Source organism: Hymenobacter convexus (assembly GCF_030580955.1).
GTDB lineage: Bacteria > Bacteroidota > Bacteroidia > Cytophagales > Hymenobacteraceae > Hymenobacter.
Genome location: NZ_JAUQON010000013.1, coordinates 56,916 through 158,022, shown reverse-complemented (window position 1 = coordinate 158,022; position 101,107 = coordinate 56,916). Strand labels below are relative to the sequence as shown.

The 101,107-nt window shown below is 62.1% G+C and carries 74 protein-coding genes and 3 tRNA genes (1 of these 77 running past the window's edge); 32 read left to right on the top strand and 45 right to left on the bottom strand.

Annotated features, from left to right (window positions below):
* Positions 1–156: 156 nt before the first annotated feature.
* From Q4S41_RS22050 to Q4S41_RS22030, 5 genes are all read left to right on the top strand, one after another.
* Entirely contained in the window at positions 157–1,149 is a 993-nt protein-coding gene (locus Q4S41_RS22050) for a YihY/virulence factor BrkB family protein (protein ID WP_305033304.1), read from the top strand.
* 112 nt (positions 1,150–1,261) lie between these two features.
* A tRNA-Ser gene (locus Q4S41_RS22045) sits at positions 1,262–1,348 on the top strand.
* Positions 1,349–1,423: 75 nt separating this feature from the next.
* Positions 1,424–1,508 (top strand) — tRNA-Ser (locus tag Q4S41_RS22040).
* A 138-nt stretch (positions 1,509–1,646) separates the two neighbouring features.
* Positions 1,647–2,912, top strand: a complete 1,266-nt coding sequence (locus Q4S41_RS22035; RefSeq protein WP_305033303.1) for a zinc dependent phospholipase C family protein — start codon at positions 1,647–1,649, stop codon at positions 2,910–2,912.
* Between the two features lie 159 nt (positions 2,913–3,071).
* Positions 3,072–8,468, top strand: a complete 5,397-nt coding sequence (locus Q4S41_RS22030; RefSeq protein ID WP_305033302.1) for a choice-of-anchor D domain-containing protein — start codon at positions 3,072–3,074, stop codon at positions 8,466–8,468.
* Positions 8,469–8,552: 84 nt separating this feature from the next.
* Here Q4S41_RS22030 and Q4S41_RS22025 read toward each other — a convergent pair whose 3' ends face one another.
* From Q4S41_RS22025 to eat, 5 genes are all read right to left on the bottom strand, one after another.
* Positions 8,553–10,331 carry a T9SS type A sorting domain-containing protein gene (locus Q4S41_RS22025; RefSeq protein WP_305033301.1) on the bottom strand — a complete coding sequence of 593 codons (1,779 nt, stop codon included), beginning with the start codon at positions 10,329–10,331 and terminating at the stop codon, positions 8,553–8,555.
* A gap of 95 nt (positions 10,332–10,426) precedes the next feature.
* Positions 10,427–11,173: an ethanolamine ammonia-lyase subunit EutC gene (eutC, locus tag Q4S41_RS22020; protein ID WP_305033300.1), complete on the bottom strand. Its 747-nt coding sequence runs from the start codon at positions 11,171–11,173 to the stop codon at positions 10,427–10,429.
* Between the two features lie 153 nt (positions 11,174–11,326).
* Positions 11,327–11,806, bottom strand: coding sequence for a cupin domain-containing protein (locus Q4S41_RS22015; protein ID WP_305033299.1), 480 nt, complete (start codon positions 11,804–11,806; stop codon positions 11,327–11,329).
* 37 nt (positions 11,807–11,843) lie between these two features.
* Positions 11,844–13,235 carry an ethanolamine ammonia-lyase subunit EutB gene (locus tag Q4S41_RS22010; RefSeq protein WP_305033298.1) on the bottom strand — a complete coding sequence of 464 codons (1,392 nt, stop codon included), beginning with the start codon at positions 13,233–13,235 and terminating at the stop codon, positions 11,844–11,846.
* 192 nt (positions 13,236–13,427) lie between these two features.
* Entirely contained in the window at positions 13,428–14,723 is a 1,296-nt protein-coding gene (eat, locus tag Q4S41_RS22005) for an ethanolamine permease (RefSeq protein WP_305033297.1), read from the bottom strand.
* A gap of 189 nt (positions 14,724–14,912) precedes the next feature.
* Between eat and Q4S41_RS22000 the strand changes: the two genes are divergently transcribed.
* The gene (locus Q4S41_RS22000) at positions 14,913–15,797 is read left to right on the top strand and encodes a T9SS type A sorting domain-containing protein (protein ID WP_305033296.1); all 885 of its coding nucleotides are present in this window, start codon (positions 14,913–14,915) and stop codon (positions 15,795–15,797) included.
* A gap of 171 nt (positions 15,798–15,968) precedes the next feature.
* Here the strand turns inward: Q4S41_RS22000 and Q4S41_RS21995 are convergent, their stop codons facing one another.
* The 4 genes from Q4S41_RS21995 to Q4S41_RS21980 form a co-directional block, all read right to left on the bottom strand.
* The gene (locus Q4S41_RS21995; RefSeq protein WP_305033295.1) at positions 15,969–16,814 is read right to left on the bottom strand and encodes an EamA family transporter; all 846 of its coding nucleotides are present in this window, start codon (positions 16,812–16,814) and stop codon (positions 15,969–15,971) included.
* Between the two features lie 32 nt (positions 16,815–16,846).
* On the bottom strand, positions 16,847–18,241 hold the full coding sequence (locus Q4S41_RS21990; RefSeq protein WP_305033294.1) for a TolC family protein: 1,395 nt from the start codon (positions 18,239–18,241) through the stop codon (positions 16,847–16,849).
* A 129-nt stretch (positions 18,242–18,370) separates the two neighbouring features.
* On the bottom strand, positions 18,371–21,478 hold the full coding sequence (locus Q4S41_RS21985; protein ID WP_305033293.1) for an efflux RND transporter permease subunit: 3,108 nt from the start codon (positions 21,476–21,478) through the stop codon (positions 18,371–18,373).
* A gap of 139 nt (positions 21,479–21,617) precedes the next feature.
* On the bottom strand, positions 21,618–22,838 hold the full coding sequence (locus Q4S41_RS21980; protein ID WP_305033292.1) for an efflux RND transporter periplasmic adaptor subunit: 1,221 nt from the start codon (positions 22,836–22,838) through the stop codon (positions 21,618–21,620).
* Between the two features lie 182 nt (positions 22,839–23,020).
* On the opposite strand from Q4S41_RS21980, the gene Q4S41_RS21975 reads away from it, so the two are divergent.
* Entirely contained in the window at positions 23,021–23,377 is a 357-nt protein-coding gene (locus Q4S41_RS21975; protein ID WP_305033291.1) for an MGMT family protein, read from the top strand.
* Between the two features lie 132 nt (positions 23,378–23,509).
* Here the strand turns inward: Q4S41_RS21975 and Q4S41_RS21970 are convergent, their stop codons facing one another.
* Both Q4S41_RS21970 and Q4S41_RS21965 read right to left on the bottom strand, forming a co-directional pair.
* On the bottom strand, positions 23,510–24,913 hold the full coding sequence (locus Q4S41_RS21970) for a hypothetical protein (protein ID WP_305033290.1): 1,404 nt from the start codon (positions 24,911–24,913) through the stop codon (positions 23,510–23,512).
* 143 nt (positions 24,914–25,056) lie between these two features.
* Entirely contained in the window at positions 25,057–26,505 is a 1,449-nt protein-coding gene (locus Q4S41_RS21965; RefSeq protein ID WP_305033289.1) for a hypothetical protein, read from the bottom strand.
* A 173-nt stretch (positions 26,506–26,678) separates the two neighbouring features.
* Between Q4S41_RS21965 and Q4S41_RS21960 the strand changes: the two genes are divergently transcribed.
* Entirely contained in the window at positions 26,679–29,444 is a 2,766-nt protein-coding gene (locus tag Q4S41_RS21960) for a TonB-dependent receptor (RefSeq protein ID WP_305033288.1), read from the top strand.
* Between the two features lie 93 nt (positions 29,445–29,537).
* On the opposite strand, the gene Q4S41_RS21955 is transcribed toward Q4S41_RS21960, so the two are convergent.
* From Q4S41_RS21955 to xseA, 6 genes are all read right to left on the bottom strand, one after another.
* Entirely contained in the window at positions 29,538–29,951 is a 414-nt protein-coding gene (locus tag Q4S41_RS21955; protein ID WP_305033287.1) for a response regulator, read from the bottom strand.
* On the bottom strand, positions 29,948–30,724 hold the full coding sequence (locus tag Q4S41_RS21950) for a sensor histidine kinase (RefSeq protein ID WP_305033286.1): 777 nt from the start codon (positions 30,722–30,724) through the stop codon (positions 29,948–29,950). The genes Q4S41_RS21955 and Q4S41_RS21950 overlap by 4 nt, the downstream gene beginning before the upstream one ends.
* 236 nt (positions 30,725–30,960) lie before the next feature.
* Positions 30,961–31,665, bottom strand: coding sequence for a hypothetical protein (locus Q4S41_RS21945; protein WP_305033285.1), 705 nt, complete (start codon positions 31,663–31,665; stop codon positions 30,961–30,963).
* Between the two features lie 30 nt (positions 31,666–31,695).
* A complete protein-coding gene (locus Q4S41_RS21940) occupies positions 31,696–31,890 on the bottom strand; it encodes a hypothetical protein (RefSeq protein ID WP_305033284.1) in 195 nt (64 codons plus the stop codon).
* A 221-nt stretch (positions 31,891–32,111) separates the two neighbouring features.
* Positions 32,112–32,408 carry an exodeoxyribonuclease VII small subunit gene (gene xseB, locus Q4S41_RS21935; protein ID WP_305033283.1) on the bottom strand — a complete coding sequence of 99 codons (297 nt, stop codon included), beginning with the start codon at positions 32,406–32,408 and terminating at the stop codon, positions 32,112–32,114.
* A 56-nt stretch (positions 32,409–32,464) separates the two neighbouring features.
* Positions 32,465–33,844: an exodeoxyribonuclease VII large subunit gene (xseA, locus tag Q4S41_RS21930; protein ID WP_305033282.1), complete on the bottom strand. Its 1,380-nt coding sequence runs from the start codon at positions 33,842–33,844 to the stop codon at positions 32,465–32,467.
* Positions 33,845–34,040: 196 nt separating this feature from the next.
* Here xseA and Q4S41_RS21925 point away from each other — a divergent pair, with 196 nt between their 5' ends.
* Together Q4S41_RS21925 and Q4S41_RS21920 are read left to right on the top strand one after the other, a co-directional pair.
* Positions 34,041–36,107 (top strand): M13 family metallopeptidase, encoded by a 2,067-nt coding sequence (locus tag Q4S41_RS21925; RefSeq protein WP_305033281.1) that lies wholly within the window; start codon positions 34,041–34,043, stop codon positions 36,105–36,107.
* 243 nt (positions 36,108–36,350) lie between these two features.
* Positions 36,351–38,450 carry a M13 family metallopeptidase gene (locus Q4S41_RS21920; RefSeq protein ID WP_305033280.1) on the top strand — a complete coding sequence of 700 codons (2,100 nt, stop codon included), beginning with the start codon at positions 36,351–36,353 and terminating at the stop codon, positions 38,448–38,450.
* A gap of 312 nt (positions 38,451–38,762) precedes the next feature.
* Here Q4S41_RS21920 and Q4S41_RS21915 read toward each other — a convergent pair whose 3' ends face one another.
* Positions 38,763–39,488: a peptidylprolyl isomerase gene (locus Q4S41_RS21915; RefSeq protein ID WP_305033279.1), complete on the bottom strand. Its 726-nt coding sequence runs from the start codon at positions 39,486–39,488 to the stop codon at positions 38,763–38,765.
* Between the two features lie 74 nt (positions 39,489–39,562).
* On the bottom strand, positions 39,563–40,759 hold the full coding sequence (locus tag Q4S41_RS21910) for a zinc dependent phospholipase C family protein (RefSeq protein WP_305033278.1): 1,197 nt from the start codon (positions 40,757–40,759) through the stop codon (positions 39,563–39,565).
* A 156-nt stretch (positions 40,760–40,915) separates the two neighbouring features.
* Between Q4S41_RS21910 and Q4S41_RS21905 the strand changes: the two genes are divergently transcribed.
* A complete protein-coding gene (locus Q4S41_RS21905) occupies positions 40,916–41,530 on the top strand; it encodes a hypothetical protein (RefSeq protein ID WP_305033277.1) in 615 nt (204 codons plus the stop codon).
* Here Q4S41_RS21905 and Q4S41_RS21900 read toward each other — a convergent pair.
* Both Q4S41_RS21900 and Q4S41_RS21895 read right to left on the bottom strand, forming a co-directional pair.
* The gene (locus Q4S41_RS21900; RefSeq protein ID WP_305033276.1) at positions 41,527–42,084 is read right to left on the bottom strand and encodes a CinA family protein; all 558 of its coding nucleotides are present in this window, start codon (positions 42,082–42,084) and stop codon (positions 41,527–41,529) included. The two genes, Q4S41_RS21905 and Q4S41_RS21900, sit on opposite strands and share 4 nt — an antisense overlap.
* A 225-nt stretch (positions 42,085–42,309) precedes the next feature.
* Entirely contained in the window at positions 42,310–43,611 is a 1,302-nt protein-coding gene (locus Q4S41_RS21895; protein ID WP_369811343.1) for a metal-dependent hydrolase family protein, read from the bottom strand.
* Between the two features lie 205 nt (positions 43,612–43,816).
* Here Q4S41_RS21895 and Q4S41_RS21890 point away from each other — a divergent pair, with 205 nt between their 5' ends.
* The 4 genes from Q4S41_RS21890 to Q4S41_RS21875 all read left to right on the top strand — a co-directional run bounded on the left by Q4S41_RS21890 (position 43,817) and on the right by Q4S41_RS21875 (position 50,943).
* On the top strand, positions 43,817–44,071 hold the full coding sequence (locus Q4S41_RS21890) for an acyl-CoA-binding protein (RefSeq protein ID WP_305033274.1): 255 nt from the start codon (positions 43,817–43,819) through the stop codon (positions 44,069–44,071).
* Positions 44,072–44,233: 162 nt separating this feature from the next.
* Positions 44,234–45,274: a hypothetical protein gene (locus Q4S41_RS21885; RefSeq protein ID WP_305033273.1), complete on the top strand. Its 1,041-nt coding sequence runs from the start codon at positions 44,234–44,236 to the stop codon at positions 45,272–45,274.
* A gap of 123 nt (positions 45,275–45,397) precedes the next feature.
* A complete protein-coding gene (locus tag Q4S41_RS21880) occupies positions 45,398–48,055 on the top strand; it encodes a T9SS type A sorting domain-containing protein (RefSeq protein ID WP_305033272.1) in 2,658 nt (885 codons plus the stop codon).
* 251 nt (positions 48,056–48,306) lie between these two features.
* Positions 48,307–50,943 (top strand): T9SS type A sorting domain-containing protein, encoded by a 2,637-nt coding sequence (locus Q4S41_RS21875; protein WP_305033271.1) that lies wholly within the window; start codon positions 48,307–48,309, stop codon positions 50,941–50,943.
* Between the two features lie 77 nt (positions 50,944–51,020).
* Here Q4S41_RS21875 and Q4S41_RS21870 read toward each other — a convergent pair whose 3' ends face one another.
* Together Q4S41_RS21870 and Q4S41_RS21865 are read right to left on the bottom strand one after the other, a co-directional pair.
* Positions 51,021–51,251, bottom strand: coding sequence for a CDGSH iron-sulfur domain-containing protein (locus Q4S41_RS21870; protein WP_305014225.1), 231 nt, complete (start codon positions 51,249–51,251; stop codon positions 51,021–51,023).
* Positions 51,252–51,398: 147 nt separating this feature from the next.
* Positions 51,399–51,926: a GNAT family N-acetyltransferase gene (locus Q4S41_RS21865; protein WP_305033270.1), complete on the bottom strand. Its 528-nt coding sequence runs from the start codon at positions 51,924–51,926 to the stop codon at positions 51,399–51,401.
* Between the two features lie 114 nt (positions 51,927–52,040).
* Between Q4S41_RS21865 and Q4S41_RS21860 the strand changes: the two genes are divergently transcribed.
* A complete protein-coding gene (locus Q4S41_RS21860; protein WP_305033269.1) occupies positions 52,041–52,508 on the top strand; it encodes a hypothetical protein in 468 nt (155 codons plus the stop codon).
* A 74-nt stretch (positions 52,509–52,582) separates the two neighbouring features.
* Here the strand turns inward: Q4S41_RS21860 and Q4S41_RS21855 are convergent, their stop codons facing one another.
* On the bottom strand, positions 52,583–53,032 hold the full coding sequence (locus Q4S41_RS21855) for a hypothetical protein (protein WP_305033268.1): 450 nt from the start codon (positions 53,030–53,032) through the stop codon (positions 52,583–52,585).
* Positions 53,033–53,159: 127 nt separating this feature from the next.
* Here Q4S41_RS21855 and Q4S41_RS21850 point away from each other — a divergent pair, with 127 nt between their 5' ends.
* Positions 53,160–53,783 (top strand): deoxynucleoside kinase, encoded by a 624-nt coding sequence (locus tag Q4S41_RS21850; RefSeq protein WP_305033267.1) that lies wholly within the window; start codon positions 53,160–53,162, stop codon positions 53,781–53,783.
* A gap of 172 nt (positions 53,784–53,955) precedes the next feature.
* Here Q4S41_RS21850 and Q4S41_RS21845 read toward each other — a convergent pair whose 3' ends face one another.
* The 3 genes from Q4S41_RS21845 to Q4S41_RS21835 form a co-directional block, all read right to left on the bottom strand.
* Entirely contained in the window at positions 53,956–54,633 is a 678-nt protein-coding gene (locus Q4S41_RS21845) for a DUF2461 domain-containing protein (protein ID WP_305033266.1), read from the bottom strand.
* An 84-nt stretch (positions 54,634–54,717) separates the two neighbouring features.
* Positions 54,718–55,542: an MOSC domain-containing protein gene (locus tag Q4S41_RS21840; protein WP_305033265.1), complete on the bottom strand. Its 825-nt coding sequence runs from the start codon at positions 55,540–55,542 to the stop codon at positions 54,718–54,720.
* A gap of 25 nt (positions 55,543–55,567) precedes the next feature.
* A complete protein-coding gene (locus Q4S41_RS21835) occupies positions 55,568–56,128 on the bottom strand; it encodes a hypothetical protein (protein WP_305033264.1) in 561 nt (186 codons plus the stop codon).
* Between the two features lie 282 nt (positions 56,129–56,410).
* Between Q4S41_RS21835 and Q4S41_RS21830 the strand changes: the two genes are divergently transcribed.
* Positions 56,411–56,483, top strand: a tRNA-Lys gene (locus Q4S41_RS21830).
* Positions 56,484–56,645: 162 nt separating this feature from the next.
* Here the strand turns inward: Q4S41_RS21830 and Q4S41_RS21825 are convergent.
* The 11 genes from Q4S41_RS21825 to Q4S41_RS21775 form a co-directional block, all read right to left on the bottom strand.
* Positions 56,646–57,590 (bottom strand): acetylornithine carbamoyltransferase, encoded by a 945-nt coding sequence (locus Q4S41_RS21825; protein WP_305033263.1) that lies wholly within the window; start codon positions 57,588–57,590, stop codon positions 56,646–56,648.
* A gap of 58 nt (positions 57,591–57,648) precedes the next feature.
* Positions 57,649–58,377: a hypothetical protein gene (locus Q4S41_RS21820; RefSeq protein ID WP_305033262.1), complete on the bottom strand. Its 729-nt coding sequence runs from the start codon at positions 58,375–58,377 to the stop codon at positions 57,649–57,651.
* A 120-nt stretch (positions 58,378–58,497) separates the two neighbouring features.
* Complete coding sequence (gene carB / locus Q4S41_RS21815; protein ID WP_305033261.1) at positions 58,498–61,743, bottom strand: carbamoyl-phosphate synthase (glutamine-hydrolyzing) large subunit; 3,246 nt, start codon at positions 61,741–61,743, stop codon at positions 58,498–58,500.
* A 74-nt stretch (positions 61,744–61,817) separates the two neighbouring features.
* Entirely contained in the window at positions 61,818–62,603 is a 786-nt protein-coding gene (locus Q4S41_RS21810) for an Imm50 family immunity protein (protein ID WP_305033260.1), read from the bottom strand.
* 77 nt (positions 62,604–62,680) lie between these two features.
* Positions 62,681–63,766 (bottom strand): glutamine-hydrolyzing carbamoyl-phosphate synthase small subunit, encoded by a 1,086-nt coding sequence (gene carA, locus Q4S41_RS21805; protein WP_305033259.1) that lies wholly within the window; start codon positions 63,764–63,766, stop codon positions 62,681–62,683.
* Between the two features lie 53 nt (positions 63,767–63,819).
* On the bottom strand, positions 63,820–64,125 hold the full coding sequence (locus tag Q4S41_RS21800; RefSeq protein ID WP_305033258.1) for a hypothetical protein: 306 nt from the start codon (positions 64,123–64,125) through the stop codon (positions 63,820–63,822).
* Between the two features lie 64 nt (positions 64,126–64,189).
* Entirely contained in the window at positions 64,190–65,353 is a 1,164-nt protein-coding gene (locus Q4S41_RS21795; protein WP_305033257.1) for an aspartate aminotransferase family protein, read from the bottom strand.
* 54 nt (positions 65,354–65,407) lie between these two features.
* Positions 65,408–65,956, bottom strand: coding sequence for a hypothetical protein (locus Q4S41_RS21790; protein ID WP_305033256.1), 549 nt, complete (start codon positions 65,954–65,956; stop codon positions 65,408–65,410).
* 9 nt (positions 65,957–65,965) lie between these two features.
* Positions 65,966–66,946: an N-acetyl-gamma-glutamyl-phosphate reductase gene (gene argC / locus Q4S41_RS21785; RefSeq protein ID WP_305033255.1), complete on the bottom strand. Its 981-nt coding sequence runs from the start codon at positions 66,944–66,946 to the stop codon at positions 65,966–65,968.
* Positions 66,936–68,126: an argininosuccinate synthase gene (gene argG, locus Q4S41_RS21780; RefSeq protein WP_305033254.1), complete on the bottom strand. Its 1,191-nt coding sequence runs from the start codon at positions 68,124–68,126 to the stop codon at positions 66,936–66,938. The genes argC and argG overlap by 11 nt, the downstream gene beginning before the upstream one ends.
* Complete coding sequence (locus Q4S41_RS21775) at positions 68,126–68,746, bottom strand: GNAT family N-acetyltransferase (protein ID WP_305033253.1); 621 nt, start codon at positions 68,744–68,746, stop codon at positions 68,126–68,128. Before Q4S41_RS21775 ends, argG begins: the two co-directional genes overlap by 1 nt.
* Positions 68,747–69,095: 349 nt before the next feature.
* Here Q4S41_RS21775 and argB point away from each other — a divergent pair, with 349 nt between their 5' ends.
* Together argB and Q4S41_RS21765 are read left to right on the top strand one after the other, a co-directional pair.
* Positions 69,096–69,956 carry an acetylglutamate kinase gene (gene argB, locus Q4S41_RS21770; protein WP_369811342.1) on the top strand — a complete coding sequence of 287 codons (861 nt, stop codon included), beginning with the start codon at positions 69,096–69,098 and terminating at the stop codon, positions 69,954–69,956.
* Positions 69,944–71,011, top strand: coding sequence for a M20 family metallo-hydrolase (locus Q4S41_RS21765; protein WP_305033252.1), 1,068 nt, complete (start codon positions 69,944–69,946; stop codon positions 71,009–71,011). The genes argB and Q4S41_RS21765 overlap by 13 nt, the downstream gene beginning before the upstream one ends.
* A gap of 41 nt (positions 71,012–71,052) precedes the next feature.
* Here Q4S41_RS21765 and Q4S41_RS21760 read toward each other — a convergent pair whose 3' ends face one another.
* Entirely contained in the window at positions 71,053–71,511 is a 459-nt protein-coding gene (locus Q4S41_RS21760; protein ID WP_305033251.1) for a VOC family protein, read from the bottom strand.
* A gap of 167 nt (positions 71,512–71,678) precedes the next feature.
* Here Q4S41_RS21760 and argH point away from each other — a divergent pair, with 167 nt between their 5' ends.
* Both argH and Q4S41_RS21750 read left to right on the top strand, forming a co-directional pair.
* A complete protein-coding gene (gene argH, locus Q4S41_RS21755) occupies positions 71,679–72,980 on the top strand; it encodes an argininosuccinate lyase (protein ID WP_305033250.1) in 1,302 nt (433 codons plus the stop codon).
* Between the two features lie 257 nt (positions 72,981–73,237).
* Entirely contained in the window at positions 73,238–75,475 is a 2,238-nt protein-coding gene (locus tag Q4S41_RS21750) for a TonB-dependent receptor (protein ID WP_305033249.1), read from the top strand.
* A 59-nt stretch (positions 75,476–75,534) separates the two neighbouring features.
* Here Q4S41_RS21750 and Q4S41_RS21745 read toward each other — a convergent pair whose 3' ends face one another.
* The gene (locus Q4S41_RS21745) at positions 75,535–76,635 is read right to left on the bottom strand and encodes a T9SS type A sorting domain-containing protein (protein WP_305033248.1); all 1,101 of its coding nucleotides are present in this window, start codon (positions 76,633–76,635) and stop codon (positions 75,535–75,537) included.
* Between the two features lie 443 nt (positions 76,636–77,078).
* Positions 77,079–77,495 carry an EamA family transporter gene (locus Q4S41_RS21740; RefSeq protein WP_305033247.1) on the bottom strand — a complete coding sequence of 139 codons (417 nt, stop codon included), beginning with the start codon at positions 77,493–77,495 and terminating at the stop codon, positions 77,079–77,081.
* Positions 77,496–77,723: 228 nt separating this feature from the next.
* On the opposite strand from Q4S41_RS21740, the gene Q4S41_RS21735 reads away from it, so the two are divergent.
* From Q4S41_RS21735 to Q4S41_RS21705, 7 genes are all read left to right on the top strand, one after another.
* The gene (locus Q4S41_RS21735; RefSeq protein WP_305033246.1) at positions 77,724–78,725 is read left to right on the top strand and encodes a Kelch repeat-containing protein; all 1,002 of its coding nucleotides are present in this window, start codon (positions 77,724–77,726) and stop codon (positions 78,723–78,725) included.
* Positions 78,715–80,055: a DUF4270 family protein gene (locus Q4S41_RS21730; RefSeq protein ID WP_305033245.1), complete on the top strand. Its 1,341-nt coding sequence runs from the start codon at positions 78,715–78,717 to the stop codon at positions 80,053–80,055. Before Q4S41_RS21735 ends, Q4S41_RS21730 begins: the two co-directional genes overlap by 11 nt.
* 107 nt (positions 80,056–80,162) lie before the next feature.
* A complete protein-coding gene (locus tag Q4S41_RS21725) occupies positions 80,163–80,879 on the top strand; it encodes a PD-(D/E)XK nuclease-like domain-containing protein (protein WP_305033244.1) in 717 nt (238 codons plus the stop codon).
* Between the two features lie 283 nt (positions 80,880–81,162).
* The gene (locus Q4S41_RS21720) at positions 81,163–83,628 is read left to right on the top strand and encodes a T9SS type A sorting domain-containing protein (RefSeq protein WP_305033243.1); all 2,466 of its coding nucleotides are present in this window, start codon (positions 81,163–81,165) and stop codon (positions 83,626–83,628) included.
* A 110-nt stretch (positions 83,629–83,738) separates the two neighbouring features.
* Entirely contained in the window at positions 83,739–84,332 is a 594-nt protein-coding gene (locus Q4S41_RS21715; protein ID WP_305033242.1) for a TetR/AcrR family transcriptional regulator, read from the top strand.
* Between the two features lie 46 nt (positions 84,333–84,378).
* Positions 84,379–85,305, top strand: coding sequence for an alpha/beta fold hydrolase (locus Q4S41_RS21710; protein WP_305033241.1), 927 nt, complete (start codon positions 84,379–84,381; stop codon positions 85,303–85,305).
* A gap of 73 nt (positions 85,306–85,378) precedes the next feature.
* Positions 85,379–86,317: an NmrA family NAD(P)-binding protein gene (locus Q4S41_RS21705; protein ID WP_305033240.1), complete on the top strand. Its 939-nt coding sequence runs from the start codon at positions 85,379–85,381 to the stop codon at positions 86,315–86,317.
* Between the two features lie 132 nt (positions 86,318–86,449).
* Here Q4S41_RS21705 and Q4S41_RS21700 read toward each other — a convergent pair whose 3' ends face one another.
* Both Q4S41_RS21700 and Q4S41_RS21695 read right to left on the bottom strand, forming a co-directional pair.
* Positions 86,450–87,469: a J domain-containing protein gene (locus tag Q4S41_RS21700; protein ID WP_305033239.1), complete on the bottom strand. Its 1,020-nt coding sequence runs from the start codon at positions 87,467–87,469 to the stop codon at positions 86,450–86,452.
* Positions 87,470–87,504: 35 nt separating this feature from the next.
* On the bottom strand, positions 87,505–88,407 hold the full coding sequence (locus Q4S41_RS21695; protein WP_305033238.1) for a histone deacetylase family protein: 903 nt from the start codon (positions 88,405–88,407) through the stop codon (positions 87,505–87,507).
* A 993-nt stretch (positions 88,408–89,400) separates the two neighbouring features.
* On the opposite strand from Q4S41_RS21695, the gene Q4S41_RS21690 reads away from it, so the two are divergent.
* The 3 genes from Q4S41_RS21690 to Q4S41_RS21680 all read left to right on the top strand — a co-directional run bounded on the left by Q4S41_RS21690 (position 89,401) and on the right by Q4S41_RS21680 (position 95,152).
* Positions 89,401–90,702, top strand: coding sequence for a PcfJ domain-containing protein (locus Q4S41_RS21690; RefSeq protein WP_305033237.1), 1,302 nt, complete (start codon positions 89,401–89,403; stop codon positions 90,700–90,702).
* A gap of 72 nt (positions 90,703–90,774) precedes the next feature.
* Entirely contained in the window at positions 90,775–92,298 is a 1,524-nt protein-coding gene (locus Q4S41_RS21685) for a TROVE domain-containing protein (protein ID WP_305033236.1), read from the top strand.
* Positions 92,299–93,751: 1,453 nt separating this feature from the next.
* Positions 93,752–95,152 carry an RtcB family protein gene (locus Q4S41_RS21680; RefSeq protein ID WP_305033235.1) on the top strand — a complete coding sequence of 467 codons (1,401 nt, stop codon included), beginning with the start codon at positions 93,752–93,754 and terminating at the stop codon, positions 95,150–95,152.
* Positions 95,153–95,720: 568 nt separating this feature from the next.
* Here the strand turns inward: Q4S41_RS21680 and Q4S41_RS21675 are convergent.
* Together Q4S41_RS21675 and Q4S41_RS21670 are read right to left on the bottom strand one after the other, a co-directional pair.
* Complete coding sequence (locus tag Q4S41_RS21675) at positions 95,721–96,050, bottom strand: YnfA family protein (RefSeq protein WP_305033234.1); 330 nt, start codon at positions 96,048–96,050, stop codon at positions 95,721–95,723.
* A gap of 532 nt (positions 96,051–96,582) precedes the next feature.
* Positions 96,583–101,107 carry the 3' portion of a DUF4394 domain-containing protein gene (locus tag Q4S41_RS21670; protein ID WP_305033233.1) on the bottom strand. Its footprint extends 182 nt past the window's final position, so 4,525 of the gene's 4,707 nt are visible here — the last part of the coding sequence; its start codon lies beyond the right edge, outside the window; the stop codon is at positions 96,583–96,585.

The following is a 101,107-nucleotide window of genomic DNA, read 5'->3' as shown; positions in this document are numbered from 1 at the left end:
AACAGAAAGGAGCCCATCACCCTAATCAGGCGTCCGCGCAGCCGAAGTACCTCTACCGCCAAAAAAATGAAATTTACACCCGCAAAAGAAACCCTCCGCCCCCCCGCACGCCAGATGAGCATGACGTTCTATATCTAATCACCCGTAACTGTCCCCTTGAAAGCCCCCGCCGCCATCAGCCGAGCCCGCTTCCCCGATGTGCGCAAGCAGCGCACCTACCGGCGGATGATTGTGGGCCTGAAGCGGCTGCGGCTGCCCGGCGGCCACGCCTCGCTCTACGACGTGCTCGACCGCATTCTGCACGAGCTGCGGCTGGACTCGCTGGAAAAGCGCGCCGCCTATATGGCCTTCAACCTCACGGTGGCGCTGTTTCCGACCATTATTTTCCTGTTCACGCTCATTCCGTACATCCCCGTGCCGAACCTGAACGTGGACATCCTGCAGTTCCTGGCCGATTTCATGCCGCACGAGCTGTACGCGGCCACGGCCAGCACCATCGAGGACATCGTGAACATTCCGCACGGCGGCCTGCTCTCGTTCGGTTTCGTGACGGCGCTGGTGCTCAGCTCCAACGGCATCATGGCGCTGCTCGATGCGTTTGAGAAGAAGTACCCGTGGTTTAAGCACCGCAGCTACCTGCGCAAGCGCATGATTGCCACGGCCCTTACCTTTGTGCTGTCGCTGATACTCGTGCTGGCCATCGCGGGCATCTTCTTCGGCACCTACCTCATTGATGGGCTGGTGTTCTATGAAATCGTGCCCGAGCGGTTCACCGATTTGGTGCTCACGCTCATTCGCTACGGCTCGCTGGTGGGGCTGTTTCTGAGCACGACCTGCGTGATTTACTACTTCGTGCCGCCCGTGCACGACAAGTGGCCGCTGCTCTCGGCCGGGGCGGTGGTGGCCACGCTGCTCATTTTTCTGGTGTCGTTTCTTTTCACGCTCTACGTCCGCATTTTCAACTCCTACAACACGTTCTATGGCTCCATTGGGGCGCTGGTGGGCTTCATGGTCTGGCTTGAGTTTGTGTGTATGACGCTGATTATCGGCTTCGAAGTGAACGTGAGCATGGACGCCATCACCGGCCGCCGCCGCCAGATGATGCGCGAGCAGCTGGCCGCCCAGCGCGGGGCCGAACCGGCAAAATGACGCGCTGGCACTCAGAGCGGTAGCAAAAAGTTTGATTTTTTTTCGCGCAGCGGGTTTTTCATTCCGCTTTCCTTTTTACTTTTGCACTCCCCAATCACTCGGGGGCCTGTATAGAGAGGTGGCAGAGTGGTCGAATGCGACGGTTTCGAAAACCGTTATACCGGCAACGGTATCGGGGGTTCGAATCCCCCCTTCTCTACAAAAGGCTTTTTCTGCGCCGGAAAAAGCCTTTTTTGTTGACCAGACGTACCCGGCGCAACAACACAATTGACCCAGAGAGCTGGCAGAGTGGTCGATTGCGGCGGTCTTGAAAACCGTTGAGGGTCAAACCTCCGGGGGTTCGAATCCCTCGCTCTCTGCAAGCAGCGGCTCACCCCTTGGGTGGGCCGTTTGCGTTTGGGGCCGGGCGGTGGGAGCGGGGTGCAAAACAGAAGTGCGGGGTTTGCCGTTGCAAGACCCCGACGCGACTCCCAGCGTCGGGCTTACTTATTTTCTGCATGTCGCGCATTTATTTCCTGTTGCTAGCGGTACTGCTGGCCTTTTCGGCTCGCCCCGCCGCGGGCTACGCCGTGCTGACGCACGAAGCCAATATCGATTCGACCTGGGAGCGCTGCCTGGTGCCGGCCATCATGAAGCGCTACCCCACCACCACGCCCGAGGAGCTGATTGATGCCAAGGCGTATGCCTACGGTGGGGCCATTATTCAGGACATGGGGTACTATCCCTTTGGCTCGGTGCTGTTTACGAATCTGACGCACTACGTGCGCTCCGGCGATTTTATCCGTAACCTGATTCTGGAAGCGCAGGACCGCAACGACTACGCCTTTGCCCTGGGCGCGCTGGCCCACTACTCAGCCGACCTCAACGGCCATTCCGAAGGCACCAACCGGGCCGTGCCGCTGGTGTACCCCGACCTGAAGGCTAAGTACGGCGACGTGGTGACCTACGAGCAGGGCAAGGTGCAGCACGGGCAGCTGGAGTTTTCCTTCGATGTGGTGCAACTGGCCAGCGGCAAATACCACAGCCAGGATTACCACCAGAAAATCGGCTTCAAGGTGAGCAAGGCGCCGCTGGAGCGGGCCTTCCTGAAAACCTACGGGCTGGAGCTGGGCCAGGTGATTGTGAACGTGGATTTGAGCATTGCCAGCTTCCGCTTTGCTGTGAGCCAGCTTATTCCGCAGGCGGCGCGGGCGGCCTGGCACTACAAGCGCAAGGACATTATGAAGCTCAGCCCCGGCGCCCGGCGGCGCGACTACATGGCGCGCAACCACCCCCGGGCCTTCCGCAAGGAGTATGGCAACGATTATAAAAAGCCCGGCTTTGGCGCGCGCATCATCTCGTATTTCATCCGGGTGCTGCCCAAGATTGGTCCGCTCAAGCCCTTTGCCTTCAAGCTGCCCACGCCCGAGGCCGAGAAGATTTTCCGGGCCAGCTTCCGCAAGGTGATGGCCAGCTACTGCGCCAACATCGGCCGCCAGCCGGCCGACACGGCCGCCGCCCCGCTCCCCCTCGTCAATTCCGACTTCGACACCGGCAAGCCCACCCACGCCGGCGAGTACGGCCTGGCCGACGAAACCTACGGCGACTGGGTGCGCAAGCTGGCCAAGAAGAATTTTGAAGCCCTGAGCCCGGCCGCGCGCCAAAACATTCTGGCCTTTTATGGCACCACGCCGAAGCAGCCGAAATCGGAGGAGGAGAAGGAGGGAGACAAAGAGAAGGAAACCCAGGAGGCCCTGAGGCAACTACGGGCGCTGAGGCAATAACAATATTTGGAAATACCCATGGCTTTGTGTCTGAATTTCCTAATTTAGACACAAAGTTGCGGTAATCTCAACCGGTTGATTTACCGGGGCAATGCCGTAGCTTCGTCGCAGTGCCTGGTTTATTTTTTCACCTGTTTCACTAACTCTTACCGTTCTTGTATGAGCAAACTACTTACCCAAAACCGGCCGGTCCGCTGGCTGCGACTTTGTTATTTACTGGTGCTGCTGCCCCTCACGGGGCGGGCCCAGATAGTCATCAGCCAGGCGTATGGCGGTGGTGGTAATTCAGGGTCCGTCTACAAAAACGACTTCATCGAGCTGTTTAACCGGGGCAACACACCGGTCAACGTGACGGGGTGGACGGTGCAGTATGCAAGCACGGGCGCGGCCTTTACAACCGCCAACTCCACAACGCTTTCGGGCACCATTCAGCCCGGCAAATACTACCTCATTCAGGAAGCGGTGGGCGCCGGCGGCACCACCAACCTGCCCACGCCCGATGCCACGGGAACAATTGCCATGGGCGCCAGCGGCTTCCGCGTGGCGTTGGTGAACAACAGCACCGTGGCCACCGCCTCGACCGGGCCCAACTCAACTTTTTCGGCCAATGTGGTAGACTTTGTGGGGGCTGCGGCCACTGCCTACGAGGGGGCCACGGCCGCGCCAGCGCCCAGCAACACCACCGCCGTGCTGCGGGCCGGCGCCGGGTGCAACGATAACAACAACAACGGCGCCGATTTCACGGCTACCGCGCCAACTCCCCGCAATTCGAGCACTGCGCCCAACATTTGCACGGCCGAAATCAACGTAACCGACGGCACCACGACCTACCTCACCGGCAGCACCTACAGCGGCTTCGCCAGTACGCTGGTGGGGAGTACCTCCACCAGGGTTTTTACCATTGAAAATATTGGCGGCACGGCCCTGACCATTACCAGCATTGCGGCCACCGGCGATTATTCCGTCACCGGCGCCCCCACCACGGTGGCCGCCAACAGCACGGCCACGTTCAACGTGGTTTTCACGCCCACGGCCGCTGGTACCCGCTCGGGTACCCTCACCATCACCAACAGCGACGTCGACGAGTCTTCGTACGTCATCAACCTGAGCGGCCAGGGGCAGAGTGCCTCGGTCAACCCCGAAATCAATGTGCAGGTAGGCGGCAACGACTACCTCACGGCCAGTACCTACAGCGGCTTTGCCAGCACCGCTACGGGGGCGTCCAGCGCGGCGGTGACTTTCACCATTCAGAACACCAGCTCGACCGATGCGCTAATTATCAGCAGCATTGCCACGACGGGTGATTTCTCGGTTTCGGGGCTGACGACGCCGGCCAGCGTGGCCGTCAACAGCACGGCGACCGTGAGTGTGGTGTTTTCGCCCACGACTACGGGCACGCGCTCGGGCACGCTCGTCATCAACAGCAACGACCAGGACGAAGCCACTTACACCATCAACCTGCAGGGCGAAGGCGTGAACCCGGTGCCGGCCATCAGCAGCCTAGCGCCTTCGTCGGTCACGGCCGGGGCCGCGGGCTTCACGCTCACGGTGAACGGCAGCGGCTTTGTGGCGGGCACGGTGGTTAGCTTCAACGGCACGGACCGGGCCACGACGTTCGTGTCGGCCACGCAGCTCACGGCGGCTATTCTGGCGGCCGATGTAGCCACCGCCGGTACTTACAACGTGGTGGCAACGAACTCCGTGCCGGGCGGTGGCGCTTCGGCGCCGGCCCCCTTCACGGTGAACCCGCTGCCCGCGCCCACGCTCACCGGCATCAGCCCCTCCACCATCACGGCGGGCACGGCCACTACGGTTACTTTCACGGGTACCAACTTCGTGAGCGGCGCCACGGTGAGCTTCAACGGAACCACTCTGGCCACCACGTTTGTCAACTCGACGACGGTGAGGGCCAGCATCACGGCGCCGGCCCAGTCGGCCACGGCTACCTACCCGGTTTCGGTGACCACCCCGAGCGGTAACACCGGCAACCAGACGCTGACGGCTACCGGCGTGTTTACGCTGGTGCCCATCAGCATCGCGGCGGTGAATACGCCCGTGACGGAGAATTTTAATTCCCTAGCGGCTACGGGCACTGCCAACAAAACGACCCTGCCCACCGGCTTCGATTTTGTTGAAACCGACACCGGCGCCGATGACACGTACACGGCCGGCACGGGCTCCTCAACCTCGGGCGACACGTACAGCTTTGGCAGCACCGGTGCCACCGACCGGGCCCTGGGCACCCTGCTGAGCGGTTCGGTTACGTCGCGCTTTGGCGGCCAATACGTCAACAACACCGGCCAAACCATTACCAGCCTGGCCATCAGCTACACCGGCGAGGAGTGGCGCCTGGGAACGACCGGCCGCACCGACCGGCTGGATTTCCAGTACAGCACCAATGCCACGGGCGCCAACACCGGCACTTTTGTTGATTTCAACGGACTCGACTTCGTGACGCCGAACACGGTAACAACCGGTGCTAAAGACGGCAACCTGGCCGCCAACAGCGCCGCGGTTTCGGGCACCATCACCGGCCTGTCCATTGCGCCCGGGGCTACATTCTTCATCCGTTGGGTGGATGCCGATGCCTCGAACGCCGATGACGGCCTGGCCGTGGACGACCTGTCGGTGACGGCCAACCCGGCTGTGCTGGTGGCGTGCAGCGCCCCCGGAGCGCCTTCGTTCCTCAACATCACCCAGACCTCGGCCGATGTGACGGTGGCCGCCGGGCCCGATGGCACGGGCCCCTTCACCGTGACGGCCACGCCCACGGCAGGCGGCACGGCCATCACGGCTACGGGCGCTTCGCCGGTGAGCCTGACGGGCCTCACGGCTGGCACCAGCTACTCGGTGACGGTGACGTCGAACTGCAACACCGGCTTCACGAGCCCCAGCCAGGCCTCGACGCCCGTGACGCTGACCACGGCCGCTGCGCCCGCGCCCACGCTGGCGGTGACGCAAGGCGCTACCAGCTACCCCAGCGGCGGCACCGCCTACAGCTTCGGCAACCAGACGCTGGCGACCACCAGCGCACCGGTAACGTTCACGCTGACCAACAGCGGCACCGGCGCCCTCACCATCAGCAGCATCAGCACCACCGGCGACTTTGCCGTGAGCGGCACGGCCCCCACCACCGTGGCGGCCGGCGGCACGGCCACCGTGAGCGTGACATTTACGCCCACCGTTTTGGGTGCTCGTACCGGCACGCTGGTCATTAACTCCGACGCTACCACCGGCGCTACCTACACCGTGAACCTGACCGGCAGCGGCCAAGCTGTGCCTGCCCCGGAAATTGACGTACTGCAAGGCGCCACGGCTTACGCCAGCGGCAGCACGTACAGCGGCTTCCCCACCACCACGGTGGGCAGCTTCAGCCCGGTTTCCTTTACGGTGCAGAATACCGGCAACGCCACGCTGACGGTTACCAACGTAACGGCTACCGGCGACTACACCGCCAACAGCCCCGCGCTGCCGTTTACCATTGCGGCCGGTAGTTCGGCCACGGTGTCGGCCGTGTTTGGGCCCACGGCGCCGGGCACCCGCACCGGCGCAATTACGATTGTCAATAATGACAGTGACGAAGCTACTTACGTCATCAACCTGAGCGGCAGCGCGGTGGCCGCTGCGCTGCCCAACCTGACGGTGAGCACCGGCAGCCCAACCTCGCCCGTACCTATCGCGGGCAACTACAACAACGTCACCATTGCCACCGGTGGCAATGCCATTGTCACTGGTCCGCTCTCCGTGGCGGGTACCCTCACGGTGCAGGTCAATGGCTTGTTCGTTCAGAACTGCCAGCCCATTACGGGTGCGGGCAATTTTGTGCTGGAGGCCGGTGGCGCATTGGCCATTTGCGATGCCGCCGGCATTTACGGGACGAGCGCCCTGGGGGCCATTCGGCTCTCGGGTAGCCGCAGCTACAGCCCGGCGGCGGCCTACATCTACAACGGCACGGTGACTCAGGTGACGGGCCCGGCACTGCCCGCGCAAGTGGCCGCCCTGGGCGTAACCAACGCGGCGGGCGTGACCCTGAGCCAGGCCGTGGCCGTGGCCCAGCAGGTGACCCTGCAGCTTGGCAACCTGAACACGGGCGGGCAGACGTTTACGCTGCTTTCCTCGGCCGCTGGCACGGCGGTGCTCGACAATGGCTCGGCCGGGAGTGTGGTGAACGGCACGGCCACCGTGCAGCGCTACATCAACAGCGCCAACGCCATCGGCTACCGCCATTACTCGGCCCCGGTGAGCAACACCACTGTGGATGACTTGGCCACGACTGGCTTCTCGCCCACGTTCAATAATACTTACAACACCTCGACCACGCCGAGCACCGTGACGCCCTTCCCCACCGTGTTTGGCTACGACCAGAGCCGCGTGGCCACCGTGACTTCGACCTACGTGGGCTTCGACAAGGGCTGGTTCTCGCCCACCAGCGGCGCGCCGATGGCGGTGAACCGCGGCTACACTGTGAATGCCCCCAACACCGCGCTAGTGGACTTTGTGGGCTTGCTGAACAACGGCAACCAGAGCGTCGTGGGCTTGGCCTACACCAGCCCCGAGGGCGGCTGGCAGTTCCTCGGCAACCCCTACCCGGCACCGCTGGACTGGAGCACCGTGACCCTGGCCCAGCGCCCCGGTATGGAAGCCGGCATGTACGTCTTCCAGAGCAGCGGCCAGTACGGCGGCAGCTACCGCACCTACGCCAACGGCGTAGGCGCCTCCCCGCTGATTCCGACGGCCTCGGGCTATTTTGTGCGAGTGGCATCCGTGGGCGGCACCGGGGCCGTGAACCTGACCAACGCCAACCGCGTCGCCACCTTCGGCACGCAGCCGGCCTTCGGGCGCGGCACCGCCGACACGCGCCCCCAACTGCAACTGCTGCTGAGCGGTGCCAGCACCGGCCTCGATGAAGCCTACATCTACTTCGAAGCCGGCGCCACCGCCGCCCGCGATGCCGAATACGACGCCGCCAAGCTGGCCAACCCCAGCGGCCTGAACTTGGCTTCGGTGGCCGGTGGCCAGGAACTGGCCATTAACGGCCTGCCGGTGCTGGGCAATACCGCCGTACTGGTGCCCCTTACGGTGCGCGTGCCGCAGGCCGGCAGCTACCGCTTTGAGGCAGCCGACCTGGCCAACTTCACCGGTACCGCTACGCTGATTGACGCCCTCACCGGCACCCGCACAGTGCTGGCTACCGGCAGCAGCTACGCCTTCGCCATGGCCGGCACTTCGGCCACGGGCCGGTTCTCGGTTGAGTTCCGTGCGGCCAATGCGCTGGCTACTACGGCCGCTCAGGCGCTGAATGCCCAGGTGCAGCTGTTCCCCAACCCGGCTTCGGGCTCGTTCCACCTGCAGCTGCCGATGCTCAGCAGCAAAGCAGCCGTGTCGGCTACGTTGGTGAACGCCTTGGGCCAAACCGTGCTCACCCGCTCACTGAGCGCGCCGGCCGGTCAGGCCATCGATGAGGCCTTCGACGTGCGCGGCCTGGCCGCTGGCGTTTACACGCTACGTCTGACGGTGGCGGGCACGCCCCTGGTGCGCAAAGTGGTGGTGGAGTAAGCACCAACTATCTTTCAAAAAAGGCCGGCCCCGCAGTGGGGTCGGCCTTTTTCGTTGCGGTGCTTATTTATTATTAAAAAGCAGCTATTCCACGGCGAGGGTGCGGCTGGCGCGCTGGCTGCCCGCCTGCACCTGCAGGTGATAGAGGCCGGGCGCCAGGCCCCGAAGCGGCAGCTCGGCTACGAGTCCGCTGCTGCTCAGCGGCAGCTGCCGCGTGCGGACGGTGCGGCCCAGCGCATCGAGCAGGCGCAGGGTAGCCTGCGTAGCGCCGGGCACGGCCGGCAGGTGCACCGTAGTGGCGGCGTGCGCGGGGTTGGGTGCCACGCGCAGGCCTGCCAGCGGGGTGGCCGCGGTGGCAGCTAGCACGCCGGAATCGTCGAGCCCGGCCAGGAAGGGCACGAAAGTAGCCGCCGGATAGGTGAAGGGAATGGCGCCGAAATTAGCCTGGGTATACACAAAGCCGCCCACATAGAGCGTGGTGCCGGTGAGGGTGGCGGGCTGGGCCTGGTCGTTGAAAATGCCGCCGGCGCGCTGGGCCCAGTCGAACCGGGGGCTGGCGCCGAGGTCGGTGAGGCGGGCGGCGTAGATGTCGGGGTAGCCGTTGTTGCCGGCGTTGGCCAGTGTAAGCGGGCCGATGTTGAGGATGCTGCTGGTAAAGTTGCCCACCAGGTACACCCGCGAGCCACTCACGGCCAGCGCTGTGGCTTCGTCGCTGTCTTGGCCGCCCACGCGTTCGGCCCAGGCGATGGCGCCGGTGCTGCCCGCATCGGTGAGCTTGGCCAGGTAGACCTCAGAGCTGGAAACCAGACCATTATTGGTGAGGGTAATGCCCCCGATGCGCATGGTGCCCCTGAAAAAACCGCCGGCCACGTACACATTACTGCCACTAACCGCCAGGGCGTTCACAAATTCCCCGGCCCCATCGCTCAGGCTCTGCGCCCAGATGAAGCCGGGGGCCGTGCCAGCGTCGCTAAACTTGGTCACGTACACGTTGTAATCGGAACCGGCATTGCTCAGGCTCAGGCTGCCGAAGGTGAGGGCGGGGCTGTTGAAGGCACCCGTGAGGTACACATTCGAGCCGCTGACGGCAATGGCGCGGGCGTAGTCGTTGTAGAGGCCGCCCACGCGCTGGGCCCAGGCAAAGCTGCCGGAACTGCCCGCGTCGGTGAGCTTGGCCACGTAGGCATCGTTGCTGGAGTTGGTAGGGGACGCTTTGGCAAGGGTGGTGGGACCGAAGGTGGCCGTGGCGCTTTGGAAACTGCCCGCGGCATAGATGCTGGCGCCAGTCACGGCCAATCCGTTGAGGTAGTCATTGTCCGGGCCGCCCGCCTGCTGGGCCCACACGAAGCGGGCGGTGCTGCCGGCATCGGTAAGTTTGGCCACGAATACATCCGTCAGGTTGGTATTGGGCGTGAGGGTGGTAAGCGTGGTGGGGCCGAAAGTGGCATTCAGGTAGAACGTGCCGCCCACGTAGACGCTGCTGCCACTCACCGCCAGGCTGTTCACCCCGTTGATGTAGCCTGTGCAGGCCTCGGCCCACACGAAACTGCCGCTAACCGGGCTCCATTTGACCACATACGCATTTTCGCCGCCCACGCTGGTCAGCGTGAAAGCCCCGAAGCTGACCGTGCCTCGAAAATTGCCGGCCACGTACACGTTGCCGCTGCCATCGGCTGCCGTAGCCGACACATAAGCGGAATTATTGCCGGTAGCCGTTTCTGTGATGGGAATGGCCGACTGCCAGTTGGGCGTTTGGGCGCGGGCGCCGAAAGTGCCCGGGAGCAGGGCCAGCAGCACGAAGCAGGCGCGCAGGGCCCAGGCAGCCCGAGGCGCCAATGAGTCAAAAGGTAGCGAAAGGAGCATAGTTTGGGAAAAAGGAATGACCTGCCAAAGATACCGGCAGGCTGCCAAGCCAGCCGCTCTCGCAGCGCCGCTTTTCCCTTCAAATCTCCCTGAAATTAGTTCTCCAACAGGCCCGAATTATCCTTAAGCTGCACGCCCGACAGCTGGCGCCGCAACGCTTCCCGCAGCAAAAACGCCAGCTTATCGGCGGCCAGCTCGTAGCCCAGCCCCGCCGGACGGATGTTTGACACGCAGTTGCGGACCTCGTCGGTCAGGCCGGGGCGGGGGGCGTAGGTGAAGTAGGCCCCCAGGCTGTCGGGCGAGCTCAGGCCCGGCCGCTCGCCGATGAGCACCAGCACCAGCCGGGCCCGCAGCAGTTGGCCAATTTCGTCGCCCAGCGCCACGCGGGCCTGCTCGGCCAGCACCACCGGCCCCACCTGCAATCCGGCTTTTTGCAGCTGCGGCAGCAGCAGGCGCAGCAAAGGCAGCGCGTGGTCGTTGGTGGCCGTGGCCGAGAGGCCATCGGCCAGCACCAAGGTAATGTCACAGACGCCCGCCGCCAATTCTGTCAATTGCTGCCGGGAGGCTTCGTCCAGCACCCGGCCCCGGTCGGGGCGTTGCAGGTATTGCTCGCGGCTGCTGGCTTGGCTGTGCGCCTGGCCCACGGGCAGCTGAAGCTCCGGCAAAGTCGCCAAAAGTCCGGCCGTATCGAGGGCCGAGTACACGGCATCGCGGGCGTGGGCGTGGGCCAGCCGAAACGCCAATGCCTCCTGCATTGGCACGCTGGTGCCCGTGCGGCCCAGCGCAATGCGCGCGGCCGTGAAGGCGCGCAGTCCGTTCCAGGAGTCGGCAGAGGGGTTCATCAGCAAGGTAGGTTGTTTGAATGAACAAGAACGGTCATGCTGAGCGCAGCCGAAGCATCTTTACCGCAGTAGTAAACCAATCAAAAGAACTAGTTGCGCGGTAGAGATGCTTCGGCTGCGCTCAGCATGACCGTTTCGGAAGAGTATTCAACCCTAAGTAAGCTGTTCAATAACCGCCGCCTGCTCCGGAAACTCCTGGGTAAGCCGGGCGCGGTCGGCCAATTCAAAATCGGCAAAATCGAAGCCCGGGGCCACTGTGCAGCTCACCAGCGCAAAGCCCACGCCGCCCTTCACCCGGGCGCCAAACCAAGTATGGGCCGGCACCACGGCCTGGGGCATTTCGCCCCGTCCTACGTCGTGCCCCAGCGCGAGAACGGTGAGCTGGCCGTTTTCCAGGAGCAGCATCTCTAAGGCCTGCCCTTGGTGAAAAAACCACAACTCGTCCGACTGGATTCGGTGGAAATGCGACCGGTCGTTGTCTTCCAGCAGGTAGTAAATGGCCGTGCTCACGTTGCGCGCCGCGCCGTTTTCGGCCGTGGTTTGGAGGCTGGCGCGGTAGGTTTCGCGGTAGTAGCCGCCCTCGGGGTGGGGCTGCAGGCGCAGCTGTTGAATCAGGTCCTGGGCGGTGCTCATGGGGCCGAAAGTAAATAGGAGGTGGGTAAGCGAATGCTTAGGCGGGCTTCTGCAAGGGGCCGAGGCCCAGCAGCTGGTGTGGCGTCGGGGGCAGCAGCAACTGTCCGTTTTCGCCAAAAATGCCCTGTCGCAACAGCCACGCCTCGAACTCCGGGGCCGGGCGCAGGCCCAGCACCTGGCGCAGATACAGGGCATCGTGGAAAGAAGTGGACTGGTAGTTGAGCATGATGTCGTCGGCCCCCGGAATGCCCATGATGAAGTTGCAGCCCGCCACGCCCAGCAGCGTGAGCAGGTTGTCCATGTCGTCCTGGTCGGCTTCGGCGTGGTTGGTGTAGCACACATCCACGCCCATGGGCAGGCCCAGCAGCTTGGCGCAGAAATGGTCTTCCAGCGCCGCCCTGATGATTTGCTTGCCGTCGTACAGATACTCCGGCCCAATGAAGCCGACTACCGAATTGACCAGCAGTGGCCGAAAGCGTCGGGCCACGGCGTAGGCCCGCGCCTCGCAGGTTTGCTGGTCGAGGCCGTGGTGGGCGTTGGCCGAAAGGGCGCTGCCCTGGCCGGTTTCGAAGTACATCACGTCCTGGCCCAGCGTGCCACGGTGCAAGGCCAGCGTGGCCTCGTGGGCTTCCTGCAACAGGCTCAAATTGAAGCCGAAGCTGGCGTTGGCCGCCTCGGTGCCGGCGATGGACTGGAACGTCAAATCCACGGGCGCGTCCTGCGCGATGAGCTGCAGCGTGGTCGTGACGTGGCAGAGCACGCAGGTCTGGGTCGGAATTTCGTACTGCTCGCGCACGGCATCCAGCATGTGCAGCAGGTTGCCCACGGCCTGGGGGTTGTCGGTGGCCGGGTTGATGCCGATGACGGCGTCGCCGCTGCCGTAGAGCAAGCCATCGACGAGGCTGGCGGCGATGCCGCGCAGGTTGTCGGTGGGGTGGTTGGGCTGTAGGCGCGTGGCCAGGTGCCCGCGCAGCCCCAGCGTGTTGCGAAACCGCGTGACGACCTCGCAACGCCGGGCCACGCCAATCAGCTCCTGGTTGCGCATGAGCTTGCTCACGGCCGCCACCATTTCGGGCGTGAGGCCGGGCGCCAGCGCCGGCAGGGCTGGGCCGTCGGCTGCTTCCGACAGCAGCCAGTCGCGCAGCTGCCCCACCGTGAAGTGGCTCACGGCCGCGAAGGAGGCTTGGTTGTGCGTATCAATAATCAACCGCGTCACCTCGTCCTGCTCATACGGCACCAGCGCCTCGCTGAGAAAAGCGCGCAATGGCACATCGGCCAGGGCATATTGAGCCGCCACCCGCTCCTCATAAGTGGCAGCGGCCACACCCGCCAGCACATCGCCCGAGCGCAGGGGCGAGGCCCGCGCCAGCAGCGTTTTCAGGTCGTTGAACACGTAGGCACGCTGGCCGATGGTGTGGCGGTAAGACATGACGCTTCGCTTGATTTAAGGAATGTGGAATGGAAAACGTTTCCAAGAACGGTCATGCTGAGCGCCGCCGAAGCATCTCTACCGCTTCGTTCTGACGTGGCGCCTGGCCCCTCTCCCGAAGGAGAGGGGAGCCAGCCGAAGCGGCAGAGATGCTTCGGCGGCGCTCAGCATGACGCTCCTCGACTTTACCGTTCAATTAGCCAGTTGCCTGCGAGAAATTAGCAAATACACCCCCAGCAATACCAGCAGCCCAGCTAGGAAAACGCCGCTTAGATTCAGGTTATAATAGACCAGCGCCGCCAAACTCACTAGGCATAGCGCCAGCGCTACCAGCGGCACCACCGGGTAGCCGGGCACGGCGAAGGGCCGGGCCAGCTCCGGCTCGCGGCGGCGTAGCACGAACAGGCTCAGCAAACTCACCACGTACATCACCAAGGCGCCCAGCACCGAAAGGATGATGACCTGGTCGGTGGTGCCGGTGAGCAGGGCCAGCACGCCCATCGCGCCGCCGGCCACCAGCGCCCAGTGCGGCGTCTGGCGACCATTCAGCCGGGCCAGAAAGCCGGGCAGGTAGCCGGCCCGCGCCAGCGCAAACACCTGCCGCGAGTAGCCGATGATGGTGCCGTGAAACGACGCCACCAACCCAAACAAGCCAATGCTGGCGAAAAAACTGGTCCAGCGGCTGCCCTTGCCCAGCACCATGCGCAGAGCCTCGGGCAGCGGGTAGTCGAGGTGGCTGAGGCGGCGCCAGTCGCCGATGCCGCCCGAAAGCACCATCACGCCCAGGGCCAGCGCCACCAGCGTGAGCAGGCCGTAGCCGTAGCCCTTGGGGATGGTGCGCCGGGGCTCGGCCACTTCCTCGGCCACCATGGCCACGCCCTCAATAGCCAGGTAGAACCAGATGGCAAACGGCAGTGCTGCAAACACGCCCGGCGCCGTCACGGGCACGGGGTGCGCCAGGAAATTCGCCACCCGAAAATGCGGCGCCAGCAGCCCCATAAACAGCACCAGCTCGGCCACCGCCAGCACGGTGACCACCAGCGAGAAATTAGCCGACTCCTTAATGCCCAGCAGATTAATCAGGGTAAAAACCACGTAGCTGCCCAGCGCCGTGGCCAGCACCGGCACCGCCGGGTACAGAAAATACACGTAGCTGCCCAGCGCAAAGGCAATGGCCGGCGGCGCAAACAAAAACTCTACCAGCGTGGCATACCCCGCCACAAACCCGCGCACCGGCCCCAGCGCCCGGTGCGCGTAGGCAAACGGCCCGCCCGCCTGCGGAATGGCCGTGGTGAGCTCCGTGAAGCTGAAAATGAACGTGACGTAGAGCACCGTTACCACCAGCGTGGCCACCAGAAAGCCTACCGGCCCGGCGGCGGCCCAGCCGTAGTTCCAGCCAAAATATTCGCCCGAAATGACGAGGCCCACCGCAATGGCCCAGAGGTGCAGCGGCGTCAGCGCTTTTTTCAGAACGGGGGCGGCAGGCATGCGGCGGGGACTGAGGTTCAGCCGTCAAGGTAGCGCCGGTTTGGGGCGCAAGCTGCAATTAATGTGGCATGACGTTCTAAAACGTTTATGTCAGATTGCTGGAAAAAATGTAACTTGTTTAAACTCTGCAGCGCCGGTTGCGTCTATAGGGTTGTCGTTGACCTTCCATTATTTACCCCCGGAATTATTATGAAAACACCTTCACTCAAACCACTTGGGCTTGCGTTGTTCCTGTTGCTGTCGGCCAGCGTGGCGGGCGTGGCCCGGGGCGGCCAGCATCCGCACCCCGGCGACCGGCCCGGTGGCCGCGAAGTAAAAGCCTACGTCGAGGCCAATGTGCAGCCCGTGCTGCTCCAGCAACGCCAGAAGCTGGAGCTGCAGCTCGCCGCCGATGACCGTGCCCAGCTGGCCGCCTACCGCACCCAGCTCAAAGCGCTGCGGGAAAAAGGCCAGGCCCTGCACCAAGCCCTGATGCCGGCCGCTGCCCCACAGGGCGAGCGCCCCACCCTCACCGAAGCCCAGCGCGAGCAGTTCTATCAGCTGCACAAGGAAACGCGCGAAATCATGATGAATGTGGCCCAGATGGCGCAGAAGTACAGCACCACCCTCACGAAGCTGGCCGAAGAGCTGCAGCCCCAAAAGGAAAAGTGGGCCACCGATATCAAAGCCATTGCGATGAAAAATGCCACGCCCGAGCAACAGGAGCACATGGCCAAATTTGGTGGCCACATGCACGGATTTGGCGAAAGGCACCGAGCCCTTCGGCCCGTTGCGTTCCTGCTAATGGAACCCAAAGCTGAAAATGCCGAGCGCAGCCTCGGCGCCACCAGCTTCTACCCCAATCCGGTGGCTGCTACCAGCCAGTTCGATTACGAGCTAAAAAAAGCCGGTTCCGTAACGGTCAATCTGCTCGACAAAAATGGTAACCAACTGCGTACCCTCGTAAGCGAAACCAATGCCGAAAAAGGCGCTCACACTCAGCAATTCAATCTCGGCGACCTGCCCGCCGGCACCTACTACTACCAGATTATCACCAACGGTAGCAAGGAAACCAAACGCTTCGTGAAGGAATAACGCTTGTCATTGCGAGGCGGGCCGAAGCACCCGAAGGTCAGCGTAGCTAATTCGTTCTGACAAAACCAGACACGCACTTTTACCGCAAAGCCCCGGCACTGCACAGTGCCGGGGCTTTGTGCTGCTGGCGGGGCAGTAGCGGCCGGTTGCCTGGCCACGAAGGCCGCTTAGCTACTCGCCATGCAGCGCCGGCTCCGGCGTCCCCGAAAGCGTGGCGCCCACGCTGGCTACCACAATGAAGGCCACCGCCAGCCATTGGCCTACGGTCAGTTGCTCGCCCAGCAGCAGCCAGCCCGACAGCGCCGCCGCTACCGGCTCCAGGCTCATCAGGATGCTGAAGGTGCGCGTGGGCAGCGTTTTCATGGCCTGCATTTCGAGCGAAAAAGGCAGCACGCTAGAAAATAGCGCCAGCAGCCCGCCCAGCAGCAACAGGTGCGGCGTGAGTGCCAGCAAGCTGCCGCTGGCCACCCCAAACGGCAGTACCGGCAGCGCCGCAAACAACATGCCCACCGCCACGGCTACCGGCCCAGGCAGTACGGCCGCTGTGCGCCGGCCCAGCACGATGTAAACCGCCCAACAGCCGCCCGCCGCCAGCGCCAGGGCCATGCCCGGGAGGTCGAGGCCGGTGCCGCCCCAGGGGGCAATCAGGGCGATGCCGGCAGCTGCCAGCAGGGCCCACACGGCGTCGGTCCAGCGCCGCGAGCCGGCCAGCGCCAGCCCCAGCGGCCCCACGAATTCCAGCGTGACGGCCAGCCCGAGCGGAATGCGGGCCAGGGCGCAATAAAACAGAAAGTTCATAGCGCCCAAGGCCAAGCCGTAGGGTACCACCGCCCGCCACTGCGCCGGCCGCAACTGGCCGAGCCGGGGACGGGTGACAGCCAGCAGCACCAGCGCCGACAACCCAATGCGCAAGCTGGTGGTGCCGGCCGCGCCCAGCACCGGAAACAGGCCCTTGGCAATAGCCGCGCCGCCCTGTACGCTCACAATGGAGAGCAGCACGGCCGGTACCGCGGGCACCGAAAAACGCGAAGTCGCGGGCGCCGCCGGCATTATTGGGCGGCGCGCACCAGGTCGCCGCTGAGGCGGCGCAGGGCCGTTTCGGCCTGCTTGGCCGAGTAGCGGATATCGAGCAGGCGGGTTTCGGCGTCGAGCTGGTTGCGCTGGGCTTCGCGCAGGGCCAGGGGCGTGAGCAGGCCCAGGCGGTAGCGCTCCAGGGCAATGTCCACATTCTGGCGGGCCAGCTGGATGTTGGTTTCTTCGAGGTCGAGCAGCTGAATAAAATTCTGGTACTGTGCGAAAGCAGTGGCCGCGTCGGCGTCGAGCTGCAGGTCGGTTTGGGCCAGGCTGAGCTTGCTTTGCTCCTCTACCACGCGGGCGTTTTGTTCCTGGCGTCGGATGTTGAAGCCGTTGAAAATCGGCACCGACGCCGTGATGCCGTAGTTCAAACCCACCGTGTTGTTGATGCTCGTACTGAGTACCGGGCCGGTGGGCAGCGTGATAAACTGCGCATTGTTGATGTTGCGGTTGATGCCGTAGCCCGTCACCAGCCCGATTTGGGGGAAGCGCGAGGCCGTCACCAGCCGGCGGTCGTAGGTGGCCACGTCCACGCCCAGGCGGGCCTGGGCCAGGCGCGGGTTGTTGGCCTTGATGCCGGTCGTCACCACGTCCTCGCGCAGGTCGCGGGTCACGGTCAGGCTGTCGCTGGGCTCAAAATCCTGGCGCGGGGTGCGGCCCAGCAGGTTGTTGAGGGTGATTTTGGCCGCCGCCAGGGCCTGCTGCTGCTGCAGAAACAGGCTGCGGTCGGCGTTGTAGTCCACGCGGGCGGTCAGCACTTCCACCTTGGCGCTCACGCCCACATCAACCTGCGCCTGGGTGAGGTCGATGCGGGCCTGGCCGATTTTCAGGGCCTCTTCCAGCGAGGTGATTTTGCCGGCCTGCCGCACCACGTCGTAGTAGGCATTGGTCACGGATTCCACGGTTTCCTCCACCGTGGCGCGCGTGATTTGCTGCTGCTGCTGGCGCAGGGTTTTCAGCCGGTCATAGGCAATAAACATCCCGAAACCATCAAACAGCGTCCAGCCCAGCGTCACGTTCGAGTTCAGCAGATTCGACGTGCCGCCGTTGATGACGCGCGGCGCGTTGTCGCCCACCGTCGAGGTAATGTTGTTATTGTTGAAGGTCCGGGTCAGGTTGGCGTTGATGTTGGGCAGCTGGCCGGCGTTGCCGCGCGTCACGTTGTTCTGCGCAATCTGCTCGTCCTGCCGCGAAAGCAAAATGCCGTAGTTGTGCTGCAAGGCCTCGGCAATGGCCTGCTGCAACGACAGCGCCGGCGCCGTGGCCACCGAAGCCGGCCGTTTCAGCTGGTTCGGGCGGGCCGTGGGCACCTGCTGCTGCGCCAGGCTGGCAAAGGGGAGAAGGAAAAGAAGAAGCGAGGGAAATTTCATGTAAGGAATAGCTGCCCCGAAAGGCGGTCATACAGAGCGCAGCGAAGCATCTCGCGTGGGGTAGTAAATCAATCGATGTAGTCATGCACGCGAGATGCTTCGTTGCGCTCTGCATGACATTTTGTTGAATTATGCCGTCACCGCTTCCGGCTCAGCGGCAGCTTTTTTAGCCGAATGCTTCCGGGCCGTGGCGAAATACGAATACATCACCGGCACCACAAACAGCGTGAGGCCCGTGGCAAATAGCAGACCGCCCACTACGCCAATGCCCATGGCCCGGCGGCCGAGCGCGCCCGCGCCTTGCGCCATGGCAATAGGCAAAATGCCGAGCACGGCGCACAAGCTGGTCATCAGAATCGGCCGGAAGCGGGCCGCCGAGCCTTCAATCAAACCGGTCATGTAATCGGCGCCCTTCTCCACGCTCTGGTTGGCGAATTCGACGATGAGAATGCCGTTTTTCGTCACCAAGCCCACCAGCATGATGATGCCGATTTGCGAGAACAGGTTCATGGTCTGGTTGAAATACCAGAGGCTGAAGAGCGCGCCCGACAGTGCCAGCGGCACCGTTACCATGATGATGCCGGGGTCGCGGAAGCTCTCAAACTGCGCGGCCAAAATCAGGTAAATCAGCACCAGCGCCAGGCCGAAGGCGAACAGCACCGAGGAAGAACTTTCGGCAAAGTCGCGCGACTGGCCGGTGAGAGCCGTCGAGAACGAGTCGTCCAGCTGCTTGTCGGCAATGGCCTGCATGGCGGCGATGCCTTCGCCCAACGTCTTGCCCTTGGCCAGCGAGGCCGAGAACGTGGCCGCGTTGTAGCGGTTGAAGCGGTAGAGCTGCGGCGGCGTGCTCTTTTCCACCAGCGTAATCACGTTATCAAGCTGCACGAGCTTGCCGGTGCGGCTTTTCACGTTCAGGGTGCGCACGTCGAGGGGCTGGTTGCGGTTTTCGCGCGCCACCTGGCCGATAATCTGGTACTGCTTGCCGTTGCGGATGAAGTAGCCGTAGCGCTGTCCGCTGAGGCCGGCCTGCAGCGTCTGGCTGATGTCCTGCACGCTCACGCCCAGCGTCTGGGCCTTTTCGCGGTCAATCACCACGCGCAGTTCGGGCTTGTTGAACTTCAGGTTGACGTCCACGAAGCTGAAGGTTTTGTCGGCCAGCGCGGCTTCCAGAAACTTGGGCACGGCGGCCGTCAGCTTCTCAAAATCCTGGGTTTGCACCACGAAGCCCACCGGCAGGCTGCCGCCGCGCCCGCCGCCGCCACCGGAGCTGATGCTCTGGTCCTGCGACACCGACACGCGGGCCCCGGTGTATTTCTTCACCGTGGCCGTCAGAATATCCGCCAGCTGCTGCTGCGAGTGCGGGCGCTCCTCAGGGTCTTTGAGTAGCACGCGGGCAATGGCCGAGTTGGCCGCGCCGCCGCTGCTGCCGCCGCCCGGCGAGGTCACGGTCAGGATGTTGTCGGCGTCCTGCTTTGAGCTGTCAGTCAGCACCTTGGTGAGCTCGTTCATGTACCCATCCATGTACTCAAACGATGCGCCTTCCGGCGCCGTAGCATTGATGCTGAGGCGGTTGCGGTCTTCCACCGGGGCCAGCTCGGAGGGCAGCGATTTCATGAAAAACCAGATGCCTACGCCCGTCAGGGCCACTAGGCCCCAGGCCAGCCAGCGCCGGTCGAGGAAGGTGATGAGGGCGTTGCGGTAGCCGTTGGTGAGATTCTGGAAGAAGGGTTCCGTCTTGCGGTACAGCCAGTTGTGGTCGCCGCCTTTCTTCAGCAGCTTCGAGCACATCATGGGCGTGAGGGTGAGCGACACGAAGGCCGAAATCAGCACCGAGCCGGCCAGCACAATGCCAAATTCGCGGAACAGCTTGCCCGTGATGCCCGACAAAAACACCACCGGCAAAAACACCGCCGCCAGCACGATGGTGGTCGAAACCACGGCCATCAGAATTTCCTCCGAGCCGTTTTTGGCCGCTTCGAGCGGGGTTTCTCCTTCCTCAATTCGACTGTAGATATTCTCCAGCACCACAATGGCATCGTCTACTACCAGGCTGATGGCCAGCACGATGGCCAGCAGCGTCAGCACGTTGATGGTGAAGCCCATCAAGTCCATCACGAAGAAAATGCCGATGAGCGACACCGGAATGGCCACCACCGGAATAATGGTGGAGCGCCAGTCGCGCAGAAACAGGAAAATCACGACCACCACCAGCACAAACGCCTCAATAATGGTGTCTTCTACCTCCGCAATCGAGGCCCGGATGAACACCGAATTATCGAAACCAGTGCTCACCTTCAGGTCCTTGGGCAAGTCGGTCTGGTATTGCTTCATCCGCTTGTTGAACTCGTCGGTGATGGCAATCTGGTTCACGCCGGGCTGCGGAATGGCCATCACGGCCACCATTGGGATACCGTTGCGGCGCAGGATGGTCTGGTCGTTTTCGGGGTACAATTCGGCGTAGCCGATATCGCTCAGGCGCACCAGCGACGTGGGGTCGTTGCGGATAATCAGGTTGTTGAAGTCCTCCACGCTGGCGAGGCGGCCCATGGTGCGCAACGAAAGCTGGGTGCTCTGGCCCTGCACGGCGCCGCTGGGCAGCTCCACGTTTTCGCGGGCCAGGGCCTGCTGCACGTCCACCGGCGACACCCCCAAGGCGGCCAGCTTCACCGGGTCGAGCCAGAGGCGCATAGAGTACTTGCGCTCGCCCCAGACACGGATTTCGCTCACGCCGGGAATGGTCTGCAGGCGCTCCTTGAGCACGTTGTTGGCGTAGTCGGTCAGCTCCAGCAGCGTGCGCGACGAGGAGCTTAAGTAACTCAGAATGATGGGCGAGGAGTCGGCGTTGGCCTTGCTCACGGTGGGCGGGTCCACGTCACGCGGCAGGCGGCCCTGCGCGCTCGATACCTTGTCGCGCACGTCGTTGGCGGCGGCTTCCAGGTCCACATCGAGGTCAAACTCCACGGTGATGGTGCTGGCGCCGTCGCGGCTGGTGCTCGACAGGTTGCGGATGCCCGCAATGCCGTTGATGCCTTCTTCAAGCGGCTCGGTTATCTGGCTCTGAATCACGTCGGCTGAAGCGCCGGTGTAGCTGGTTTGCACCGTGATGATGGGCGGGTCCACGCTCGGGTACTCGCGAATGGCAAGCGAACGGAACCCGATGGCGCCGAAAATCACAATGAGCAAGCTCATCACGATGGCGAGCACCGGCCGGTTGATGCTGACGGAGGAAAGACTCATAATCTATTATTTAAACGAGGTAGCGACGCAATATTTTGCGTCTCGTCGTTGCTGATGTTGTTATTAACTGCGGGTGCTACCCGGTGATGCTCGTTCAACGACAAGACGCAAAATGTTGCGTCTCTACGCCGTTCAGTAGTTATTTCTGCACACTCACCCTGTCCCCGGCCTTCACCGACAGAATACCGGTGCGAATTACTGTATCGCCCACGGCCAGGCCCTTGGTGATTTGAATGACTTTGTCCGAGCGCACGCCGATGTTGACGGGCTGGATGGCAGCCTTGCCGTTTTTCACGGTGAATACCGTGTAGCCGCTGGCCACCGGCACCACGGCTTCGGTCGGGATTTGCAGGGCTTCTTCGGTTTCACCCAGCTCCAGGTTCACCTTCACGAAGCCGCCGGGACGCAGCTCCATGTTTTTATTGGGATAGATGGCCCGCACCGGCAGTGTGCGCGAAACGGGGTCAATCTGCGGGTTGATGGCGTATACTTTGGCTTCGATTTTCTTGGTGGAAGCCTCGTCGGTTACCTGCACCGGGTCGCCCACGCGCACGGCCGAGGCAAAGCGGCTAGGCACGTTGAAGTCAATCTTCACCGGCGACACCCGCGAGAGCGTGGTGATGGCCGTGCCCGGCGACACATACGCGCCCACCGAGGTGTTGCGCAGCCCCAGAATGCCGTCGAATGGCGCCCGCACATAGGCCTTTTGCAAGGTCACGCGCAGGGCGGCCAGGTCAGCCTGCGCGGTGAGCAGGGCGTTTTGCGACTGCTCGTATTCCTGCCGACTGATGTATTCCTTGGCCAGCAGCGTGCGCTGGCGCGCCTCTTGGTCGCGGTAGAGCTTGATGTTGTATTCCTGCTTTTGCAGTTGGGCCTGCACGTCGGCCGCATTGATGGTGAACAGTAGCTGGCCCTTACGCACCGGCTTGCCCTCCTGGATGTTGAGGCTGGTAATCTTGCCCGAAATCTCGCTCTGGATGGTCACCGCTTCGTCGGCGATGATGGAGCCGGTCGAGGCCACTTCGTCGGAGAGTTTGGTGGCCGCCACTACGTATACCTGCACGGGTACTTTGGCGCCGGGGCCACCCGCGCCGCCGGGGCCACCTTTGCCGCCTTTGCCCCCGCCGGCCGCGCCGCCTTTGCCGCCCTTCTCACCGGCTGTGGGGCTGGGGAAATACTTCACCTTGGCCCAGGCCATGCCGCCGATAATCAGGGCCGCCAGCAGCCAGCCCAGCCAGCCACGCTTGCCCTTCTGGGGTGTTTCCGGGGTGGGAGCGGGGGGCGGCGCAACAGTAGGGGCAGGGGTGGTAGTCGTTTCCCAGTTTTTGGGCGGAGCAGTTGTTTGATTTTCAGTGGGCATAGAATGGAAGAACGCACAAGCAGCAACGGATGTTCGGTAGCTGGCTCGGCACTAATAAAATACGGCGACGAACCAGCACCACCATAGCCAGTAATAGGGCAAATTTCGGGGGAAAGGTTGCTTCGCTGCCCATAAAATAGACGTAGAAGGGTGCTACCCTGACCGAAACTATCTTCGTCCCGATGAAGCCCGCCCCCGCCCCCAAGCCCGAACCGCGCAATTTTTTCCAAGATGTGCACGAGGTCGTGCGCCTCGTTCCGCCGGGTCGCGTCACCACTTATGGCACTATTGCCCACTACCTGGGTGCCCGCCACGGCGCCCGCACCGTGGGCTACGCCATGATGGCCGCCCACACCGCCGACCAGTACGTGCCCGCCCACCGCGTGCTCAACCGCCTCGGCCACCTCACCGGCCGCCTGCACTACGCCACACCCTTCGCCATGCAGGAAGCCCTCGAAGCGGAAGGCATCCGCGTGGAAAAAGACCGGGTGGTTGATTTTGCCAAGCTGTTCTGGGACCCGAGCGTGGAGTTGGCGTAGGACGCGCCCGAGCGTCATGCAGCGCGCAGCGAAGCATTTCGCGTGCCACCAGTACCCCCTTTGAGTTTGATTAGTGGCAGCGGGCAAGATGCTTCGCTGCGCTCTGCATGACGTTATATTACTGATTACCCTTTACTGCTTTCCCCGCCGTTCCAGCGCGTCTACGTCGGCTTCGCCCTGGCGGGCGGGCATCCACTGCCAGGGACTGGTGGCCGAGGCGTTGAGCAGCTTCACGTAGTTGGCCGTTGCGGTGCTGGGCACGGCCAGCGTGGCCGGCCCGCCCAGGGTGCCCATACTCAGGCGCATAGGCCGGCCCAAGTGGGGCCAGGGCAACTCCAGGTATTCGCCGGGGCGCAGCTGGCCTACCTCGTGGTCGTTGAGGAACACGCGTTGCGCAGCATCAGGGGCGCTGGCCGGGCGGTACACATACACAAACGCGGTGTCTTTGCGCAGGGGCTGGCCGGGCGTGAGGAAGGGCGCCACCAGCCCGGTGCGCAGGTCCAACGAATACACCATGGGCTGGCCCGTTTGGTCGTTCATATTGCCGCCGAAGTGTCCGAGGCCAGCAAGGCTGTTTTCGAGCAGCTTTTTATTGCGCTGGTTCATGGCCATCATGTCAATGGGCGCGGCCCCGACAAACGTGTAGCAGTCGGCCTGGCGGGTGAGGGGGCGGTAGAAGTTGAGCTGCCGCACGTAGGCCTGCCGCCCATCCGAAAAGCCCCAGACCTCGCGGCCGGGCACCCGGCTGCCGGTGGCGCTGCGGGCGTGCACCTTCAGCACCATCGTGCCCCGCCACTCGGAGGCGCTGCCGGCGGCCAAGGTGTTGGCCCGCAGGGTGTCGAGCTGCAGCCGGGTGAGGGTATCGGGCTGATTGGCTAAAAAGTCATCGACTGTGAAGTACACGCCCCGGCGCGGGGCGCCCACCCGCGCAATGGCCGGGCGCGCGGCCTGCGGCCGGTCAGTAGCCAGTTGGGCCAGGGTGCGGGCGGGCCGCTTATCGGCCGCGGCCCAGTCAACTACCGCGAGCTGGCGCAGGCAGTTGCCCAGCAGCGTGGCCAGGCGTACGGAGTGCTCAAAGTCGAGGCTCACGCCTGGGGCGCTGATGCGGTCGGCCACGTTGCGCACGAAGTGGTAGCCGTCGGGGTGTGCGGCGTACACATCGGCCACCAGGTCGGCCGAGGAGGTGCCGCCCCAGCTTTTGCCATCTACCAGCTCGCCTACCCGCAGCTGGCGCACGCACAGCACCACCGCGTGATTTGGGTCCGCCCGAGGAGCCTGTTGCTGCAGCCAGGCCGTGAGCTCGGGCACCAAGCCCTGCTCAAAAAGCACGGCCCGCTGCTTGTTGCTGATGCCGTGGTTGATGACCCCGATGGCGCTTTGGCCCGGCCGGGCGTCAATCACCTGCGCCACGTACCAATCACGCTCGGGGAGAAGAATGGTCTGTTCCTTGAGGTCGAGGTAGTAGGGCTTGGCGTGCGGGGCCGAGTGGTCGGTCTGGGCCATGGCCGGCGCCGCCGCCCCGGCTAGCAGCCCCAAGCATAGGCATTGCAACCGAATAAAATCAGGTAGTAGAAATCGCATCGAAAGCGTTTGGAAAGAGAAGCGTATTTTAATTTAAAAGAGTTAGAGAATAACGGTCATATCGAGCGCAGTCGAGCCATGACCGTTCTCCCAAAAGCTCACTTGCCCGCCTTGCTGAGCCGCTGAATGCGCCGCAGCTCAAACTGGCCTTCCTTCACCGGCACCAGGCGAAAAGTGGGCGGGCTGCCGTCTTCCGGTACCACGCATTCTAGGTAATTAGGCTGGCTGAAATCGGGCACGAATTGGTGACAACCCTTGGGCTCGTTAGCCACCTGGCCGCAGAGGCTGAGCTCCTGGCGGCGGTCGGTCCAGGTGAGTTTGGTCCACTGGCAGGCTTGGAGCGTCTGAGGCTTTTGGCCGGTAATGCTGAGGGTGGCCGTCCGGTTTTTGGGCGATTCGGCCCGGCGGTACACGTATACGCGGGCCGTATCGGGCACCGTCTGGAAGCCGTCGGCGTCGGTGTGGCCGGCTTCGGGCATGGGCAGCACGCGGCCGCTGGCCAGGTGCAGCTCATACGGCATCATGGCGCCGCCTCCCTGCGCGGCCCCGGCGATGGCCGCGCCCAGCAGGCCGCCCGCCGCGCCCGCCACGGCCATGTTGGTAGCCGCCTGCTCATCAAAAAGCGGCGGGCCGATGAAGGTGTAATTGCGTCCATCGGCCGCGGGCAGGAGCTTGTAGAAACGGCCTTTGTAGGAAATGAGGGCCTCTTTGCCGTCGCTCAAACCCCATATATCGTTGCGGCTCACGGGCACGCGGGGGTTGCGGGCGTCGGTGCGCAGGTAAACGGCCTGTACCTCGTCGGTACCGGCCCATCGCTTGCCGGTGTGCGCAATGTGCTCAATCGCAAACGGGTACTTGGGCTCGCTCGGCGCGTTGTTCTGAAATTCCTGCAGGCTGCGGTAGAAGCCCCGCCTGGGCTCCGCCGCGGCCTGAATGGGGAAGCGCCGGCTGGCCGCCCCGCCCCGGCCGGCCAGGGCATCGGCGCGGCTCAGGATTTCGGCGGCGGCGGGCGCGGCAGGCAGAGCGGCTAGCTGGCGCAGGCCCTCCTGTAGCACCTGCGCCAGGTTGGTGGCGTGGTGCTTGGTCACCTCCAGGCCAGTGCGCCGGATGGAGGCACCCACCGGCAGCAGCACCCGGAACGTACTGTCGGGCAGCGGCTCCAGAAAATCGGCAATTAATTCGGCCTCGGCGGCTTCGCTGCTGGCGCGCACGTCTTCGCTCAGGGCCAGAGTGAACACGCGCATCAGCACCGGCCGGGCCCCGGCGCGCCCCGGCACCTGTGCCTTTAGGGCTTGCAGCAGCTCGGCGGCCAGCGGCTGCGCGAAGTTGGCCGACACCACGTGGTTGTCGAGGCCCAGGCGCACCGGGCCCAGGCGGCTGCGGTCGGTGCGCAGGTCCAGCACGCGCGCCACCTGCCAGGCGCTGGGGGGCACGTCCAGCTTTTCGGCTTTCAAATCGATGTAGAAGGGCATGGCCTGCGCGTGGCCGCGGCGAACCGGCCCGAGCAGCGCAGCCAGCAGAATGCAGAAAGGGAGAAGGCGGGACATTTGCCAAAACTACGGCCCCTGACCGAACCAAAAAAGGGCCGGCCGGCCCTGGCTGCCAGGCCCAACGCCTTCTCGAAATTTCACGCAGTCATAAAGCCCGGGCGCGCCGGCCGGGCCCGGGCCGTGCTGTATATTTGTAGTCCCCGGAGCGTGCCGGGTTCCTTTTATCAGGTATGAAACACTTTATTACTGTCTTTTGCGCCGTGTTGATTTCGATGCCGGCGCTGGCTCAGAACACGTTTTCCATCCGGGGGCGCGTGCTCGACAAGGTGACGGGCGAAACCCTGCCCGGCGCCACGGTGCAGGTTTCCGGCAACGGCCAGAACACCGGCGGCGGCGCCGATGCCGAAGGCGGCTACAAAATTGGCAACCTGCCGGCCGGTACCTACACGGTGCAGGCCAGCTTCATCGGCTACAAGCCGAACACCCAAACCGTGAAGATTTCGACCCAAAGCGTGGTGGTCACCTTCGCCCTCAGCTCCGACAACGCGAGCCTGGAGGAAGTGCAGGTGGTGGCCAGCCAGGCCCAGGAGCGCGAAACGCCCGTGGCTTTCTCGGCCGTGAACGAGGTAAAGCTGCGCGAAACCCTCTCGAACCGCGACCTGCCCATGATTCTCAACGAGACGCCCGGCGTGTATGCCACCCAGGGCGCGGGCGGCGGCACCGGCGACTCGCGCATCACCATCCGCGGCTTCGACCAGCGCAACGTGGCCACGCTGGTGAACGGCGTGCCCGTGAACGACATGGAAAACGGCAGCGTATTCTGGTCTAACTGGGACCTGGGCGATGTGACCAAGTCCTTGCAGGTGCAGCGCGGCCTGTCGGCTTCCAAAATTGCGGTGCCCGCCGTGGGCGGCACCATCAACATCCTCACCAAGGGCTTCGACGACAAGCGCAGCGCCCTGGCCCGCGTCGAAACCGGCTCGAACAACTACCGCAAGTACTCGCTCATGCTGAGCAGCGGCAACGTGAAAGGCGACTGGGCCTTCACCGCCTACGGCTCGCGCCGCACCAGCGACGGCTGGGTGAGCCACGCCTTCGACGACGCCTGGACCTACTTCGGCAACGTCAGCAAGCGCCTCGGCCACCACAACCTGTCGCTCACCGGCATGGGCTCGCCCCAGAGCCACGGCCAGCGCTTCACCTACAACCCGCTGGGCATCTATTCCAACGCCAAGGCCCGCGAGCTGGGTGCCAAAACTGTGTCCGGTGGCGACCGGGGCTTTAACTACAATACCGACTGGGGCACGCTCAACCGCTACACCCTCGATGCCAGCGGCAACAAAACGTACGAGGGCGCGAAGGACCTCAACTCAGCTTCCAACTTCTACCACAAGCCCCAGATTAGCCTCAACGACTTCTGGCAGGTGTCGGACCGGTTCTTTGTGTCGAGCGTGGCCTATGCTTCCTTCGGCAACGGCGGCGGCGTGACCGGGGTAAACGGCACTTCTTCCGGCCTCTTGGTCAATCAGGCCTCGGGCCAGGTCGATTTTCAGTCGATATACGACGGCAACATCGGCGCGCCCACCGCTACCAATCCCAACCCGAACCCCACGCGCAAGTCCAGCCAGATTCTGGTAAACAGCATAAACAGCCACCGCTGGTATGGTTTCGTGGTGGGCGGCGACTACCTGCTCAAGCCCACCCTCACGCTCTCGGCCGGCATCGATGGCCGCACCTACACCGGCTACCACTACCAGGAGGTGCGCGACCTGCTGGGTGGCAACTACTTCGTGGATTTGAACTCGGGCCGCAATAAAAATATTGAAGCCAACGGGCGCCTGCAGGTGGGCGACAAGCTGAACTACAACTACGACGGCAAAACCGACTGGCTGGGCGGCTACGGCCAGCTCGAATACAAGACGCCGCTGCTGTCGGCCGTGGTGAGCGGTACCGTGTCGCAGATTGGCTACAAGCGCATCGACTACTTCAAGGCCAAGGTGGTGAGCGTGAACGGCACCGACGTGCCCGTGCCCTACGGCGCCCCCACCGTGGTAAACGGCACTGCCTACACCAACGCCGACGGCCACACCGTGGAAACCGAGTGGAGCCGCTACACCGGCTACAGCGTGAAAGGCGGCCTGAACTACAACCTGACCGAGCACGACAACATTTTCTTCAACACCGGCTACAACTCCAAGGTGCCGTTTTTCAACTTCGTGTACACCCGCAACGGCGATAAATATAAAGATGTGCGCAACGAGGGCATCACCTCGTTCGAGGTGGGCTACGGCATCACCTACCCCTCACTGAAAGCCACGTTAAATGCCTACTACACGCTGTGGAGCAACAAAAGCAGCAACACCACCGGCGTCAACCCCAACGACCCCAACGGCCCCAGCGTGTTCTATGCCTTCCGCAACGTGAACGCCCGCCACATGGGCATCGAGTTGAGCGTGGCCCAGGAAATCAGCCGCAGCCTGCAGCTCAACGCCGCCATTTCGCTCGGCGACTGGCGCTGGACGGGCAACGGCCGCTACACGCTGATTGATGCCAACAACAACGTGCTGCCCGGCTACGAAGACAACGCCATCTACCTAGACGGCGTGCATGTGGGCGACGCCGCCCAGAACCAGTTTCAGCTCGGCCTGCGCTACGAGCCCATCAAGCGCTTCTACATCCGCCCCTCGTACCTGCTCTTCACCAAATACTACGCCGCCTTCAACCCCGCCAACCTGCAGAGCGAATCGAGCCGCACTGACTCCTACCGCGTGCCCACCTCGCAAAACCTCGACCTGCACCTGGGCTACGACCTGCCCGCCATCGCCCACGACCGCCTGCGCCTGGGCATCAAAGGCTCCATCCTGAACGTGCTCAACCAGTATTTCATCACTGATATTCCGTTGGGCGCCAGCACCAGCGTCACTGACCCGAGCGGCCTGAAAGGCTACTTCAACCGCGGCCGGACGTTCACCATCGGCCTCTCCGCCACGCTGTAGTAGTAAAACCGCCAAGGCGTAGACGAGTTAGGGGGATGTTCAATGGCTTTTGGCCGTCGAACATCCCCCTAACTCGTCTACGCCTTGGCGGTTTTACCGATTGCCAGCGGCCGCTGCGGCCAGTACGGCGCTGCGCATTTCTTCGGGCGAGGTGTTTTTGACGAGGTAGCTGTGGGCGCCTTCGGCCAGCACGGTGCTCACCAGCGAAGGGTCGTCGTGCATCGAAATAATGACCACGCGCACGTTGGGAAACTGGGTGCGGAGCAGGCGGGTGGTTTGCAGGCCGTCGAGGATGGGCATTTGCATGTCCATCAACACCACGTTGGGGCGGCTGCCCTGGTCGAGGAGCTCGAGCAGCTCCTGGCCGTTGCCGGCCTCGCACACCACCTCAATGCCCGCGTAGCCGCTGAGCAGGGCGCGCAGCCCCTTTCGAAACAGGATGTGGTCGTCGACGATGGCCAGCCGCACAGTGCCGGCTCCGGCCGCGGAAGCAGAGGGAGAAGTCATGAATTGAGCGAAAAAGTGGGGGTGGGCGTGCCGGCAGGCAGCAGCGTCACGGGCAGAATCGCCTCGACGCGCGTGCCGACGCCCGGTTCGGAATGATAATGCAGCTGGCCACCGAGCACGGCCACGCGGCTGCGTAAATTGATAAGACCCATGCCCACGGGCTGGCCGTGCGGGCCGGGGGGAGGCAGCTCTTCCAGCGCCGCCAGGTCGAAGCCCAGGCCGTCGTCGGAGTACGTAAGGGTGAGCAGGCCCGGCGTGGCGCCCACCCGCAGCAGAATGTGGGGCGCCTGGGCGTGCAGCAAGCCGTTGGTGAGCAGTTCCTGGGCAATGCGGTACACCATGAGCTCGTGCGGCGGAATGAGCCGGCCGAGCTGGCCTTCCTGCTCCAGGCGCACTTCGGGGCCGTGGTCGGCGGGCACGGCCTGCACCAGCGCCCGCAGCGCCTGGGCCAAGCCCAACTGCTGCAAGGTGGCCGGCTGCAGGTTGCGCGAAATGCGGCGCACTTCGGCCACGGCCTGGTCGATGAGGGCGCTGGCTTCGGGCGAGGGCGGGCTGCCGGGCGCAAACAAATGCAGCTTGGCCAGCGCCAGAATGGTGCCCACGCCATCGTGCAATTCGCCGGCGATGCGCTGGCGCTCGTCCTCCTGGGCCACCAGGGCGGCGGCCAGGGCCTGCTGCTGGGCAGCTTCCTGCACCTGCGCCAGTTCCTGTTGCTGGCGCAACTGCCCGCGTTGGTAGCGTACCACGAACCACACCAGCCCGAGGACGAGCAAGAGCAATGTAGGAGTAAGTAGCAACAACGGTAGGAGTGTATTCACATGAAAGCTCCGAAGCGAGCAGGTAGCGCAAAGTAGTAGAAAAAAGCCACCTAACCGACGGATTCAGGCAAGAGCTCAGGGTTTGTAGCGCAGGTGCGGTGGCTCAGGTTGCCGAAACAGCGGAAGCGCGGCCCCAAACCGGCACCCGCGCCGTTGCGCAGGTACTGGCCCGCTGGCGCCCAAAACACCGTTCAGGAAGTAGCCAGCGCCGCCTGCTCCACAGGCAGCGGGGCAGGAACAGAGGCATCGTGAGGCCTGGCTCGCAGAAAAGTCAGGGTTAAAAAATAGTTGAAACCCATGCCAATCAACGCGATTATCACGTATTTCCAGTTCTGGTCGTAGACGTTTTTCGACAAATAATCCAGGCTGAATGAGGTGACGGTACCCGCCGAATACAGCAGCTGTCCCAGCCCCAGCAGCCAGAAAGGGTCTTGCATGATGCGCGTTTTGGGCGAGTCATTCAGCATTTGCTCCAGATACAGCATGGCAAACCCAGCCAGCACCGCACATTGTATAATCCGGCTGCCGGGAACCGCCAGCGTCGTACCGTAAGCCAACATTGCCGCAATGCACACCACCGCTCCCAGCGTAACCATCTTCACCAAGCGCCGCGCGCCTGCCGAATGCAGAATTTGTTGGTAAACAGCCCCGAACAGCAGGATTTTGCCCAGATTGAAACCAACGACAAAGCTGTGGTTGGTGGCAAAAATGGCTGGGGATGAGAAGTTAATCCCCAGTGAGCAGAAGGCCGATAAGTACACGTACCAGCTCAGCAGCTTCACTGCCGGGCTAAAATGCCGCCGCCGCCGCCACACCACCACCATGGGCACAAGTACGCTGGCCTGGTTGAGGTTCAGCAGGTAGTCGGTGAATGCGGTGAACTGGTCGGGAGACATGCTGGACTGGATAAGAAAAAGACCGGCGGGCTAGCTGTTGAGCACGTTAAGCTGGCCCGAGTCAGGCGGGCTGGGACGGCCCTCATCGGCAATGATATAGCCGTCGCTGTACAGGTCGTCTTCGTTGCTGTCGGCACTCACTGCTACCAATTGGGACGTCTCGCCGTCGAGACCGAAGTAAAAACGAATGCCCTGCGACTCGGGCTGGTCCAGCAGCTTCTTCAAAATGCTGCTCCCCAAAAATATACCCAGCGTTTTCCCCGGATTGGCAGTCCGGTAAGCCGTGGTGAGTTCTATTGCTTTGGATAGGCTAATTTGACCACCTTCACTACCATTAAACGGCATAAATTTGAGGAAAATAAATTGAACAAAAAGAAGTTTTGGTTGGATGTAGGGGCCAAATATAGCGGCCTATTTGGAAGATTGATATCCGAATAGAAAAATCTTTACCACGCCCGGCCCGGTCCACCGGCCAGATGGTCGTGTTCGTCGTCGTCCTCTTCCTCGGCGGTTTCCTCTTCGTCGTCGTCCTCCTCCGTCAGTTCATCGGCCTCATCTTCGTCATCAAGCGTATCAAACACGCGGTCAAGGGAGGATTCGGCGTGACGGAGCTTTTGGCGGCACAAGCGGATAAGCTCGGCCGAGCGCTCGACGCGGGCGGTCAGGTCGTCCACATCCACGGCATCGGTTTCGAGCGCACGCAAGATGGTTTCCAATTCTTCGATGGCTTCGCGATAGGTCATATTTTTAGTTAGCAGTTAGCAGTTAGCAGTGAACGGTTGGAGGCAAGGGTTTGCGGCTATGGATTGGGTTTGGGTCGATTCCTGCCAACTGTTAACTGCTCATTGTCAACGGCTGACTGAAACCGATACAGCCGCAGCTCGGCCCGGTGCAGGTGGCGCTCCAGGGCCAGCTGCAGCTGGTAGCGGCGGCGCAGCAGGGTTTCGCGGCGGCGCCGGTGGTGGCGGGCAAAGCGCTTGAGCAGCACCCGGTCCCGCTGGCGCAGGCCGCGCTGCTCGCGGGCCAAGGTGCGCCGGGCGGCCCTGGGCAACTGGTGCCGGAAGCGCCCGAGGCTGGCCCCTAGCTGCTGCAACTGCTCGCGCGGGTGCTGAATGGCCTGGCGGGTGCGTTCTAGCAAGGCCGCGCGGGCAGCGTCGAGTTGGCGGTGGGCAGCGTAGCGGCTCTGGCTGCCCAACTGGCCAAGCCGGGCGTGGCGCTGGCTAAGCTGGCGGCGGGCGGTGCCAACTATCTGTTCGCCCAAGCCCAAAATGGCCGCTTCGAGCCGGGCCAGGCGCTCGACCAGAAAGGCGGCCACGGCGGTGGGGGTTTTCAGGGCGCGGTGGGCGGTGAGGTCGACCACAGCCTCGTCGCGCTCGTGGCCAATGCCCGTGAGCACCGGCAGCGGAAACGCGCCCACCGCTGCGGCCAGGCCATATTCATCAAAGGCCACCAAATCGGCCCGGCTGCCCCCGCCTCTTATTATAATGACGGCATCGAACTGCCCGCGCCGGGCGCGCACCCCATCCAGCGCCGCGCGGATGCTGGCCGGGGCGTCGTCGCCCTGCATCATGGCCGGGAACAGGGTGAGGGCAAAGTCATACGGAGCCTCATCGAGCTGCTGCACAAAATCCTGAAAGCCGGCGGCGGTGGGGGAGGAGATGACGGCCAGCCGCTGCGGCGCCAGGGGCAGCACGAGCCGCTTCTGGCGCTCCAGCAGGCCTTTTTCTTCCAGCAGGCGCAGCGTTTTCAGGCGCAGCAGGGCCAGCTCGCCCACGGTATAGCTCGGGTCGATGGCCACCACGTCGAGGCTCAGGCCATACTGCTCGTGAAAGCGCACCTGCACCCGCAGCAGCAGCTTGAGGCCGGCGCGCAGGGACTGGCCGGTGGCGCGCTCGAAAGCCGGCGCCAGCTGCTGGTAGCGCTGGCTCCAGAGCGTGGCGCGGGCCTGGGCCTTCATCGGCATGCCGCGGCTATCGGTGCCCTGCTCGGTGAGGGTGAGGTAGCAATGCGCGCCGGCAAAGCGCGGCACGGTTAGCTCGGCCACTTCGGCCACTACCCAATAAGAATCGGCCAACTGCTGCTGCAGGGCCTGGCGCACGCGGGCCAGGAGCTCGGTCAGGCCCAGCGGGGGCGGGGGCAGCGTGGGCGGAAGCTCGGGGCGGCGGTTGTAGAGCGGCATGGGCGCAAGTTACGGGCAGCAGGCGCGGCAGGCCGCAGAAACGCGCCAATTGGTGCCGCTTATTTGCGGGTCTTTGTAGCCTGCCGACGGCCCGCTTCTGGAACCGCCGCCGTATTTTGCGGCGTTGGTGCAACCGCTGCAATGCTTGCATGTCTGTCGCTTCAAGGTATCATTTCTTCATCCCATTCCCACCTTCATGAGTTCAAATTGTATTACCCGGCGGCTTGGCCTAGCCGTGCTCGGCCTGGGCAGCCTAGTGGCCACCAACGCCTCGGCGCAAACCGCCAAACCGGCTTCGACGCAGAAAGGCGTTGGCATCAATATCGCCAACATCGACCCTTCGGTGAAGCCCTGCGAGGATTTCTTCCACTACGCTTCCGGCAACTGGCTCAAAAACAACCCCATTCCGGCCGCCGAAACGCGCTGGGGCTCGTTCCAGGAACTGGCCAATAACAACAGAGCCACGCTGCGCGCCATTCTGGAGCAAGCGGCTAAAAACGCGCCGACGGCCGCCAAAGGCTCGAACGCCCAAAAAGTGGGCGACTTCTACGCCTCGGCCATGGACTCTATGGCCATCGAAAAAGCCGGCCTGAAATACCTCAAGCCGCACCTCGACCGCATCATGGCCATCAACAGCCTGGCCGACGAGCAGAAATTTCTGGCCGACCCCAAAGCCCACGCGGGCAGCGTGTGGTTCGGTTCGGGCGTGGGGCAGGACGAGAAAATCAGCACCCAATACGCCGTTTACCTCGGCCAGGGCGGCCTCTCGCTGCCCGACCGCGACTACTACCTGAAGGACGACGCGCGCTCGAAAGCCATTCGGGCCGCCTACCAGACCTTTCAGGTCAACACCTTCAAATTGCTGGGCGACGACCAGGCCACGGCCGAGAAAAACGCCGCCGCCGTCACCCGCATCGAAACCCGCCTGGCCAAGGCCAGCAAGAGCCGCGTGGACCTGCGCGACCCCTACGCCAACTACAACAAGATGACGGTGGCCGAGGCCAACGCCGCCTACCCCAACCTGGCGCTGCCCCTGCAGCTGAAGGAAAACGGCCTGGCCGCGGCCAAAGAGGTGATTGTGGGCCAGCCCGACTTCATGAAGGAGGTGAGCGCCGCTCTGCAGCAAGAGCCCCTGGCCGACCAGAAGCAGTACCTGCGCTGGCATTTGGTGAGCGGTGTCACCGCCGCGCTGCCCAAAGCCTTTGGCGACGAGGCATTTGCCTTCAGCAAAGTGCTGACCGGCGCCAAGCAGCAGCAGCCCCGCTGGAAGCGCATGCTGGCCTCGACGGACGGCGCCCTGGGCGAGGCCTTCGGCCAACTCTACGTGGACAAGGCGTTTTCGCCCGCCGCCAAGGCCCGCGCCAAGCAGATGATTGAGAACCTGCGCGTGGCCTACGCCGAGCGCATTCAGGCCACCGACTGGATGAGCGCCGCCACCAAGAAGGAGGCCCTGACCAAGCTCAACGCCTTCACGGTAAAAATTGGCTACCCCGACAAGTGGAAGGATTATTCGGCCCTGAACATCGGCCGCGAGAGCTATCTGAACAACTTGTTTGCCGCCCAGGAATGGGCCAGCAAGCAAGAACTCGGCAAGTTTGGCAAGCCGATTGACCGCACCGAGTGGGGCATGACCCCGCCCACGGTGAACGCCTACTACAACCCGCCGATGAACGAGATTGTGTTCCCGGCTGGTATCCTGCAACCTCCGTTCTACGACCCCAAGGCCGACGACGCGGTGAACTACGGCGGCATCGGCGCCGTGATTGGCCACGAAATGACCCACGGCTTCGACGACCAGGGCCGCCAATACGACTCCAAAGGCAACCTGAAAGACTGGTGGACCAAGGAGGACGCCGATAAATTCAACGCCAAGGCCGCCATCGTGGGCAAGCAGTTCGATGCGTTTACGCCGCTCGACTCGGTACACGTGAACGGCAAGCTGACTATGGGCGAGAACCTGGCCGACCTCGGCGGCCTTACCATTGCCTACCAGGCCTTTGAGAAAACCCCGCAGGCCAAAGCCCAGCAGAAAATCGACGGCTTCACGCCGGAGCAGCGCTTCTTCCTGGCTTACGGCCAGATTTGGCGTACCAACACCCGCGACGAGTTCCTGCGCCAGCAGGTGCAGACCGACCCGCACTCGCCGGCCCAGTACCGCACCAACGGCCCGCTCATGAACATGCCCGAGTTCTACAAAGCCTTTGGCTGCCAGGACGGCAACAAGATGATGCGCGCCGCCGCCGACCGTTCGAAAATCTGGTAGGCTGAGCCTCACGCATGGCTTGAAAAGAACGTCATGCTGAGCTTGTCGAAGCATCTCTACTGCAATAGTAAATAAGTACTTGCGCGGTAGAGATGCTTCGACAAGCTCAGCATGACGTTCTTTTTTTAGTGAGTATGGCTGATTGCAAATCCCATATTCTTTCTGTCAATCTTTTGCATTGTTCAACAGCATTGTGCGGTTGTAACTTGCACATTCTAATCTTTCCCCACTTTTCGTTTTCATATGACTCAGTTCTCTTTTGTGCGCCGCGCGGCTTTGTCAGCGGCGGTGCTCGGGCTGGCGGCCGGCGTGGCCCATGCCCAGGACCAAAAAATCAAAACCAAGTCGAGCGCGGGCAAAACCAAAACCGTCGTGTCAACCACGGGGCAGTCCGGGGTGGGCATCACGCTGGCCAACCTCGACCGCACAGTGGCGCCTTGCGATGACTTCTACCGGTTTGCCAATGGCAACTGGATGAAAAACAACCCCATTCCGGCGTCCGAAACGGGCTGGGGCGGCTTCAATGTGCTGCGCAACCGCAACCGCGACGTAGTGCACGGCATCCTGGAAAAAGTAGCCGCCGACCGCACTGCCAAGCCGGGCTCGAACGCTCAGAAAGTGGGTGACTTCTACGCGGCCGCTATGGACAGCGTGGCCGTGGAAAAGGCCGGCTTGAAGTACCTGCAGCCCCGCCTCGACAAGATTAACGCCATTCAGGACGTGGCCGGCGTGCAGCGCTACCTCGCCGACCCCAAAAACTACGGCAAGGGCTGGTACGGCCTGGGCGTGAGCCAGGACCCCAAAAACAGCACCCAATACGCCGTGCAGATGTCGCAGGGCGGCCTGACTATGGCCGACCGCGACTATTACCTAAAGGACGACGCGCGCTCGAAAACCATTCGGGCCGCCTACCGCACCTACCAGGTGAACACCTTTAAGCTGCTGGGCGACGACCAGGCCACGGCCGAGCGCAACGCCGATGCCGTAATGCGCATCGAAACGCGCATGGCCAAGGCCAGCCGCGACCGGGTGGCCCTGCGCGACCGCGACAAAAACTACAACAAGATGACCGTGGCCCAGGTGGCCGCCGACTACCCCAACCTCGACATTCCGCTGCGCCTAAAGGAAAGCGGCCTAAGCGGGGCCAAGGACATCATCGTGGGCCAGCCCGAATACTTGAAGGAGGCCAACGCTATGATAAAGGAGGAGCCCATTGCCGACCAGAAGCAATACCTGCGCTGGCACCTGGTGGAAGGTGTGTCCTCGGCGTTGCCGAAGGCCTATGTGGACGAATCCTTTAAATTCTCGCAGGTGCTGACCGGCGCCAAGGTGCCCCAGGCGCGCTGGAAGCGCGCCTACGCCGCCACCGACGGCGCTTTGGGTGAAGCCTTCGGCCAGATTTACGTGGACCAGGATTTCAGCCCCGCCGCCAAAGCTAAAGCCAAACTGATGGTGGAAAACATGCGCCAGGCTTACGCCGAGCGCATTCAGGCCACCGAGTGGATGAGCGCCGCCACCAAAGCCGAGGCACTCAAGAAGCTGAACGCCTTTGTGGTGAAAATCGGTTACCCCGACAAGTGGAAGGATTATTCCAAGCTGACCGTAAGCCGCGAAAGCGCGCTGAACAACCTGTTTGCCGTGTCGGAATTCAACACGATGGACCGGCTCAGCAAGTTTGGCCAGCCCGTTGACCGCACCGTGTGGGGCATGACGCCGCCCACGGTGAACGCCTACTACAACGCCAGCCTGAACGAGATTGTGTTCCCGGCCGGCATCCTGCAGTCGCCCTTCTACGACCCCAAGGCCGACGACGCGGTGAACTATGGCGGTATTGGCGCGGTAATCGGCCACGAAATGACCCACGGCTTCGACGACCAGGGCCGCAAAGTGGACTCGGAAGGCAACCTGCGCGACTGGTGGACCAAGGAAGACGGCGAGAAGTTCATGGCCAAGGCCGATGTGGTGGGCAAGCAGTACGACGCCTTCACGCCGCTGGACTCGGTGCACGTGAACGGCAAGCTGACCATGGGCGAGAACCTGGCCGACCTCGGCGGCCTCACCATCGCCTACGCGGCCTTCATGAAAACGCCCCAGGCCAAGGCCGGCAAAATCATCGACGGCTTCACGCCCGAGCAGCGCTTCTTCCTGAGCTGGGCCCAAATCTGGCGCATCAACCAGCGCCCCGAAACCACCCGCCAGCTCGTGCAAACCGACCCGCACTCGCCGGGCCAGTTCCGCACCATCGGGCCGCTGCAGAACTTTCCGGAGTTCCACAAGGCCTTCGGCTGCAAGGACGGCGACAAGATGGTGCGCTCGGTTTCCAACCGCGCCAAAATTTGGTAAGGCGTTTGCATATACGCTCCTGAATCACGCACGGGAAACTGTTTCCGCGCCCGATACGAGAAGGTCCGCTCCCTATAGGGGCGGGCCTTTTTACATTTTGGTGGCCTGCCTGTCATTGCGAGTTAAGCGCAGGGCAACGCGGCAATCCGTCCTCTCTAAACCAGACTCAAACTTTTACCAGAAAGCCCCGGCACTGCACAGTGCCAGGGCTTTTCGTTTTGAAAATAAGCGTTGTCACATTAGAAAGCTGGTCGCTGAGAACAGGACGGATTGCCGCGTTGCCCTGCGCTCCACTCGCAATGACAAAAGTCCTCACTTCACCACTTCCACCTTCATCGGAATGTCTTTCACCGGCCACTTGTCCGACTCCACGGGCTCGTTCGAAATTTTGTCGACCACGTCCTGGCCTTCGATGACTTCGCCGAAAACCGTGTACTTGCCGTCGAGCGAGGGCACGCCGCCCACGGTGGCGTAGGCTTTGATTTGGGCGGGCGTGAGCTTGCGGCCAGCCATGGCCTGCGACTGGAACGGCGCCATCTTCTCGCCCACCACGAAGTAGAAATCGGTGTTGGAAGAGAGGTGGCCAGGGTTTTGGTCGTCGTCGTAGCGGGCCATGCCGAGGGCGCCTTTGTGGTGGAAGTGCCCGGCCCGGAACTCGGGCGGCAGGCGGTAACGCTTCAGCCGGATGGTGCGGGCGTTGTAGGTCTGGCCGCCCTGCACGGCAAAGTTCTTCACCACGCGGTTGAACATGGTTTCGTCGAACACCCCCTTGCGCGCCAGCAGCAGGAAATTGGCCTTGTGAATAGGCGTGTCGTCGTAGAGCTTCACCCGGATGTTGCCCAGGCGCGTCTTAATCAGCACTTCCGAGCCTGGGTATTGGCGGCCGTAGGCCAGCAGCGCGGCCGGCGCGGTGCTGTCGGCCAGCGTGGCCAGGTCGGGGCCGGGAATGACGGGTTTGGCCTGGGGCGCGGCCGTGGGCGGCGGCGTCTGGTTGCAGGCGGCCAGCAAAGCCAGCCCGGCGAAAAGGAAGCGGTTCATGCCACAAAATAAGCCCGCGCGGGCAGATGCTCGCGCGGGCTTATTTTGTGGCACCCAAAGTGCACCGATGGGGCTTACTCGCCCTTTAGCTTCACTTTTTCGCTGCCGTCCTTGCCTTTGGTCTTGATTTTTACCTTATCAGTGGCCGGCGTGGTCGTTGGTGCGGGTGCCGAAGCCGGGGCCGCCGGAGCTACCGTTCCAGCTTCAGCGGCATCGGCCGGAGCGGGCGCCTCCATATCCTGGGCCGACTTAATCTGGTCGGTAGCTTCGGCTTTCTTCACCTTCTGCTGGGCCAGCAGGAGCTGGTCCTGGGCCAGGGTGTTTTTCTTCCAGGCCGCCAGTTCGGTACTGAGCTTGGCCTTTTCGTCCTTGCTGGGCTTGTTGGGCGTCATCAGGGCGTTGAGGTCGGGCTTGCCGGCATCCTGCCAGGCGGTGAGCCACAGCGACGATACCAGCGTGGGCGCCCCCTTGAGGCGGTAGTCCACCATGCCGCCCACGGCCTTCTCGTACTCGGCCGCGAAGGCGTCGGAGTAGCGGCGCGACGTCTTGCCGTATTTGTGCGAGAAAGTGAAGCGCACCTCCGGCTTCATTACTTTCTCAATCTTGGTGGCGCGGTCAAACGTCTCGCCCAGGAAGCCGTAGCTCTGCGCCAGTACGTCCCAGATGGCCGCCAGCGGGTCCTTCACGTACTTGGCCGGCTCGCCGTCGAGCTTGTAGTCGTTGATGTATTTCTCGGGCAGCTGGCTTTCCCAGAGGCTGTGCAGGCCTTTCTGGTCGGTGAGCTGGCCGTCGTAGTTCACGGTGGTGTGCAGCGGCACGAAGGCGTCGCCCACGTAGTGGCTCAGCTCGGCCGAGTACTTCACGATGGCGGCCGTGTCGCGCGAGCGGAAGGCTTCCGTCAGGTTGTCCTTCATTTCCATCACCACCCACGGCACGGTGCCGTATTTCTTGAGCGTGTCGGCCTTGAATTTCTCCACTGCCTTGTCGTACTGGCGCGGCATCTTGCCGAAGGGGTTGTCTTCGGAATAATGGTCCATGTCGATGTAGTGCTTGGGCGCCTCGGTGGGGTCGTCGTTGCGGCGCTCATCGGGGGCCGTGCTCTGGCGCACCAGGTCGGCCATGTGCCGGTAATAGAAGGCCTGAATCGACGACGGTAATTCATACACCGCCACCTGCGTGATGGTGCGGTGGCCGAAAAAACCCCAGGCGCCGGCAGTGCCGTGGGCAAGCATGAGGGCCGCAAGCAGCAGCGGCAAAATGGTTTTTTTCATGAAAAATGGAAAGATGACGGGGCGGGGAATAAGGGTCCTGCTCAAAGTTCGGGAATGGTTTGCACATTCGCTCGCGTTGCCGTTGTTGAACCCAACCAGCCGCTGCCGACGGGCCTACCTTTGCCCCGTGTTGTCGGTGCCTGCTAATTCTCGCTTATGCGTTTTCCCAGCTTTTCGATTGTGGTTTTGAGTGCGTTGCTGGCCGGGCCGGTGGCGGCGCAGGTGGTGGTGCAGCCGCCCGGGGCATACCGCACGGCCGCTGCCTACCACCGCCGCCAGCCCCAGCCGGCTGGTACCGACGCCTTTTTCCCCGACAAGCGCGGCCTGGTGGTGGTGGAAGTGCCCCAGGGCGCCCGCACCACCAAGCTGCACCTTGCCCCCGACAGCGTGTGGGGCTTCGTGAATGGCAAGGGCCGCACCACGCGCCTGTTTCGCGGCAACGAGTACCGCCTCGAATACGCCGATACGCTCTGCATCTACAGCAGCAGCAACATCATGGCCGGCAACGACCGCAACGGCACCAACCTGCTCACCCCCGGCGCCAGTGCTATGGGTTCGTTCACGAGCCCGCGCTATTTCTTCAGCCGCGGCCTCACGGGCCTTATTTTCCCGCTCACACTGCCCTACCTGCGCCAGGCGTACGGCGTGAGCAACCCCGCCTTCGTGGCCTCCCTGGCCGACCTGCGCGTCGACCAAAGCCTGGTCGATTTCGACCGCAAGACGGGCCTCTTTCGCATCACCACGCTCTACCGCGCGTCTAACGGGCGCTAGTCGCCGGGATGGGCGGTGGCCGCGGCTTTGCTGCGGACCGAGCTGGGCTGGGCCGCCACGGCGGCGTCCTTGCGGCGCTTCAGCAGCTCGCTCAGCTTCTCATAGATGAACGCGGCGGCTTGCTGGCGCAGGCTGTCGGCGTCGCCGGTCAGTTGCACGCGGTACTCGTGGGCGTGGCCGTCGAGCAGGATGGTGACGAAGGTGGTGCCCTCCGGCTTGTCGGGCGTGGCCGAGGCGCCCGCGCCGCACAGGCCGGTCACGGCTACGCACACATCGGCGGCGGGCAGGTGACGGTGCAGGCCCAGGGCCATTTCGTTGGTGGTTTGCTGGCTTTCGGCCGAATAGGTGGCCAGGGTTTCTTTCTTCACGCCCAGCAGCTTCTGCTTGGCATCGGTGTGGTAGGTCACCACCGAGCCCAGTAGTACCTCGCTCACGCCGGTCGCCGCGGCCATTTGGGCGGCGGCTAGGCCACAGGTGCAGCTTTCGGCCAGGGCCAGGGTGAGCTTCTGCTGCAAAAATTGCTGCACGAGGCCTTCAACATCGTGTTTTTTCATAGCGGAGAAGGAATTTAGAACGTCCCTGCCATACGCCAGCGTGCGTTGCTCGGGTTGCAGTCGAGCTTAATGTAAGGAGCTCGTTCTGACGGTTCGCCTCACCCCCCGGCCCCCTCTCCTTGAGGAGAGGGGGCCGGGGGGTGAGGCGAACCGTCAGAACGAAGCACGCGAGATATCCCGGCCTCGCTCGACATGACGTTCCTTCAACCCACCACTCTACTACAGTTATTGCTCACTCCGGTACGCCACCCCCGCCTTCATCACGAAGCGCGGGCGCATGAGAGCCGAAATGTCCTGCAGCGGGTCGCCCTCCACGGCCACGATGTCGGCCAGCTTGCCAGCCTCAATCGCGCCCAGGTCGGCGGTTTCGCCCAGCAGGTCGGCCGCGTTGAGGGTGGCGGCTCTGATGGCTTCGAGCGGCGGCATGCCGGCCTCGGTCATGTAGCCAAATTCTTTGGCGTTCTGGCCGTGGCGGTACACGCCGGCGTCGGTGCCAAAGGCCACGCGTACGCCGGCCTTGTAGGCGCGGGCGAAAGTGCCCTGCATTTTAGTGCCCACGTTCAGCGCTTTGGCCGCGATGACGGGCGGGAAATAGCCCGGGTGGGTGCGCGTGGTGTCGGCCACCGACTTGCCGGCGATGAGCGTGGGCACGTACCAGGTGCGGGTTTTGGCCATGAGCTTGATGGCTTCGTCGTCCATCAGCGAGCCGTGGTCGATGCTCGTCACGCCGGCCCGCACGGCCCGCTTGATGCCCTCGGCGCCGTGGGCGTGGCAGGCCACGCGCAGGCCCAGGTCGCGGGCGGTTTCCACCACGGCCCGGATTTCCTCTTCGCTGTACTGGGCGCCGGTGCCGTCCTTGCTCAGGTCGAGCACGCCGCCGGTGCTGGCGATTTTGATGAGGTCGGCGCCGCGCTTGAACTGCTCGCGCACGGCCTGGCGGCACTGGTCGGGGCCGTTGGCGAGGTTGATGGGGTGGCCGGCGTGCTCCATCTGCTCGAGGTTGAGGCCGTCGGTTTCGTCCATGTGGCCGCCGGTGGCCGAAATGGCCATGCCCGCCGAGAAGATGCGCGGCCCCGGCACCAGACCCTGGGCCACGGCATTGCGCAGGCTGGTGTTCACGCCCGAGCCGCCGCAGTCGCGCACGGTGGTGAAGCCGGCGCGCAACGTCGTCAGGGCGTAGCCCTGGGCGCGGAAGGCGATGTCGGCCGGATTCAGCGTGAATTGTTCGCGGAAATTGTTGCGGCTCGATTCCGATTCCAGGTGCACGTGGCAGTCGATGAGGCCGGGCAGGACGGTGCGGTTTTCGAGGTTGATGACTTTGTCCTGGGCGCCGCTGGCGGCCGTGTAGCCGCTTTGCACGGCTACAATCCGGTCCTTTTCCACCACAATGGTTTGCTGGCTCAGCAGTTTGCCGCTGCGCACGTCCAGCAGATTGCCGCAGTGCAGGTAGGTCTTTTGGGCCAGGGCAGGGCCGGCAGCCAGCAGCAAAGCGGCGGTGGCCAGGGCGGGTATCGAGTTGCGGGTCATGCCGGTTGGTGGGTTGAAGTGGTGGGTTGGCGGCATAAAAGAACGTCATGCTGAGCGAAGTCGAAGCATCTCTACCGCAACGGTAATCCAATCGACTCAACGAAGCGGTAGAGATGCTTCGGCTTCGCTCAGCATGACGTTCTTTGCGCCGTTCTGGCTGAAACCACCAGCCCATCAATCCACTCATCCATCAACCCACCACCGCATGACCACACAAGAAGAATTTGACGCTGCTAGCCAGCGCGCCCAGCAACTGCCCACCAAGCCCAGCAACATGGTGCTGCTCCAGCTCTACGCCCTCTACAAGCAAGCCACCGAAGGCGACCTGACCGGCGACCGTCCCGGCGGCTTCGACTTCAAAGCCATTGCCAAATACGACGCCTGGAACGGCCTGAAAGGACTGAGCCAAGACGAAGCCCGTCAGCAATACGTGGAGCTGGTGAGCGAGCTGGCTGGGTAGGAGCGTTTGTCAATAACTAAAGACGAACGTCATGCTGAGCGCAGCCGAAGCATCTCGCATATGGTAGTAATTCAATCGTTTAAAACAGGAATTACTATTGCGGTAGAGATGCTTCGGCTGCGCTCAGCATGACGTTCTTTTTCCTGCCTTTATTCCCAGACGATGGACATCTCCCGCAAAAAGCCCGCCTACCCGCTCACGCCGGCCTTGCGCGAGTACCTGCGCGATTACGACCGCGACGTGGCGCTGCCCGTGGCCTACGCCGACTTGCGCCGCTTCAGCAACTCCTTTCCGCTGATTGACCGCACGGGCAAAGACACCCTCTGGCAAACCATTTTCTTCGAAGGCCCCGAGATGCAGGAGCTGAGCGCGGGCCTGACGGAGGTGTATGCGCAGCTGAAAACGGCCGGGGATATGTCTTTCACGAAACACCTCGTGGCCGACCGGATTGACTACTGCGAGTTCGGCAACTCGCGGCCGTTTCGGGTCCGGATTGTGAACCGCTTCAACGACAACTACGACTATTTCTACGTGAAGCAGGCCGACGCCTCGCGGCTGTACGGGCTGGAATTGGAGCACCTGCTTTCGCCGAATTCCATCAACTTCCTGGTGAGCGGCGACACGCTCATTGAGGAGCACATCGTGGGCATTCCCGGCGATGACTTCATTGCCCAGCACCTCACCCGGCCGCACCTCAACCAGGTGCGCATTGCCAAGGAGTTTGTGAAATTCAACGAGCGCTGCTTCGTGCGGCTGCTCGGCGACATGCGCGCCTATAACTACGTCATCGCCGTGACGCCCGACTTCGAGGACGAGCAGTACCGCGTCCGGGCCATCGACTTCGACCAGCAGAGCTACGAGGGCCGCCGCAGCATGTACCTGCCCCGCGCCTTCAAGGACAACGCGCCGGTGGTGGAGATGTGCGCCCACCTGCTCAAGCCCGAAACCGTGCGCCAATACCAAACCGAGGAGCGCGCCCTCATGGCCGGCCGCGCCCGCGCCGAGCGCCACCGCCTCAAGGCCCTGCTCGACGTGATGCGCGCCCACGACCTGGCCCCGGCCGAGAAAGTCGAACAGCTCAAAGCCGAGCTCAACCGCTACCACCACACCACGGCCTTTGACGCCTGCGACTCGATGGGCGACCTTGTGCGCCAGCACCTGTGGGTGATGCTGGGCCCCAGCGCCCGCCCGGCGGCGGGGTAGGAGGGGCGCCCAAAACTAACCCGGCAGGGCCTCAGTTTCCCTCCCCAGGAAGCATGGACGAGGCAGAATTGGGGCAGAGCATTATCTTCCAGGCTTATTTTCTATTGCTTCTCTGTCTTACTGATGAAGAAAAATCTACTGTCTTCGCTGCTGCTGTTTCTTGCGTTGCTGGGCCTCACGCGCCCGGCCCGGGCCACGGCCCCGCCCGCCGCCACGCCCTCGCTGGCCACTGCCCTCAACCCCGACGGCACCCTGCGGCCCGGTGTCAGCGGCTCGTTTGATGCCCGGAAGTTTCGAATGAGCACGGCGCCCGACGGCCGGCCGGTGTTCCGGCCGGCGAGCACAAAAGGCGCGGGCGATGAGCGGTGGCAGGACGGATTTGGCTTGACCAATGGGGCTGCCTACATCGTGCGAACCGTGGTTCAGGCCGGAACCGATATTTACGTTGGGGGAGAATTTATGGCCGTTGGAAACGTCGCCGCCAACCGCGTAGCCCGCTGGAACGGCACCGCGTGGAGCGCCCTGGGCACCGGCACCAACAACGGGATGAATGGTTACGTTTATGCGCTGGCAGTGGCCAGCAACGGGGACTTGTACGCGGGCGGAACCTTCAACCAGGCCGGCGGGGCACCCGCCAGCTGCATAGCCCGCTGGAACGGCACGGCGTGGAGTTCGTTGGGCACGGGCACCGCCAACGGAGTAGATGCCTACGTTTATGCGCTGGCGATAGCCAGCAATGGGGACGTGTACGCGGGTGGTGCTTTCAACCGGGCCGGCGGCGCCCCGGCCAACCGCATGGCCCGCTGGGACGGCACGGCCTGGTCCCCGCTGGGCGCGGGTATGAGTTCCAGCAACGGAACAACCGGCTACGTCTACGCCTTGGCGCTGGCCGGCAATGGGGACCTGTATGCCGGCGGAGCATTCACCCACGCCGGTGGGGCCCTGGCCAACCGCGTGGCCCGCTGGAACGGGGTGGCCTGGAACCCCCTGGGCGCTGGCCTTGGCGGCGGGGTGAGCCAGGACGTGGAGGCGCTGGCGGTGGCCAGCAACGGAGACGTGTACGCGGGGGGCTACTTTACTCTGGCCAGCGGAGTACCGGCCAACTACATCGCCCGCTGGAATGGCACGGCCTGGAGCGCTTTGGGCACGGGCACAGGGGCCAGCAATGGGGTGAACTACACGGTCTTTGCCCTGGCGGTGGCCGGCAACGGCGACGTGTACGCGGGCGGCTACTTCGTTCAAGCGGGCGGGGCGCCCACTTGCCGCGTGGCCCGCTGGAATGGCACGGCCTGGACCTCTCTGGGCACGGGTGCCGGCAACGCGGCCGGCGACGTTGTCCGAGCCTTGGCGGTGACCGGTAACGGGGACGTGTATGCCGGCGGCTTTTTCACCCAGGCCGATGGAGTACCAGCCAACTCGATAGTTCGCTGGAACGGCTCAGTGTGGAACCCGCTGGGCGCAGGTGCCGACAAAGGAATGAACAACGATGTCAGCGCGCTGGCCGTGGCCGGGAACGGCGACGTGTACGTGGGCGGCTTCTTCACCCAGGTCGGCGGGACACCGGCCAATTACATCGCCCGCTGGAATGGCACGGCCTGGACTTCCTTGGGTACGGGCGCCGGCAACGGAGTAAACAACGGTGTCCGGGCATTGGCCGTGGCCAGCAACGGCGACGTGTACGCGGGCGGCTATTTCACCCAAGCCGGCGGGGCGCCGGCCAACTATATCGCCCGTTGGAACGGCACGGCTTGGAGCTCCCTGGGCGCAGGCACAGGTACCGGCAACGGAGTGGAAAGCTTTGTATATGCGCTGGCAATGGCCGGCAACGGGGATGTGTACGTGGGTGGGCGCTTCACGCAGGCCGGTGGAGCACCGGCCAACCGTGTGGCCCGTTGGAATGGCACGGCCTGGACCTCCCTGGGTACGGGCGCTGGCAATGGGATGAACAACGACGTCACTGCGCTGGCGGTGGCCGGCAACGGGGACGTCTATGCGTGCGGCTACTTCACACAGGCCGGAGGGGCCTCGGCCAACTACATCGCCCGCTGGAATGGCACGGGCTGGAACTCCTTAGGCACAGGTACCAGCAACGGGCTGAATAACCAGACCTACGCCCTGGCCGTGGCCGGCAACGGGGACGTGTACGCGGGCGGCTATTTCACCCAGGCCGGCGGGGCCGCGGCCACGCGCGTGGCCCGCTGGAACGGCACGGCCTGGAGCCCCTTAGGCGCGGGCTTGGGCAACGGAGTGTACAGCAGCACCTATGGCTATGGCGGTGCATTGGTGGTGGCTGGCAACGGCGATGTGTACGTGGGCGGCCTCTTTACGCCGGCCGGCGGGGGGCCGGCCAACAACATTGCCCGCTGGAACGGCACGGCCTGGAGCTCCCTGGGTACGGGCACCAACGATATCGTAAGCGGTTTGGCCACCGGCCCAACCGGCAAGCTCTACGCCGGCGGGCTTTTCGCCACCACCGGCGACGGCAGCAAGGTCATGGCCCACTTCGCCGTCTACGACCCCAACGCCCCATTGGCCGCTGCCACTGCCAAAGCCGCGCCTGTCGCGCAGCTCTTCCCCAACCCCGCCCACGGCGCGGCCACGCTACGCCTGCCCGTCGGCGCGCCCCGCCTCCCCATCTCGCTAAGCAATGCGCTGGGCCAAGTGGTGCGCCGTTACCCCGCCCCAACCACCGCCGAGGCCGCGCTGGACCTGCGCGGCCTGCCCGCCGGTGCCTATGTGGTGCGCTACGGCGAGTACACGCAACGGTTGGTGGTGGAGTAGGAGCGGGGGAAAGGCCGCCCGCCTCCGAACCACGGATAGCAGCCCCAGCCCGGTCAGCCGGAAAAAGCCCCTGCCCAAGGGAATGCCGGCCCCGCCCCGACAGCAGCCCGAAGAAGCCGTGGGGCCGCTGGCCACCATTGTTGCAGGAAACCAACGCCTTCGGCCACCCGGCCGAAGGCGTTGGTCATTTAAGGAGGCTTCATCCGGGCATCATTATTGCGCACGGCTGACGACTTATTCCTCCAATCCCTATGACCAAAAAGCTACTGCCTTCGCTGCTCCTGTTTCTGTGCTGGCTGGGCCTGAGTGGCGCGGCGCGGGCCAATGGCCTGCCCCCCACAGGCCGCCCGTTGGCCGCCGTCCTCAACCCCGACGGCACCCTCCTGCCCGGGGCCACGGGCTCGTTCGACGCCCGCCAGTTTCGGATGAATACTGCGCCCGACGGGCGGCCGGTATTTAGTCCGGCTAGCACCAGCGGCACCGGCGACGAACGGTGGCAGGATGGCCTCGGGCTGAACGGCGCCGAGCGGCGCGTGAACACCGTGGTGCGGTCCGGCAACGATATTTACGTGGGCGGCGCGTTCCGGCTCATCGGCAACATCGTGGCCAATTACGTGGCCAAGTGGAACGGCACGGCGTGGAGCTCCCTCGGCACCGGCCCGGCCAACGGCACCAACTCCGAGGTGCTGACGCTGGCCGTGGCCCCGAACGGCGACGTGTACGCAAGCGGCCTGTTCAGCCTGGCCGGCAATACCCCCGCCGACGGCATTGCTAAGTGGAACGGCACCGCGTGGAGCGCCCTGGGCACGAGCCCCACCGGCGGCCTCGACGGCTTTGCCTACGCCCTGGCCGTGGCCCCCAATGGCGACCTGTACGCGGGCGGCACCATCACCCAGGCCGGCGGGCTGCCCGCCAACGGCGTGGCCCGCTGGAACGGCACGGCCTGGAGTGCCCTCGGCACCGGCGTCAGCCTGGGCAGTGCGAGCGGGCGCCCCGTCAGCGCGCTGGCCGTGGCCCCCAACGGCGACGTGTACGCGGGTGGCAGCTTCACGGAGGCCGGCGGGCTGCCGGCCAACGGCCTGGCCCGCTGGGACGGCACCGCCTGGAATATCCTCGGCACCAGCGCGGCCAACGGCACCAACGGCGGCGTACTCGCCCTGGCCATCGGCATCAATGGCGACCTGTACGTGGGCGGCAGCTTCACCCAGGCCGGCGCCGTGCCCGCCAACAACGTGGCCCGCTGGAACGGCACCGCCTGGAGCGCCCTAGGCACGGGCGTAGCCAACGCGGCCCCGGCGGTGGTGGCAATGGGCGTGGCCCCCAACGGCGACTTGTACATCGGCGGCAACCTCACGCAGGTGGGCGGGGCCACCGTAAGCCGGGTGGCCCGGTGGAATGGCACGGCCTGGAGCGCCGTGGGCACGCCCCCGGCCAACGCCATCGGTACTACCATCAACGCGCTGGCAGTGGCCGGCAACGGCGACGTGTACGCGGCCAGCACCAGCGCCAACACCATTGCCGGCGCGGCCGCCTACTACCTGCTCCGCTGGAACGGCGCGGCCTGGAATACCGTCAGCACCGGCCTGAACGGCGTGTTCGGCCTCACCTACAACCCCGCCATTAATGCGATGACGACCGCCGCCAACGGCGACGTGTACGCGGCCGGCGAGCTCCGCATGGCCGGCAGCGCCGTCGTGAGCGGGGTGGCCCGATGGAACGGCACGGCCTGGAGCGCCGTGGGCCCCGCCACCGCCAATATCAACAACACGGTGCGGGCCGTGGCCGTGGCCGCCAACGGCGACGTGTACATCGGCGGCATTTTCACGCAAATTGGCACCGCCGCCATCAGCTACGTGGCCCGCTGGAATGGCACGGCCTGGAGCGCCCTGGGTACCGGCAGCAGCCTGAACAACTCCGTGAATGCCTTGGTGGTGGCCAGCAACGGCGATGTGTACGCCGGCGGCACCTTCACCCAGGCTGGCAACGCCGGTATTGGCTACGTGGCCCGCTGGAATGGCATCGCCTGGAGCCCCTTGGGCACGGGCACCGCCAATGGCGTGAATGGCCCCGTGGGGGCCCTGGCGCTGGCCGGCAACGGGGATTTGTACGTGGGCGGTGCTTTCGACAATGCCAGCGGCATCATCGCCAACAACGTGGCCCGTTGGAACGGCACGGCCTGGAGCGCCTTGGGCGCCGGCCCGGCCAACGGCGTCAATGCCTTCGTGGATGCCTTGGCGGTGGCTGGCAGCGGCGAGGTGTACGCGGGCGGCGGCTTCGCGCAGGCGGGTGGCGTGCCCGCCAGCCGCGTGGCCCGCTGGAACGGCACGGCCTGGGGGGCGCTGGGCGCGGGCGCCCCCACCGGCACCAATGGCGAGGTGTACACGCTGGGCGTGGCCGGCAATGGCGAGGTGTACGTGGGCGGCAACTTCACGCAGTTCGACGGCATAGCGGCGGCCCGCGTCGCCCGTTGGACTGGCACCGCGTGGAGCCCGCTCGGCACCGGGCTCAACAACCTGGTAACCGCCCTCACCATCGGAACAACCGGCAAGGTTTATTTCGGCGGGTCGTTCACGGCCGTGGGCGATGGCAGCAAAGTCCTGTCCCGCTTCGCCATCTACGACCCCAACGCGCCGCTGCTGGTAGCCCGGGCCGCAGCCCCGTCCGGGTTCGCTGCTTTATTCCCAAACCCGGCCCACGGCCGCGCTACCCTGCGCCTGCCCGCGGGCGCCCCCCAACAGCCCATCACACTGAGCAATGCGCTGGGTCAAACCGTACGCCGCTACCCCGCCCCAACCACCACCGAGCCCGCTCTGGACCTGCGCGGCCTGCCCGCCGGCACCTACGTAGTGCGTTGCGGCCAGTTCTCGCAGCGCCTGGTGGTGGAGTAGGGGAGTGGTTTTTACCAACGAAAAAGCCCGCTGGCCAATTGGTCAGCGGGCTTTTCTGCTTCAACAGGAAGAAGAGCTTATACGGCCGGCTTCGGAGCGGGCAGGTCAAACGCCGTAGCGTCGTGCTCAAAATGGCCCTTGTGCGAGCCATCGCAGAACGGCTTCTGCTTGGAGAGCCCGCAGCGGCAGATGCTGATGCGCTGGCGCCCGCCGAGGCCGTAAGCATTGCCTTGAGCGTCTACGAGTTCGATTTCTTCGCCCTCCACGCGGAGGGAGCCATTGGAAAGGACGGTGAGTTTGGTGGCCATGGGAAAGCGTTGAGTTTTGAGGGTTTGAATGTTGAGTTGACTTTTGTTGGTAACTGTCATCCTGAGCTTGCGAAGGACCTTACCACATTGCAATGAATTGTTCTTGCTTGATAAGGTCCTTCGCAAGCTCAGGATGACATACGGAAATTATAACTCCTTCCGCATGATGTAGTCGTTCATGAAATACGGCCCAATGGGCACGTCCACCTCGCGCTGGCGCACGAAGCCGCGCCGCTCGTAGAAGGCAATGGCCGGGTTGTAGCGGTTCACGTTCAGGTCGAGGAAGGTGCCACCGGCGGCGCGGGCCGCGTTTTCCACCGCCTCGATGAGGTGCACGCCAAGGCCCTGGCCCTGCCGCGTGGGCAGCACGTATATTTTGTGCAGCTTGTAGCCGGTGCCGCCGGCTTCCTCGGCCGGCAGGGGGCTGAAGGACGCAAAGCCCGCCGGCTCACCCTCCACATATGCCAGCAGAAACGAGTGCTGCTGCTCCGCCATCTGCCGCTTCAGCGAAGCCGAGGTGTAGATGACCCGGTACATATACTCCAGCTGCTCGCGCGAGATGATGAAGCGGTAAGTGGGTTCCCACGTCGCTTCGGCCAAACCGATGATGGTGGGAATGTCCTGGAGCGTGGCGGGCTCGATGCGCGTCGGCGCGAGTTGGGCGTCAGATGTCATAAGCGGCAAAACACGAAATTGGGGCGAAAAAACCGAAACCGGCCGCCAGCGTTGATACGGTTGGCGCGCTCCTTGCGTTAAAAGTCGCATCACCGTTTCAAAATCGACCCTTCTATGAAAGCTTCTGCCTTCGTTTTCCTACTGATTTCCGGCCTGCCCGTGGCGGCCCACGCCCAGGCCAATTCCACCCAGGCCGAGCTGCTGCGGCGCGGCGAACTCACTGGTTCCCGGCCCTCGGCCCGCCCGCAAACGCAGTCCAGTTTCCCCGTGGCCCGCCGCGCCACGCCTGCTTCTGACCCCGTGCAGCAGCACTTCCTCAATTCCGACGTGAACCTGGCCCAAACCAGCGCCAGCCAGCTGCCCGACCTCTACGAGCGGTTCATCGCCACCACCCGCGACGAGCGCCGCACTTGGAATTACGCGCAATGGGACGCCGCCGGCCAAGTGCTTTCCCGCCTCAACCAACGCTACGAGCAAGTCCGCACCGACCTGCCCTTCGAGGAAAGGCTGCGCATCCGCAGCTTCCAGGGTGAGTTTCACACCCTGCGCGGCGCCCGTGACGTGAAAGAAAAGCTCGACTAGCGGCTGCACTTGGTAGCAATTGAAAAGCCCGTCATGCTGCGCTGCGCGCTGCATGACGGGCTTTCACCCTGGTCCTAACCCGGCTGGCCCGGCAGCGGCGCTTGCTGCACCAGCCACCTCATGGCCGCGGCCGGGTCGTCGAACTGCTCAATGGCGATGTGAGGCCGCAGGGCGGCAATGAACTCGTGGCTGGCAAACTGATTTTCGCGGTCGGGCGAAAACAGGTAGGCCATGGCCCGCACGCCGGCTTTCAGCGCCTGGGGCAGCCACTCGTACTGCAGCCAGGGCAGGGCGTCGCTCCAGTCGCCGCTGGTGTCGCTCTTGTCGTTCAGTATCAAGGGGTAGTCCAGCTGCTCCCGCCATTGGGCGCCTTCCTGCACGCCCCTGATGACCTCGGCCCCCGTGAGGTGGCCGTGCCAGCGCACGTAAAGGATTCGTTGTTCGGGGTAGTAGATGTACTCCGCCAGCGGGGCGCCGTGGGCATCCGTCAGGCTGAGCAGTTGGGTAGCGGGAGAGGAAAGCATGACAGGAAATTACAAAAATTTCGCAGGGGTTTTCAAATATAGCCAATGATGAATTAAGGTCCGTTAATTCCAATGCCTTGCTACCTTTGGGGTTCTGCTTTTCACTCGTCTTTTTCGTTCGTAGCGCATGCACATTGCCATCGTCGGCAACATTGGAGCCGGTAAAACCACCCTGGCGCACAAGTTGGCTCAGCATTTTCGTTGGGAAGTTTTTCTCGAAGACGTGGACGACAATCCGTATTTAAAGGATTTTTACCACGACATGCCCCGTTGGGCGTTTCACCTGCAAGTCTATTTCCTCAACGGCCGTTTCCGCCAGACGCAGCGCATCAAAGAGCTGCAAAAAGCCGGCCGCGGCATCATCCAGGACCGCACCATCTACGAAGACGCCCACATCTTCGCCGCCAACCTGCACGAGTCGGGCCTGCTTGAAACCCGCGACTACAACAACTACTACGCGCTGTTCGAGTCGATGATTGACCTCGTGGCGCCGCCCGATTTGCTGCTCTACCTCCGCGCCGACCTGCCCAAGCTCGTGAGCCAGATTGAGAAGCGCGGCCGCGACTACGAAAACAGCATCAGCATCGAGTACCTCAAAAGCCTCAACGAGCACTACGAGAAGTGGATTGGCGAGTACAGCGCCGGCCGCCACCTCATCGTCGACGTGAGCGAGCTTGACTACGTGCGCAACCCCGAAGACCTCGGCACCATCATCGACAAGATTAATAACACCCTTTTCGGCCTGTTTTAAGGGGCGCCAAGACGGAGAGGTCGTAGCAAAAACAGCACGTCCTGCTGAGCGCAGCCGAAGCATCTCGCGTGTGGTAGTAAATCCTGTCGATTGGATTACTTCAGCACGCGAGATGCTTCGGCTGCGCTCAGCAGGACGTGCTGTTTATTAACCTCTTTATTAATCCCAATCCTTACTCACCGCCCGGTAGCGCCTCGTTGAAAAAATCAACCATCGGCCGCGCCGCCGCGATGGCCGCCACCAGCTGGTCCACAAAATCCGGTGCCAGCACCTCCGCGTCGGTATAAAACCGGCCCACGCCGAACGTTTTCAGCCGCAGCCAGGCCAGGTCCGGGTCGTCGGTCGCATAGCCGCGCGGCGGCCGCGTCAGTTGCGGCCCCGTGGTGTCCAGACCGTCCGGAAAGTAGCGCAGTAGCTCCGGCGCCTGCCGCAACCGATGAAACTCGTCACTGCTATAATGAATTTCCTGCCGAATGGCCGCCAGCAGCTCCGGGGTGGGGTGGAAGGTGCCCGCCCCCAGCCAGCTCTTGCCCTCGGGCTGAATGGCGATGAAATAGCCGGCCCGCGGCGCGTGGCGCCCGCCCCGCTTGAGGCCGGCGCCCATCCGGCGCTTGTAGGGCTCGGGGTCGCGGTGGGCGCGGTCGTTTTTGTGCAGCCGAAACATGACGTCGGTAGTGGTGAGATTGGCCAGGTCGGGGTCGGTGGCGGCCACGCGGGCCAGCACCTGGCGTACCAGCTCGGTGCAGGCGGCGCGGGCGCGTTGGTAGTCGGGGCGGTGCTCGGCCATCCAGGCCGTGGTGTTGTTGGCCGCCAGCCGGGCCATAAAATCAAGCAGGTAATCCAGTTCCATCGGGCAAATAGCGCGGCCAAAAGCAGGCGCGGCATTCCCCAACGCAGCCCGCACGGCCGGAGTTGCCAAAGGGGCCGCTGGGCGCTACTTGTAGCTGAGTACCGTCAGGGCGTCGCCCACCCGCAGGCGGCCGTGGCCGGGGCCGGTCACGTTCTGGCCGAAGAGCGTGCTGTTTTCAGTCTTGCGGTAGGTGGCCAGCGTGCGCAGCGGGTCGCCCACGGGGCTTTTCAAGGCGGTATCCTGGTCGATGGTCGTGAGCACGCAACGTCCGCAGCCGCGCACCGCCCGAAACGGCACCTCGCCAATCTGGAACTGCTCCCAGTTGTCATCCTCGTAGGCCACGCCGCCTTCGAATACCAGGTTGGGCCGAAACCGGTTCATGGGCACGGGCTGGGCCAGGCGCGTGTTCAAATCAGCCAGCGCTGCCTCGCCCGCCAGCAGAAACGGGTAGCCGTCGGCGAAGCTTACCAGCTGGCCTTTGGGGTTGAGGGCGGGCTCCACATCGCGCCGCACCATATCCGACATATACACCAGCCGGCACGGGCGGCCCAGGGCTTCGGCCAGCCACTCGTCGGCCTCCGGCGTGCCACGCCAGGCCCACAGAATGTCGTCCCACACCGTCACAAACAGCGTGCGGTCGGGCGTGGCTTCAAAGGGAATGAACACCGGCAGCAAATCGGGCCGCTGGCGGTGCGAAATCAGAAAGCCGTTGTAGGCCGGTGCCACGGCCAGCAGGGCCAGTTCCGGCTGCTGCCGCTGCGTCATGAAGCGGTTGCGCTCATCTACCAGCAGCCAGCGGCGGTCGTGGCGCAGGCCGCGGGCCGTCACCTCGGCCTCGGGCACAGCATAGCCGCCCAGGGACTTGACGGGGTAAAGAAACAGGCCGGAAAGCGTGAGCGGTGCAGACATGGGCACAAAAGTACCGCCCCCCGCGCTACTCCACCACCAGCAAATCCGACGCGCGTACAAACGCCACCTTGCGCTGCCACTCCACCCGGCACCAGATGTCTTGCCGCCCGAGTACCAGCAGCCTATCGCCAAGGGCCGCCGTGCTCAGCCAGGCCGCGCCCGCGCTGGGCCCCGCCATCAGGGCCGCGCCCGAATGGGCCACCAGCCCCACCGGCGTAGGCCGCAGCCAGTGCAGGTAGGCACCCAGCAGCGCCACGTAGGCGGCATAGCCCAGCCAGGCGCCGCGCGGCCCGCGCCGCCACAGCAGCCAGATGGCGCCCACCACCGCGCCCCCCAGCAGTATTTGCAGCGCGGGGTAGTAGTAGCGCTGGGCCTGCACCCGCAGCTCCTGCTGCCAAGTGGCCGGGTAGCCCACCAGCCGGTGCCGGGCCGCCACGGCCGCCATTTGCCGCCACGTTCGCACCCGCGGCTGCCGGGCCTGCGCCAGGCTCAGGTACAATAGCGCCGCCGGGTAGTGCCCCAGTTGCTGCTGCGCATAAGCCATTTTGAGCAGCAGGCTGGGCGAAACGCGTCGCTTCTGCCACACCTGCGCCCGATAAAACGGAAAAGCCGCCCCGTATTGGCCCGCCGAGAAAAGCGAATCGGCCCGTTGAAAGCTTTGGGAACCGGTCGAGGCAGCAAAAGTAGAATTTTTTTTTGCCGCCGGATTTGCACTCAAGCCGCAGATAGGCAGGAAGATTAGAAAGAGGAAAAGGGTTCGCACAGCAATGGGAGTGACTTTTTTTTAAAGTCAGGGTTGTGTAGTCCGGGAGGCTATAGTACTTTTGTGCCACCAAAGAAGGAAACGCCCTTCCAAGGTAAAGGTACCGATTCTGTAGCTCAGCTGGTAGAGCAGTACACTTTTAATGTACGGGTCCTGGGTTCGAATCCCAGCGGGATCACAGCAAAGCGCCCCATTCTGGAAACAGGATGGGGCGCTTTCGTTTTGGTCGGTCCAACTGCCGCTAGGTGCTGACCGATTGGCTTTACAACTGGCCAAACGCCAAAAGGCCCCGCAGAAGCTAATGTTGCGGGGCCTTTAGATAATTGAACAGCGGCAAATGCTACTTCAGCAACTCGTGCAGCACGGTTTGCATGGAAATGGTCCGGTTGCCGGCTTCCTGGATGATGAGCGAGCCGGGCGCGTCGAGCACGGCGTCGGACACTTCCACGTTGCGACGCACGGGCAGGCAGTGCAGGAATTTGGCGCCGTCCGTCAGGGACATGTGCTCGGGGGTGAGCATCCAGGCGGGGTCGTTGCCCAGTACTTGGCCGTAGTCGAGGTAGCTGCTCCAGTTTTTGGCCTGCACGTAGTCGGCGCCTTCCAGGGCTTTCTTCTGGTCGTATTCGATGCGGGCGCCTTTGGTGAATTTGGGGTCGAGCTCGTAGCCCTTGGGGTGGGTGATGACGAAATCGACCCAGTCAATTTCCGAGAACCAGTCGCAGAAGGAGTTGGGCACGCACTGGGGCAGGGCGCGCACGTGCGGTGCCCAGGTGAGCACCACTTTCACGCGCTCCTTCTGCTTGGTCTCGGCCACCGTAATCAGGTCGGCGAACGACTGCAAGGGGTGCAGCGTGGCGCTTTCCAGACTGATGACGGGCACGGTGGCGTATTGCAGAATCTTGTTAAACACGACTTCGCCGTAGTCCTCGGCCTTGTCCTTGAGGGTGGGAAAGGTGCGCACGCCCAGCACGTCGCAGTATTGGCTCATCACCGCAATGGCGTCCTTGATGTGCTCCTGGGTGCCGCCGTTCATCACCGCGCCGTCGGCCATTTCCAGGGTCCAGGAGTCGGCCCCGGCGTTGAGCACCCAAGCTTGCGCGCCCAGGTTGTAAGCCGCCTTCACCGAGCTGAGCCGGGTGCGCAGGCTGGGGTTGAAGAAGATAAGGCCGACGGTTTTGTTGCGCCCGATGTGCTGGTAGCCGTAGGGGTTAGCCTTGATTTCAAGGGCTTGCTTGAGAAGGGCGTGGTAGTCGCCGGCATCGGCGAAGGAGGTGAAGTTTTTCATAGGATTTGCAATAGCTTAAAGTCAGAACGCGCCTTGCGAGACAGGATGAATAATATCCTTATTTGTTTCCGACGCTTGAATACTCTCCGTTAGACAGGCGAGCTACGCTGTCGATAACGCACCGGCCATTCTCAGTTTTAGTGTAAAGTAGAAAGCTGAATTTCTCGCCTTCAGGTAAAGACTCCGGCAGTTCGTAAATACCTCCGCGGACTTTTTTATTCGGGGCTCGATAAACTCGTAGGCCATCAATATCTGATGCTGCGTAAAGCTCCATCATCCAGAACACTTCGTCTGCCTCGAAGCCCTCTGGCTCACCGTCTTCCATCCTAGCTTCATCCAATGCTTTGCCCCGGCGAAGCAGAGATGTGCGTTTTTCTTGCAAATAGCTTTTTGAGAAGTAGCCAGACTTTCCAAGCATTGCCAAATAGCTGTCGACGCTGCGCCAATCCATCTGATAATACTTCGTTGAGCTTTTTTGGTCGGATGTTACCTGTGCCGCTACGGCTGAATCTGTTTCTGGGGTGATGGGGATTTTGAATTGTACACTTGAACCTTCAGGGTGTGGCTTCTCAACATCTGCAAGGTCCAGGTACCACCGCAGAAACCCTTTCATTCGTTCACCACAGGTATCCAGATGCGTTGAGACCGGTGCAGCCGCTACCACGGAATCTTGAGTAAAGGGCTGCTTTGGTGAGGTAGCAACCGTTTGCTGCGAAGACTTGTCCGAACCACAAGCAAGCAAACAAATACCGAGTATGGCTACTACAGTCGAATTAAAAAGCCGCATTGAATTGAGTTCCGAAGATTAGTTGCTAACAAACGAAAAACGTCATGCTAAACTGCAACGAAGTGGGAGAGATGCTTCGGCTGCGCTCAGCATGACGTTATTTTTCGCTTATTCAGCTAATTACATCGCCTTATACTCGTTCCAGCTCTTAATCTTCAAGTCCTTCATTTCCAGCGAGCAAAAGGCTTGGATAAACGCCTTCGCCAGCCGCGCATTCGTCAGCAAGCCGACGCCGAAATCCACGGCCGTACGGCGGATTTTGTAGTCGTTGTCCAACTCGCCTTTCGACAGGTTTTTTGGGATGTTGATGACCAGGTCAATTTTCTTTTCCTTCAGGTACGTCAGCACGTTGGGCTCTTGCAACTCATTGGGCCAGAAGAGCAGGCTGCTGGGGATGCCGTTTTCGGCGAAGAAGCGGTGCGTGCCCTGCGTGGCGTACACGGTGTAGCCCTTTTTGATGAGCAGCGCGGCGGGCGCGAGCAGGGCCACTTTGGAGATGATGGGGCCACCGGAAATCAGCACCGATTTCTGCGGAATTTTGTAGCCCACGCTCAACATCGATTTCAGCAGGGCTTCCTCGGCGGTGTCGCCCAAGCAGCCGACTTCGCCGGTGCTCACCATGTCCACGCGCAGCACCGGGTCGGCGCCGGGCAGGCGGGTGAAAGAGAACTGCGGGGCCTTCACGCCCACGAAGGGCAGGTCGTAGACCCGCTCGCTTTCGTCGCGCTCTACGTGCTTGCCCAGCAGCACTTGGGTGGCCTTTTTAATCAGGTTGTTGCCCGAGATTTTGGACACGAACGGGTAGCTGCGCGAGGCCCGGATGTTGCACTCAATCACGCGGATTTCGCCATTTTTTTCCAGGAACTGGATGTTGAACGGGCCGCTGATTTCGTAGCGCTTGGCAATCTTTTCGGCGATGATTTTCAGCTTGCGGATGGTGCCCACGTACACCCGTTGGGGTGGGTAGTACATGGTAGCGTCGCCGGAGTGCACGCCGGCAAACTCCACGTGCTCGGAAATGGCGTAGCTCAAGATGTCGCCGTGGTCGGCCACCGCGTCCAGCTCAATTTCCTTGGCTTCCTGGATGAACTCGGACACCACCACCGGGTATTCGGCGCTGACCTCGGCGGCCGTTTTCAGGAATTCTTCCAGTTCAAAGTTGTTGGAAACCACGTTCATGGCCGCGCCCGACAACACGTAGCTCGGCCGGATGAGCACCGGGAAACCGACTTCGCGCACGAATTCCTGCATGGCAGCTAGCGAGGTCAGCTCCTTCCAGCGCGGCTGGGCAATGCCCAGCTCGTCCATGATGCTGCTGAATTTGTGGCGGTTCTCGGCCTCGTCGATGCGGGCCGGCGCAGTGCCCAAGATGGGCGCGTCGGCATCGGCCAAGCGGGTGGCGAGGTTGTTGGGAATCTGGCCGCCGGTGCTCAGAATCACGCCGCCGGGCTGCTCGAAATCCAGGATGTCCATCACCCGCTCGAAGCTCAACTCTTCGAAATACAGCCGGTCCGAGACGTCGTAGTCGGTCGAAACGGTTTCGGGGTTGTAGTTGATAATGATGGTTTTATAGCCCTCGGCCGCCGCCGTTTGCACGGCCTGAACGCCGCACCAGTCAAACTCCACCGACGAGCCGATGCGGTACACGCCCGAGCCCAGCACCACCACTGACTGCGCGGTTTCGCGGGCCAGGTCGTTTTCGGTGCCGTGGTAAGTGGTGTAGAGGTAGTTGGTTTTGGCTGGGAATTCGGCCGCCAGCGTGTCAATCTGCTTCACCACGGGCAGCACGCCCAGGGCCTTGCGGCGGGCGCGTACCAGCAACTCGTCGGCTTTGGTGCCGTGCGTGTCGTCGCCCTCGCCCAGCAGCTTCACGGCAATCTGCTGGTCGGAGAAACCAGCTTTCTTTACGTCGCGCAGTAGCTTGGTTTCCAGTCCGTCCAGGCCCGCGCTGCGGCCGGCGGCCAGCTGCTTGCCCAGCTCGAAAATGGTGTACAGGCGCTGCAAAAACCAGTGGTCAATCTTGGTCAGGTCGTGCACCTGCTCCAGCGTGTAGCCGGCCTCGAAGGCGCTGTTGATGGCGAAGATGCGCTCCTCGTTCGGCTCGCTCAGGAGCTGGTCGATGGCGGCGTGGTCCAGGTCCTCCTCGGGGCGGTTGGCCACGAAGCCACGCTTGCCGGTGTCCAGCATCCGCAGGCCTTTCTGGATGGCTTCCTCGAAGGACTTGCCGATGGCCATCACCTCACCCACGCTCTTCATGGCGCTGCCAATCTGGCGGTTAACGCCTGCAAACTTGCCCAAATCCCAGCGCGGCAGCTTCACTACCACGTAGTCGAGCGCCGGCTCGAAAAAGGCCGACGTGGTCTGCGTCACGCTGTTTTTCAGCTCGGCCAGCGAGTAGCCCAGGCTCAGCTTGGCGGCCACGAAGGCCAGCGGGTAGCCCGTGGCCTTGGAGGCCAGCGCCGAGGAGCGCGACAGGCGCGCGTTCACCTCAATCACGCGGTAATCCTCCGAAACGGGGTCCAGCGCGTACTGAATGTTGCATTCGCCCACGATGCCCAGGTGGCGGATAGTTTTGATGCCGATGCTGCGCAGCTTGTGGTACTCGCGGTTGCTCAGCGTCTGCGACGGGGCCACGACGATGCTCTCGCCAGTGTGGATGCCGATGGGGTCGAAATTCTCCATGTTGCAGACCGTGATGCAGTTATCATAGGAATCGCGCACCACTTCGTATTCCACTTCCTTCCAGCCCTTCAGCGACTCTTCCACCAGAATCTGGTCGGAAGTGGTGAAGGATTTTTGGGCCAGCGTCCGCAGCTCGTCCATGTTGTTGGCGAAGCCGCTGCCCAGGCCGCCCAGCGCAAACGCCGCCCGCACGATGATGGGGAAACCGATTTTCTCGGCCGCTGCCAGGGCGTCGTCCATCGTCGTCACGGCCACGCTGCGGGCCGAGAGCACGCCAATCTGCTCCAGCTTCTCCTTGAAAATATCCCGGTCCTCGGTGTCGATGATGCTCTGCACGGGCGTGCCCAGCACCTTCACGTTATACTTCTCGAACACGCCGGCACGGTACAGGGCCACGGCGCAGTTCAGCGCCGTTTGGCCACCGAAGGCCACCAGAATGCCATCGGGCTGCTCCTTTTTGATGACTTCCTCCACGAAGTAGGGCGTCACGGGCAGGAAGTACACGTCGTCGGCAATGTTGTCCGACGTCTGCACTGTGGCAATGTTGGGGTTGATGAGGATGGTGCGGATGCCTTCCTCCTTCAGCGCCTTGAGGGCCTGCGAGCCGGAATAATCGAACTCCCCAGCCTCGCCAATTTTGAGGGCGCCGGAACCAAGGATGAGAACTTTGTTGGGTTTGTTCATTCTAAGGGGTGTGTTCAAAATAGAACGTCATGCAGAGCGCAGCGAAGCATCTTGCCCGCTTCGTTGAAAAAATATCAGTTGTGTTTCTGTCCGTAAGACATCACGCCAATCATGTTGAATTTCATGGCTTTTGTGAATGACGTATTACAAATCAGAACTTCATTCGTTTTTAAAAGCGCACTCATTTGGGTTAATGATTCGCTTAAAGTTGTCAGATGCGAACCTTCTCCATATCCGATTATCAGATACACTTTCTCATCTTCAAAAAAGTTATGAGCAAGCTCGGCTACTTTTTGAGTTTGATAATCATTATCACTCTCATTGTTTAGCCCGATGTAAATCCACTCTGACCAATCAAAAGTGCGTGTTAAATCTCGGCTAGCTATTACAATATTCGCCGCATCTGACATGTCTGCCGATTCAATGTCAATAAGCGGCTCGTCAGGTTCAGGTTCTGTTGGTGTCAAGCTCAATACGAATACTTCTTCGGCAGCTATTACAGCCTCCAATCCCACACTAGCATCAAATGAGCATTTGATATTCCTGCCAACCTCTTCAAATTCTAAACCAAAGAGGACGTTCTGGAAACTGAAATCATTGAACTCCATTTTATCTATCCCGATAAACTGAAGTTCTACGTCGCAGTGCTTTATTAATTTGTAATAACCTCGCTCATCAACTTCGCTTGTCATTTCGAAGGCGGCAATTATAAATGTGACAGAGTAGCGCCCAGTAGGGTGAGTTTCAAAAGTTGTCTTAGTGACTTCAGCGTCGTGAAAGCTCGGCCAGTAACCGAAATGCTGAATAACAATTTCAGAATTGACTATTCGGCTAATTACTGGGTCTTCACTTTCGGACATTTGTGCTGGTCATTTATGCAGGCGAAGCGGGCGAGATGCTTCGCTGCGCTCTGCATGACGTTCTTTTTCGTGTCGTTCTACTTTCCCTCCTTATACTCCACCACCGCTTTCAAAAAGTCATCAAACAGAAACTCCGTATCCTGCGGCCCGCCGGCGGCTTCGGGGTGAAACTGGGTGGAGAAGAACGGCTTGTTTTTGTGCTTGATGCCTTCGCAGGTGCCGTCGTTCAGGTTCTCGAACAGCATATCCCACTCGGCGGGCAGCGTTTCGGTATCGACCGCGAAGCCGTGGTTTTGGCTGGTGATGTAGCAGTGCTGGGTGCCGGTGAGCTTCACGGGCTGGTTGTGGCTGCGGTGGCCGTATTTCAGCTTGAAGGTGTCGCCGCCCGCCGCCAAGCCCATGAGCTGGCTGCCCAGGCAGATGCCGAAAATCGGCTTGTCCTGTTGCAAGGCTTTGTGGAGGTTTTGGATGGTGGTGGCGCACATTTTGGGGTCGCCGGGGCCGTTGCTCAGGAACAGGCCGTCGTAGTCGAGGGTCGTGAAATCGTAGTCCCAGGGCACGCGAATCAGCTCCACGTCGCGCTCCAGGAAGCAGCGGATGATGTTGGTTTTGGTGCCGCAGTCCACGAGCACGATTTTGTGTTGGCCGTGGCCGTAGTGCTGCACGCCGGCCGGGCTCACCTGCGCCACCAGGTTGTCGAGGTTGGGGTCGTGCAGGGGCACGTCGGTTTCGGCCACGATTTTGCCCAGCATGGCGCCTTTCTCGCGCAGCTTCTTGGTGAGCATGCGGGTATCGACGCCGAAAATGCCGGGGATGTTGTACTCCTTGAGCCAGTCGCCGAGGCTTTTGGCGGCGTTCCAGTGGCTGTGCTCTTCGGAGTAGTAGTTCACCACCAGCCCGGCAATGTGAATTTTGTCGGACTCGAAAATCTTCGAAATTGACTCGTACAGCTCCTCGCCGGGCACGCCGTAGTTGCCCACCATGGGGTAGGTGAGCACCAGAATCTGGCCGGCGAAGGACGGGTCGGTGAGGTTTTCGGGGTAGCCGGTCATGGCCGTGCTGAATACCACTTCGCCCGCCGATGAGGTGAACGCGCCGAAGGAAGTGCCCTCGATTTCGGTGCCGTCTTCGAGGATGAGTTTGACCTGTTTCGTGTTTTCCAAAGTAGTGTTAATATTAAAAAAAAGGCTGAATGCGAAGCGCTTCAGCCTTTTTCCTATTGTTGATATTTTACTGACCGTACGCTGTCGTTAAGCAGCTTTACTAGTATGAGACTGCCATCGGTATCAGGTAGCTCATAGGCCATTACCAGCAAGGAATCGGCCTTTGATTTCTCCCAATAGGTGGAATCAGGCGTCGATAGAGTATTCAAAACCTGCTGCCGCGTCATGCCTTTCTTCGCCTGGCTTACCCGGCTTATGCGATTGAAAGTGTCGTAAGCCCCCACGAAGTATTTCAAATAAAGCCCGTATCCGACCGACAAGCAGCAGCAGATAATGATGACCAAAGTTGAAGGTTTCATCGGGGCAGGTGGCTAAGTCAAATTCGACTTCGCACCACAAAGATGCGGCCTGGCAGCAAATGATTTAGTCGAGAGCCGAAGCTTGTTGGATAATTTCCACCGATTTCTCCGTCAGCGCATACAGCGCCTGCAAGAACCGGTCGACTTCTACCTTGCTGATATTCAGCGGTGGCAGCAGCCGGAGCACCGTGGGGTCGGAGGCGTTGCCCACAAAAATGTGGTGTTCCGAAAGCAGCTTGTCGCGCACGTCCTTGATGGGGAAGTCGTACTTGATGCCCACCATCAGGCCGCGGCCGCGGATTTCTTCGGCGCCGGCGTGGGCTAGCAGCGCGGTGCGCAGGTAGTCGCCCAGCTCGGTGGCGTGGGCCAGCAGGTTTTCCTGTTCGATGACTTCGAGCACGGCCAGGGCGGCGGCGCAGGCCAGGTGGTTGCCGCCGAAGGTGGTGCCCAGCAGGCCGTAGGAGGCCTTCAGCTCCGGCGCAATCAGGATGCCGCCGATGGGGAAGCCGTTGCCCATTCCCTTGGCCACGGAAATGATATCGGGCCGGATGCCGGCGTGCTGGTGCGCGAAAAACTTGCCGCTGCGGCCGTAGCCGCTCTGCACCTCGTCGGCAATCAGGATGACGCCATACTGTTTGCATAGCGCCGCCAAACCCTGCAGAAGCTCATCGGAAGGCATAATGATGCCGCCCACGCCCTGAATCGGCTCGATGATGACGGCGCAGACGTCGCCGCTTTGAAGCGTGGTTTCCACCGCCGCCAAGTCGTATTCCAGGAAGCTGATGGCGTGGCCGGCGTTGAAGGGCGCCACAATTTTGGGGTTGTCGGTGGCCGCCACCGCGCCGCTCGTGCGACCGTGAAACGCACCTTTAAACGCCACCACGCGGGTTTTGCCGGTGTGGAAGGAGGCCAGCTTCAGCGCATTCTCGTTGGCCTCGGCCCCCGAGTTGCACAGAAACAGCGCGTAGTCCTCGTAACCTGATACCTGGCCCAGTTTGTGCGCCAGCTGCGTCTGAATCGGAATCTGCACCGAGTTGGAGTAGAAGCCGATGTTTTGCAGCTGCTCGGTGAGGCGCTGCACGTAGTGTGGGTGGCTGTGGCCGATGGAAATAACGGCGTGGCCGCCGTAGAAATCCAGGTACTCCTGGCCCTGGTCGTCCCACAGCTTCGCGCCGAGCGCCTTCACGGGCGTGATGTTGACGAGGGGATAAACGTTGAAAAGCTCCATGGTTTTATAAGCTGTTAGCTACTTTAAACGGAGAATGATTTTGACTGAAGCTTGCTACTTACCAGCTTTATAGCGAATGCTTTTAAATATTTCTAATACTAAATTCTGATTAGCAGCAGAAAGGTTCTTTCCATAAATACCCAGGCCAGAATAATATCTGCAGTTATTAATGAAGATATCAGTAGCTCCGGCCCCTGCTTTCGTAGGTGTTATGATAACTGCTGCCATGCCATTAATTGTATCGGCCTTAACAATGTGTTTCATGCCTGGTTTATCCCGGAATTTGTAATCTCCTCTTGCTACTTTTTCTCTGGCGCGTAAAAGTTCACTACTTAGGCTACAGATTGTGTCATTTGAACCTTCGTAAGTACTGTCAAACTCAAGATTTACAGAATTGCCTTCTAGAATGATATTGCCTGGAACAGAATCCACACCCCTTTCATAAACTATTTTAGCTCCTTTCGGTGCCTTGAATATCCAGTGATTATCTAGCTGGTAATCAATCCAGCCTGACGTATCTATTACAGGCGAATCTTTTTCTAGACAACTAATAGACAGGCAAGCAGCCAGCAAGATGTAAAATAAAAAAGAGCGTTTCATCATTGGCATCAGTTACAAAAGCCCCGCCTTCAAATTCAATCCTGTCGTTTCCGGCAGCCCAAATAGCAAATTCATATTCTGCACGGCCTGACCCGAAGCACCTTTCACCAGATTATCAATCACCGAGGTAATCAATAACTGCTTGCCCTGTTTCTGCACATGCAGCAGGCATTTATTAGTGTTCACAACCTGCTTGAGGTGAATTTCCTTGTCTGAAACCGTGGTGAACGGTGCGTCAGCATAAAACTGTTTGTACAGTTCCCGCGCCTCGTCCTGCGTCAAATCCGAGGGCGTGTAAACGCTGGCGAAAATGCCCCGCGAGAAATTGCCGCGGTAGGGGATGAAGTGCATCTCGGCCTCCGACTGCGGCTGTAGCTGCGCCAGGCTCTCGCCGATTTCGCCGAGGTGCTGGTGCGTGAAGGGCTTGTAGATGGACACGTTGTTGGTGCGCCACGAGAAATGCACCGTTTCCGACAGGCTCTGGCCCGCGCCGGTCGAGCCAGTAATGGCCGAAACGTGAATGTCGTCGGTGAGCTTGCCGGCCTGCGCCAGCGGCAGCAGCGCCAGCTGGATGGCCGTGGCGAAGCAGCCGGGATTAGCAATGCTCTGCGCCTGCTGGATGCGGCTTTTGTTCAGCTCCGGCAGTCCGTACACGAACTCGCGGCCTTCAAATTCGGCATCCGCATTCAGGCGGAAATCGTTGCTCAAGTCGATGATGTGCGTGGTTTCGGGCAGGGTGTTTTTCTGGAGCCAAGCTTTGGAATTGCCGTGGCCCAAGCACAGAAATACCACGTCCTCATCGCCGGCCAACTCGGAGGTGAAAGCTAAATCGGTTTCCCCCACCAAGTCGTCGTGTACTTGCGAAACAGGATTGCCGGCGTTCGACGAACTCACGATGCCGCCCAGTTCCACAAATTCGTGGTTCAGCAAAATACGAATCAGTTCGCCGGCGGTGTAGCCGGCCCCGCCCACGATGCCAGCCTTAATTTTCATCGTGCAGGCTATTGCTGATTTTGAGCTGGTTGCCGAAAATCTTGATGAAGCCACGCGCGTCGCGTGAATCCCAGGCGTTGTTCTCCTCGCCGTAAGTCGCCACTTTCGACTGCATCATATCATACTTCGACTCAATGCCGAGCAAGTCGAACTGATAGGGCTTGAGCTGTACGAACACCTTGCCCGAAACATGGTTCTGCGACGATTCCAGGAAGGCTTCCATGTCGCGCATTACTGGGTCAAGGTACTGGGCCTCGTGTAGCAGCGTGCCGTACCAGTTGGCGATGTAGTCCTTGTGCAGCAGCTGCCAGCGGGTGCTGGTGTGCTTCTCCAGCAAGTGGTGCGCCTTGATGAGCATGAGCGGCGCGGGCGCCTCAAAACCCACGCGGCCCTTGATGCCCAGAATGGTATCGCCCACGTGCGTGTCGCGGCCAATGGCGAAGGCCGAACCCAGCTCATTCAGTTTCTGAATCAGGGCCACCGGCTCCAGGTTTTCGCCGTTCAGTGCCACCGGTTCACCTTTTTCGAAGGTGATTTCCACGCGCTCCGAATCGTGGCGCTGCAACTGCGAGGGGTAGGCGCTTTCGGGCAGTGCCTCGTGCGAGGTCAGCGTTTCGACGCCGCCCACGCTGGTGCCCCAGATACCTTTGTTGATGGAGTATTTGGCCTTTTCCCAGCTCATCTCGAAGCCCTGTTTTTGTAGGTATTCAATCTCGGCCTGGCGCGAGAGTTTCAGGTCGCGGATGGGCGTGAGGATTTCCGTTTTGGGCGCAATTACCGCAAAAGCCACGTCGAAACGCACCTGGTCGTTACCGGCGCCGGTACTGCCGTGCACGATGTAATCGGCTTCGTTGGCGCGGGCGTACTCGGCAATGGCCAGCGACTGGAACATGCGCTCGGCGCTTACGCTCAACGGGTAAGTGTCATTCTTCAACACGTTGCCGAACAACAGGTAGCGCAGGCAATCCTGGTAAAATCGGGTGGTCACGTCAATTACCTCGTGCTTCACCGAGCCCAATTCGTAGGCGCGCTTCTCAATGGCGGCCAGCTCCTCGGCTGTGAAGCCGCCCGAATTGACGATTACCGTGTGCACTTCCAGGTCGAGCTCGCGCGACAAATAGACGGCGCAAAACGAGGTGTCGAGGCCGCCGCTATAGGCAAGAATGGCTTTTTTCTTCATTATGATGCAGAATTGTTTTCAGAAGCAGAGTTTTGGGGGAGGGGCAGCGTAGGGGTAAGGGCAGCGAAGTCGGGTACCTGCAACTGTACCAGCTGCTTTTCAGGCGTGTCGTAAAGCATGCCGGTGCAGAGGCACATTTTGCGCTCATTCTCCATCAGGATGCCGTAGTTTTTACAGCTTTTGCAGCCTTTCCAGAAGTCTTCGCTGGTGGTCAGTTCCGAGAAGGTGACGGGCTCGTAGCCGAGGTCGGTATTGATTTTCATCACGGCCAAGCTGGTCGTGATACCGAAAATCTTGGCCTGTGGGTACTTGGTGCGCGAAAGCTCGAACACCGCCTGCTTGATGGCCCGGCCCACGCCGCCCTTGCGGATTTCGGCGTTCACAATCAGGCCCGAGTTGACGACAAATGTCTTGTCATCAAAGGTTTCGATGTAGCAAAAGCCCGCCAGCTCATCGTCCACGAAGGCGATAATGCCGTCGCCGCTGGCCATTTTCTGGGCCACGTAAGCTGGCTCGCGTTTGGCGATGCCGGTGCCCCGCGTTTTGGCCGACTCGACGTACCATTGGCATAATTGTTCAGCGTACTGGGCGTCCGCTGCCGTTGCAACCCGAATTGTCATTGATTATAAAATACTTAGGGATAGATACGTGGCTGTCCGGAAAGCCCGGCCGTCGTTTTATACGGGGGATTCCTGCTAAAGCCCAAACCTGTCTGTAAGTTGAGCGGATACTGGCCCGGCTCAAAGGGCTGGCCAAGGGGCCAACATGCGGCTGCTGAAGCCGCTAGGGTCGTCGCACCAAGGCGCAAGTCGTTTGGCACACGCCGGCCACACCCGGCCGAGTGGCCGGAGTGAGCATCAGAAACGTGGAAACGGAGCGGACCATGGCGGAAACTAAGTCGATTCGGCGCTCTAACGAAGCAGCGAACGAAGTGGTTCAATTCTGCCGCAAAGGTAAAAGCCCCTACTTTTGCCCACAACATTTCCCGCATTATTTTTGAAAGAAGCGCCGGCCACCCTCGGGTTTGCGCAATTAGGTGAAGCAACGATGAAGCCCGAATTACAGGTTTTTAAAATAGGCGGTGGCATCATTGACAACGAGGCCGACTTGTTGGAATTCATCCGACTTTTTGCCCAAGTAAGCGGCCCGAAAATCCTGGTCCACGGCGGAGGCAAGGGGGCCAGCGATATGATGAAAAGCCTGGGCATTGTGCCGCGCATGGTAGAGGGCCGTCGCATCACCGATGCCGTGGCGCTGGATTTGGTGACCATGTTCTACGCCGGCAAAACCAACAAGCAAATTGTGGTGGCTTTGCAAAGCCACGGTGTTAACGCGCTGGGCCTCAGTGGCGCCGATGGCAATATGATTCAGGCCGTAAAACGTCCGGTGCGCGACATTGACTACGGTTTCGTGGGGAATTTGAGCGAGGAGAGCGTAAATGCCAACCTCATTCAGCAGTTTCTGATGCTGGGGCTGACGCCAGTATTCTGCCCGATTAACCACGACGGGCACGGCCAATTATTGAATACCAACGCTGATACCATTGCGGCTTCTGTGGCGAAGGCATTAAGCGCGCAGTATGCAGTATCGTTGCATTTCTGCTTCGAGAAAAAGGGCGTATTAACTGATGTAAATGACGATAATTCGGTAATCCCTAAAATTAATCTGGCTGATTATGCCGAGCTAAAAGAAAGTGGAATCATTGCCAATGGTATGCTGCCCAAATTAGAAAATGCATTTGACGCGCTGCAATTTGGTGTCGAAAAAGTAATTATTGAGCACGCGCTGCACATCAACGATGTTCTGAAAACGACATTATGCCTGACCTGATAAATCAATTGAGCAACGAAGCCGTTGATTTATTAATTCGGCTCATCAAAACGCCTTCCTTTTCCCGTGAGGAAGCCGGGACGGCCACCCTCATCGAGGAATTCCTCACGGCTCACAGCGTGACAGTGAAGCGGCGGCAGAACAACGTTTGGGCAGTCTCACGGCACTTTGATGCCCGTAAGCCGACAGTATTGCTCAACTCGCACCATGACACCGTGAAGGCCGGCGCCGGCTGGAAATACAACCCTTTCGGTGCCGTGCTGGAAGGCGATAAATTAACCGGCTTGGGCAGCAATGATGCCGGTGCTTCGGCCGTGAGCTTGCTGGCTACCTTCCTGTATTTCCAGGACAAGCAAGCCGCGTTTAATTTAATTTGCGCAATTACCGCCGAGGAAGAAATATCAGGCGCAAATGGTATTCGAAGCGTGCTCCCGGAATTTGGTAAAATTGACCTCGGAATTGTGGGCGAGCCGACGGGCATGAATCTGGCAATAGCCGAAAAAGGCCTGATTGTGCTGGATGCCACTGCCCATGGCAAATCCGGCCACGCAGCCCGCGATGAAGGTGAAAATGCCCTTTATAAGGCGTTGGATGACATTCAGTGGCTACGCGGCTTTCAATTTCCCAGAGTGTCGCCGTTGCTGGGGCCGGTAAAAATCACGGTGACGCAAATAAGCGCAGGCACGCAGCACAACGTGGTGCCCGACCGCTGTCAATTTGTAATTGATGTGCGAACGAATGAACTGTACCAGAACCAGGAAATTGTTGACTTTTTGCGAGGAAAATTGCAGTCGGAAATTTTGCCCCGTTCTACGCATTTGAATTCTTCGCGCATTAGCGATAATCACCCGCTAATTAAAAAAGGCATGGTGATGGGAAAGACGACATACGGCTCGCCCACGTTGTCGGACCAGTCGATGATGCCGTTTGAAACGGTGAAAATAGGGCCTGGCGAAAGCGCGCGCTCGCACACACCGGATGAATTTATTTTGGTGAGTGAAATTCAGGCGGGTATTCGGGATTATATCGAATTGCTGAGCGGGCTGCAGTTGTAGCGGCTGATTAATTGACGTATTCGAAACAGCACGTCAATCAATCAGGCATTTTCCAAGGTGGCAATGTCAATTTTATGCATTTGCATGAGGGCGGCTATTTTGCGTTTGGCGCGCTCGGGGTCGTCGCTGCGCAAAAGCTGGCCGAGGTTGCCGGGCGTGATTTGCCAGGCTACGCCGAAGGGGTCTTTTAGCCAGCCGCATTGGCCAGGCTGGCCGCCGTTGGCCGTCAACTGGTGCCATAATTCGTTGATTTCTGCCTGATTCGCGCAGGTTGCCTGCAACGAAATGCCATCGGTGAAGGTGAAGTGGGGGCCGCCGTTCATGGCGATGTAGCGCTGGCCGGCCAGGATGAATTCCACGGTCATGACGCGGCCGCTGGCTGGCCCGCCGCTGTAGTAGGTGGTATTAAGGATGGAAGAATCCTTGAAAATGCTGGTGTAGAGCTTAACAGCGGCTTCGGCCTGGTCGTTGTATGTTAGGAAAGTGGTGATTTTTTGCATGGTTTCGCGGGTGGTTAGGGCAGTCAAAAGTAGTGCCTAGCCCGGGCCGGCAGGCAAAATAATTACGCCAACTGACGGGGGCATTTGCGCCAAAATTTAGGCGGGGATAGCTGCGCCGCAACGGGCCGTTAGCGGGCAACTTCTGGCGCTGGCGTACCTTTGCGCGCATGAAAATCTGGGAAAAAGGCATTGCCGTTGATAAGAAAATTGAGCAGTTCACGGTGGGGCACGACCGGGAGCTGGACCTTTATCTGGCCAAATTCGACGTGCAGGCCTCCAAAGCACAGGCCAATATGCTGGCGAAAGTGGGCTTGCTGAGCGAGGCCGAAAACCGGCAGCTGCAGCAGGGGCTGGCTGAGCTGGCGGCGGAGATTGAAGTCGGCAGTTTCACTATTGGAGAGGAGTTCGAGGACGTGCACTCCAAGATTGAGTATTACCTGACCGAGAAGTTTGGCGACGCGGGCAAGAAAATTCACACCGCCCGCTCGCGCAACGACCAAGTGCTGACGGCTATTCAACTATTCATCAAAGACTATACCGAGCGCACGGCGGCCCAGATGCTGGCGCTGGCCGAGGTGCTGCTGCAAAAGGCCGAGGCCCACAAAAACGACCTGTTGCCGGGCTACACGCACTTTCAGGCGGCCATGCCGAGCAGCTTCGGGCTGTGGTTTTCGGCCTATGCCGAGCACTTGCTGCTAGATTTGGCGCTGTTTGAGGCGGCGCACACCGTGGCCGACCAGAACCCGCTGGGCTCGGGCGCAGGCTTTGGCAGCAGCTTCCCGATTGACCGCGAGATGACCACGCGGGAAATGGGTTTCGGCAGCGTGGCGGTGAGCAGCGTGGGCGCCCAAATGCTGCGCGGCAAAACCGAGAAGACGCTGGCGTTTGCCATTGCGGGCGCGGCGGGCACGCTGGGCAAGCTGGCGTATGATTTGGTGATGTACAACAGCCAGGATTTGGGCTTTGTGACCTTGCCCAAGGAGTTTACGACGGGTTCGAGCATCATGCCGCACAAGAAAAACCCCGATGTGTTTGAACTCGTGCGCGGCCACGCCAACCGCCTGCAGGCGCTGCCTAACGACATCATGCTGGCCACCAGCAACCTGCCCAGCGGCTATCACCGCGACTTTCAGCTGCTGAAGGAACTGCTGTTTGGGCCGATGATGCAGTTTGCCGATTTGCTGGACATGCTGCTGTTTGCGCTGCCCGAAATCAAGATTAAGGCCGGCGTGATTGAGCAGGCGAAATACGACCCGATATTCTCGGTGGAAAATATCAATCAATTAATTATTGCCGGCGTGCCGTTTCGTGACGCCTACCAGCAGGTGGGCCGCGCCGTGGAAGATGGTAGCTACGCGCCGCACCGCGAGTTTCAGACCACGCATCTGGGCAGTATTCATAACCTGGGACTGGCCGAAATTGCCGGTAAAATCAAGCGTTTGCAGCAAGGGAGTCCGCTATTTAAATAAGCCCTGAAAAGCCTGCTATGAAGCGCTAGCAGCGTCGTTGATGAATTGATTAGGTGACTTCAGAATGAATTAATAAATAACAGCACCGGTATGACCTGTAAAGCAGCTGGTTTTCTTGCTTCTTCTGCTAAATCACCAGTGCCAATGCGTCAATGCATTGTGGCTGGTGATTTATAGCTTACTGATGACAGATTTTACACAGAATTGGCGCAGTAGCACACTGTACTTTTGCAGATTATTCGGTAGATAATTCTGGTATGGTTGCTCGGTTTCTGGGTTGGTGGTTTCGTTGCGGTTGGCTGGTGCTGCTGGTTGCAGCGGGGGTGCCGCTGGCTAGCCACGCCCAGTCTTTGCGCGTGCAGGTCCGGGACTCGCTGCGGCACGAGCCGCTGATTGGCGCGAGCGTATCGGTGATGGGCACCGGGCAGGGAGCTACTACCGATGCGACGGGTACGGCGGTGCTGGCGCCGGCCCCGGCGGCGGGCACGCGGCTGCGCATCACGGCGCTGGGCTACCGGCCGCGGCTGGCAGCGGCCCCGGTAGCGGGGGCGGGGCTGGCGTTGCTGCTCGCGCCGGACGGGGTTGCCATCGCCGAGGAGGTGCTGGTGACGGCCACCCGCACCAATTCGCGCATCGAGGACCTGCCTACGCGGGTGGAGGTGCTGGGCGCCGAGGAAATAGAGGAAGAGGGCAGCATCAAGCCGGCCAGCATTGCCAGCCTGTTTGGCGACATTGCGGGCACCCAGATTCAGCCCACTTCGCCCACCACCGGCAACCTGGACTTGCGCCTACAGGGCCTGCCGGGCCAATACACCCAGATTCTGCGCGACGGGGTGCCGCTCTACGGCGGGTTTGCGGGCTCGTTTGGGCTGCTCACGGTGCCGCCGCTCGATTTGAAGCAGGTAGAGCTGATTAAGGGCTCGAACTCGACGCTGTACGGGGGCGGGGCCATTGCGGGGCTGGTGAACCTGGTGAGCCGGACGCCCACGCGGGGCGCGCCACAGCTGGCCGCCACTTTGAACCAAACCAGCCTGCGCGAAACCGATTTGAACGGCTTTGCCGCCGGGCGGGGGCGGCGCTGGGGCTACTCGGCCTTCCTGGGGCTGGTGAAGCTGAAGGAAAAGGACGTGGACGGCGACGGCTTCGTGGACGTGCCCCGCGGCAGCAGCCTCACGTTGCACCCGCGCCTGTTTTTCTATCCCAATGCCCACAGCCAGGTGGCCCTGGGCTACTCCGGCACGCTGGAAACCCGCCGCGCCGGCGACTTGGAAGTGCTGAAAAACGGCCCGGACCCGGCAACCGGGCACCTGTTCTACGTCGACAACCTCAACCTGCGCAACACCGCCGACCTGCTCTATACCAACGACAGCCTGGCCGGCGGCCGCCTCACGGTGAAGGGCGTGGCCACCGATTTCATCCGCGACGTGAATACCACGCTTTCGGGCTTCACGGCGTTCCAGACCACGTATTTTGCCGAGGCCAGCTACCTGCACCCGGCCGGTGCGCGGCACACGCTGGTGCTGGGGCTGAGTGCCAACGGCGAGCAGCTGGCTTCGTTCAAGGGCAGCGCCACGCCGCTGCGCAGCCCCTACCGCTACGCCACGCTCGGCGTGTTTGCCCAGGACGACTGGCGCCTGCTGCCGCGCCTGCGCCTGCAGGCCGGCCTACGTTTCGACCACCACAACCAGTACGGGGGCTTCCTGCTGCCCCGGCTGGCATTGCTTTACCAAGCCAGCGAAGCCGTGACGGCCCGCCTCAATGGCGGCCTGGGCTACCGCGCCGCGGTGCCCTACATCAACAGCCTCGACGAGCGCAACTACGCGCTGGTGCAGCCGCTGCGCGGTGTGAGCGCCGAAAATTCGCTGGGCCTTAATGGCGACGTGAACTACCAGCACACTTTTTTGGGGTTCGATGAGCCTTTGGTGCTGAACATCAACCAATCGTTTTTTTACACCCGCCTGCAGAATCCGTTGGTGCTGGCCGGAGCCGGCTACGCCGGCCCGGCGGGCCAGAACTTCCTGACTTGGCAAAACGCCGCCGCGCCCCTCTCCACGCGCGGCCTGGAAACTTACGTGCGCCTGCGGGCCGACGAAACCGAACTGTATCTGGGCTATGCCTTCACCGATGCGCGGCGCCAGTACGAAGCCGTGAATCAACACCTGCCGCTGGCACCCCGGCACAAGTTTGCCGCTATCGGGCTGGTCGAATTCAACGACCATTTCAGCGCCGGCCTGGAGGCTTCCTATATCGGGCAGCAGTATTTGTCCGACGGCCGCGCCACGCCCGGCTACCCGCTCATGGCCGCGCTGCTGCGCTTCCACGCCGGCGCGTGGACGGTGGCTGTGAACGGCGAAAACGTGCTGGACTACCGCCAGACACGCCGCGAAAGGGTAGTGCTGCCCCCCATCGGCAACCCCATTTTTGCCGAGCTGTGGGCGCCGGTGGAGGGCCGGGTTTTCAACGTGTCAGTGAGCTGGCGCTGGGTTAAACAATAACGCCGCTCCGGCCCGAAAGCTGAAGCGGCGTAGTTGAGATGCGGGCTGTGATGAAATCCTTATTGGGCGATGCGCTGGCTGAAAGTGCCGGCTATCGTCACGAGCCGCACGATGTAGACGCCGGTAGGCAGGGGGCCCAGGTCGAGCGACCACCGGCCAGATTGCGACCCGTCGGCCACCAACGTGGTGCGTTGCAATCGGCCCAGGGCATCGAACACCTGCACGGTGGCAGGCGCTACCAGCGCTTCGGCGGGCAGGGTGCTGAGCACCACCCACTGGCGGGCCGTGCTACCGGGATATACCGCCAGGCTTTCGCCGCTGGCGCCACCCATTTTCACGGTCCGCATACCCGAATAGTTGACGCTGCCGTCGAAGTCAACCTGCCGCAGGCGGTAATAGCTCAGGCCGGGCAGGGGCTGCTCGTCGGTGAAGTCGTAGATGGTTTGGGACTGCTTGTTGCCGGCCGCTTCCACGGTAGCGAAATCGCGGAAGGTTTTGCCATCGAGCGAGCGTTCGACCACGAAGCTGCGGCTGTTTTTCTCCGAAGCCGTGACCCAGTGCAGCGCCACCTGCTTTTTGGCCGTGGCCATGGCCGAAAAGACGGCCAGCTCCACGGGGAGCGGGGCGGGGCATACGTTCACTAGCGCATCGCAGGCTTGCTCGTTGGCGTTGGCGCCGGCGATGGGGCCGGGGCAGCCGGTGGTGGTTCGCTGGGCGCACACCGTGGTCACGAGCGAGGCCGCGCAGTTGGTGGCCAGCTTGTTCACCGCGCCATTGCCGCCAAATACACAGCCCGTGATGCGCACGCTGCCGGTGCCGCAGAGGGTGTTGTTGGCGCCGCCGGCCGTCACGTCGATGTTGCCGTTGATTATGACGCGGCTGTTGTCGGTGATGTTGGAATTTTTCAGTACCAGGTTACAGTCCGTGGCCAGCGTGGTGGAGGTGCTGGCGTTGAGCGGGTTGTTCACCGTGACGGTGGCTTTGTCGATGGTGAGCTGCGCAACCCGCACGGTGCTGCCGGGCGCAATGGTGAGCTGGGTGCTGGCCTGCGCCCCGGTGCCATCGCCCAAGGCCAAATCGGCGCCACCCACGAGGGAACCACCATTCAGCACGCTAATAGAGCCGTTTTTCGCTACCTGATAATTCGTGTCGAACGACACGTTGAAACCATTGATGATGATGATGGCATTCGTGCCCGAAGTAGGAACACCGCCGCAGCTAGAGTCCCAGGTACTGGCGCTGGAAAAGGCGCCACTCCTAACTGCGCGATAAGTACACTGGTTTTGAGCATTAGCATTAATAGAAATAATACTATTTATTGCTATTGCTAGGGATAAGAGAGAAAAAATCTTTTTCATTGTAAAAAAATGGATTATTGCGATAAAAAACTGCAACGCTCCTTAAACCACATCCAGCTTACTAAAGGTTCACTTGTTCTAAAATAAATTTGAAAAGTACAACAATGTCGTAATCGTTGGGAGTGCCGAATCCTTCAGTGGGCGCTCATTTAAGTTGCTTGCCGGTCTGGTGGCCCGGAGGCCGCCACGGCTTGAATGGCTTTCAATTGGGTACTAGGGCAATGCAGGGGGCGGAAGGCGGCATCTTAGGCCCACACCAGTACCACGGTGCCCGCCAGAATAAGCCCCGCGCCGAGGGCACCCCGCGCGGAAATAGATTCACCTAAAAAGACTACAGCCAGGAACAGCGACAACGCCACACTCAGCTTATCGACGGGCGCCACTTTGGTTACGGGCCCCAGTTGGAGGGCGCGGAAGTAGCACAGCCACGAGGCGCCCGTAGCCAAGCCCGAGAGCACCAAAAACAGCCAGGTGCGCTGCGTGAGGGCCGGCAGGCCGGCCGTGGCCCCGCGTGCAATGGCAATGCCCCAGGCCAGCACCAGAATGACCGCCGTGCGAATGGCGGTGGCCAGGTCGGAATTGACGCCTTTGATGCCGATTTTGGCGAAAATGGCGGTGAGGGCGGCGAAGACGGCGGAAAGCAGCGCGTAGGGAATCCACATGGCGAACGGGGGAGGGGAAAAGCGGACGAAAGGCGAAATGCCGATTTCAGCCAGTACGCCAGGATTCGGAAACCGGCTACGAAGGTGCCGGATTGGTCGATGTTAGTTGCCGGTTTGAGGGGCTGAAAGCGTGGTTTGGGACGAAACAGGGGAGGCAGTGGCGGCGGGGTTGCAACTGAAAAGCGCAGCGGCGGCCTCCTTTGGGCATAGTTCATCATCCATATCCGTATGAAAAAAACACGCTTACTGGCAGTACTGCTGCTCGTGCTCACAGCCGCTTTCGGCAGCTGCACCAAAGATTCCACCGCCGTCGACTACGTGGTGGGCGCCTGGTACTCGCACTCGCAATTTGAAGGGTTGGCCCGCAGCGGCGCGGTGAGCTTCGTACTCAATGGCAAGGCCTACGTGGGCCTCGGCACCGACGGCACCGACAAGTTCACCGACTTCTGGGAGTACACGCCCGGCACCAACACCTGGCGCCAGCGGGCGTCCTTTCCGGGCGTGGGGCGCTACTTCGCGGTGGGCTTCGCAGCCAACGGCAAGGGCTACGTGGGCACCGGCTACGACGGCCTGAACCGCCTCAAGGACTTTTGGGAGTTCGACCCCACCGCCAACACTTGGACCCGAAAGGCCGATTTTGGCGGCAGTGCCCGCTACGGCGCGGTGGCTTTTGCCATCAACGACAAAGGCTACGTGGGCACCGGCTACGACGGCAACTACAAGAAGGACTTCTGGCAGTACGACCCCCTGGCCGATGCCTGGACGCAGAAGCCCAGCTTCGGCGGCAATAAGCGCCTGGGCGCCGTGGCCTTCGTGGCCAATAACGAAGGCTACATCTGCACCGGCACCGACAACGGCACCTATGAAACCGACAACTGGAGCTACAACCCCGTCACCGAAACCTGGACCGAGCACCGCAAGCTGGAAGGCACCGATACCAACGGCACGGGTTTCGATTTCAGCGCGGTGCCCCGGGCCTACGCGGTGGCTTTCACCATCGGCAACAACGGCTACGTGGCCCTGGGCAGCAAAGACACCGCGCTGCTGAGTTGCTGGGCCTACAGCCCGACGGACGACAACTGGTACCAAAAGACCGATTTTGTGGGCTCCAGCCGCATTTCGGCCGTGGGCTTTGGGCTGGGCAATGCGGGCTACGTGACGCTGGGCGCCAGCGGCAGCGCCCGCTACGACGACCTCTGGACCCTGGAGCCCGATGCCGATGTGGACTAAGGACCGCGCAAGGCGCGCCGCGCGCTGGCTGCGGGCCGGGCACTGGCTACTCGGCCTGCTGGGGCTGCTATGGGCCTGTGCCGCCTGCGACCCCGTGGGCAACATCACCGTGGACGCGCCCGCCACCAGCTCGGCCAGCAACGCCTATTACGTAGACACGCTGACGGTGCGCGTGGCCACCGTGTGGCACGATTCGGTGCTGACCTCGGGCGGCGACAACCTGCTGGTGGGCCGCTACCACGACCCGCGCCTGGGCACCATCACGGCGCGCAGCTACTTTCAGGTGGGCCTGGGCGCCGCTTACAGCCCCGCCACCGACGAAATGTACGACTCGCTGGTGCTGGTGCTGAAGCCCGACGGCTACCGCTACGGCGACACCACCCAGCTGCAAAGCCTGGAGGTGCACCGCCTGCGCGACGCCCTGGTGGCCACGAAAAACTACTACGTCTTCAGCCAGCTGGGCTACGATGCGGCCCTGCTCAACCAGGGCCGCAGCACCCGGCCGCTGGCGGTCCGGCCCAGCGTGCGCAACCTGCGCCTGCGCCTGGCCGACGCCCTGGGCCGCGAGCTGCTGGCGGCTGGCCTAGCCGGCAACCTGACTACCGACGCCGAGCTGACCAGCCGCCTGGCCGGCCTCGTGCTCACGCCCGGCGCCGCCGACGATGCCGCCCTGCTGCGCACCCAGGTAAGCACCGAGGGCGGCGCGCTCAACCTCTACACACACTCGCCCACCGACCCGGCCACCGTCATCACCAAAGCCTTCACGCTGGCTTCGGGCGGCAAGCATTTCTACCAAGTGGCGGCCGACCGCACTGGCACGCTGCTGGCGCCGCTCAGCACCTCACTGCAGGCGCTCGACGTGGCCCGCACGGCGCAGGAAGCCTACATCGACGGGGCACTGGGCCTGGAAACCAAGGTCGAAATTCCGTATCTGGCCGACTTGCGCAGCTTCGGCTCGCGGCTCACCATCGTGCAGGCCACCGTGAGCCTGGAGGCAGTGCCCGGCTCGGCCACCCGCTACCTGACACCGCCTGGCTCGCTGGCCGCCTACTTGAGCACCCGCGCCAACCAGCAGGGGGCAGCCGTTGGCAGCAGCACGACGGCGGCACTGGCCATTCCGTACCAGACCGGCATCTCAAACCTGACCGGGCTAGAAACGGGCGGCTACGCGGTGCCCGTCACCGACTATTGCCAGGCCGTTGTCGACCGCACCCTCGACAACAATGGCCTGTTACTAGCCGCTGCGGCCAGCCCGGAGCGGGTCGTTTTGGGTGGCCCCAAGCGGGCCGAAAACCGGCTCAAGCTTGGGCTATATTTCCTGACGCATTAGGCGCGCCGGCTAAAAAAGGAGGGGCTGGTTGCTGCTTTGCGGCAGCCAGCCCTTTTATTGTGGGCGCCTCGCTGTCACCAAAAGCGGGGTTTTGCTGTTTAAGGCCTATGCCCACTCTATCTGCTCCGCGTCCCGACCTGTTGCGCCTCGATTACGATACCTACCGCGCCCTCCCGGCCGTGGCCAATTCCGACCTCTCGCGCCTGCGCGATGCCCTCGATGGCCGCCCCCCGCGCACCCAATCTGCCTCCAACGACGGCGCCCTGAGCTTCGGCACCGCTTTTCACACCGCCCTGCTCGAACCCGGCGACTACGTGCCCGGCCAGCCCGGCCTGAACGATACCCTGGTGTGGTGGCTGGTGGAAGGCGTGCAGATGGACACCCGGCTGAACGAGCTGCTCACCCTGGGCCGCCCCGAAATGAGCGCCCTCTTCACCGAGCCCGAAACCGACACGCTCTGCAAGCTGCGCGCCGACCTCATCGTGGACCATCCCGAGCAGCCCTTCACCATCATCGACTTCAAAACCACCAACGCCCGCGACGCCGACCATTTCCTTTGGCAATGCTCGGCCTACGACTACGACCGCCAGGCCGCCTTCTACACCGACGCCCTGCGCGCCGAACGATTTCTGTTGGTGGGCGTGCAGAAGGTGGAGCCCTTCGGCGTGTTCACCATTGAGGTGAGCGAGCAGATGCTGGCCGAGGGCCGCCAGAAATACCAGCGCCTGCTCCGCCTCTTCAAGGCCCCCGCCACCGCGCCCGCCTTCCGGGCCGAGGCCGTGCAGGCCGCCGTGGACTCGTTAGGCCTCAACAGCGAAGAGTAGGGGCGCTCCGACCCAAAGCCGAGCTGATGAAGTAATCAGCTTGTGACCCAAACAGCCAGAATATTGGTTTTGACAAAATGTGAATTGTGCTTTGTGGAGAATATTTTTTAATTATAAATAAGATTGTAATTTTTTTATGGCATTTAATATAACTTTAGATGTAAAAAAAATGTAATCATATTCGTTTTATATAAATTTTTTCAGAAAGTCTAGCTGAATTGTTTAGTTTTGTGCAGTCGTTTTTAGCGACATAATACAATATTATTCATTTCATCAGGCTTGTATGAAGACAAATTCTATTCTCAAATGGTTGAAAATTATCGGGGTCGGCTTGCTGGCTTTACCAGCCCAGGCGCAGTACGTATTTACTGATTCGAACCTGGGGGCCTACTCGCAGAACTTTGACGCCTTGGCGGGCACCAAAGATATTTTTATCAGCAACTCGACGGCTTTCCCGGGAGTGTATGCCCGATTTACGCTGGATAACTTCCCCGGCGAATACGAGTCATCGGCCCGGGGCACGGGTGCCCAGGCCAAACTCGGACCCGACGACGGCTCGGAAGGGCCACAAACCGTTTCGAGTGTGGATGCCGACGGCACGCCCCACGGGGCCGCCTGGTACCACTTCGGCAGCACCGGCGCCACCGACCGGGCCCTGGGCGGCATTGCTTCCACGACCGTGACGTCGGGCAAAGGCTACGTGGGCTTTCGCCTCCGCAATTCTTCGTCGAAAACCATTGTCAACCTGGAAGTCCAGTACGCCATGGAGCAATGGTATAATTCGAGCCAGACGCAGGCGGCTACGGTAGTGGCGGAATACCAAAAAAGCGCCAGCCCGGGCACTATTGCGAGTGTGATATCGGGTACGTGGCTGCCCATCAGCGACCTGAACGTGCCGGCGCCTTCTACCTCTACGTCCATTGCGCCCCGCAACGGCAACGCCGCCGCCAACCGGCGTGTGAAAAAAACGACGCTGACCAACATCAACCTGGCCGTTGGACAGGAAATTATGATTCGCTTCGGCTACGTGTTCAATTCGGGCACCAACGGCAACGGCTTGAGCATTGACGACGTGGTGATTACGCCCGAAACCAACGTCTTTTACTCCAATACCACCGGCAACTTAACCCAAACGACCACTTGGGGCACGAACGCCGACGGTACCGGCACCCCGCCGGCCAACTTCCTCAACGACAACCAGATATTCTACGTGCAGAGCCCCAAGAACGCCGACGGAACCGCCGTCCTCACGTTTACCGACCGCGTCGGGGCCGGCGGTACCTGGACAGTGGGCGGTGCCAACTCGAAAATTGTGGTGGGCACCACCACGTCGCCCGCCATTTTGCGCATTTCGTCAAACGACAACATCAACGCAACCATTGACGTGGGGCAGGGCTCTTATTTCTACAACAACCATCCCGGTTATCCGGCCTTTACGCTCGGCACGCTGGCCCCCACCAGCACGGTGGAGTTCAACAGCGGCGGGGTGCCCTTCACGGTGCCCGCCAACCAGTACGGCAACCTGAAGGCCACGGGCCAAAGCCCCACGGACCCCGTCACCAGCCAGAAAATATTGGGCGGCAATCTGGTCGTGACCGGCAGCATTGGCCTCGGCAACGATTCGAAACTGGTGCTGGGCGACTACGACCTGACGGTGTTGAGCACGGGAACCTTTAATACGGTTTCGGCCAATGCATACGTGGTAACCAACGGCACCGGTCGGCTGCGGATGCAAGTGCCACGGGGCAGCGGCAGCACGCCGGGCACCAGAATTACGTTTCCGGTAGGCAGTGCGACTTCCTACACGCCTGTTTCGCTGCAACAAAGCTCTACGGCAAGCGACGATGTGTTTGAGGTGCGGGTGATAGATAACGCCTTTACCAGCTACAACGCCACCACCTATGCCCCGGGCGCCACCCAGGTGGCCACCGAAGTGGTGAACCGGACCTGGCTGGTGAGCAAGGAGGTGCCCACCAACCCGGCCACCGTAACCATGAAGCTGCAATGGAACACGGGCGATGCGAGCACTGATTTCGTAGCCACGCGGGCGCACATCAACCACTTCACCGGCGGTAGCTGGGAGCGGTACATGGGCGAGGTGGGCACCGCAGTGGGCACCGTAACCAACTCGTTGGTGGCCACGCGAACGGGTATCACCAGCTTTTCGCCTTTCTCCGTGTCATCGCTGTCGAACGGCGCCCTGCCGGTCGAGCTCACCGCATTTGCCGCCCGCCGGGCCGGCGCGGTGGTGGCCTGCGCCTGGAGCACGGCCAGCGAAAAAAACAGCCGCCATTTCACCGTTGAGCGCAGCCGCAACGGCATGACCTTTGAGCCGCTGGGCGTGGTGGCGGCCGCAGGTAATAGCAGCACCGTCCATACCTACAGCTTTGCGGATGAGCACCCGCTGGCAGGCCTGGCCTATTATCGCCTGCGCCAAACCGACCTCGATGGCACGGAATCTTTCTCGTCCGTCGTGGCCGTGAATGGCACGGAATCTTTCGCCGTGCCGGTGGTGGTGCCCAACCCCGGTACCGGCCGCTTCGTGGTAATGGCGGCCGACGGCCAGGCCATTGCCGGACCCTTTGTGGTGCTCAATGCGCTGGGCGCCGTGGTTCGCCGCGTTCCGGCGGCTTTACTGGCTGAGGCCAATGCCGGGGCTTTTGATTTGAGCGACCAGCCTGCTGGCTTGTACCTTGTGCAGGTACAAACCGCGGCCGGTACGCACACCCTGCGAGTGGTTAAGAACTAGCACCTGCACTTAGTAATTGCAAAAAGCCCCTTCTCCAAACGGAGAAGGGGCTTTTTGCTTGAATTGAAAAAACTTACTAACTGGTAAGTAAGTAGTATATTTGTGCTGTGATGACAAATCAAAGTTCTGCTGCCGCACTCCCACCCGATACCCGCACCCGCATCCTCGACCTGGCCGAGACGCTGCTACTGGAGCGTGGTTTCAATGCCTTCAGCTATCAGCATTTGGCCAAAGAGCTGGGCGTGAAGCCGGCCGCTATTCACTACCATTATCCCAGCAAGGACGATTTGGGCACGGCCCTCGTCACCCGCCAGCTGCGGCGCTTGCGCAAATGGCGCGACCTGCCCCGCGTGGCCGACCTGAAGCCGGAAGAGCAGTTCGAGGCGTTGCTGGCCGTGTACGACAACCACTTGGGCCACGAGCGCCGGGTCTGCCTGTTTGGGGCCCTGGCCGCCGATTTCCGCACCCTGCCGCCGGCCATGCAGTCCGAGCTCCGCACTTTCAACCGCGAGCTGACGGAGTGGCTGGCCCAAGTGCTGGCCGTGGGCCGCGCCACGGGCGGCCTGCGCTATATGGGCAGCCCGGCTGCCAAAGCCGCACAGGTGCTCACCACCCTGGCCGGGGCGCTGCAGGTAGCCCGCGTGCACGACGAAACTCCTTTTCAGGTCATCGTGGGCCAGCTGCGGCTGGAACTGCTGGCTTGAGGTGATGACAGTCAAATTCAGATGACGAACCATTAGACGCAGCATCATGACCAACACCTTCTCACCCGCCCACGACTATTTTCCCATCGAAGCTACTCCCCGGACGGCTGTGCCGCGGGTGCGCTATCCGTCGCCACCGGCGGGTTTGCGCCTGCTGCGCTGGCAGCTGAAGGTGCTGTCGGCGGTGGCGCCCGGCCTGGCTTTTCGGGGGGCCTGGAAGGTGTTTTGTACGCCCCGCCGCCTGCCGCAAAAGGACTGGGAAGCGCCCGCCCTGGCCGACGCCCGCCGCCGCACCGTGGCCGCCGGCACCGGGCCCGTGGCTGTGTACGAGTGGGGGCCAGCCGCCGCGCCGGCCGTGGTGCTGGTGCACGGCTGGGAGCACCGGGCCAGCTTCTGGCGGGACTGGGTGCAGCCGCTGCTGGCGGCCGGCTACCGCGTGGTGGCCCTGGACGGCCCCGCACACGGCGCTTCGGCCGGGAAAATGGTGACGTTGATGAGCTTCGGCGGGGCCGTGCAGGCCGTGCTGGACACGTTGGGGGAGGTGCGCGCCATCGTGGCGCATTCGTTTGGGGCGGCTTCGGTGGCGGGGCTGCCGGTGCGGCTGCCCGGCGGGCGGCCCCTGCCGCGCCTCGTGCTGCTGAGCGCGCCGGTGGGGCCCCGGGAGGTAGCCGGCCGTTTTGCCGACTTCCTGCACCTGCCGATGACCTTCGTCGAGCAGTTTGCGCAGTACGTGCAGCAAGCCACTGGCCGCCCGGCCGAATCGTTCGGCGTGGCCGTGGCCGGGCCGACTGCCGGTACGGAGCGCGTGCTGGTGGTGCACGACGAGGACGACGAAATCATCCCCTTCGCCGAGGGCCGGCAAATAGCCGCCGCCTGGCCCGGCGCGGTGCTGCACGCTACCAAGGGCCTGGGCCACAACCGCATCTTGCGCGATGCGGCCGTAGTGCAGGCCGGCGTCGCTTTTATCGGGTAAGCAATGGGCGTAGGCATCTTCGCCGCAGCGGGGCCGTAAGCAGCATACCTCACGCCTTTTTTGCCGCCTTGTTTTGACCGAGCCTCACGCTTCCGCTGCGCATTCCGAAACTTCCACCATCGTGCTGGCCGGCGCTACCGGCGATTTGGGCCTGCGCATTGCCCGGCATCTGGTGCAGCGCGGAGCTACGGTGCGGGCGCTGGTGCGCGCTGGCAACACCAGCCCGGCCGTGGCCGCTTTGCGCGAGGCCGGCGCCGCGGTGGTGGAGGTCGATTTTAACAGCGTGACGGCCTTGACGCGGGCCTGCACCGGAGCTACCTGTGTGGTGTCGGCCCTGTCGGGGCTGCGCGAATTAATTGTTGACGCCCAGAAGCGGCTGCTCGATGCGGCCGTGGCGGCGGAGGTGCCGCGCTTCATTCCGTCGGACTATTGCATCGACTACACCAAGCTGCCCGTTGGCAGCAACCGCAACCTCGACCTGCGCCGCGAGTTCAATCAACGGCTTGACCAGGCGCCCATTGCGGCCACATCCATTCTCAACGGCATGTTCACCGACTTGCTGACGGGCCAGGCGCCGGTCATCCTGTTCGGGCCGAAGCGGGTGGTATACTGGGGCAGTGCCGACCAGCCGCTGGATTTCACCACCACCGAAAACACCGCCGAGTTCACCGCGGCCGCCGCCCTCGACCCCCATACCCCGCGCTACTTGCGCGTGGCCGGCGAAGTAGCCACCATCCGCGACCTGCAACGGGCTGCCAGCGCCGTCACGGGCCAGCCGTTTAAGCTGCTGTGGGCTGGCAGCGTGGGCGTGCTGGGCGCCCTCAGCAAGCTCACCAAAGCCCTGATGCCTGCCAGCAACGACGTATTCCCGCCTTGGCAGGGCATGCAGTACTTGCACAATATGTTTACCGGCCTCCCCAAGCTGGCCCCCCTCGACAACGCCCGCTACCCGGAAATCCGGTGGACGTCGGTGCGCGAGGTGCTGGCCACGCGCCAGGTTGAAGCGAAATAGGGAGGAATGATAAGAACGTCATGCAGAGCACAGCGAAGCATCTTGCCCGCAATAGTAATAATTTACTGGTGGCGGTAAAGATGCTTCGCTGTGCTCTGCATGACGTTTCTTTATCAGCCCTCCACAGCCGCCCTAGATACTCGCAAGCCCCTCGCTGGCTAACTGGCGCAGCACATCGCGCAAGCCTTCGGCTTCGGCCATGAGGCGGGCTACGTGCTGCACGTATTCGGCCTCGGCCCGCAGGTCGCGCTTGAGCTGGCGCAATTCCAGTTCCTGTTTTTTGCCGGTGCCGCTCAGCATGAAGCCCTGGGCGCCGTATTTCAGCTCGTTCATTTCCTGCTTCAACTGTGTTTGCTGCTGGAGCAGGGCGCGGGTGTAACGGGCCAGTACATCATCGGTCTCGGCATCGGTGGGGCCCGATTCGGCCAGCAGCTGCAGCAGCGTGTAGAGGTCGTCGGCCTCGTAGGCTTCGGTGATGCGCTGCATCTGCGCGGTTTTCTGGGCTTGCTTTTCGGGGTCGCGCTCCAGGTCGGGGTGGTGGGTGCGGGCCAGCTGGCGGTAGATGGTTTTGGCGTTGGATTCCAGTTGCTTCTGGTCGGCCTGTGCTTCGGCCTCCTGCTGGCGCTGCGTCTTGGTTTTGCGACGGGCCCGGGCCGCGGCGGCCGCTTGCTCGTGCGGCAGCAGGGTGGGGTCCGGAGTGTATTCTGCGGCGGTTTTGGTGGTTGTAGGCTGGTGGTTAAGCGCGGCGGACTCGGCTGCCGGATGGCGCCCGTGGGGCGCGTATTTGCGGATGATGGCCTCCTCGTCCTCCCCAAACCGGTTTTCCAGGGCCCGCGCATTGCCCAGAATCAACTCCGTAATCTGCTGCTCTTCCATGCGGCTGAAGTAGCCCAGCAGCAGGGCGTCTTCCAGCAAGGGAAAGAGGCTTTGGCGCGCCGCCACCACGGCCGTGGCGGCCGGGCCCACCTGCTGCCAGTAGCGCCGCCGGGCTTCGGCCTGTTCGGCGCGTAGGTCGCGCAGCCGCTCGCGCAGGTTCTCCACGTCCAGAATGGCTTGCCGGAAAGCCTGTTGCGCGGGCGAGTCCGACAATTGCTCGGCTTGCCGCACGGGCACGGTAATGGGCGAGGGGAAGGAGGAATCGGCTTTTTTCATGGAATACAAAGGTAGGCCTGCGCCCTGCCGCGCATTTACGGCCACAATTCAAACGCCACCCGAAACGTGTTGCAGTGCGCGTCCACGATGTTGGCCAGCCGCTCGGAGTAGCCGCCGCCCATGCTCACCGCCACCGGAATTCGCGCTGCACGGCACAGCCCGAGCACCAATTCATCGCGCTGCTGGCAGCCGGCCGGCGTGAGCGCCAGCTTGCCCAGCTTATCCGTGGCCAGCACATCGACCCCAGCCTGGTAAAAAATAAAATCCGGCCGCAGGCGCTCCACCAGCGGCTCCAAAGTAGCCGTCAACTGCGCCAGATACTCATCATCGCCGGTGCCCAGCGCCAGCGGCATATCCAGGTCCGATTGCTCCTTGCGCAAGGGGTAATTAGCCCCGGCGTGCATCGAAAACGTGAACACGCGCGGCTCGTGCTGGAAAATACTGGCCGTGCCATCGCCCTGGTGCACGTCCAGGTCTACAATCAGAATCTGCCGGGCCAGCCCGTGCGCCAGCAGGTGCGCGGCGGCAATGGCCTGGTCGTTCAGCACGCAAAAACCCTCGCCGCGGTCGGCAAAGGCGTGGTGGGTGCCACCGGCCAGGTTCAGGCCAATGCCATCGCGCAGGGCCCGCAAGGCCGATTGCACGGTGCCGGCGCTACTGCTCAGTGAGCGGCGCACCAACTGCGGGCTTTGCGGCAGGCCCAGGTTGCGCACCTCGCGGGGCGAGAGTTGCAAGTCGCGCACCTTGTGCCAGTACTCGGCCGTGTGCACCCGCAGAATATCCTCCTCCGCGCACAGCCCCGGCTCATAAAAATCCGCCGGCGCGGCGATGCCCTGCCACAACAGTTGCTCCCGAATCAGGGCGTACTTGGCGATAGGGAAGCGGTGGCCGGCGGGCAGGTCGAGCGTATAATGGTCGGAAGTGGCGAGGCAGGGCATACGCCGCAGGTACTGCGAAACGAGGGCGGATGTTTTCTAGGGTGGGTAGTAGAACGGAACGGAAGAGAACGTCATGCTGAGCGAAGGCGAAGCATCTCTACTGCGAGAGTAATCCTGTCAATTGAATTACGTTCCGCGGTAGAGATGCTTCGCCTTCGCTCAGCATGACGTTCTAATGAGGTGGATTTGCCATTATTTTACGATTTATAATTTTCGTCAAAAAAATATTTATCAATTATTTTTAAAAATAATTTGCGCAATTAAAATTAATCTTCAACCTTTGTCTTACTAAAAGCAAACAACCATGTACCGCCACATAGCTCTCACAAGTAATTCGGATAAGAAGCAGCCAGAACGGCTGTTCCTGCTCGGTACGTTTGCCTGATTTCAGCCCCCGCTGAAGTTTGACACCGCCCGGGCCCATCAGCTCGGGTTTTTTGTTGCTAGCCGGTTTTCAACCGCTTACCTCATTCAATCCATGCCTCATATCCGCCTCAATTACCTGCCCAAACAGAACCAACTCCGGCCCGATGGTGGCTTGCTGGACTGGTGCGGCCGTGCTTTTCTTCCTAGTTGGAGTCGTCGATAACCTCGGCGTAATATCCCGCGAATAGAAAAGCCCGGCCCGTAAAAGCCGGGCTTTTTCGTGCAATTAATTGCCAAATAAAAACGCGTTTTTATTTGAACAGGAAAGGTGCGCCTAATTCAAATCGAATTAACGACGAATACTAGTTTAGGTAATTATTGCACGCTGATTCGCTAATTAAATTTCTCCCTTTCACATTTCTTATTCCAGCTCTTCAACCATGCGCTTCTTAGCTCCTCCTCCCGTATCTGGGCCCCTTGCTGCGGGCCGGCCGCGCCAGTCAGCGGCCCATTGGTCGCGTCCGGCGCGGCTGCGAAATCGACTGAAACCGGGCCGCCAATTGCGGGCGCCCACCTCCCTTATTCGAAAACCTAGCTAGGCACTGTCTGCGGGCAGGCCCCCGCTTTATGGCAAACCGTAACAAACCTGTTTCAGCGGAAACCCGCCGCTGGCAAGAAGCCGGTGCCGCGCTTTCGCGGCACATCGACTGGCGCAAATGGCCCCTGTCGCGGCAAATTGACTTCATTTTTTCCTTCCCTTCGCCCCACCAGTTGTACGAGGCGGTGGGCGTCGATTCGGTACTGTCGCAGTTGTACGCCATTTGCGTGGCGGTGCTGCCGGCCGAAATTCGGCCCACGGTTCGCCTGGCGCTGCAAGCCTTGGCTACCAGGCGAATAGGCGTGCTGCACCGGCCCGAGTTGGGTATGGCGGTGGCCGCGCTTGCCGAGCGCTATACCCAGCGAGTGCGCGAGGTGGCCGACTGGAAACCCAAAAGCAGCAACGTGTACCGGCAGCTTACCGGCCTGGTGCAGCACTTGTTCGACCGCTACGGCAACACGCCGGACTGGCTGATTGAGTCCTGGACGCGCCCCACGCTGGTGGAAGACGGCGTGAACCTGCCCGATTTGACTGTTCACCTGGGCAAAGGGCAGTCCTTGCGCAGCTTCCCCGGCCTGCCCGTGGCCCTCAGCAAACGGCTGGAGCACGGCATGCGGCAGGCCCCCGCCGGCTGCACCTTCCGCGAAGCCTTGCGCTACGCCCAACTCGCCGCCCGCGATGCGCTGGCGTGGTGGGGCGTGGTGATGGAATCGCGCCTGGGCCGGGCCCCGCTGGCGGATGACGACTTCTGGCTGGGCGTGGTGGACTTTTTCCTGGCCACGCCGATGGTCGACCCGCGCCACTTTGGCCCCGTCTGCGACTGGATTCATCAGAAGCGCAGCGTCGGCATCGGGACGGAGCCGGCGCAGCCGGGCTTCTCGCTCAAGGGGCGCAGCATGGCGTCGGTGCTGGCCCAAACTGAAGCCTGGCACCGGGGACTGACCCGGCAGCGTCGCCAATCGGGCGAAGTGGCCATGCCGGCCAACACCCGTTGGCCCGGCCTGCTGATAGCCAATTACATGAGCGGACGGGTGCGCATCGAGCAGCTCACCTCTTACGAACAGCTCGTGGAGGAGGGTCGGACCATGCATCACTGCGTGGCAAGCTACCTGCAATCGTGCCGGAAAGGCCGCTGCGGCATTTTTTCCTTCACCGTGGACGGGGTTCGCGCCCTGACGCTGGAGGTGACGGCCGACCGCACCGTGGTGCAGGTGCGCGGCAAGTTCAACCGCTGGATGTCTAAAAAAGAACACGCCTGGATTACTCAATGGCTCGACCAGGCCCGCCTTGTGCTCTCGAAGCACGCCGGCATCAATTGGCAGGACGAATAAAGCCTGTCAGGCAGCGCGCAACGCAGCGTGTCTGCTGATAACCCTCAACATTCAACTCTCAACCCTACCACTATGCGCTTCAACTTCTTCTCTCGAAATACCGCTCCCACGGTCAACCACGAAGGCGCACCCGCCTTCACGCTCACGCCCCAGGTGGAGCTGTACGCCGCCGTAGCCACCGCCGCGCTCAGCGACCAGTTCTACGAAAAAGCCGACACGCGCTTGCAGCGCCTGCGGGACTTGGTAGCGAAGAATGAGCCGCTGTTTGTGGCGCAATTGGCTGTGTATGCCCGCGAAAGCCTGAACCTGCGCTCGATGCCTTTGGTGCTGTGCGTGGAGCTGGCCCGGCTGCACCGCGGCGACAGCCTTGTGAGCCGCCTAGTGGCCCGCGTGGTACAGCGCCCCGATGAAATCACGGAATTGCTGGCCTTCTACGCCCAGGCCAACGCCCGGAGCGGGACCAAAATCCTCAACCGCCTCTCCAAGCAGCTGCAAAAAGGCCTGGCCCTCAGCTTCAACCGTTTCGATGGCTACCAGCTGGCCAAGTACGACCGTGATGGCGCGGTGCGCCTGCGCGATGCCCTTTTCCTGGTGCACCCCAACGCCAAAGACGAGGCCCAGCAAGCGCTGTTCAACCAATTGGTGCGCGGCGAATTGCCCACGCCCTACACTTGGGAAACCGAGCTGTCGGCGGTAGGGCAGGGGACTTTCGCCACGGATGCGGACCGGCAAACGGCCGTCCGCCAGACGTGGGAAACGCTCATTGGCAGCGGCAAGCTGGGCTACATGGCCTTGCTCCGCAACCTGCGCAACATCCTCGAAGCCAACGTTTCGGCGGCAACGATGGAGAAAGTGTGCGACACGCTGGCCGACCGGTTTGCGGTGGCGCGCAGCAAGCAGCTGCCGTTCCGCTTCCTGGCCGCCTACCGCGAGGTGAAAGCCTTGAAAAGCGGCTATATGGCCGGCGTGCTGGCGGCCCTGGAAACGGCCATTGCGCACAGCGCAGTGAACCTGCGCGGTTTCGGGCACGACACACGCGTGGTGCTGGCCTGCGACGTGTCGGGCTCGATGCAGCAACCTATTTCGGCGCGCAGCAAAGTGCTGCTCTACGACGTGGGCCTGGTGCTGAGCATGTTGCTCCAGAGCCGCTGCCAGAACGTAATTACCGGCCTGTTCGGCAACATCTGGAAGCGCATCAGCCTGCCCCGCGGCCCGGTGCTGCGCAACGTGGACGAACTCTACCAGCGCGAAGGCGAAGTGGGCTATTCCACCAACGGCCACCTGGTGGTGCAGGAGCTGTTGCTGCGCCGCGAGGTGGTGGACAAAGTGATGATTTTCACCGACTGCCAGCTCTGGAACAGCACCAACGGCGGGGGCGTGTTCAGCCAAATCTGGGCCGACTACCGCCGCACCGTGGCGCCCAATGCCCGCCTCTACCTTTTCGACCTGGCCGGGCACGGCACCGCCCCGCTGGAGGTGCGCCCCGAAACGGGCGTGGCCCTCATCGCCGGCTGGTCCGACAAGGTGTTCGACGTGCTGAGCGCGCTGGATAACGGCGGCTCGGCCCTGACGGAAATCGAGAAAATTGAGCTGTAGAACGGCATGCAATGGCCTGTCATGCAGAGCGCAGCGAAGCATCTCGCTTGTAGTAGTAATCTATGAAAACCAACGCTTGAGTTAGTGACAGCACGCGAGATGCTTCGCTACGCTCTGCATGACAGGACAAACAACAAAAAACCGGCCGGGCAATAAAGCGGAACCCCCGGCCGCGCGGCGCAAGGTGGCGTAGGCGTGGCCTACTTCGCGAGGTGCAAGGTTGGCCGTCTCGACGGCGAGGGTTCGATTCCCTTCATCATAGTGGCCCGACGCTCATTCCCCTTGCTTGCTGCTCACTCCAAAATAAACCCCATATGATTTACGTTGAAAAACTGCCGATATGAGGAAGACGGCTGCCCACCTGGGGCAGTCGCCGACCGGGACGCGGCCACTTGGGTGGCGCGTTCCACCTCGGCAGCATCCGTTTGGTTCGGGTGCCGTAGGCGGGCGTTACTTCGATGGTAGAAAATCTGACTGTTAATCAGAGTTATTGGGTTCGACTCCCCCTCCGCAGCTTCGGCCGCGGTTGACACGCCTGCCGCCTGTTGCCCTGAATTTTTCGGGTATTAAATTAAAAAATACGTTTCCGGATGGGTGCCGTAGCGGGGCCTTCCTTCGCTCCAAATGAGGTGCGGTCGCGGGTTCGACTCCCGAAGTGCTGCCGCGAGGCAGGGCGAATGCGCATAGGTAGGGCCGCGCCAGCTGGCCCGGCGACTGTTGCCCCAGCCGGAAACAAAGTCTTGCATTGGGTGCCGTAGGCAAAGGTTACTTCGTTGTATCCAAGCGGATACCGGGGGTTCGAATCCCTCCTTTGGCCGGCAACGGCCGAAGTGGCTGAGTGGCTAAAAGCACCGTTTTATCATGTGCCTTTGCTGCTTGTTGCCCCAATGCATTTTCGTCCAACCTCCGTCGGGTGTCGTAGCCCGGCCATACTTCGCACTTTTAATGCCCAGGTCGCGGGTTCGAATCCCGCCGGAAATAGCCGTGAGGTCGTTTTCGTAGCTCAGTGGTAGAGTAGGACCAGCAGGCCGGGCGCTGGTTGCCCCGGCGGAGGAAGGGGTTGAGAAGGTGTCGTCGAACAGTCTTACTTCGACTCAACTCCCCTGAATAGACTGTTCAGCTTCTTTACCCTTGTCAACTTGTTGCTTTTCGGATGCCGTAGTCTCGCGCTACTTCGACCTGCCATGTCGGTCCCTGGGCCAATACGCGGGACGTCAGTTGCTCCGAATTTTTTCTAAATAAAACGGGCCGGTGCCGTAGCACCGCCATACTTCGTTAGGGTCGATGGGGTCGCCGGTTCGAGGCCGGCCCGTGGGTTTTGGCTCGCGGTAGCTCAGTTGGTTAGAGCACATTTGTAGGCGATGCGTCCTGTTGCCCGGCCCGTTTTATTTCTTTTTCATCATCAACGACTGAGGCCCCAATAAGCGCTTCATCTCGTGCCACCATCCTTCTCATGGCCAATTTATTACGCGGCAACGACCTTCGAAACCTCGGTTTTCCGGAGGGTCGCGCCATCGGGCTCGCGCTGGCTCAACTGCAGCGCAAGCACCTCAAGAAACTTTCCCAAACCGACCAGCTTGCTTTGCTGGGTCAACTCCTTGCCAACCCCACCGACTACCTCACCCACCTCGACTGGAGCCATACCGCAGCGGCTTTGCTGCCGCCCCCGTCGCGCCACATTGCCCTGGTTGAGCGCAAGCCTTACGCCACGTTTGGCGCCGAGCACATCGAGACGGGCGCCATCCACCAGATGGAAACGGCTATGAAGCTGCCCGTGACCGTGGCCGGCGCCCTCATGCCCGATGCCCACCACGGCTACGGCCTGCCCATCGGCGGCGTGCTGGCCACCGACAACGCCGTGATTCCCTACGCCGTGGGGGTCGACATTGGCTGCCGCATGGCGCTGTCGGTGTTTGATTTGCCGCCCAAATACCTCACCCAGCGCGTGCAAGAGTTGCGCACGCTGCTGCTCAACCACACCCGTTTCGGCTCGGGCCGGGGCTGGGAGCGGGGCCAGCGGCTGGCCGCGGCCGTTATCGACCGCGACGAATTTCTGGAAATTCCCTTCCTGAAAAACAAGCGCGAGCGGGCCGCCGAGCAGGTGGGCACCTCCGGCTCCGGCAACCACTTCGTGGAGTTCGGCATCGTCGAAATCACCGAGGCGGAAAACGACTTGGGCGTGCCGATGGGGCAGTACCTGGGCGTGCTCTCGCACTCCGGCTCGCGGGGCCTGGGCGCGGGCATTGCCGAGCACTACACCAAACTGGCCAAAGACGTGTGCAAGCTGCCCGCCGAAGCCCAGCACCTCGCCTGGCTGGGCCTCGACACCGAAGCCGGCCAGGAGTACTGGGCCGCCATGAACCTGGCCGGCGACTACGCCTCGGCCTGCCACGCCCAGATTCATCAGCGCCTGGCCAAAGCCCTCGGCGAAAAACCGCTGGCTAAGGTGGAAAACCACCACAACTTCGCCTGGAAGGAACGCCTGGCTGATGGCCGCGAGGTCATCACCCACCGCAAGGGGGCCACGCCGGCCGGCGCGGGCGTGCTCGGCATCATTCCCGGCTCGATGACGGCGCCCGGCTTCATTGTGCGGGGCCGGGGTGTGGCCGAGTCGTTGGCGTCGGCTTCGCACGGGGCGGGGCGGCTTATGTCGCGCACCCGCGCCAAGGCCGAACTCACCGAATCCGGCGTGCGCAAGCACCTCGCCGATTTTGGTGTGGAACTGATTGGCGGCGGGCTCGACGAGGCGCCCATGGCTTACAAAGACATTCACACCGTGATGGCCAGCCAGGGCGAATTGGTGGATGTGCTGGGCTCGTTCACCCCAAAAATCGTGCGCATGGACGGCGCATAACGGCCCCGGCCGGCGTAGCTGCGCGTTGGCTCAACCTGGAAAGAAGCTCTGGCCAATTGGCCGGGGCTTCTTTCCAGGGTTGGGAAATTGATGCATTGGAGTCAATCAAAACGAAAATCAATGCCAGTGCGTCGTTTTTTAGATAGGATGATAACCTGATTCATCCACTGGCCTTAATGGGCTTGTCTTGTTAACGTTAACTTGAATTACAGACAAACCTTGACCAGTGGGCCTTCTTACAATGGTAATGTTGATTTGCCTGCATTTGTTGAACTGACGACTTCGAAACAGCGTATTGAATTTAGCAAGCAACGCTAGTCGGCTAAGCCGACAATCGCAACGGCCGGGTTTGCTAGTGTGAGTTTGGTTTCGCACCTTGCTCCGAGAGTATGGACACCAGCTGCTGGCCAAGCTGAGGAAACCCCAGAGACATCAAAAAAGCCCCGCTGGCCCTGTGCCGGCGGGGCTTTTCGCTGGCCGGGTAGCGGCGGTTGTTATCCCTCTACATCACCGACTTACCCCGGTGCAAAACTGCCGCAGCCGATTAATTCGGAAACCGGCTTGCTTTTCAAGCGCGGGGCCAAAACAGGATGATGCCGATGCCCACAAAGCAAATGATGCCACCAACCACGTCAAACCGGTCGGGCCGGAAGCCGTCGACGTACCAGGCCCAGGCAATAGACATCACCACGAAAACGCCGCCGTACACGGCGTAGGTTTTGCCAAACGATGTGTTCTGCAGCGTGGCCACCCACCCGTAAACCACCAGCAACAGCGCCCCAAGCAGGCCGGTCCACAGCGGCTGGTCAGCTTTGAGCCACCGCCAAATGAGGTAGCCGCCGCCGATTTCGCACAGGCCAGCCAACGTGAAAAGGGACAGTACTTTCAGTATTTCCATGTCTTTGGTCTGGTTATCGGCCGAAGCAGTGCCTTGTGCCGGCCACGGCAGGAGTATCCATTCGTCCTCGGCGAGGAGCTGGCTGGCGGGCTGGCCAGGGCATCCGTCAGCGCCCGGCCTTCGGGGTTGAAGTTGATGGCCTTCGGGTGTACGGCGCAGCCTGTGCCCTGGGGGCGTGGGCATAAACAAATAACCCCCGCCTAACACCCGCCATCCGAGGCCAGCCACCACGACATTCACCGCCGACTCCGCTAAACGGCAGGCTCATCTACTCCCAAAATAGTGCGAATGGATGGTGCCTAAAATCCAACCCGCCAAACCAACCACCGGGTTTCCGGCGTACATACCCCTAGTCTTCTACAGGAGACAGTTGTTTTCATAGCTAGGAAAGCCTTCCGCCCTTGGCGGGAGGTTTTTTATTCATGGCTGATTATCAGTGTATAAATTTCCCTTGTTCGGTATAGCTATCAAATAAAAAGCCCCGCCTGATTCCAGGCGGGGCTTTTTGTTGGGTTGATTTCCGCTTAGCGGCTTACTCTACCACAAGCCGCTTCACGACGAGGCCGCTGGCCGTGCGGGCCTGCACCGAGTACACGCCCGTGGTGAGACCGCCGAGGGGCAGCTCCAGGCTTTCGGCGGTGCCAGCAGCCAGGGTGCGGGTCAGCACCGTGCGGCCTAAGTTATCAACCACCGATACCGCCGTAGCTTGCTGGCCGCGCAGGGCCACCGGCAGCAACAGCGTGGCCGAGCCGTGGGCCGGGTTGGGGTACACGCTGGCTAGCTTCGCCAGCGCGGCCGGCGCCGTGGCCAGCACGCGGGCCTGGGTGCTGAACACCACGGCGTAGCGGCCCCCGGCCGGCGCGTTGGGCGCCAGCGTCAGGCTGGCGGTGGGCGCGGTGGCCAAGTCGAGGTAGGTGCCGGTCAGGGCATCGCGCAAGTAGGCGTGGTAGCCGGCGGGCAGGTTGTCAAGGGCGTCTACGGCCAGGGTGTAGGTGCCGGCCGTGGCCGTGGCTAGCTGCAGGGGCAGCACCACATCGGCGCCGGTCAGGGCCGGCTGGCCGCTGATGGAAAGCAGTTCCCCGGCCGGGGTTTCGGTGGCCAGCAGCAGGCCATTGGTGGCCGGCAGGTAGTGGGCGTCGAAGCGGGCATCGAAGGCGGCGGTGGCACCGGCTTCGAAGTACACCACGGTTTGGGTGCGCAGGGCAGCCGTACCCAGCGACAACGTCAGGCGCGGGCGGGTGTCGGCGGTGGTGCGCTGGAAGAGCGTATTGTCGTAGGTGGTGAGGCGGCTGCTATTGGTGAAGGTGACAGCGCCGGTTTGTCCGGCGGCCACCCGCACAAAGAAGCCCTGGGCCACCGGCAGCAGGTTGGTGCCGGTGTTGGTGCTCTGGCCGTTCACGTAGCTGGTGTAGGAGCCCGTGTACTGGCCGCTGCTCTTGAACACGTACAAGGCAGCCTCCATCCCCGTTGAGTTGCTGCGCACCACGTCGTAGTTGACGGCCGACGGGTAAGGATTGCCCAAGAGCTGCCAGCCGGCCGTGGCCTGCGCGCCTCGTGCCAACCCGGTGCGCGGGTAAGAGCCCGTGTTGAGCGTGCCCGTGAAATCGACCAGCGCCGACCCGCTAATATTCACCGTGTAGCCGGTAGCTACCGCAAGGGCGTCGCTGGTGGTGCTGGGCGACTGGAAGCCCTTGTCAAACTCCGGCGAGGTGTTGCTGAGGCTGAGGCGCGCTTGGTCGTAGCTGAAGATGTTGGGGAAGGGCGTCACCAGCGGCGGGGTGGCGCTGGTGTTGTAGGCCGGGTTCACCACCGGCGCATAGCCCGTGGTAGCGAAGTCGGCCACCGTGTTGCCGCTCACCGGCGAGCTGTAGTGGCGATAGCCCGGGCCCGCGTTCAGGTTGGGGGTGATGTAGCGCTGCACCGTGGCCGTGCCGTTCACCACGCCGCCGGTATTGTCTACCAGCGCGGTGCCGGTGGCCGACGACAGCAGTGTCAGCGCCTGGCTGTTGGTGGCCAGGTTGCCCGTTTGCAGGCGCAGCACCTGGGTCACGCTCAGCGCCTGGCTCAGCGTGAGGCCGGCCGGGTTGGCCACCACCAGATTGAGCACGCGGCTGGGCAAGCCCGAACCCGTTACCTGGGCAGTGCCGGGGTTGTTATAGGCGTAGCTGGCATCGGGGCTGAACGAGCGGCTGCCGCTCACCTGGATGGCGCCCGTAGCCCCCGAAGCGGAGATACCGGCCGGGTCGCAAATCACCAGGTTGGCGCCGGCTTGCAGCACGAAGCTGCCGGTGCCCGTCACCAACTGGCAGTTCTGCACCAAGCCGCCGCCGGTCTGCACCGTCAGGGTGCCCGTCACGGTGAGCGTGCCCGTTAGGTTGGCAATGCCGGTACTCGTAATGTCCACATTGCGGTAAGTGCCCTGCACGCTTTGCGTCGAGTTCACTAGCAGGTCCTGCGAAGTGCCTTGGCCGCTGAAGTTAACGACGTAAGGGTTGTTCGCCTGGCTATTATTGGCAATGCTCACCGAACCCGTGTTGGGGCCCACGGCTGTGGGCGAGAACGTGACGCTGAACGTAGCCGAGCCACCCGGGGCGATGCTGGCCACGGTCGGGGCCGTGCCACTCAGGGCATACGGGCCGCTGAACGTGAAGGCGCCCAGCGTCAGCGCATCCGTGGTGCTGGCGTTGCTGATGGTGAACGTGACCGGGGCCGACGTGCTGCCCACTTGCGTGCTGGGAAAGCCAGAGAACGTGCCGCCATTGGTAATTCCCGTGCCGCCCTGGCTCACAGCAATCAGCGGGTTGGGGGTAGCGGCCTGGCCGTTGCCGGTCAGGTTCACGGTATAGGTAGCACCGTTCGTGGCGTTGGAGCTGATAACCAGCGTGCCGGGGCGCGTGCCCGTAGCCGTAGGGGTAAACGTCACGTTCACCGTGGCCGTGCCGCCGGCCGGCACCGTGGTCGGGGCCGTGCCGCTCACGGCGTAGTTGCCGGTCGTGGTAATGCTGCTGATGGTAAGCGGGTCGGTGCCGCCGTTGGCGAGGGTGAAGGCCACAGCCGGGCTGGTCGTGTTCACCGTCTGGTTACCAAAGTTGTACGCCGCGCCGCTGCTGGGGTAGCTGGTGCCGCTCTGGCTCACGGCCAGGGTAGCAGCCGGTACGCTCGTGGTGAAGGTGAAGGTGGCCGGGCTGGAAGTGGCGCCGCCCGCGCAGTTGCTCACGACGCTCACCGTGTAGGCCGTGCTAGGCGTCAGGCCACTGAAGCTCACCGAGGTAGCCCCGGCCGGCAGCGTTTGGGTGGTAGTAGCCGGCGAAGTCGTCACGGTATACCCCGTGGCTGTGCCGCTGCCCGCAAATGTCACCGTGGCCGAATTGCTGGTCACGTTGCTCGAAGCCAAGCCCGAAGGCGCGTTGCAGGGCGCCGGGTTCACGGTGAACGTGGCCGTGTTCGAGGTGCCGCCGCCTGGGGCGGCCGTGGTGACTGTCACCGGGTAAGAACCCGCGGTAGCCTGGTCGGCGGCGCTCAAGCCGATGGTCAGCTGCGTGGCCGATACAAACGTGGTGGCGCGCGTGGTGCCATTGAAGCTCACCGTCGAGCCGCTCACGAAGCCCGTGCCGTTCACCGTCAGGGTTTGGGCGGCGGCACCCGCCGTCGCCGAGGCCGGCGCGAGGCTGGTAATCACCGGCGTGGGGTTGTTGACGGTAAAAGTTACGGCATTGGAAGTGCCGCCGCCCGGGGTGGGGCTGGTCACGGTCACGTTATACGTGCCCGCCGTGGCAATGGCGTTGGCCGGCACCGCCGCCGTCAGCTGCGTGGCCGACACGTAAGTAGTCGTCAGCGTGGTGCCGTTGAAGCTCACCGTCGAGCCGCTCACGAAACCCGTGCCGTTCACCGTGAGCGTGAAGGCGGCCCCGCCAGCCGTGGCCGAGTTGGGCGAAAGGCTGGTAATGGCCGGCACCGGGTTGCTGGGAGTGGCAGTGGTGGTAAAGGTCACCGTGGCGGGGCTGGTGCCGGCGCCGCAGTTGCTGGTGATGGTGACGGTGTAGGCCGTGCTCGGTGCCAGCCCGGTGAGGCTGGCCGAGGTGGCGCCGGCCGCCAGCGGGGCCTGCGTGGTGGCCGGGCTCGTGGCCACGGTGTAGCTGAGGGCCGTGAGGCTGCCGGTGAAGGTGACGGTCGCCGAATTGTCGGTAATGCTGCTGACGGCCAGGTTCGTGGGCGCGGCACAGGTTGGCGGTGTAATCGGAACGGCAATGTCGTAGAAGTTGAAAGGCGTTGCCGGGTTAGCAGCCCCAACCTGAACTTTGCCCGACGTCTGCCCATTCGCTAAGTTGATGCTGTACAGGTTGCTGTTGGAGTAGCCGGCATTGGGTCCGCTTGAATTCGGAAAAGCGGCTTCAATCAGATAAGCCTTGTTGGTGCTGGTGGCCGCGTCGAAATAAACGTCAATGTCAAGCCCCAGTGAAAGGCCAAAGTTGACAAAGCTCGCCGGGTTGGTGATGGGCGCCACGGTCTGCAACGTGCCCGAGGTGGCGGGCTGCGTTTGCTGCGTCACCAGAATAGCCCCGTTCAGCTCATCAATATCGTAGAGGGCCGTGCTGGTCGCCCCCAGGAAGGAGTTGGTGTAAGCCGCCGTGCCAACGCCCGGCGTCAGCGCACTGTTGGCGTCGCCGGAAGCATAAGCCAATTGGCTGTCGGTGTTGATGAGCGCACCCGTATTGGGGTCGAGGCGGTAATTGTTCCCGTTGGTAGCCACCACCCGGATGTTGTCATCAACGGGATTGAAGTCGAAGCCAATCCGCGTCACCACCGACCCCAATGCCAGGGTAAAGGCACTGGAGCCCGCCACGGGCGTCGCTATCCCCGTGGTGGGGTCCAGGGTGTATAGTTGGGCCTGGCTTGAAGACGAAATGTAGCTTAGCGCATAGAGTACGCCCGTTTTCGGCCGGTAGTCCATGCCCACCAGCGTCCGTCCGCTCAATATGAGGGCATTGCCACTGGCATCTTTCACCAGTACTGGCAGGCTAATGAGGCCTGAAGTGGGGCTAAGCGGCGAAATGCCC

What these genes read in the sequence shown, in the direction of transcription:
- Q4S41_RS21765 (WP_305033252.1), top strand. Translation starts at nt 69,944, where the DNA reads ATGCCTGACCTGATAAATCAATTGAGCAACGAAGCCGTTGATTTATTA.
- eat (WP_305033297.1), bottom strand. Translation starts at nt 14,723, where the DNA reads ATGCCTGCCGCCCCCGTTCTGAAAAAAGCGCTGACGCCGCTGCACCTC.
- Q4S41_RS21710 (WP_305033241.1), top strand. Translation starts at nt 84,379, where the DNA reads ATGACCAACACCTTCTCACCCGCCCACGACTATTTTCCCATCGAAGCT.
- Q4S41_RS21840 (WP_305033265.1), bottom strand. Translation starts at nt 55,542, where the DNA reads ATGTCTGCACCGCTCACGCTTTCCGGCCTGTTTCTTTACCCCGTCAAG.
- carB (WP_305033261.1), bottom strand. Translation starts at nt 61,743, where the DNA reads ATGAACAAACCCAACAAAGTTCTCATCCTTGGTTCCGGCGCCCTCAAA.
- Q4S41_RS21740 (WP_305033247.1), bottom strand. Translation starts at nt 77,495, where the DNA reads ATGTGGATTCCCTACGCGCTGCTTTCCGCCGTCTTCGCCGCCCTCACC.
- Q4S41_RS21775 (WP_305033253.1), bottom strand. Translation starts at nt 68,746, where the DNA reads ATGACAATTCGGGTTGCAACGGCAGCGGACGCCCAGTACGCTGAACAA.
- Q4S41_RS21990 (WP_305033294.1), bottom strand. Translation starts at nt 18,241, where the DNA reads ATGAAATTTCCCTCGCTTCTTCTTTTCCTTCTCCCCTTTGCCAGCCTG.
- Q4S41_RS21715 (WP_305033242.1), top strand. Translation starts at nt 83,739, where the DNA reads ATGACAAATCAAAGTTCTGCTGCCGCACTCCCACCCGATACCCGCACC.
- Q4S41_RS21860 (WP_305033269.1), top strand. Translation starts at nt 52,041, where the DNA reads ATGAAAGCTTCTGCCTTCGTTTTCCTACTGATTTCCGGCCTGCCCGTG.
- Q4S41_RS21900 (WP_305033276.1), bottom strand. Translation starts at nt 42,084, where the DNA reads ATGAAAAAACACGATGTTGAAGGCCTCGTGCAGCAATTTTTGCAGCAG.
- Q4S41_RS22035 (WP_305033303.1), top strand. Translation starts at nt 1,647, where the DNA reads ATGTCGCGCATTTATTTCCTGTTGCTAGCGGTACTGCTGGCCTTTTCG.
- Q4S41_RS21865 (WP_305033270.1), bottom strand. Translation starts at nt 51,926, where the DNA reads ATGACATCTGACGCCCAACTCGCGCCGACGCGCATCGAGCCCGCCACG.
- Q4S41_RS21750 (WP_305033249.1), top strand. Translation starts at nt 73,238, where the DNA reads ATGGTTGCTCGGTTTCTGGGTTGGTGGTTTCGTTGCGGTTGGCTGGTG.
- Q4S41_RS22030 (WP_305033302.1), top strand. Translation starts at nt 3,072, where the DNA reads ATGAGCAAACTACTTACCCAAAACCGGCCGGTCCGCTGGCTGCGACTT.
- Q4S41_RS22015 (WP_305033299.1), bottom strand. Translation starts at nt 11,806, where the DNA reads ATGAGCACCGCCCAGGACCTGATTCAACAGCTGCGCCTGCAGCCCCAC.
- Q4S41_RS21675 (WP_305033234.1), bottom strand. Translation starts at nt 96,050, where the DNA reads ATGGAAATACTGAAAGTACTGTCCCTTTTCACGTTGGCTGGCCTGTGC.
- argH (WP_305033250.1), top strand. Translation starts at nt 71,679, where the DNA reads ATGAAAATCTGGGAAAAAGGCATTGCCGTTGATAAGAAAATTGAGCAG.
- Q4S41_RS22000 (WP_305033296.1), top strand. Translation starts at nt 14,913, where the DNA reads ATGAAAACACCTTCACTCAAACCACTTGGGCTTGCGTTGTTCCTGTTG.
- Q4S41_RS21915 (WP_305033279.1), bottom strand. Translation starts at nt 39,488, where the DNA reads ATGAACCGCTTCCTTTTCGCCGGGCTGGCTTTGCTGGCCGCCTGCAAC.
- Q4S41_RS21920 (WP_305033280.1), top strand. Translation starts at nt 36,351, where the DNA reads ATGACTCAGTTCTCTTTTGTGCGCCGCGCGGCTTTGTCAGCGGCGGTG.
- Q4S41_RS21980 (WP_305033292.1), bottom strand. Translation starts at nt 22,838, where the DNA reads ATGCCCACTGAAAATCAAACAACTGCTCCGCCCAAAAACTGGGAAACG.
- Q4S41_RS21680 (WP_305033235.1), top strand. Translation starts at nt 93,752, where the DNA reads ATGGCCAATTTATTACGCGGCAACGACCTTCGAAACCTCGGTTTTCCG.
- Q4S41_RS21810 (WP_305033260.1), bottom strand. Translation starts at nt 62,603, where the DNA reads ATGTCCGAAAGTGAAGACCCAGTAATTAGCCGAATAGTCAATTCTGAA.
- Q4S41_RS21695 (WP_305033238.1), bottom strand. Translation starts at nt 88,407, where the DNA reads ATGCCCTGCCTCGCCACTTCCGACCATTATACGCTCGACCTGCCCGCC.
- Q4S41_RS21895 (WP_369811343.1), bottom strand. Translation starts at nt 43,611, where the DNA reads ATGACCCGCAACTCGATACCCGCCCTGGCCACCGCCGCTTTGCTGCTG.
- Q4S41_RS21760 (WP_305033251.1), bottom strand. Translation starts at nt 71,511, where the DNA reads ATGCAAAAAATCACCACTTTCCTAACATACAACGACCAGGCCGAAGCC.
- Q4S41_RS21730 (WP_305033245.1), top strand. Translation starts at nt 78,715, where the DNA reads ATGTGGACTAAGGACCGCGCAAGGCGCGCCGCGCGCTGGCTGCGGGCC.
- Q4S41_RS21725 (WP_305033244.1), top strand. Translation starts at nt 80,163, where the DNA reads ATGCCCACTCTATCTGCTCCGCGTCCCGACCTGTTGCGCCTCGATTAC.
- Q4S41_RS21960 (WP_305033288.1), top strand. Translation starts at nt 26,679, where the DNA reads ATGAAACACTTTATTACTGTCTTTTGCGCCGTGTTGATTTCGATGCCG.
- Q4S41_RS21985 (WP_305033293.1), bottom strand. Translation starts at nt 21,478, where the DNA reads ATGAGTCTTTCCTCCGTCAGCATCAACCGGCCGGTGCTCGCCATCGTG.
- argC (WP_305033255.1), bottom strand. Translation starts at nt 66,946, where the DNA reads ATGAAAATTAAGGCTGGCATCGTGGGCGGGGCCGGCTACACCGCCGGC.
- Q4S41_RS21855 (WP_305033268.1), bottom strand. Translation starts at nt 53,032, where the DNA reads ATGCTTTCCTCTCCCGCTACCCAACTGCTCAGCCTGACGGATGCCCAC.
- Q4S41_RS21890 (WP_305033274.1), top strand. Translation starts at nt 43,817, where the DNA reads ATGACCACACAAGAAGAATTTGACGCTGCTAGCCAGCGCGCCCAGCAA.
- Q4S41_RS22010 (WP_305033298.1), bottom strand. Translation starts at nt 13,235, where the DNA reads ATGTCTTACCGCCACACCATCGGCCAGCGTGCCTACGTGTTCAACGAC.
- Q4S41_RS21800 (WP_305033258.1), bottom strand. Translation starts at nt 64,125, where the DNA reads ATGAAACCTTCAACTTTGGTCATCATTATCTGCTGCTGCTTGTCGGTC.
- Q4S41_RS21870 (WP_305014225.1), bottom strand. Translation starts at nt 51,251, where the DNA reads ATGGCCACCAAACTCACCGTCCTTTCCAATGGCTCCCTCCGCGTGGAG.
- Q4S41_RS21945 (WP_305033285.1), bottom strand. Translation starts at nt 31,665, where the DNA reads ATGTCTCCCGACCAGTTCACCGCATTCACCGACTACCTGCTGAACCTC.
- xseA (WP_305033282.1), bottom strand. Translation starts at nt 33,844, where the DNA reads ATGCCGCTCTACAACCGCCGCCCCGAGCTTCCGCCCACGCTGCCCCCG.
- Q4S41_RS21955 (WP_305033287.1), bottom strand. Translation starts at nt 29,951, where the DNA reads ATGACTTCTCCCTCTGCTTCCGCGGCCGGAGCCGGCACTGTGCGGCTG.
- Q4S41_RS21910 (WP_305033278.1), bottom strand. Translation starts at nt 40,759, where the DNA reads ATGAAAAAAACCATTTTGCCGCTGCTGCTTGCGGCCCTCATGCTTGCC.
- Q4S41_RS21700 (WP_305033239.1), bottom strand. Translation starts at nt 87,469, where the DNA reads ATGAAAAAAGCCGATTCCTCCTTCCCCTCGCCCATTACCGTGCCCGTG.
- Q4S41_RS21845 (WP_305033266.1), bottom strand. Translation starts at nt 54,633, where the DNA reads ATGGAACTGGATTACCTGCTTGATTTTATGGCCCGGCTGGCGGCCAAC.
- Q4S41_RS21825 (WP_305033263.1), bottom strand. Translation starts at nt 57,590, where the DNA reads ATGAAAAACTTCACCTCCTTCGCCGATGCCGGCGACTACCACGCCCTT.
- Q4S41_RS21885 (WP_305033273.1), top strand. Translation starts at nt 44,234, where the DNA reads ATGGACATCTCCCGCAAAAAGCCCGCCTACCCGCTCACGCCGGCCTTG.
- Q4S41_RS21875 (WP_305033271.1), top strand. Translation starts at nt 48,307, where the DNA reads ATGACCAAAAAGCTACTGCCTTCGCTGCTCCTGTTTCTGTGCTGGCTG.
- Q4S41_RS21975 (WP_305033291.1), top strand. Translation starts at nt 23,021, where the DNA reads ATGAAGCCCGCCCCCGCCCCCAAGCCCGAACCGCGCAATTTTTTCCAA.
- Q4S41_RS21905 (WP_305033277.1), top strand. Translation starts at nt 40,916, where the DNA reads ATGCGTTTTCCCAGCTTTTCGATTGTGGTTTTGAGTGCGTTGCTGGCC.
- Q4S41_RS21850 (WP_305033267.1), top strand. Translation starts at nt 53,160, where the DNA reads ATGCACATTGCCATCGTCGGCAACATTGGAGCCGGTAAAACCACCCTG.
- Q4S41_RS21690 (WP_305033237.1), top strand. Translation starts at nt 89,401, where the DNA reads ATGGCAAACCGTAACAAACCTGTTTCAGCGGAAACCCGCCGCTGGCAA.
- Q4S41_RS21735 (WP_305033246.1), top strand. Translation starts at nt 77,724, where the DNA reads ATGAAAAAAACACGCTTACTGGCAGTACTGCTGCTCGTGCTCACAGCC.
- Q4S41_RS21820 (WP_305033262.1), bottom strand. Translation starts at nt 58,377, where the DNA reads ATGCGGCTTTTTAATTCGACTGTAGTAGCCATACTCGGTATTTGTTTG.
- Q4S41_RS21720 (WP_305033243.1), top strand. Translation starts at nt 81,163, where the DNA reads ATGAAGACAAATTCTATTCTCAAATGGTTGAAAATTATCGGGGTCGGC.
- xseB (WP_305033283.1), bottom strand. Translation starts at nt 32,408, where the DNA reads ATGACCTATCGCGAAGCCATCGAAGAATTGGAAACCATCTTGCGTGCG.
- Q4S41_RS21925 (WP_305033281.1), top strand. Translation starts at nt 34,041, where the DNA reads ATGAGTTCAAATTGTATTACCCGGCGGCTTGGCCTAGCCGTGCTCGGC.
- Q4S41_RS21790 (WP_305033256.1), bottom strand. Translation starts at nt 65,956, where the DNA reads ATGATGAAACGCTCTTTTTTATTTTACATCTTGCTGGCTGCTTGCCTG.
- argG (WP_305033254.1), bottom strand. Translation starts at nt 68,126, where the DNA reads ATGAAGAAAAAAGCCATTCTTGCCTATAGCGGCGGCCTCGACACCTCG.
- Q4S41_RS21880 (WP_305033272.1), top strand. Translation starts at nt 45,398, where the DNA reads ATGAAGAAAAATCTACTGTCTTCGCTGCTGCTGTTTCTTGCGTTGCTG.
- Q4S41_RS21965 (WP_305033289.1), bottom strand. Translation starts at nt 26,505, where the DNA reads ATGTCCCGCCTTCTCCCTTTCTGCATTCTGCTGGCTGCGCTGCTCGGG.
- Q4S41_RS21795 (WP_305033257.1), bottom strand. Translation starts at nt 65,353, where the DNA reads ATGGAGCTTTTCAACGTTTATCCCCTCGTCAACATCACGCCCGTGAAG.
- eutC (WP_305033300.1), bottom strand. Translation starts at nt 11,173, where the DNA reads ATGAACCCCTCTGCCGACTCCTGGAACGGACTGCGCGCCTTCACGGCC.
- Q4S41_RS21685 (WP_305033236.1), top strand. Translation starts at nt 90,775, where the DNA reads ATGCGCTTCAACTTCTTCTCTCGAAATACCGCTCCCACGGTCAACCAC.
- Q4S41_RS22025 (WP_305033301.1), bottom strand. Translation starts at nt 10,331, where the DNA reads ATGCTCCTTTCGCTACCTTTTGACTCATTGGCGCCTCGGGCTGCCTGG.